We start from the raw sequence: 115,343 nt of genomic DNA on the forward strand, positions 1-115,343 counted from the left end.
AAGCCGGCGGGCGATTTCTCTTCGAGCATGGAAGTGCTGGAGACCGGTTATTTCGACAAATACGGCGTCACCGATATCGGCGTCGCAGGCCATCCGGAGGGAAGTCCGGATTTCTCGGAGGAAGTGGCGCTGGAAGCGCTGCGTTTGAAAAAATCCTTCGGCGAACGCACCGACGCCAAAATCCGCGTCGTCACGCAGTTCGGTTTCGACGGCGACAAATTTATCAGGTGGGCGGACAGCCTGAAGGATCACGGCGTCGATCTGCCGGTGCATCTCGGAGTCGCCGGACCCGCCAAGATCACCACCCTGATCAGATATGCGGCGATGTGCGGCGTTGGCAATTCGCTGGCCTTCTTCAAGCGAAATACGCGATCACTCACCATGCTCGCCACAAGCCACTCGCCGGAAGACGTGGTGGCGCCGATCGAAAACCACGTTTTGTCGCGTCCCGGAACGCCCATCCGGCAGATACACGTCTTTCCCTTCGGCGGCGTCAAGAAATCGTCGGAGTGGCTTGTGGATCGCGGAAGTTGGCGGCTGTCGCCGCACAAGGTCAGGAACGAAACCGCGGAAACCTGATTGTCTGGGACGAGGCCCGGACAATTGCCTGTCGCCCGCCATGGTGCGGCGTGACGGGCGACAGGACGGCGAGTTCGCAAAAACACAGATGATCAGTCGGAGATACCGACGGCCCGGTTGACATAGGCTGTGTCCTTCAACTGCCGTTTCAGGAACTCCGCAACGTCGCTGCGGGATATCGACAGGGCGAGGTTGCGTTCGCCGGCTCCAAATCCTTCCCTGTATCGCCCGGTGGCCGGATTGTCCGTAAAGGCGCTCGGGCGCACGATCGTCCAGTCAAGGCCGCTGGCCCGAACCAGTTGCTCCTGCAATTCATGATCCCGAAACACCGGGCGCAGGATCAAACCGAACATGATGCGTTTCCAGAAGAAGTTCAGATTGCCCCAGCTTTCGTGCGCGCCGAGCGTCGACTGGCAGATCAGCCGCCGCACCCCGCGCCGCTGCATCGCCTGGATGACGTTCAGCGTGCCTTGCGACCGGACAACCCCCTTGCGCGACATGCCCGACCCAAGGGTGACGACCACAGCTTCGTGACCGCTGACTGCGTTCGCCACGGCCTCCGGATCCATGACGTCTCCTGCAACACGCGTAAGGTTCGGGTTCGAATTCCTCAGCTTTTCGGGATGACGCGCAAAAGCAGTTACCTCGCACCCTCCGGCAAGCATTTTATCGACAGCAAGGCGGCCAACGGTTCCGGACGCACCGAAAATGACGACTTTCATAATAATCTCCTGACTTGACACGATGTAAAGTTGACATGTTGTCAATTAGTGATAACTTTACACCATGTCAAGCAATAAGCCCGATACTCGCACAAAAATTCTCGAATCCACCTGGAAACTGCTCGAAACCACGACCGGCGACGACGTGCGCATGTCCGACATTGCGAAAGAGGCCGGCGTCAGCCGGCAGGCGGTCTATCTGCATTTTCCGAACAGGGTCGATCTGCTGATCGCGACGACCCGCTACCTGGACGAGGTGAAGGACGTTGACGGACGCCTGGCCGCAAGCCGATCGGCGACGACAGGGCTGGCGCGGCTGGACGCCTTCATCGAGGCCTGGGGCAATTATATTCCCGAGATTTTCGGGGTCGCAGCGGCCTTGCTGGCGATGCAGGACAAGGATCCGGCGGCGAAAGAGGCCTGGAGCAACCGCATGCAGGCCGTGCGCGAGGGGTGCGAGGAAGCCGTAAAGGCGCTTGATCGAGACGGCCGACTTAGGCCCGAACTCGACGCTGACAAGGCGACTGACCTCTTATGGACCCTTCTGATGGTTCATAACTGGCGACAGCTCACCGTCGCCTGCGGCTGGACGCAGGAGGCCTATGTGGACGCCATGAAGGCGCTTGCACGCCGAATGCTGGTTTGTGAAACCTGACCTAACGCAGCTCTTCCAGATTTGAGAAAAGCTCGAGCGCTTCGGGATTTGCTAGGGCTTCCTTGTTAGGCCCGAACTCGACGCTGACAAGGCGACTGACCTCTTATGGACCCTTCTGATGGTTCATAACTGGCGACAGCTCACCGTCGCCTGCGGCTGGACGCAGGAGGCCTATGTGGACGCCATGAAGGCGCTTGCACGCCGAATGCTGGTTTGTGAAACCTGACCTAACGCAGCTCTTCCAGATTTGAGAAAAGCTCGAGCGCTTCGGGATTTGCTAGGGCTTCCTTGTTCTTGACCTCGCGTCCATGAACGACGTCGCGCACTGCAAGTTCGGTGATCTTGCCCGACTTGGTTCTCGGAATATCCTTCACCGCCAGAACGACGGCCGGGACATGCCGCGGGGACGCGCCGGTGCGAATGCGGCTCTTGATCCTCTTCACAAGATCCTCATCCAGTTCGACGCCGTCGGACAGGCGCACGAAGAGGATGACCCGCACATCGTCGTCCCAGTCCTGGCCGATGCATATGGCCTCGACGACCTCGTCCATCTGTTCGACTTGATTATAGATTTCGGCAGTGCCGATGCGCACGCCACCAGGATTGAGCGTGGCGTCCGAGCGCCCGTGTATGATCATTCCGCCATGCCCGGTCCACTCGGCGAAATCGCCGTGGCACCATATATTGTCGAAACGATCGAAATAGGCCGAGTGGTATTTGCTTCCGTCCTCGTCGTTCCAGAATCCGACCGGCATGCAGGGGAAAGGCCGCGTACACACGAGTTCGCCCTTCTCGAGACGCACCGGTTCGCCAGCCTCGTTCCATACATCGACCGCCATGCCGAGACCGGCGCCCTGGATTTCGCCTGACCAGACAGGCCTCACGGGAACGCCAAGCACGAAGCAGGAAACAATATCCGTGCCGCCCGAAATCGAGGCGAGATGGACGTCGTCCTTGATTCCTTCATAGACAAAGTTGAAGCCCTCCGGGGAAAGCGGCGACCCCGTGGACGTCATCATTCGCATGGTTGAAAGATCATGCGAGGTCTTGGGCGTGAGCCCGGCCTTGCGGACCGCATCGATGAACTTCGCCGAAGTGCCGAAAATCGCGAATTTCTCTTCCGCGGCGTAGTCGAACAGGATGTTTCCGTCCGGATAGAACGGCGAACCGTCATAGAGACACAGCACGGCCTTCGAGGCGAGGCCCGACACCAGCCAGTTCCACATCATCCAGCCACAGGTCGTGAAATAGAACAGCCGCTCGTCGGGCCGCAGGCTGCAATGCAACTGCTGCTCTTTCAGATGCTGCAGCAGCGTGCCGCCTGCCGAATGGACGATACATTTCGGGATTCCCGTGGTGCCAGAGGAAAACAGGATGTAGAGCGGATGATTGAACGGTAGCCGCGTGAAGGCGACGTCGCGGCTCTGGAACGGCCCGATAAAATCCGACAGCGTCGCTGCATTGTCGAGCGCGCCGGCGAGTTCGGCAGCGTCGCCGGCATAGGGAATGACGACGGTCTTCAAAGGCTTCAACGCCTTTTCGACCGTCTTCAGCTTTTCCGAAACATCCTGCTTCTTGCCATTGTACCAGTAGCCGTCACAGGAAATGAACAGTTTCGGTTCGATCTGGCCGAAACGGTCAAGCACGCCCTTGTCGCCGAAATCCGGAGAACACGATGACCAGATGGCGCCGATGGACGCCGTGGCGAGCATCGCCGCGATCGTTTCCGGCATGTTCGGCATCATGGCGGCGACGCGATCGCCCTGCCCAACGCCCAGATCCCGCATCGCCTGTTGCAGCCGCGAGACGAGACTGCGCAACTCGTCCCAACTCATTCGCGAGCGGACCTTTTCCTCTCCCCGAAAGATGATGGCGTCGCCGTCGCCGCTGCCCGACAGAAGGTTTTCGGCAAAGTTCAGCTGGGCGTCGGGAAAGAACGCCGCGCCCGGCATGGCGTCGCCGTCGACGAGAAACCGCTCGCCCTTCTCGCCCACCACGCCACAGAAATCCCAGACGCACGACCAGAAAGCTTCGCGATCATTCACGGACCAGTCGTACAGCGCGTCGTAATCGGAGAGTTCCTGACCGGTAGCCTTTGCACAATGACGCGCAAATGTGGTGACCGTTGCGTTTTCAATCGCTTTGCTTGACGGCGCCCACAATGGTTTTTGATCGGTCATCTACCCCTCCGATAGTGAAAACGGACTGTTACGAAAATGTTGCTTACTCCAGCGATGGGCTACAGATCAATTTGCTGCAGCCATAATTTCACGCAAAAGCCGGTCGGTCTGTCGAAATATCTCTGGTAACCGGTCTCGCGGATTCGGATCGCAAAACCGCCACATGAGTGATTATTCAGTGTTTGCAATTCCTTGCAGCAGGCTTTACCCCTGATTTCATTCATGAATGGAGGAGTTCGTCGAGTTGGAACAAACCGGTTCACGTCGTACTGGTTGGATTCGCTGGATCGTTGCGGCAATTATCATTGCGGTGATCGTGGCGGTCGTCAGCGGCATCGCGCTGCCGTACGCCATCTCGACGGATCTCGTAAAGGACAGGCTGGAAAGAGAGATTTCCGAATGGACCGGCCATCAGGTCGAACTCATCGACAGGCCGGAGATCGGTTTCTGGCCCGTTCCCCATATCGACCTGAACCGGGTCAGCATCACATCGCAACTGACGAATGACGCAGAGCCGATTCTCTACGCCGACGAGATAAAGGCGGATTTCAGCATCCTGTCGGCTCTGACCGGCGATCCGAGCTTTTCGAACTTTATTATGGTGCGGCCGATCATGCGGGTCGAGCGACTGCCCGACGGGCGAACGCCGTGGTACAGCAGCTCCGGGCGCATATCGGAAGCCGTCGCCGCAACGATCGCCAAAAGCGAGGCGGCGAACGGCGTAGATGCTGCAAAAGCCATGCCCGTTCCCGACTACCGGCTCGGCGACGTCACGATCCAGGACGGAACCCTGTCTTGGACAAACAGTCCGGCTGGCGTCGAGGAAAGGGTAACCGCGATCAACGGAACGATCAGCTGGCCTCGGCTCAACAGCCAGTTGCGCGGCAGCGTCAAAGGCATCATCCGCGGCGAGGCGATTGCTTTGACCGTCGTATCCGACAAGCCGCTGGCGCTGCTGTCGAGACAGACGGCGCCGATCGATCTGCAGATGGTTTCGACGCCTCTGACATTTTCATTCGACGGCTCGGCCAACCTTTCGGACAAGCCGTTTTTCGGCGGCAAGCTCAACATGCAGAGCACGTCCATGCGGCTGCTTCTGGAATGGGCCGGCACGAAGATCAAACCCGGAGAGGCGCTGGGCGCTGTTTCTTTGGACGCTGAAGTCCAGATACAGCGCGGCCGGTCCATCCTCGACAAGCTGATACTGGAACTGGAAGGCAATCGCGGCATCGGCGTGCTGGATATCGAATATTCCGACGAACAGAAACCAGGCGTATCAGGCACTCTGGCCTTCAGCACGCTCGACATCATGTCCTTCCTGCGCGCGTTCACGCCATTGCCTCAGTCCGGCGACGACATTTCAAGCACAATCGACACGTCGTTCCTTCATCAGCTTTCCCTCGATCTGCGCCTTTCAGCCCAATCCGCGACCCTTGGACCTCTCAATCTCACCAACGTCGCCGCCGCCGGACGCATCGCCGACGGCCGCGCCACATTCGACGTCGGCGATGCGACGGCCTATGGCGGCCGCCTGCTTGGCCGCATCATGCTCGCGGAAAAAGGCATCGAAGGCGGCGGCGGGATCAAGTTTTCAGGCCGCGACATCAATCTCGAACAGGCGCTCAACGCCTTGAACTATGGCGGCCCCATTTTGCAGGGGCAGGCTTCTTTCGACATCAACCTCGCCTCCCGCTATCCAGCCTGGGCGACGGCGGCCACAGATCTTGACGGCAAATTCAAGCTTTCGATCGTCAACGGCGCCATTCCCGCCTTCAATCTGGAAGAATTCAAGAAGCGCGCCACCAGCGAGCAGTTTTTCGACATCAGCACGGTGGCTGACGGATCGTTGGCCTTTCAAACGGCCGAGATCGATGTTGATCTTTCCAACGGGCAGGCTCTCGTAAAAACCGGCGAGATCGTCTCCGCCAACGCCACGCTCGAACTGACCGGCGTTATTCCCTATGCGCGCGGCGGCCTGGCGCTGGTCGGCACGTTGATCGAAGGCCCGCCTGCGTCAGAGAACACCGAAGCAGGCGATCCACCGGCCGAGACCCGTTTCTTCGTTGGCGGATCCTGGCCACGACCGGTGATATCTCCGATCTTTCTGCCTTAGCGCCGCAACACCCTACTGGTAGTCGAAGGCGCTGAGCCCTGTGACCATCTCGTCCAGCCCCGAAGGGCGCGTCAGCGGCGGTTCGGCGCGCGCAGGACAGGCCTGGCGTTCGCACAGCCTGCATGAAGGTCCGATCGGCATCGGAGGCAGACCGGGAGCGGACGCCGCAGCGCCGTAGACGACATCGTCCTTGAACCCGATATCGCAGCCGATCATCAATGCGGTTCGGCGCACACGTTCGTTGAATGCGCCCCGCGGACCTTCCAGCGTTCTCGAAACTGTGAGGAACTCCGCGCCGTCCGGCATCTCGACAGCCTCAACGAAAACCTGGCCGGGCTGGCTAAAGGCTGCGTGGATATTGAGCTTCGGACATGCGCCGCCGAATCGGGAATGTGGAAACCCCCGCGCGCCGGCGCGCCGGAACCGGTTTCCGGCATTGTCAATTTCCAGCATGAAAAACGGGATGGCTGCGGCGCCGGGGCGCTGCAGCATCGTCAGGCGGTTCGCCGCCTGCTCCCAGGAAACACGGAAGCGCGAACACAGCACATCGATGTCATAGCGCGCGCGAACGGCCGCTGACTGGAATGCGTTGTAAGGCATCAGTAAGGCATGCGCCGCATAACGCGCGATCTCGAAGCGCCCGAGGCGACGCGCCTCGTCCGTAGCGAAACCGAAATCATCGAGTTCCTTCTGTACGATTTCCCGCAACGCAAGCTGGCTTGCTTCGACCGCCATTTCGCGAAGCTGATCCGAGGGAGACAGCCGCTCGGACAGGAAAAGCCGCATGGAATGCCGGTCGAACCGCCTTCGCCAGTTGGGCATGGTATGAACAGGCAGAAGCCGGACGACAATGCCGTGTTCGCGCTTCAGCCACTCTTTCAGCGACGACCCAGGATCGTCGCCGGAAACATTGTCAGCCGCAAAGGACTCCGCCGCGACTTCGATCTTCTCGAAATAGTTGGGTCGACCCTCGAATGCTTCGCGCACCTCGTCCACAGGCAGCCTGGCGCTTGAAACGGATGTGGAGCGCCCCTCGCTCGCCAAAAGATCCGACAGATCCGAAAGTCGCGACTGCGATTCCTTGTAGGCGCGATAAAGCTTTATGAAACCCGACGCCGCGTTGGGCGCGGCGTCTGCGACTTCGATCAGTTCCTGGTCACCCGGCAGTTCATCGGCGAGCATGGGATCGGTAAAGACCTCCTTCAGCGCCGTGACGGTCACCGTCGCTTCTCCCTGCAGCTCTTCCAGATCGAGCTTGTAGACGGAAGACAATTTGATCAGCAGTTGAACGGTCAGCGGCCGCTGATTGCGCTCAATCAGGTTGAGGTAGGACGGGGAAATTCCGAGTTCCTCGGCCATGGCCGTCTGGGTAAGGCCGAGTTCGTTGCGCACGCGACGCAGCCGTGGCCCGGCGAATATCTTCTGTTCTGCCAATTTTACACCTTTTTACAAGATTTGACAGTTCTGACTCCCGGTATCGCTATTACAATTTTTACAAATTTACAATCGCACTTTGTCAAAATATCAACACTGTGACCCGATTTTCATCCACGTTTCCGGGTATTTTCTAGCTTTTTGTGCGTTGCGATGTAAATCCAGTCACATCGAAATTGATCATTGGTCACTCCCGACCTGATGATGCAAAGAAGCAGCGGAGCAAGCTATGACTGATTTTTACAACTTGGTTCCTTCAGCGCCTGAAGGCCGTTTCGACGGCATCGAACGTCCGTACTCCGTCGCCGATGTGCAGCGGCTGCGCGGTTCGGTCCAGATCAAGTATTCCCTGGCCGAGATGGGCGCAAACCGCCTTTGGCGGCTCATTCAAGACGAAGACTTCGTCAATGCGCTGGGCGCTCTCTCCGGCAACCAGGCCATGCAGATGGTCCGCGCCGGCCTGAAGGCCATCTATCTCTCCGGCTGGCAGGTCGCCGCCGACGCCAACACCGCGTCCGCCATGTACCCCGACCAGTCGCTCTACCCGGCCAACGCCGGTCCGGAACTGGCCAAGCGCATCAACCGCACCCTGCAGCGGGCCGACCAGATCGAAACGTCCGAAGGCAACGGCCTTTCGGTCGACACCTGGTTCGCACCGATCGTCGCTGACGCGGAAGCCGGCTTCGGCGGCCCCCTGAACAGCTTCGAACTGATGAAGGCTTACATTGAAGCAGGCGCCGCCGGCGTTCACTACGAAGACCAGCTCGCCTCGGAAAAGAAGTGCGGCCATCTCGGCGGCAAGGTTCTGATCCCGACCGCAGCCCACATTCGCAATCTCGACGCAGCCCGTCTGGCGGCCGACGTCATGGGAACGCCGACGCTGGTGATCGCCCGCACCGACGCAGAAGCCGCGAAGTTGCTGACATCGGACATCGACGAGCGCGACCAGCCATTCGTGGACTACGACGCCGGCCGCACCGCTGAAGGCTTCTACACGGTCAAAAACGGCCTCGATTCCTGCATCGCGCGCGCCATCGCCTATGCCGAGCACGCCGACCTGATCTGGTGCGAGACCTCCAAGCCGGACCTGGAGCAGGCAAAGCGCTTCGCCGAAGGCGTTCACAAAGTCCATCCGGGCAAGATGCTGGCCTATAACTGCTCGCCTTCGTTCAATTGGAAGAAAAATCTGGACGACGCGACGATCGCCAGGTTCCAGCGCGAACTCGGCGCCATGGGCTACAAGTTCCAGTTCATCACGCTCGCCGGTTTCCACCAGCTCAACTACGGCATGTTCGAACTGGCGCGCGGCTACAAGGATCGTCAGATGGCCGCTTACTCGGAGCTGCAGGAAGCGGAATTCGCCGGCGAAGCCAATGGCTACACGGCGACCAAGCACCAGCGCGAAGTCGGCACCGGCTACTTCGACGCCGTCTCGATGGCCATCACCGGCGGACAGTCCTCGACCACAGCCATGGGCGAATCGACTGAAACCGTACAGTTCCGGCCGGCCGCCGAATAAATCCCCGGAGGGCGCGACAGGCGCCCTTCTTCACCCCGACGGAACATCCGTCATCTGCATACGCCAGAAAAGGAGTACCGAAATGGCACCGCAGACACGCGTCAAGGAACGGGCAGAAGAACAGTCTTCCGCCATGAGCGCAGATCAGCAGACCCTGATCCGCATGGTCGCCAATGACCTGCACAGGCTCAACCAGTCCGTGATGAAAGCCGTGGATGCCGGCGTATCGGTCGAACTCGTCCGCTCCGCCCGACATCATGGCGGCGACGGCAACTGGGGCGACCTGCTTATTCCGGTGATCGTCACGCAGGGCAAATAATCTGGGAGGGCAGCTTCGCAATTCGCGAACTGCTGAAAAGGCCGCCGAATGAGGGAAGCTATTCGCACCCCCCTCTCCTCGGCGGCCTTTTCGTGTTATCAGATTCCTGAACCGTTTCGGCAGAGGAAAGCGATACCGTCGAGGACCCCATGCGGCATGAGGACAAGAAGAACATTTCCAACGAGCAGATTCTGCCCGACAATTCGGAGGACCCTCTCCACTCACGCTCACTGAGACCCAAAAAGAGCCGGAGCAAACCAGGCTATCTGGACAATGTGCGCGGCGTGAAGAGCTGGAAGCAGGTTCGGGAATGGCTCAATTGGCGCGGAATAGAAGATATCGAATGCATCACGCCCGATCTCGCCGGCATACCGCGCGGCAAGATGATGCCGTCCTCCAAATTCACCTCCAATACGTCGCTGTCGCTGCCATCCGCGCTCTACCGGCAGACGATTTCCGGCGAGTATCCTGAGGAAACCGGCAATTTCCGCTACGATCCGCGCGACGGCGACCTGAAGCTCGTCCCCGATCTCTCAACCCTGTCCGTCGTCCCCTGGGAAACGGACCCGACCGCGCAAGTGATCTGCGACATCGTCGACACCACCGGCAAGGCCGTGGAGTATACGCCGCGCAACGTGCTCAAGCGCGTGCTGCGCCTCTACAACGATCAGGGCTGGAAGCCTGTCGTCGCGCCCGAGATAGAATTCTATCTCATCGCGCTCGACAACGACCCGGACAATCCGCTTCAGCCGCCTGTCGGACGGTCCGGCCGAACAATTGCCGGCGGTCAGGCCTATTCCATCGCCGGCGTCAACGAGTTCGACGAACTCATCGACGACATCTATCATTTTTCGGAAGCCCAGGGCCTCGAAATCGATACGCTCATACACGAGGAAGGCCCGGCCCAGCTCGAGATCAACCTGCGCCATGGCGATCCGGTGGAGCTCGCCGACCAGGTGTTCATGTTCAAGCGGACGCTGCGCGAAGCGGCCCTCAAGCACGGCATATACGCAACCTTCATGGCCAAGCCGATGCAGGGCCAGGCCGGCTCTGCGATGCATATTCACCAATCGATCATCGACGCAAAGAGCGGCGCGAATATTTTCTGCAACCCGGACGGCTCCGCGTCACCGCACTTTTTCTCGTTCATCGGCGGCATGCAGTACTTCATCCCGAAGGCGCTGGTGATGATGGCGCCCTACGTCAATTCCTACCGCCGGCTCACTCCCGAGATGGCCTGCCCGGTCAACACCGCATGGGGATACGACAACCGCACCACCGCCTTCCGGATTCCGAACTCCGAACCGGCGGCGCGGCGCGTCGAAAACCGCCTGCCATCCTCGGACGCCAATCCGTATCTGGCGCTCGCCGCATCGCTTGCCTGCGGATATCTCGGTATGATGCAGGAACTGGAGCCCAGCAAGCCGACGTCGCACACCGCCAATGAGGGAACGACGGTCGATCTGCCGAGAGGACTTCTAGAGGCCGTCGCCTTGCTGGAAAGCGAACCCGCCTTCGCCGAGGTCCTGGGCGCGGAGTTCATCGGCAACTATGCCGGAGTCAAGCGCGGCGAATTCGAAACGTTCATGCAGGTCATCAGCCCGTGGGAGCGGCAATATTTGCTGCTCAACGCCTGATATGGCGACCCTGGAAGCGAGGCGCTGACACAGAGAGTTCACAAATTCGAACTGGTCTTTTTAAATCGATTAGAATAAAGCTCCGTAGATATCCCACGAACAGCCGGAATTCGTCATGAGCAGCCAGACTATCCCCGTTGATCCCTTTGACTACGTCGTGTTTGGCGGCACGGGCGACCTGGCCGAGAGAAAACTGTTGCCGGCGCTCTATCATCGCCAGATCGCCGGTCAGTTGACCGAGCCGACCCGGATCATCGGGGCGTCGCGATCGGAAATGGACACCGAGGCCTACCGCAACTTCGCCAGCGAAGCGCTGGCGAAACACCTCAAGCCCGGCGAGTTTGACGACAAGGCGGTCGGCGACTTCCTGAAACGGCTGCAATATGTTTCGGTCGACGCGAACACCGACCGGGGCTGGGACGAACTCGGCAAAGTGCTCGAAGGCGGTGAAAACTGCATTCGCGCCTTTTATCTCGCCGTCGCGCCGTCACTCTTTGGCGATATCTGCGAACAGATCGCAAAGCATGCGCTGGTCAATGCGCAGACCCGCGTGGTGGTGGAAAAACCGATCGGCCGCGACCTGGCGTCGGCGCATGACCTCAACGACACGATCGGCCGGGTTTTCAACGAAGAACAGATTTTCCGCATCGACCATTATCTGGGCAAGGAAACAGTTCAGAACCTCATGGCCTTGCGTTTCGCCAACGCGCTCTACGAACCTTTGTGGAACTCCGCGCATATCGACCATGTGCAGATCACCGTCGCCGAGGAAGTCGGCCTAGAAGGACGCGCGGGCTATTACGACAAGGCGGGCGCCTTGCGCGACATGGTGCAGAACCACATGATGCAACTGCTTTGCCTCGTCGCCATGGAAGCGCCGCCTTCGATGGACGCGGAGGCCGTGCGGGACGAGAAACTAAAGGTTCTGAGAGCGTTGAGCCCGATCGATCAGAACAACGCCGAGAAACTGACAGTGCGCGGCCAGTACCGGGCGGGCGCTTCGGCCGGCGGCGCCGTCAAGGGCTATCTGGACGAACTCGGGGACAAGACCTCGAACACGGAGACATTCGTCGCGATCAAGGCCGAGATCCTGAACTGGCGCTGGGCCGGCGTGCCTTTCTATCTCAGAACCGGCAAGCGCATGGGCCAGCGTGTTTCCGAAATCGTCATCGCTTTCAAACCGATACCGCATTCCATCTTCGACCAGAGCGCCGGCAGGGTGATCGCCAACCAGTTGGTCATCCGGCTGCAGCCGGACGAAGGCGTGCGGCAATGGATCATGATCAAGGATCCCGGACCCGGCGGCATGCGGTTGCGCCACGTGCCGCTGGATATGAGCTTCGCCGAGGCCTTCGGCGTCCGCAATCCGGACGCCTATGAGCGCCTGCTCATGGATGTCGTGCGCTGCAACCAGACCCTGTTCATGCGCCGTGACGAGGTCGAGGCAGCCTGGCGCTGGATCGGTCCGATATTGAAGGCCTGGGAGGAAACCGCCCAGTCGAGCCACAGCTATACGGCGGGCACCTCGGGCCCGACGCAATCCATCGCCCTGATAGAAAGAGACGGCCGCACCTGGCATGAGAGCAACTGACGTCTGAATGCAATGAACCAGCCAGAATCGCACGAATTCGCAGATCGGGAGGCCCTTGCGCAGGCGCTGTCCTACCGCATCGCGACGGCGCTGTCGGACGCCATTGAACTCAGAGGCCGGGCGTTGCTTGCGGTTTCCGGCGGCTCGACGCCGCGCGAGCTGTTCAAGGCGCTGAGTGTCAAGGAAATCGACTGGAGCAAGATCACCGTGACGCTTGTCGACGAACGCTTTGTTCCGCCCTCACACGAGCGGTCCAATCACCGGCTGGTAGCGGCTTGCCTGCTGCAGAACGCCGCAGCATCGGCGCGCTTCATTCCACTCTACAACAATGCGGAGACGCCAACAGAAGCCGCAAAGGAAGCAGCCAGGCAGTTGGAACAGGCGGGCGACGCCATCGATGTCGCGATACTCGGGATGGGCGCCGATGGACACACGGCGTCATGGTTTCCCGGCAATGAAGGTCTGCCCGAATTGACGTCGCCGACCCAGGAAAAACTGGTCATGGCGGCCGAGGGCACAGGCGTGCCCGAGCCGCGACTGACGATGACGCTGCCCCGGATCGCCGGAGCGCGTCTGCTGGTGCTGCATATCGAAGGCGCAGACAAAAAAGAGACGCTCGACCAGGCGCTTGCAGGCGAAGCGGTGGAAGAGATGCCGATCCGCGCCATATTCAAATCAGACGCGCCTTCAGTCCAGCTTTACTGGGCGCCATAGGCCGCGACCACAATTCTAACCGCCAACCTGGCAGGACAGAAATGGCTGCACGAAAAGACATAATCCGCATCACCGAACGAATCGTCGAACGCTCGCGCGCCAGTCGCGAAATCTATCTAGAACGCATTGAAAAAGCCGGCCGCGCAGGACCGCACCGCTCCGAGCTGTCCTGTGGCAACCTCGCCCATGGATTTGCTGCCTGCGGCGTGTCGGACAAGGACACCCTTTCTGGGGACGCCGTGCCGAATCTCGGTATCATCACCGCCTACAACGACATGCTGTCGGCCCATCAGCCCTTCGAAACCTTTCCGGAACTCATCAGGGCGGCGGCGCGGGAAACCGGCGGCGTCGCACAGGTCGCCGGCGGCGTGCCCGCCATGTGCGACGGGGTTACCCAAGGCCAGCCGGGTATGGATCTGTCGCTGTTTTCGCGCGACGTGATCGCCATGTCAGCGGCGGTTGGACTGTCGCATAACATGTTCGACGCGACCGCGTTTCTCGGCGTCTGCGACAAGATCGTTCCGGGTCTGGTCATCGCGGCCCTGACCTTCGGTCACCTTCCGGCCGTCTTCATTCCGGCGGGACCGATGACATCCGGCCTTCCCAACGAAGAGAAAGTTCGCATTCGCCAACTCTATGCCGAAGGCAAGGTGGGTCGCGCGGAACTGCTGGAATGCGAGTCGCAATCCTATCACGGCCCGGGAACCTGCACTTTCTACGGCACCGCCAATTCCAACCAGATGCTGATGGAGATCATGGGTTTTCACCTGCCCGGCGCCTCCTTCATCAATCCCGGCACGCCGCTGCGGGACGCCCTGACGAAAGAAGCCGCAAAAAGGGCGCTGGCGATCACTGCGCTCGGCAACGAATACACGCCGGCGGGCGTCATGTTCGACGAACGCAGCGTGGTCAACGGCCTCGTCGGCTTGCACGCGACTGGCGGATCCACCAATCACACGCTGCATCTGATCGCCATGGCGCGCGCGGCGGGCATTCACCTGAGCTGGGAAGACATTTCCGACCTGTCGGATATCGTTCCGCTGCTTGCGCGCGTCTATCCCAATGGTCCGGCCGATGTGAATCATTTCCACGCCGCTGGCGGTATGGGGTTCCTCATCGGACAGTTGCTGGAAGGCGGACTGCTGCACGACGACGTCAGAACCGTCTGGGGAGAGGGCATGGCGGCCTATGCGAGCGAACCAAGGCTTGCAGAAGACGGCGCTGTGCGGCGCGAACCGGCCGCCGCGAAAAGCGGCGACGACAAGGTGCTCTCGACAATCGACAAGCCGTTTCAGCCGAATGGGGGCCTGAAAATGCTCAGCGGCAATCTCGGCAAGTCCGTCATCAAGATTTCCGCCGTGAAGCCCGAACGCCGGGTGATCGAGGCGCCGGCGAAAATCTTCGACAGCCAGAAGGAACTGCAGGACGCCTTCAAGGCTGGGGAACTGGATTGCGATTTCATCGCCGTGGTGCGTTTCCAGGGCCCGAAGGCCATGGGCATGCCCGAACTGCACAAGCTGACGCCGCCGCTCGGCGTGCTGCAGGATCGCGGCCACAAGGTAGCGCTCGTCACCGACGGACGCATGTCCGGCGCCTCCGGCAAGGTTCCGGCGGCGATCCACCTGACGCCGGAAGCTGTCGACGGAGGCCCGATCGCCAGGATCCGCGAGGGCGACATCATCCGGCTCGACGCAACCGCGGGCACGCTCGAAGTGCTTGTCGATCATGCGGAGTTCGGCAAGCGCGCACCCGAGACCGCCGATCTGACGGAAAGCAGCTATGGCATGGGCCGGGAACTGTTCGCCAATCTCAGGGCCGTCGCAGGTCCGGCCGACCAGGGCGCCAGCGTTCTATACTGAGTATCAGAACTTCGGCGGCGTGCGTCCGGCCGCACGGTAGGCTGAAACGACGGTGTTTGCCATCAGCATGGCGATCGTCATCGGCCCGACCCCACCCGGCACTGGCGTAATCGCGCCGGCGACTTCCGAACATTCCCCATAGGCGACGTCGCCGACGAGGCGCGTCTTGCCTTCGCCGCGCTCGGGCGCCGGTATACGATTGATGCCGACGTCGATGATTGTTGCGCCAGGCTTGATCCAGTCCTTCTTCACCATTTCGGGCCGGCCAACGGCGGCGACCACAATATCGGCGTTGCGGCAGGCCGCCGGCAGATCCGGCGTACGGCTGTGACCGATGGTGACCGTCGCATTGGCGGCGAGGAGCAGGCTCGCCATGGGCTTGCCGACGATGTTGGACCGGCCGATGACGATGGCGTTGAGACCGGACAGATCCCCGCCCCGCACGCGCTCGATCAACAGCATGGAGCCGGCCGGCGTACAGGACACAAAAGCCTCATCAATATCTCCGACAGTCAATTTGCCCGTATTGATGACGTGAAAGCCGTCGACATCCTTGTCGGGACTGATTTTCTGAATCACCAGGCTTTCGTCGATATGCGACGGAAGAGGAAGCTGAACCAGAATGCCGTGGATCGACGGATCGTTGTTGAGATCCTCGACGAGCCTGAGCAGGTCAGCTTCGCTGGTCGATTCCGGCAGCGTGTGTTCCACCGAATGAAAGCCGCACTCGCGCGCCTTGCGCCCCTTGGAGGCGACATAGACCTGGCTCGCCGGATCCTCGCCGACAATCACCACCGCTATGCCCGGCGTCACGCCGGTCTCCGTCTGCAACGTCTGCGATGCGTTCTTGACCGTTTCGATCACTTCCGCCGCGACCGCCTTGCCCTCTATTACCGTGGCCATTCTGCTCTCCCCTTGCAACTTGCTGTGGCGCGCCTGTCGCTTACGTCGCTGACGCGGCAAGCGCAAGCCGTCACGCCGCTGCAGTGTGCAGATTTACTACCGGAAAAATGGTCGGGAAACGGCGTTTCATGCACGATTTCACACCTTCCCGACTTCTAAACAGTCGACCGCCGGCTATAGAGTGCTCCAATGCGGTCTTCCCCTTCCTGTCTCTTTGATCCCATCACACTGCCTTGCGGACGCGTTCTCAAGAACCGGTTGGCGAAATCCGCCATGTCCGATTCGCTCGGCGACGGGCGCGGCGACCCCACGCCTCAACAAATCCGACTCTACGAAAAATGGGCTGAAGGCGGACTTGGCCTTTCGATTGCCGGCGAGGTCCAGATCAATCCGTATTTTGCCGAGAAGCCGGGCAATCTTGTGCTCAACGCGGCATCAAACAGCCGGCTTTTTCGAAAACTGGCGCTAAGGGCGCAGCCGCGCGACGCGCAATTGTGGCTGCAGCTCGGTCATGCCGGCGCATTGGCCTTTCCCCCGACCAGCCGACCGGCTGGACCGAGCGCTCTCGACCTGCCCGGACTGGTCTGCGACGAGATGGCCGTTGCGGCGATCAGGCGACTTCCGGAAGAATTTGCGCAGGCTGCCGCGCTTGCGAAATCGTTCGGATTCGGCGGCGTGCAGATCCACGCCGCGCACGGGTTTCTGCTTAGCCAGTTCCTCTCACCTCTCTTCAACCGCCGCGGCGACGCATTCGGCGGATCGGTCAGCGCCAGAAGCCGCATCCTTGTCGATATCATTGAAAACACGCGAGATGCGGTCGGACCGGATTTTCCTTTGGCGGTCAAGCTCAACGCCACTGACGGGCTGGAAGGGGGCCTTACGGAAGCAGAGTCGCTGGATGTCTTAAAACGCCTCGGATCCACATCTCTGGATTTGATCGATATCAGCGGAGGCGCCTATTTTCCCGGCGCGAAAGCCAGCTCCGACAGCGCTGGATCCGGCCCCTATTTTGTCGATTTTGCAAGACAGGCGCGAAAATTGACGGACAAGCCGCGGATGGCGACCGGCGGGTTCAAGACAAGACAGCAGGCGATCGACGCCGTGGAATCCGGCGCGGTTGATCTTGTCGGGATGGCGCGCGGTTTCGCGCTGACGCCCGATCTTGCAGATCGCTGGAAGACACCGGAACCGGTCGACCCGCAATTTCCGAGATTCGGAAAGACAGGTCCCGGCGAAATCACGTCCTGGTATACGATGCGTCTCTCGGCATTGTCTGAAGACAAACAGGCCGCGCCGGACATCGACCCCGCCGAGGCGATGCGTCTCTATGAAGCCCGTGACAGAGCGCGCGTCGCGACCTGGCTACACGCTTTTCCGCTGCCCTGAAGATGACTGCTCGTCCCGCCGCGCGCGCGTTGCGTCGTCCACCAGTGCGCGGATCTGTTTCAGAAGCGGATGGCGATCGGTCGCAGACAGCCCGTAGGTCAGATTGAACTCATAGTCGAAATCAGGCGGATTTTTTCCGACCACATGCTGAAGCATGGTCTCCAGCTTGTCGAAGCCCTTGGCCATAATCGCCTCCGGCGTTGACGCGGCGTTGTATTCATCCCAGAGCGCGATGATTTCCGCTTTCAAATCTTCCGGCAATGGCGAACACAACACGACGAGGTCGCGCCGTTCGCGCGCCGCCCGATCGTCGTCTTCGCGCTGATGGATCGCCGGCACGTCGCCGGAAATCGCCTCGCCGAGATCGTGAACGATGCAGAGCTTGATCAACCGATGCAGATCGACGTCCTGCAGTTCGTTCTCGAACAGCAAGACGAGAAGGCACAGGCGCCAGCTGTGCTCGGCCGTGCTCTCGGCGCGTCCGCCGGATGTCACGCCGCTGCGCAGCGTGTCCTTCAGCCGTTCCGCCTGATGGAGGAAATCGATAATCCCCCTGATGCGCGCAGTATCCATTTCCGTCATGTCGCAGTCATATTAACGCCGGCGGCGCCCCAGCGCGACAGGCGGAATAAATTATGCGTCGAGAGTGCTCGGACCATCGCGCACCAGGCGCGCAAAACTGCCGTCGGACAGCGCAATGCGGGTCCAGCGAATTCTTCCCGCCCGGATGATCAGTTCCGGATGCTCGATCCGTTCGGTCGCGAATTCGACATCGTCGGCGATCAGTTCGTCCCACCCGTCTTCGCCCAGTCTTTGCTCCGCCGTGACAATGCCTTTCGACGCGTAGCGCCACAGCGACTTGCCGAGAAATCCGGCGACGCTGTCTCGCCAGTCCTCGGCGCGCGACGGAGACGCGGCAAGCAGACGATGACTTACATCGCAGACCAGATGCACTCGCTCGGCGCTGGTCGACACCAGTTCCAGAAGCGCGCTGTCCGCCGCCGACGCCGGGCGCGCTGTCAACAGATCGACAATGCGGCCGATATGGCGCTTCTCGGGAAGCAATGCGCCGCTCTCCCAACGGGAGATCGTTGTCTGTGAAACGCCGATATCGGCGGCCAGGGCCGATTGCTTGACCTTGTTGAGCACGCGCCAGCGGCGAAGTGATCCGCCGATCCGTCCGGCGCGAAGAGGTGGTATTGGTGACATGCGGCCGAGTATAGTGCAGGGCGCGCCAATGTCGAAGAAATTGGCGTCTTCGCGATTGACAATTTCTCATATAGGAGAAATATTCCCTTATATGAGTAAAAACATTGATGACACTTCCACCGACCTTCGGATCGCGCAACGGCTGAAAGGGCTAAGGACCGAGAAAGGCTGGTCGCTGGACGAACTCGCCTCGCGCAGCGGCGTCAGTCGCGCCACGCTTTCAAGACTTGAAAAGGCGGAGGTCAGTCCGACAACCAGTGCGCTTGGTCGCCTGTGTTCCGCCTTCGGCATCACCATGTCGCGCCTGATGCTTATGATTGAGGATGACTTTGCGGCCATCATTTCGCGATCGGACCAGCCAGTCTGGCGCGATCCGGAAATCGGATTTCGCAGACGATCCGTGTCGCCGCCGGCAGGCGCGCTGGCGGGCGAGGTGCTGGAATGCGAAATCAAAGCCGGCGCGCGCATCGAGTACGACGCGCCGCCCCGCCCTGGCCTCGAACACCACCTTGTGATGCTGGAAGGCAAACTGAAGGTCGCCGTCGCAGGAATCCGTCATCATCTGGTTTCCGGCGATTGCCTGCGATTCCAGCTTTCCGGGCCGAACGCCTTCGAGACGCCGGAGGATCAGGGCGCGAAGTATCTTCTTTTCATCGTGTGAGAGCCATGACCACGCAAACCGCTGCAATAATCAGAATGACCGTCGACGATTTCGAGAAGCATATCGACGATTTCGCAACCGTCCTGCACGCCTGCGTCCACGCCGGCGCCAACGTCAACTTCGTCCTGCCATTCAGCCGTGAAGACAGCGCGGCCTTCTGGATGGACAAGGTCGCCCCGGCGCTGGCAAACGGCAAACGCGTCCTTTGGGCGGCGATGGAAAACGAACGGGTCGCAGGAACGGTCCAGCTCGACTACGACACACCGCCGAACCAGCCGCATCGCGCCGAGGTGACCAAGCTTCTGGTCCATCCGGACTTCCGGCGGCGCGGCCTTGCGAAGGCGTTGATGGCCGAACTGGAAGCCGAAGCGCGGCGGCTCGACCGAAGTCTCATCACGCTCGACACCCGCACCGGCGACAAGGCGGAGCCGCTCTACGCCTCGATCGGATACCAGACAGTCGGAATTATTCCCGACTTCTGCCTTGACCCGATCGAAAACCGTCTGCATCCGACCACGATCATGTACAAGGCGCTATGAAATACCGGCCGCCGATCGAATTGAAAGACTATCGAGTTCACTGGTGCTGGACGAAATGCTCCAGCTTGCCCAGTGTCTGCAAGCCGAGTTCCACGGCGCCGAAGCCTTTGGCCTGCTGAAATTCGGCCACCGTGCCGAAAACCATTCCAAGCGTGACTTTCGTGTACCCGCCCTGATCCTCGAACGAAGCCCAGGCATCGGCGTGTTTCGGTCCGTTTTCGCCCCAATGAAGCGTGTAGCCGAGCCTCTCTTCGGGCCGAACCTCATTGTAAAGATGATGGTTCGGATAGACTGTGCCGTCGGGCCCGATCATGTCGAACACCCACTCTCCGCCCTTACGCAGATCGATCTTCGTGGTTCGACAGGAGAAACCGTCCGGACCCCACCATTGCGGCAGCGTTTCATTGTTCATCCAGGCGCCCCACACGATGGAACGCGGCGCCTTGATCACCCGCTGCAAAATCATGGTCCGTTCAGCCGCACCACAAAGGTTGTCCAGTCCGGCGCCGAAACCGTCCCGGTATCCGGCTTCCATGTCTCTCTCCATGGAGGATAACTGAATCGTTACGACCAGCCGGCTGCGATCGTTCGCGCCGAAGAAATCCGCCGTCACGAGGGCGACGGACAGCATCTCGCCTTCGGACGATATCACTTCATAATTGACGCTGCGCTGCGACGGCTGCAACGCAATCCAGCCGCACTCGCAGCGGATATCCGGCTGACCCTCTTCCCTGCAGAGCGTTATCTCGCGTCCGCCCGCTCTCAAATCTGCCTCCAGGAATTCCACGGTGACCGCGTCAGACGGCGCAGCCCAGACAGCCCTGGCGGCCGGCGCAGTCCAGACTTCCCACAATGTATCAACCGGCGCAGCCGCTTTCCGTTCAAATGTGAGAGTCGCAAAGCGACCATTCCCCTCATCGGACGCAGATTGGGTTACGCTGTCCGGCAGAATGTTGCGTGTCATTTTTCCTGTTCCTTCATTACGCGCATTACGAATGCATCGAAGCGATCCAACCGGGATTCCCATATTGCCCGCTGTTCCTCGAGCCATGATCTCGCGGGATCTAGGGCCTGGGGAACGATGGCGCATGTGCGTATCCGTCCGTCCTTGGAGGTAGAGATCAATCCCGCCTCCTCCATTACGGAGAGATGACGCATTACCGTGGGTAGCCGAAGCCCCGTGGGCTCCGCCAGATCGCTCACTGGGGCCGGCCCGGCGGCGAGTCGAGTGAGAAGCGATCGACGGGTCGGGTCCGCGAGGGCGTGGAAAAGGAGGGAGAGGTTTGGATCATGCTTAGCCATATGGCTAACTATCATCCTGCGTGAGTGAAATGCAAGAAAAACTTAGCCAATAGGCTAAGCATTTGAGAGAAGGGATGCTATCTCACGCGCTGTGAGACAGAATATTCAGGACCTTGCCGTGCGGATCCCGCACAAAAAAACGTCGAACGCCCCAGGGCTCGTCGACAGGCCCGTACAAAATGTCGAATCCTCCGGCGATCGCCCTGGCGAGAACCGCGTCGACGTCGTCCACCTCGATTGAAACATCGGGGAGATCGGTTCCCGACCCTCCTTCGCTGGCGACCGAAAGCTGCGGCGCTGAACGCTCCGGAGAATCCGAGACGAACGTCACGATCCAGCCCTTGTCCATCGCCATTGTGAGGCCAAGCACGTCCTCATAAAAGGCGCGCGCCCGGGCGGGTTCGGCAGAGTATATGTTCGTGACGATGCGTTTGACGGTCATGCTGGGCGCCGATCAGAAAAGCGCCACGCGGCGATTGCGGCGGGCTTCCTCGCGCGCCTTGCGGAACCGTTCAACCGTTTCCTTGAGGTCGCGTATGTCTTCCCTGATCTTCTCAGGATCGTCTGTGCCGTAATCCTCCTGCCCGATCGGCTGCGAAGTCTGCCGATCCTGGACGGGTTCGTCATAATAACGCTGCTCACGGTAGGTCGTCGCAGCAACTCTTTGCGGCTCCGGATCCGGCTCGGCGGCGGCGGCCGGCCTCCGATAGGTATCGACTACTTCTTCCCTCCCGGGACGTCTCGCAGGAGGGCTGACGGGAACAGGTTGATCTTCTTGCGGACGCGGCGGCTGTCTGGAAAACAAACCGGCGTTGGCGGCAACGAGGCCCCGATAGAGCCCGATCAGCACCGCAACGCCAAGCCCGAAGATCAAGCCCGCCATCGCCCCTCCGATCGCGATCAGCTTTCGCGATGGACCGACAGGATCGATCGGCGTCGTGGCTTCGGCGACGATGCGGATATTGCTCGTATTGAGGTTCTGCTGCTCGCGCGTCTCGCGCGTTCGCTTCAGAGACGATTCGTAGATTGCGGATGTGGCGTTTGCCTCGCGTTCGAGTTCCCGCAACCGCACCAGATCTTCAGAGGTATCCATCTGGCGGCTTTTCAGCACGGCGAGATCCGCCGCCAATTGCTGCTCGGACTGGACGATGCGCCGCAATTCGGTCTGGGTCGAGGAAACGATGCGTCGCAATTCGTTGCTGACTTCGGAGCGCGCCGTTTCCAGGGTCTGGGCGGCCGCGACGCGTCGCGGATGCCTTGGACCCAGGCTTGTTGTGAGAGCATCAAAACTGCGTTTGGAGGCGGCGTAGGCTGCGCGCAATTCCCCGATCGTCGATGATTCCAGAATTTCCGACGACGTGCCCGACAGGATTTCGTCGACATCGAGATTGCGCGCCGACTCCGCCTTCGACTGGATCTCGACCTTCTGTGCGCGGATATTCGCCAGTTGCTCGTTCAGCTTGACCAGTTGTTCATCGTTGATGAGGCTGCCTCCGGCGCCGACGATATCGTGTTCGGCCTTGTACTGCTCCACCCTCTGCTCTGCAATTTCAACGTCGCGGCGCAGATCGGCGAGTTGCTTTGTCATTGCTTCGGCGGTGCGCTCGAACAGAGCCGATTGCGCGCTCTGCTGCTTCTCGATGTAGACCTCGAGAATCGCGTTCGCGATGTTTGCGGACATCACCGGGTCCTCGGTGGTGACGGCGATGTGGATAATAAACGTGTTGGGCACGCGATACACGTTCACGGCTGACGCCAGGTTCTGAACAGCGATTACCATGCTTTCGGAGTCTTCGTCCTCGCCTCCGGACAGTAATTGGCTGAGCGCTCCGAGCACGCTTCCGAATCCGGGCGCCCCCTTGCCGTTGAATTCCGGATCGTTCGTCAGATCAAGGTCTGCGACAACAGTTTCCAGAACCGGGACGGAACTGACGATGCGCACCTGGCTGTCAACGAGGGCGAGCGTGGATTCCGAGGAATAGGAGGGCGGCAGGAAATCCGTCTCGGTCAGACGCAATTCGCGCGAATCGTATACGAACTGGGAAATCGCCAGATATTGATGCGGCGTCGACAAGGCGATCATCACGCCGAGAACGCCGCCGATAATGGTGGTCAGAACCACCAGCAGACGCCAGCGCCAGACCGTGCGAAACAGCACGACCGGATCCACGAGCGGTTTCTGGCTGGCCGCCATGTCTGCCTGTTCCGGCTCTGTCTCGGTTACGGGGCGCCTTTCCGCGAGAACTGTCCGGGCCGCTGCAGGACGTTCGCTTTCGATCGGCGGGCGATGCGCCGAGACGGTACGGGCATCGTCGTCATCGCGCAATGGGGCGTCCTGCTTTTCCGGCGCCGGAAGTCGGGACAATCCCCGGCGCATGCGCTGCAGGATCGTCTCCGACCGGTCAAAGCGCGGAGCGTTCTCTACGGGCGCAGCACTTGGATTGGCGACATTTTCAGCTGGTTCTTCGGGGCTGTGCGCGTCAGGATTGGCGTCGGGAACGCGTGATTGCGCCGGCGCCGCAGGACGGACATCGTCGTCCGACGCGTTCAGCAGCGAACGGGCATAATGTTTCCTCTTGCCTTCCTGGGGGTCGGTCATTGCTTGTTACCCGGGCGGATAAGCCCTTTTTGAACCATGGCTAACATACTCTAAAAAAACCTGGAAAAAAATTGGTTAACGGCCGCATTCATGCATCGACATATTTCATAATGACGTCGAACATCGGCTTGGGCTTGAGATTTTCATCGAAGGGCAAAGGGCGGTTCCTGGCGCCACGGCGATGCGGCATGGCGTCGGATATCCAGGAATAGCGGTCGCTCAGGCCCCAGGTGGCGACCGAAAGCGGAGGCGCGGCGGAAAACGCGGCGTCGAGGAAATCATTGACATGGCTGGCCGCGCGTTCGTCACGCAACTCGATATCGACCGGCAGCTTCCAGTCGATCACGTCGATTTCGGTGATGCAGTAATCGACGCCGAGCGCGGCGAGGTCAGTAATAAATCGCCCCAGCCCCTCAAAGTCGATCGGAACTTCCGGATAGAGGTGCCCCTGAATTCCAACGGCGTCGATCTTCAAATTCCGGTCCTGAAGTCGCCGCACCAGATCGAGAATCGCCTTCCGACGCGCATCATATCGGGCGCCTTTGAACTCGAGATCGTAGTCGTTGATGTTGAGTTTGGCGTCCGGCGCAGCCTTCGCGGCCTCGGCAAAGGCGATATCGACATGCTCGGCGCCGAGCAGTCGCATCCACACGGTGTCGCGCCACATGCCGCTTTCCAGCGGATCATGCGCGATCACTTCGTTCGCGACATCCCAGGCTGGCACACGGCCGGAATAATACGAACCGACGGTCTGAATGTGATCGATGAGCGCTGCTTCAGCCTCCTTGCGGGTCGACAGGCGTTCGACCCAGGGCGGCAATCCGTTCCACCAAACGAATGTGTGACCGTAAGACCCACGCTCGATCGATTCCGAGAAATTCAGTATTCCGTCAGCTTCAAGAAAGGTGAAATCACCCTTGTTCCACTGCAACGCGTCCCATTTCAGGGAATTCATCGGAACAATGATATCGCAATGCTGAACAAAGAGGGCCGTATAGTCGGAGTCTTCGACAAAAGGGAGATACTCAAGCGCCGCGCCAAACGGCACTTTGCGTTTCCTTCCGGCGCCGGCGCGCGCCGCGCCGGCCAACGGGGTCGAAGCAACCATCGCCGCTGCTCCGGCGCCGGCCGCCGCCTTCAGGACAGAACGACGTGTTAACAAATTATCTCTATTGTAGTTCATTGGCGCAGCACGGCTATTCAATACGACCGGTGACGACTTGACCAGCAACTGGCCCAGCAACTGGATCGACTTTCTAAAGCGACATATAGGTATTGTTCGCGGCTATTTCTGGGCGCTCGGCGGTTCAGCGGGCCGGCTTGTCATTTCGCTCGCCTATTTCGTCACCATCGCCAATACGCTGTCGATTGCGGAATTCGGACTTTTCGCCACCGCTTCGGCGACCGGCATCGTTCTGTCGCGGATCGCCGCTTTCGGCTTTACCTCGCCGCTCTACCGGGTCGCCACGGTGAAACCGCGCATGATCGGGACCTATACGGCCGGCATTCTCGCAGCGCTCGCCCTGTCGATCCCTGCGATCGTGCTGGCGGCCATCGTCATGTACGTGTTGATCTTTCGCGGCGACATGGCGCTGCTACCCTTCGCCCTCATCATTATCGCAGAAGTCTTTTTCTGGCGCACCGTCGAAATCGTCATGATCGTGTGCAACGGCATGAGACGTTTCGGCCACGCCGCCATTCTCGTCATCCTCGGCTCGGCGCTCAGGGCTTCGTCCGCGATCCTGTTTTCCTTTGGCGGCGTGACGACGCTGGCCGTATGGGCGTGGTACTATCTCGCCGCAAACGGTCTGGTCATGCTGATCGCAATCGTGTTTTTCTATCCGAAGCAGCGATTGCGATGGCAGCCCGCGCTCTATCTGCGCCGCTGGCGCGATTCGCTGGCGGTCGCCAGCGCGGAAATCCTTTTCTACCTTCAATCGGAGCTCGACAAGCTGCTCGTGCTGTCGCTGACCGACCCGACTATCGCCGGCCTCTACGCAATCATCATGCGCCTGGTCGATCTGACCGCCCTGCCGATACGGTCCTTCAACATGATGCTGGTGCAGGCGGTGATGCGATCGCGGGAAGCTCTTGGATCGCTACGCCTGCGCGCCGGTATAGAACTCGCCGTCGCTGCGATCTCGACGGCGGCGCTCATCTTCTTCGTCGTCTTTCTGCACTTCTTTCCGAACGCGCTCGGCAGCAACGTCGCGGTCGCGGCTCCGCTGCTCGTCCTGGTGATTGCGGTTCCGGCTCTACGCAACCTGATCGAATATCAATCCGAGCTCCTCTACGCGACGGGGCACACTTTCCTGCGCACATCCAACATGGCGGTTATCGGGATCGTGAAGGGCGGGTTGCTGGCGCTGATCCTGACGCTCTACAAGGATGTGGCGCATTGGGCGTCCTTGCTGAACGCGGTTTTCGCGGTCCTCTATGTCGTGTCCTTTGCGCTCACCTATCCGGCGTTGCGCAAGAACACCGCCCGCGCAATCTGACCAATCAGATCGCCAACGATTTTCGAATTTCCTCGATATCGTGCCCGATGAAAGACTGGATGCCGACGCCCACCTGACCGGGCTCGAGCGCGGCGGCGAAATTCGAAAGATCCATCGGCTTCTCGCCGTTTTCGCCGGCGTTCCACATCACGTGACACAGCGGTCTCGGATCGGGATTGTGGCCGGCGCCGGCAAGCACGTCATCCACGTAGCGGCCGTATATGGTGCACTCGGAAATCAGCCTCTTGCGCGCGATTGCGCGAGCCCAGTGCACGCCGTTGACCTTTTCGACATGATCGAGTAGGCCCAACAGGGTGTCGCGTCGCCAGCCAATCAGCGTATTGATGTAGTCGTGGAAGGGCGGGACCTCGCGAGCCTTGTCCAGATGCAAGACCCTGCCCGCCTGAAGCGACCAGTCGACATGCTCGTGCATACTCGCGTCGATCGCGTAGTCGCGCCGGTAGAAGCGCATACTGTCGCCCGCCCAAAGCAGGACCGGATCGAATTTGCGGACCAGCACCACATCGGAATCGGCGGAAAACAGGAGATCCTCGTCAATCATCCGCCCAATGCCGAACCGTCGCAATTGCTGTATGTGCCAGCCGCGAAGCGGCATCGTGAACGGGCTAAGCCAGACGCGCTTGTGGCGCCGTGAAACCGGATCGTTGAACGGCCTTATCCAGCGCGGCAGGATATCGCGCTCGTTTATGATCTCGCGGTGCGGCGATTCCAGCGACCGGAACATTTCGACATCCGCGCTCTCGACGAGAATGTAGTGACGCCACTTGCCCAGCAGATTGGCGTCGAGACTTTCGCAAAGCAGCCTGCACCGCTCCAGATCGTTCGAATAGGACGCCGTGATGACGGCTGTACGCTTTTCCGGATTCTTGGCGCTCATGGACCTTGGGAGGGTTGCACTTCAGGGCTGATCGGGCGCAGCCGGACCGGCGGGGTCTGGCCTGGTTGCAAACTTGTAACGCAAAACATGATAAATGAACAACGGATTGCCCAGCAGATAGCGACGCCACAGGCGTGAGGGTTCCTTCGCCAGCCGATAAATCCATTCGCAGCGCAGGCGGCGCATCCAGAACGGCGCGCGCGGCACCGCGTTCGCCATGAAATCGAACAATGCGCCCACGCCCATAACGAGCCGACCATGCTTCGGCTTGATATTGCGGTCGATCCACAATTCCTGCGCGGGACTGCCAAGCGCGACAAGCACGAAATCCGGGTCTGTCTTCTCCAGTTGCTCAAGGACGTCCGCCGATTGCGCCTTGTCGAAATAGCCATCCGAAACCGCGATGAATTCATGCCAGGGCGCATGCGCTGAAAAGGCCACGCAGGCTTCTTTCAACACTTCGGGCCGCGCGCCTATCAGCGCAACGCGCAGGGGTTTCTCGACATAGGTAAGAAACGCCGGAACAAGGTCTGTTCCGTTGAGATTGCCCGGGAAGGACCGGCGATGCAGGACGAAGGCCCCGATGTCGACGCCAATTCCGTCGGCGAGGACAACGGCTTTGCCCAGCGCGCTGCGATAGTCGACATTGGCGGTGGCGATATTGGAATTATTGGCGTTCAGAAACTCCACGATCGTCTGTCCGCCGCCACGGGCCGCGCCTTCGAGGAAACGCAAGGCTGCTTCCCAGTCGAGGGGGGAAACCCCGACGCCATTGATGTCGATCGTATCCGGCGCGACGTTCGCCATAGCGCCGATCTCCTGAACCACCTGTCGCCTCCAGTTCCAATCCGGAACATTGCCGCTCACAATATCGTCTGCAGCGCCGCCTGGCGAATGACAAACATGCAACATTTGTCATTTATGCAGTTTTACAGGATATTTGGTAGAAATAACAAAAAACTCAAAAAGAGGTAGGAAAAATTGCCTGACACTATGTAATTATTCACTCTTTACTGTCGAGCCGCTTCAGTCCAACCTCGATTGCTTCACCCAGACGCCGACGCTGTTCGGCGTGAAACTTCCGGCCGTCCAGGGTGGCGAACCCGCCCTTTCGGGCAACCTCCACCTGCTCGGCAAGCGCCTGCGCGAATTCATCGGCAGCATCAACCGCGACGACGTTGGGAGGCGTATCGGCTATCCCCCGCAAGGCGGACGATGTCGCGACGGCAGGCAGACCCATCTCGAAGGTTTCGATCGTCTTGAGCTGGACGCCGGTCCCCGCCCTGCTTGCCAGCGCGATAACCCCGCAGGAACGAACGAAATCGCGCGCGTCCGGAACCCGCCCCGGCAGTCGAAGTCCGGGATGCTTAGCGACCGGCGTCGGCTGCCCGATCTGGCCGGCTATCGCGATCGTCATTGTTTGGGGCAGTTTCGGCGTCACTTCATCGAGAAACCAGTCCAGGCCGATACGGTTCGATTGCCAGCTCCAGCTTCCGATCATGCCGACATCATATTCGACCGTGCGATCGACGTCGGGCGCTTCAGGCGGATCGAAACGGGTCACCAGCGGCAGGAATGCGGATCGACCGGCATCAGCAGCGAGCAGCGAATGCCGGTCTTCTTCCGACAACGTCCAAACGAACCGCGCCTGTCTGCATAGCCTGTCCTCAAGGCGCTTCAGGATCGACGACTCTCTTCTATAGAGCTGTCTTTCCATCCTGGTCGCCGCATGCGCGGAATTCTGGAAGGCGGAAAGCCACTCGACATTGTGGGCGATGAAGATCGATTTGTAGCGGCCGAATATGTCGGGATAGGCCGCCGGCAACTGGACGGAATTCAAAATGAGGCCATCGACGGGTCCTGCGGCCGCGAGGGCTTCCTCGATTTTTCTGGGTCCACACGCAAGCATCTTGGCCGACGAAACGGTCGTGTTGTTCGCCACCGCCTGAAGCAGCCAGCGCGCTTTCTGCGCAGCGCCCGCGCGCGCATTGGTGATGTCCTGCTCTCCGAGTATGATCGCATCGTCGCGATAGGCGATCTCGGTTCCCGGAGAACTGTAACCGATCAGCTTGAGATCGACGCTCTTTTCCCTTATCGCGTCGACGACCACCCGGTTCGCCAGGTCGAAGCCGGTGACGGGATCCTGAACGGGCAGGAGCGATGTTACGAAAGCCAGTTTCATCTTTCGTATACTTTATGGAAAAAGGGTTTAACACAACCTTGGATGAACGAAGTATAACACAGATGATGAACAAGAGCTTTATGGCGCGATTGCGGGGCGATGAGCGAAGATCCGACACATAAGGGCGCCGACCGTCCAAAGGTCTCCATCGGCTATGAGACGCCCGATCTGGCGCACGACCAGGTTCGTTTTGCGGTCACGCTGCCGACTTTCAGACGCCCCGAACATCTTCACAAGACGCTGGTCTCGCTACAATATCAGAAATTTCCACACGCATTCGCGATCGTCGTCATGGAGAATGACACCGATGGCATGCAGGGCGCCGACGTCGCGCAACGCTTCTTCGAAGAGCGCAAAATTCCAGGCCTCGTTGTTCTGGCCCATGAGCGCGGCAATTGCCACGCCTACAACGCCGGCTGGAGCACTGTCCTCGACGCCTTTTTCAGCCTTCAGGCGATCGCCGTGATCGACGATGACGAACTCGCAGGTCCTGACTGGCTCGCATCGATGGAAAGAACCATGAGTGAGACGGGCGCTGATATTGTCGGCGGGCCGCAACGGCCAGTGTTTTCCGACAGAAATCTCGACCGCTGGAAGGCTCATCCGGTTTTCAAACCCGCCTATGAAACAACCGGAGCGGTGCCGATCCTGTATTCGTCGGGCAATGTGATGATCGCGCGCAAGGTGCTCGACGCAATGCCGCGACCGTTTCTTGATCCACTTTTCAATTTCATCGGTGGAGGCGACGCTGATTTCTACAGCCGGTGCCGCGCGTCGGGATTTCGTTTTGCGTGGTGCGAAGACGCGCCAGTGTTCGAAACGGTTCCGGATAATCGCACCGAACCGGCCTGGCTTGGAAAGCGCAGCCGTCGCGAAGGCGCCATCTCGGCGATGCTTGAAACGCGCCGGAACCCCGGCGTCGCCGGGCGCGTAACAAGTTTTCTGAAATCTGTCGCCCTCCTCGGCGCCTCGCCCTTTCGAATGGCGCGCCTGTGGCGTAAAACCGGTTCGGCGACGATGGGAATGCACCATCTCAATGTCGCTTTTGGTCGTTTCATTGCGCTGTTCGGAAGTATTAACGAACAATACCGCACCCAGGACGGCGGTTGATACCTTTTCAATCCACTTTGACTGCTTGCAACAAGAACCGGTGACTTGTCAGATTACTTGAATGATGCAATGTCCGGATGATGTGGCTTGAGCGATACAAATATTACAGCGACATCGTAAAGCAGTCCTTTGGCGAGCCGACGCATTTCAAATGGAAGCTGAGATCGCTTGTCACCGGCCATTCCGCCACGCGCCTGTCCTTGCTTCCCGAGCCGTTGCTGAAATCAGGAAAATATGTGCGGGAGGCCCGCTACAAGCGTAAGCTGGTCCAGCGGAACAAACAGCTTCATCAAGCGCTGTTTCACAAACTTTCTCACAAACTCTGGCTCGACCGCGTCATGCCGGAGGTCTCGCCGCCGGTTTACTACTATGTGGCGGGCTCGATAATCGTTCCGCTTGAAAGCGGAACCGCGACGGCGTGTTCGCAGGATTATCTGGAACTGGTGAAGAAACACGGGACACTGTTCATCAAACCGGGAAACCTGATCAGCGGCGCCGGCGCCTTTCTGCTGGAATGGCGTGACGACACGCTGTTCATCGATGGAATAAAATCCAATAGCGAGGAATTGAAGAAACTGAGCGACGGCATCGGAACGGGCTACGTTATTTCAGAGAAAATTGCGCAGGGAGACTGGAGCGCGCAGTTTTTCTCCGAAACCCTCAACACGATCCGCATCACCACCGGCACTTCCGCTCACGGGCATGAAGTCTGTTTCATTGCCGCAACGTTCAAGATTGGCGCGTCAGAAACCATCCCGACCGACAATTTCAAAGGCGGCCGAGGCGGCTGGGCCTGCGGCGTTGATCTTGAAACCGGCGAGCTCGGCCGCCTCGTGCATTACGACGACGCTGTCGGCGCCCGGGTGGAATCGGATCAGCATCCGGAGTCCGGCGCGCGCGTCACTGGCAAGACCATCCCTGACTGGCCTTTGGTGAAGGAGGCCGTTTCCCGACTTGCCAGCCTTTTGCCCCATCCAGGGATTGTTGGATGGGACATAGCGCTCACCCGGAACGGACCGATGGTCGTCGAACTCAACACCTCCCCGCATATCGACATTCATCAGGCCACAACGCCCATCGCCGACACCGAAGAAAAACGCGCATTCCTGCGCGAATTCGGCGTCCCTCTCGATTAAGACCGATGCTCTTCGCCCAGAACAAAGCGAGGCGCCACGCCACCAGGAGACGTCGTCCATGTGCGGGATAGCGGGGATATGGAATTTTTCGGGACTATCCGACGACACGGACATGTCCGATGTCCGCAGAATGACAGCCGTAACCGCCCATCGCGGACCCGATGGCCAGGGCTATCGTGCGGTCGACAGTCTTGCGCTCGGTCATTGCCGACTTTCCATCATCGACCTGACGGATCGGGGCAGTCAGCCCATGCAGTCCAGCGACGGCCACGGGCTGCTCTCCTATAACGGCGAAGTCTATAATTTCCGCGAATTGCGAAAGGAACTCACAGAACAAGGCGCCGCCTTCTCCGGTGACAGCGACACGGAAGTCGTTCTCAACGCACTGCGAATCTGGGGCGTCGAGCGCGCCGTCTCCCGTTTCAACGGTATGTTCGCCTTCGCTTACTACGACATGCAGGAAAAGGTCCTGTGGTTGGCGCGGGACCGGATTGGCGTCAAATCTCTCTCCATCGCCGAATATGAGAATCGCCTGATTTTCTGTTCCGAGGACAAGGGCATTCTGGCGCTCGATTCCTTTCCGACCCAAATTTCCGCTCGAGAGATCACGTTGCGGCTGGCGGCTCAGGCGTCGGACAGTGGTTCAAGTCTGTTCCGGCGGATCAGACGCCTGCCGCCGGGCGGATGCTGGAAGATTTCAGCGAAGGGTGTTGAGGAAAGCCGGTTCTGGGACGCGCTGGAGTCGGTCGATCCCGATCGACTGGAAGCGGGAAGCCGGACAAAGGATGGTCTCGCCCAGCAACTGGAGTCTTTACTCAATAGCAGCGTCGCGATGCATTGCATTTCCGACGCTCCCTTGGCGACCGCCTGCAGCGGCGGCATTGATTCCGGTCTCATGACGGCGATGTCGAAATCGGCTCTGCAGGACTATCACGGCTATGTCATGAATCCGGACATCGGCGTCAACGAAGTCGAGGCAGCGCAACGCACGGGTCGCAAATGTGGCGTCGACATAAGGCGGGTCGCCGAGAATCGGGACAAATATCTGCGCAACCTGCCGAAATCGATCTATCACGTTGAGAACGACACGCATTTCGTGAGCACGCCTTCACTTCTCGCCATGACCGACCAGTGCCGCGCCGACGGAGTGAAGGTGCTGTTGACCGGGGAAGGAGCGGACGAACTTTTCGGAGGTTACAACTGGCACCACAACAGCGCTCGCCTCTGGCGGAAACTGGATCCGCCGCGATCACTGCTCCTGAGAAATTCGCAACGAAAAAAGCTGCTGTTGCAATTGCGTCAGTCGCCCTTCACCACGTCGCTCCGCATGGGAATTCAGGAATCCAGAAATTCGGTTATTTCGGCGCTTTCGCCACAGCGTTTCATATTGCAGGAGAAAATTCTGGAGCGGCTTGCTCCGGTCAGGAATCATCAGGCAAGGGTTTTTGCGGCAAGAGGTCTTTTCGATATCTACAGTCACCTCCAGAGCCTCCTGCACCGGCACGACCGGATAAGCATGGCGTCGTCTGTCGAACTGCGTGTGCCCTTCATCGAAAACGACATCATCGATTTCGCCCTGCACCTGCATCCGGATTTCAAATACAGAGAGCGGACGCCGAAATGGCTGCTGAGAACCGTCGCCCGCAATTACCTTCCGGAAGAAAACATCCGGGCGCCGAAAATCGGTTTTGCGATCACGACGAGCTATACGCGCGGATGCGAAGCGATACTTTCAAACGGTCTCCTGCGGGATGTCATGCGATGGTCGAGCACGGAAGCGGACCATGTGACGCACATGGCCAGCCAGGACGTGAATTCACATATCCGCCTGATCGGCATGGAAATTCTTGTTCGTCTCTACTGCGCGGGTGAAACCGCCGACGCCATTGGCGAAAAGCTGATCTGTATGCAGCGCGATTCCAGGCAATAGTCCGTTGCGTGTGCGTCGGGGTCCTACCGATAGGCCATCCCGGCAATCCGGTAGTCGCCAAGTACGATATCCTGGCCAGTGATGATTTTCGTGAACACGGACATATCCAGATTGCGGCCGGTTACGATGGTGGCGACAGGTCCTTTGGGCTTCGGCAAACGACCGGCCTGCATCGCCGCAATCCCGACAACGCAAGCGCCTTCCGCGACAATCCTGTCCTCGTAATAGAGCGTCTGCATGGCGTGATAGATCTCCTCCTCGGTGACCAGCACAACATCGTCGAGGTAATCCCGGCAAAGAGGAAAGGAAAGCCGGTTTTCGAGCCCGACGCCGCCGCCAAGAGAATCGGCGAGGCTGGGCTTTTCCTCTACTTCGACCGGATGTCCGGCTTGAATGGACTGGTACATCGCCGCGCCGCGATCCATCGACACCCCGATGACGACAACGCGCGGATTGATCGACTTGGCGGCAAGCGCAACGCCGCCCGCGAGGCCGCCGCCTGACAGTGGCGCGAGGATCATTTCCGTATCGGGGCGTTTCTCGAGAATTTCCAGACCGATCGTGCCCTGCCCGGCGATCACGAATGGATCGTCGAAGGGGGATACTTCGACAAGCCCCTCCTCCGCGACGAGCCGTTGGCTTTCCGCCAGCGCTTCGTCCTGGCTCTGCCCGACGATGCGCACCTCCGCTCCCAGCGCGCGGACGCCCTCGACCTTGGCCTGCGGCACGAGTTCGGACATGCAGATCACTGCGCGCAGGCCGCGCAAGCCGGCGGCGTAGGCGACGCCTCTTCCGTGATTTCCGGTCGAACAGCAGGTCACGCCTTTCACGCCTTCCGGCAGGTTCATCACCGCGTTAAGCGCGCCGCGCAACTTGAAGGCGCCGATCGGCTGCATATTCTCTAGTTTTAGAAGGAATTCCTGCCCGGCGACCGTTCGCATATGGGGCGAGGGAACCAGCGGCGTGGCGTCCGCCATACCTGCTATCGTCTTGCGGGCGGCCAATATGTCGGCGAGCGATAGATCCATGAAACACCGTTATTTTTGAAGTCAGGCTCAGGCCCAGTCGCGGCAAACATATTTGACTTCGGCGAATTCTTCCATGCCCAGGCGCGCGCCTTCTCTCCCGAGCCCCGACTGTTTGACGCCGCCAAACGGGATCGGCGCGCCCGTAACCTTGGTGCGGTTTACGGCCACCATGCCGAATTGCAGCGCACGGCTCACCCGGTAGATCCGGCGGGGATCGTTCGAATGCAGATAGGCGACGAGACCGTATTCCGTGTCGTTGGCGCGGCGGATTGCCTCCTCCTCCGTATCGAAGGCGCAGATCGCCGCGACTGGCCCGAAGGTTTCCTCTTTCATGATCAATGCGTCGGCCGATACGTCGGCGAGAACCGTCGGTTCGTAGAACAGGGGCCCGCAGTCGTGGCGGCGTCCGCCACATTTGAGCCTGGCGCCTTTCTCAAGCGCATTCGCCACATGCTCTTCCTGCTTGGCAACGGCCTTCTCGTTCATCAGCGGGCCAATATCGGGATCGTCGAAACCGCATCCGACGGTCAGTTGCTCCGTCGCTTGGGTAAAGAGCCTAACAAATTCCTCGTATACAGGGCGCTCGACCATAATTCTGTTGGCTCCCAGGCAATCCTGACCGGACGTCGCGAACTTGGCCTTGATCGTTTCGGCGACGGCGCTGTCCAGATCGGCGTCCGAAAACACGATGACCGGCGCGTGACCGCCGAGTTCCATCACAAGTTTCTTTATGGTGTCCGAAGACTGACGATAGAGAAGCCGACCAATCTCCGTGGAGCCGGTGAAAGACAGGACGCGCACACGGGGGTCGCGCGTCCACGGCTCCACAATGGCGGCGGCGTCGCCCGTCACGACGTTGAAAACGCCCGCAGGCATGCCCGCGCGAGCGCCGAGTTCGGCCAGCGCAAGGGCTGAAAGCGGCGTCTCCATTGAAGGATGGGCGATGACCGTGCAACCCACGGCGAGGGCGGCGGCTGCCTTGCGCGTCAACATGGCGCAGGGAAAATTCCAGGGCGTGATGAGGGCGGCGACGCCTGCCGGTTCAAGCCAGACCTCGACTTCCGCGTCGCGCAAATGAGATGTCACGCCTTCGATATTGGGTCTTTTGGATTCTTCTGCGTAGAACTCGACGAAAGAGGCTGCATAGTCGATCTCTCCACGAGCCTCGGAAATCGGCTTACCCTGCTCCATGACCATGATGCGGGCAAGATCTTCCCGGTTTTCGGTAATCAGATCGAACCAGTTGCGTAAGATCTGCGAGCGATCCTGCGGCAGCAGAGCCGACCAAGCGGGAAAGGCGCTCTCGGCGTGATCAACGGCCGTAGCAGCCTCTGCAGACGACAGACTCGCGACCGAGGCTATCACGGACCGATTGGCGGGGTTGAAGATCGATGCTGTTTCGCCGCGCGCCGATCCTGTCCAACGACCGCCAATATAGGAACAATCCCTGACCAGATTTCGATCGGACACCATGTCGAAGTTCAATTGCGTGGTTTTGCCCATCATGTCGTCTCCTTTCGAAAGCCGAAACGAGCATAGGGGCGGATTCCCAGAATTTGAGGCTTTTTTGCCGCTATGGGCCAGACGAAACGACTGGAGGTCGACCCCGGGCGAGAGGAATAATCCTGCCGAGACAGACATTGCGGCACTCATGGCATGACAAAGCCAGTACGGCTCTGCTACGATAGCCGGCAGATTAAAGGCGAATTTTCGAAATTTATCATGAACGATCGAGCGCAAGCTGAAAACCTGCTGCATCTCGTTGGCCTGTTGTCGGATCTCGACACCGGACAACTCAACGAGATCGGGCGGCAATGCGTCTGGCAGCGTTATCAAAAGGGCGTGGAGATCATCAGCGAAAGCGAGGGTTCTACCGACATCTTCTTCATCGTCGAGGGCAGCGTCGTCGCCAAGAGCTATTCCGAAGACGGCAAGGAAGTGACTTACACCGAGCTTTCGCGCGGCGATGTTTTCGGCGAATTTTCGGCGATCGACCAGAAACCGCGATCCGCTGCGATCGAGACCCTGGAGGAAAGCCTTGTCGGGCAGATGACATCGGAGAAGTTTCGTCAACTCGTCATGACGATGCCGGGCATCGGGCTCCGGCTTGCGGAGCTTCTGGTGCGCAAGAACCGCTTCCTGACCCACCGGATCTTCGAGTTCAGCACGCTCGCCGTGCGCCAAAGGGTCTGCGCGGAATTGCTGCGACGCGCGGTCGAGGCCGGAGAGGTGGAGCCACCGGTCGTCATTTCCCCTGCGCCGACGCATTATCAACTTGCGACGATGCTTGGCACCCATCGCGAAGCAGTCAGCCGCGAGCTTTCAGCGCTTTCAGCCCTCGGCATCGTCGAGGTCGGCCGCAGGAAAATCACCGTGATCGACATACCGAGACTAAGGCAGATCACCAAGGTGTCCGTCTAGCGCCAAGCGTCCGCCAAAGCGTGGATAAGGTTGCTGCTTTTTCACTGCATTTGTGTTATACTATTGCTATTCGGACTTGAAGGCCTGCGACCCCGATATTGCAGCGACGAAAAAGCCAGATTCCCGAAACGAAGCCAGATTCCCGAAACGAAGCCAGATTCCCGAAACGAAGCCAGATTCCCGAAACGAAGCCAGATTCCCGAAACGAAGCCAGATTCCCGAAACGAAATCTAAGCTATTGAAAAATATATATAATTTTAAAAATTATCAGAATACGATTACACCATCAAGGGAATTCGGTTAGGCGGCCGCCGATTTTCATCCGGATCTGGCTTCACGCCCAGATCTCTTTCATCCGCGGCGCAGAGACGCTGATAGTTCCAGCGCGGCTTGTCCCTGCAGAGATCCGGCGCAATGGCGCGGAACACCGGAACGCCGAATTCGGCGCGGGTAAAATCCATGAACAGGATCTCCAGACCGAGCGCTTCGAACCTGTCAAAACAGGCCTGCAACCGGTCGCCGGCATTGTCTTGTGGCAAAGACACCGCCGTTGCCGCGACTGGCGGCGGCGACAGCATCGCAAGATGCGTTGTCGCCTTTTCGAGCCATTCGGCAAGCAGCCGGTCGCCTGCATCAGCGCGCTGGGTGAGCGCGATTTCCCCCTGCAACATTTCGACAAGGGCGTGAACGGCTGCGGCGGCGTGGTCGAAACGGGCTGAAAATCCCATGGCGACATCGCCGCCATTCTCAGTCCAGGACACTGCGGCGACAACCGGGATGTCAAAATCCGTGGTAATATCGAAGAGCCGAGTACTCCTATCCCGACGCTCCAGGAAATCACACAGCCCCGGTTCGTGCGCGATGATGTCAAATCCGAATTGCGCGCGCTGGCGAGCCCCGTGCCACCACCGACCGATGGCGTCGCGTTCGACAAGCTCCAGAACAGCGCCCAGTCTGGCCGATTCCGCGTCAATGCCCGCGGCACAGCCGCAGGTGTCTGCGATCAGAATGGCTTGGCCGTCGACCTTTGCGCTTTTTCCAATCAGCGCCGCTTCGGCTGGTATTAGGCGCACGGCGCCTGAGGGGTCCTCCGCCTGCATCCAGTCGATGATTTCCGCGTCTGAAACGCTGCGCCCGCGCCAGTCCAGTCCGCCATAGGCGCTGTTCCAGTCATGTCTTTCAGCACGCTGCATGGAGGTCAGACCCGCCAATCGACTTGGTTCCACGGCAATATCGCGGACAGTCTCCAAAGGCGCCTGAAGCAGGGTTTCGTCGCCCCAAGCGCACAGGCTGGCGAGCTCGACGGCTTCACCGAGGCCGCTTTCTCGACAACTTGCCTTGGTAAGACCGCGGCCGCCGGCTGCGCGCCCCGACTCAACACGCGCAGCCATGGGAAAGCCCGGCCACCGCGCAAACGTTTCGCTTCCCGGCACGCAAAACTCGAAATACGCCGGCCAATCTTCAGGCGTCGCGTCAATGTGCAAGAAATACTGCTGCAAGTTGTCCAATGTACTATTCATGTAACATTGCAAAAACTGATAGAGTAACTATCAATTGCGCACATTGACGCGCAGGGGAACCGATGTCGAGCACCAATGCGGGGAATACCGGACAGACCGGGACACCCAAAACCTCATTGAAAGCCGTGCTGTTTCTGGACCTAGCCAGCTCCAGCCGCTTTATGAGTGAACGGGAAGACGAGACAATCGCCTTCCTGTCGCGTTGCTTTGACCACTTCACCAGAACATGCTCCGACTTTCGCGGACAACTCGTCAAGACAACCGGTGACGGCGCAATGCTTCTGTTCGAGAGCGCGACAGACGCAATCGAGTTCGCCATGGCGATGCATGAGGCGGTCGCAGACCTGCGCGAAGGCTTCCCGAGTACGGCCAGGTTCCGGGCGGGAATTCATATCGGGGAAGTGATGTTTCGTGGCGGCGACGCCTACGGCCACGCCGTCAACGTGGCGGCGCGGCTGGAAGGTCTTGCCGGGAGCGGCGGCACCTGCGTCTCGCAGGAAGTCTACATGCTGGTTCAGCGAACATCGCGATTCGGCTTCGAGGCGATCGGCGGTCGCCGCATGAAAAACATACCGGAGCACATGCGGGTCTATCAGGTCCTGAAGGAGATGGACGCCGCGGACAATCGCGAAATCGGCCAACTCTCAGTGCGCACGATCGGCGGACTGTCGGTGTCCCGCGACGAGCAATCGCTTCCGGTCGGCACACGGGGATCGACCAAAGGACTTCTCGCCTATCTTGTCGTGTCTCCGAATGGCGTGGAGACGGTTGGCCGGCTGAATGCGCTTTTGTGGCCGGATCGCCCCTTCGTCGAGGCGAAGAAATCGATGAACCGGCTGGTGTCGTCAATACGGAGACAGTCTGGACTGCCGGTCGAGTGGGCCGAGGGTTCGGTCGTGCTCAATCACAGCCGGCTCGAGATCGATCTGGAGAGAATGGAAAACGACTTGCGCCAGGGGTACGTCGATCCTGTGCTGAACCGCGACGGCGAATGGCCGGACCGTATTCTGGCCGGGCTGGAGGATGTCGGTCCGCTTTTCAACTCCTGGCTCGCGGTGGCCCGCAGCGAATGGCGCAACCGGATCGCCACCGCGCTCGAACTCTGTCTCGACATGTTCGAAATCGGCGATGACGGCGCCCGCGACGCGGCCATGGCGCTCGTGCGGATCGAGCCCGGCCATGAACGGGCCGCGCGCATGCTGATCCGGTATTATCACGCCGTCGACAATCCCGGCGCGGCGCGGCGCGTCTACACCCAGCTCGAAAACTATCTGACCCGATATTTCGGCATTTCGCCAAAACCGGAAACGGTCGCCGCTCTGCGTGGAGATAACACCGCGGCAGCGCCCGTGCGAACGCGCGCGTCGACCGCGCCATTGCGAATCCAGGTGACGGAATTCGAAGCGCTGACCGATGAAGACCGGGAGATTGCGAATGCTTTTCGCAAGGAGTTGCTCGCCAGCCTGTCCTGTTTTCGCGGCTGGTCCGCCGTCGAAGGAGAGCAGGCGCCGTCGCTCTCGGCAGGCGTTTCAGACTACAAGCTCAGCGCAACGCTAACGTCGGCTGTCGGCAGACCCGAAATTGTCCTGACGCTTGGAGAGGCGCACAGCGGCGGGCTTGTCTGGTCTGATCGTCTCGTGCTCGAGCCGGAAAACCTTCAGGCCGTCAAGCAGCGCGCGATCGGCCGCATCGCCGCCACCCTTGAGGTTTATATTTCGACGGACAGGCTCGCGCGCACAACGGAGCCGGAGATGGACGCATGCGTCGATCAATGGCTGCAGGGTGAAAAGATCCTGACGCGCTGGACGCCCCAGAGCCATGACGAGGCCGCCTCGATATTCACGCGTATTATCGACCACTCTCCCAGTTTCGCGCCCGCCTACGCCAGCCTTGCGAGCCTGAAGAACGTCAGACACATCGTGCGTCCCGGTCTCGCCCGCGATTCGGAAGATCTCCGGCAGGCTTACCGGCTCGCGCAAATGGCTGTGGAGCTCGATCCACTCGACGCGCGCAACCAGTTGGCTGTGGCGTGGTCGTCCTCGCTTGACGACAAGTTCGAAAACGCTTCGATCCATATGGAGCTTGCCGCCAAACTCAACCCGCACAGCCCACGCACGCTCATCTCATGCGCGATGGGCTTCGCCTTCTTCGGCGATCATGATCGCGCGATGGAATTGCTGGCGCACAGCATCGAATACGCGCCGATACTGCTCGACTACCAATGGAGTTATGCGGCAAGCGTCTATTTTCTGGCAGGTGAGCACGAAAAGGCGATCGAAGCCGCCATCCGCTCGAGCGATCGAATCATCGACAATCCGGGCTGGCACGCGGCCGCTCTCGCCGCCGTCGGCCGCAGAGAAGAAGCCGCGACCGAATTCAAGCGCCTGTGCAGCGATGTCAGCGCCATCTGGGCGGGCGCGACAGCGCCCACCCGGACCGAGATCGCCAGATGGTTTAGCGAAGCCTATCCGATCCGCGAAGAGAAGGATCGCGCGCGCCTGCTTTCACTGATGGAGCAAACCGCTCTGGAACAAGAGCCTTAAGCTCTTCACAGGCGCCCGGTTAGACTACAGGCATCTCTGAAAGGTCACTGTTCCCTTCAGATAATCCTCTTCACGACCGGGAACTTCCGCCACGTCTCCGACGATCGTCGCCAGATATCCGAAGGCGTCCGCCTGGTTGGAGCGCCGTGGCGCCAGAACCGTCATGAAATGGACGTCCGCCACCCTTTCGTCGCGCTTGATCTCCAGCACGAGATGACCGTCGGGCTGGCCCGTATCAACATGCGACAGGTCGAACACATTCCTTCTTTTGGCGGAATGACTGATGCGCCTCTGCTTCATCTTGCCTGTTTCGTTCTGGAACTCATACAGGGCTTCATAACCTGTGTTTGAATCGCTGATGATGGCATGCAGCGTTCCAAGAACCGCATCCCAGTAATTGTTGGTGCTTTGCATCCTGGTTTCGACCTGGGTTCCGGCAAAGATCATGCCTTCCCGCCTTTGCTGGTCGACCGACAGAGATGCGTCCTTTTTGTAGACAACAACTGATCCCATGATATTCCCCTTTGGTTGCTAGTTCAGGTTTTCAATATTGCGAAAGATATCGTACAGAGTAAAAGCATTTTCCCTTGCTGCGACGAGCTTCGGATGCGGTGAAAAGCGAACGCGCTGTGCATCGTCGATAATGCTGTCGGGTGACGCCTGAATGGCGGCGTGCACCGTTTCCATGACGATGCGGGACGCAAGCGGACCGAGCCGGGTCGCCCCGTCGCGGGCGTCGCGGCCGAGCCTCTGGGCCTCTGCAAGCGTATAGAACCAAAGCGGGGTGGCCTTCGCCAAGCGATGGTCGTCTCGCGAAAGGACGTCTCCCAAAGCAGCGCTAAATGCATTGTCCAACAGATCGGTAATACCCTTGACGCGCTTGCGCTGCGCTCCGCCGGACAACGGATGTCCCGCCAGTTCGGTATTGACGCATTCGACCAAATCCTGCGCCGGCGACAGGCCAACAGATCGCCCGCGTTTCAAGGTCAGTTCCGAGAGCGGCACGGTGTTCGATGTCTGGCCGCGCGGCATTTCGTATACCCAGCGGCTGTCGAGGTCCTGAAACAGAACCGGAAGCTTCGTGTCGATAGCCTCGGCGTATTCAGGTTCTCGCGATCCGTCGAGGTCAAGAAGATAGGACCAGTCGACGACCCAGCGGTCCTGCAGGAATGGTCTGTCGCGGTCGATGACTCTGCCGAGATGCGTATGAGCCAGGACCTGGCGAGTCGGTTCACGGGACAGGATTCCGTTCAGGAAGTAACGTTCCCTGACCATGCTGTGGCCGAAACGAAAGCATCCAATCGAGAATTCTACCGGTATTCTGAACGGAAACGGGGGCGCCTCGGCAAACAGGAATCCCCGTCCATGGGTCATGACTTCATCATAAACGTCGCGATCGATGATGCGCTCGAGATAATCGTGCAGGATGACCGACTGCATATGCCGGCGCGTCACCCTCTTTGCTGCGGCCTCGTCTTTTTCGATGCTACAAATTCGGTGATGGAACCTGATAATTGACGCGACGAGTTGGGAAACGATGACATTATTGTCGTTCCTCTCGTCCGGCAAAAGCGGAACACCCTCGGCGTCCCTGGGAATGTCGGCGAAGCGACCGGCGCTGGTGGCGCCAAGGCCGAGACCGCCGCGACACTGATACGCCTTGCCGTTCTCGGGATAGCCGCCTGGCCGCGTATCGAAAATGCTGTCCAGATCGAACGCATGCGTTCGGTAATTCACCGGATTGAGCGGGTCGCTGTCAAAACTCGTATAGGCCAGGTCATGCGCAAGGAACTGGCCCAGATAGGTATAGGCCGCAGGTATCGTCGAATGCTCGACCGAGCGTTTCTCCGAACGCATGGCGGCGGCAAGCGCAGACAGAGCGTCCTCATCCGGAAGCAGATGATCGTCGAGAGCCGGGAGCAGCCTGTGAAAGAAACCGCAGCCGGATAGTTTACTTTCATGATCCGCAAGGAACGTTCTGACATCCGTGCGAAAATCGGCGGACACGCCGTTTTCTGCGTCATGGCGAAGGGTGAGACTCACACGCCGGTCACCGTCGCCGGAGAAGGCGTCTGAAACAACCGGATCGTTGATCCCGGTCAGGTCGAACTCGAGCGTTTTAGGATCGGAGTTCGAAGCGCTTCTGACGCCGACCGATTGCCGGGCGACGAAACGCGCATCTGCTCCGTGACATGCCGCCTTCAAGTCGTCCCCCAGACTGGATGCTGTTGCCTTGTTCGTTTCCATGAATGGTAGAAGAAATGCATCGGCTTCCGCAATAGATGAAGTAGAGATGGGTTAATGTTCGTTCCAGCTTGCGATCAACATGCTATAGCGCTGCGCGCAAAGAGTATTGGAGCGACCGGGTCAGATCGTCGCCTCGCCATCGACCGGAATACATGTAATAAGATCGCCGAACCGACCGTCGAACACCGGCGCCTCGATGCAAGAGCAGCCAAACAACAGCTTCACCGATCCCGATGAGCGATACCGTCCCTGACGCGAACAAGCTGGCTGCGCGCCGGCTCGAACAAATGCTTCAACCCGAGCGAGGCCGCCTTCGCCTGGCTTCATGGCTGAGCGTTGCAGCTTCGCTGCTGTGGATTCCGCAAGCCGCCTGCGTGGCGCAACTGATAGCAGCGCTCGTCGATGGTTCGCCGGCCTTGCTCGGTCCATGGAGCGCCAGCCTGCTGTTCCTTGCGCTCGGGCTTGCCAAAGCCGGACTTGCGCATGTGTCAGGTGGACTAGCCTTCACCGCGTCGCAGGCGGCCATAAGCCGCGAGCGAGGAAAAATTCTCGCTGCGCAAAGCCGTCTGTCGCCGCTTGCCGACGGCCAGCGTTCCTCCGCCGAAATCGCAGCGCTTGCAGCGGACAAACTCGAGTTCGTCGCGCCTTACATCTTGCGCTACGCGCCGGCCATGGCCCGTACTAGAGTCGTCCCTCTCGTGATCCTCGCTATCGCAATGGTTTTCTCCTGGACCATGGCCTTCATTCTTCTGATCGCCGGACCGCTCATACCTATCTTCATGATTCTGGTCGGAATGGCCGCCCAATCGGCAAGCGAAAGACAAATGCAGGAAATCGGGGGCATGAACGCTCTCTTGGCTGAGCGGATACGAGCGCTCACGGATCTGCGGCTGCTCGACGCGGTGGATCGCACCATCGCCGATTTTTCAACGGCTGCGGACCGTCTGCGCCGGCAGACCATGGAGGTCCTGCGCATCGCCTTCCTGTCATCGACCGTTCTGGAGTTGTTTGCAGCGCTCGGCGTCGCGATGACGGCTGTCTATGTGGGCTTTGCGCTGCTCGGTGAGCTGCGTTTCGGCGCCTGGGCGACGCCCCTGACTGTCGCCGAAGGCGTCTTTCTGCTGTTGTTGGCGCCTGACTTCTTTCAGCCGATGCGTGAGCTCGCCGCCGCCTGGCACGACCGGGCTGCGGCCCAGGCTGTCGCCGGCGAATTGGCCGATCTCGAAGCGGCGCCCAAAATCGAAATTCCAGGAGGCGGCTTCGCCGGTCGCATGCTCACCGGCCCCGCAAGCGTGGAGACGCGCGCACTCTCCTGGACGACGCCTGCCGGCCGCCTGATACGATTTCCCGACCTTTCCATCGAGGCCGGCGAACGGATCGCCATCACCGGTCGCAGCGGAAGCGGAAAATCAACCTTGCTTGCATTGCTGGCGGGACTTGCCCCCTGCCCTGACGGCGACATTCGCCTCGCCGGGGAATTGCTGGACCACCGCACCGCCGACGCCTGGCGCACCAGGCTCGGCTGGATCGGGCAGGCCCCGCATTTTTTCAACGGCAGCCTGCGGGCCAACTTGATCATCTCCGGGAACACGCGCGACGACGACAGACTTGAGAACGCGCTTGCGCTCGCTTCCGCCGATCAGATCGTTCAGACATTGCCGGGTGGGCTCGACACCAGGCTCGGCGAAACGGGACACGGCGTCTCCGGGGGCGAGGCGCGGCGTCTGATGATCGCGCGCGCGCTATATTCCGACGCCGATATCTTTCTCGCAGATGAGCCGACTTCCGATCTCGATAACAAAACGGCGTCAGCCGTCATTGACGGACTGCTGGCGCTGTCGGCGCGCGGCGCCACGCTGATCGTCGCAACGCACGATCTGCAACTCGCGCGCCGCCTGGACCGGATCATCGATCTGGAGACCGCCGGATGAGATCGCTGCTGCCGATTATCCGCCGCATCTGGACGAACGACTGGTGGTCGTTTCTACGCGGCGCGGCGCTGTCTGTAACAGTGCTGGTCGCAGGCATCGCGCTGCTTGGGCTTTCAGGATGGTTCATCGCAGCCGCAGGCGTCGCTGGTCTTGCCGGCGCCGGCGTCGTTTTCGACGTGTTTCGACCGAGCGCAGGCGTACGCTTTCTGGCGCTGGGCCGAACTGCGGCGCGCTACGGCGAACGTATTCTGACCCATGACGCAACTTTGCGCAGCCTGGCGCGATTGCGCGTCGATCTGCTGAGCGCGCTGTCGACGGTCCCGTTTCCGCGTTTGCCGGCCCTGCGCGCATCGGAGCAACTCAGCCGTCTGACGCGCGATGTGGACGCATTGGACGGCGTTGCGCTGCGCCTGGTTATACCGCTTGTCGCTGCAGCCGCGACCCTGATGATTTCTGCCGTTGCATTGTGGATTCTGGTCGATTCGGCGCTTGTCGTCTGGCTGTTGGCGAGCACGATCGCCGGCATTCTGCCCGCGCTCGGCCTTGTAGCCGTGCGGTCCCGCAAACCGTCACGCTTGTCGCAACTGGCGCTGAACGCCTTTCGCATGCGGTTCATGGATTTGATCCAGGCCCGGGCGGAACTGACGATTTTCGGGAAGCTCGACCAGCGCGCGGAGCACGTCATGGACGCCGAGCAGCGGATGCGCAGGGAAGTGGCACATAACGATCGCATCGAACGCGCCGGCGGCTTTCTGATTTCATCGGCGGAAAGTCTCACGGCCGCCGGCGCCTTGCTGATAGGCGGCCTGCTCGCCCGGACAGGCGTCATCGATCCGGCGGTAGCCGCTCTCGGCTTCTTCGCAACGCTGGCCATTGCCGAAGCCTTGACGCCGCTCAGGCGCGGCCTCGCGGAAATAGGCCGAATGACGGACGCTGCAAGGCGGGTCAATCGCCTGCTCGAAGCAGGAAAGCCACAAACGGCGTCCGCTCGCACCCACACTCAGTTGAAGTCGAATGCGCCACTGCTGCAGTTCAAAGACGCCTGCTATTCCTACAGGGAGGAAGGTCCCTTACTGATCGCAGATTTCAATCTCCAAGTCGCAAGCGGCGAAACGGTTGCGCTGACAGGCGCCAGCGGCAGCGGTAAATCGACAATTTTGCAGCTTGCCGCCTCCATGAGGCAGCCCACCCAGGGGACAGTTGCAATACTGGGTAAGGATCTGCTCGATTGGGAGGCATCGCGGCTGCGTGAAACCGTTTCGCTGTTGCCTCAGAGAAGCGCGCTTTTGAGCGGCGCCATCAGAGACGGACTGGCGGTGGCAAGGCCCGGGCTGAATGATGAAGACGCCTGGGCTGTGCTCTCGGCGGTGGCGCTCGACGACGTAATCGAAGCGCGCGGGGGACTCGACAGCCGGCTTGGAGAATCAGGAACAGGGCTTTCCGGCGGTGAAAGCCGGCGTCTGGCGCTGGCCCGGGTCCTGCTCCGGCGGCCGGCGCTGCTGCTTCTGGACGAGCCAACGGAAGGCCTGGACCGCGACACTGCGACGCGGGCGCTCTCCGGGATCAGAAAATATCTCCCGGAATCAGGGATCCTGCTTGCTTCACACAGAGAGGCGGAACTGGTTTTCTCCAACCGGCAGCAAGATGTCGCACTCCCCTGCGAGAATTGATATGTATCAATACAAACAGGCACGGAAGTTGTAATACCCACGACGCCGGGACATGCGCATTGACGGCGTGTCCAAACCGAAAGGACTTGTGATGGAACTCGATGTCGTCGAGCTGTCTCGTTTGCAGTTTGCAATGACAGCAATGTACCATTTCCTTTTCGTTCCATTGACGCTCGGTCTGTCTATCATCATCGCCATCATGGAAACGGTCTATGTGATGACCGACCGACCCATCTGGCGGCAGATGACGAAATTCTGGGGTCTGCTTTTCGGGATCAATTTCGCGCTCGGCGTCGCGACCGGCATCACCATGGAATTTCAGTTCGGAATGAACTGGAGCTACTACAGCCATTATGTCGGCGACATCTTCGGCGCGCCGCTGGCCATAGAAGGCCTCATGGCATTCTTTCTTGAAGCGACATTCGTCGGGCTGTTCTTCTTCGGCTGGGACAAGCTGTCGAAGGTTGCGCATCTGGTCGTGGCGTGGCTCGTCGCCATAGGTTCTAACTTCTCCGCGCTGTGGATCCTGATCGCCAATGGCTGGATGCAGAATCCCGTCGGCGCCGAGTTCAACCCCATGTCCATGCGAATGGAGATGACGAGTTTCTTCGACGTGCTATTCAATGAGGTTGCACAGGCAAAGTTCGTGCACACGGTTTCGGCGGGATACGTTACGGCCTCCGTTTTCGTGCTCGGCGTCTCAGCCTGGTATCTGCTGAAAAACCGCCATATCGAACTTGCGCGGCGTTCAATCGCCGTTGCGGCGAGTTTCGGTCTTGCGTCGGCGCTTTCGGTCGTCGTCCTCGGAGACGAATCCGGCTATACCGCGACCCATTCGCAAAAGATGAAGCTCGCGGCCATTGAAGCGATGTGGGACACCGAGCCCGCTCCGGCTTCGTTTACGCTGTTCGGCATTCCCGACCAGGAGGATCACGAGACAAAATACGCGATCCACGTCCCCTACATGATGGGTTTGATCGGCACACGATCGCTCGACACTGTTATTCCCGGCATCAACGATCTCGTTGCGACGGCGGAGACGCGCATTCGCTCGGGCATCATCGCCTATGACGCGCTTCTGACCATACGCTCCGAGCGCGGCGCAGAGCCACAGGAAATACGCGATACATTCGAACAGCATAGCGCCGATCTCGGCTTCGCCTTCTTGTTGAGGCGATATGTCGACGATCCGCGCCAGGCGACAGACGAACAGATCGTCATGGCGGCAGGCGACACGGTGCCAAAAGTCTGGCCGCTGTTTTGGGCCTTCCGCGTCATGGTCGGTCTCGGCTTCGCATTCATCGCAGTCATGGCCTACTTTTTCTATCTGGCCAATTTCCGCGGGATGCAGTTTCCGCGGCCGGCGCTGTGGCTTGCCGTGATCATCATACCAACGCCATGGATCGCCGCAGAAATGGGCTGGTTCGTGGCGGAGTATGGACGACAGCCATGGACGGTTGACAGCGTCCTGCCGACCGCCCTGTCGGTTTCGCACCTAAGCGTCGGCGACCTTCTGATCACGCTTGCCGGTTTCGTTACCTTCTATTCGATCCTGTTCATCATCGAGATGGGACTGATGATCAAATACATCAGAAAGGGTCCCCATGTAGACGTCGAGGCGACCGACGAATGGATGGACAGGCACAGGAAGCGCTTGCGTAAATCTGACGACGCCGTCCCAGGCGCGGTTCCGGCGGAGTAACGACAATGATCCTGCACGAACTCATCAGTTTTGAACTGCTTCGCGTGATCTGGTGGCTGCTGCTCGGCATATTGCTGATCGGCTTTGCAATGACCGACGGTTTCGACATGGGCGTCGGCGCGTTGCTGCCTTTCGTCGCAAAAAGCGACGTCGAACGCCGGGTCGTCATCAATACCGTCGGTCCGGTCTGGGAAGGCAACCAGGTGTGGTTCATTCTCGGCGGGGGAGCGATCTTCGCGGCCTGGCCGCCGCTCTACGCGGTCTCCTTCTCCGGCTTCTATCTGGCCATGTTCGCCGTGCTCGCGGCTTTGATCCTCAGGCCGGTCGCCTTTAAATATCGCTCAAAACACGAGAGCCCCCGGTGGAGATCGAACTGGGACTGGGCGCTGTTCGTCGGTGGAGCCGTTCCGGCCTTGATCTTCGGCGTCGCCGTCGGAAACGTGCTTCAGGGCGTGCCATTCCGCTTTACCGAGGATCTGCACGCTATCTACGAGGGAACGTTCTACGGCAAATTTCTTGGCCTTCTCAATCCATTCGCGATACTCGCGGGACTGGTTTCCTTCGGCATGCTGCTGATGCATGGCGCCGCCTGGCTGGTCGTCAAGACGGAAGGGCCTGTGGCGGAACGAGCTCGCAGCATCGGCGTCTGGATGGGACTGATCGCTCTGGCCGGCTACGCCATTGCCGGGCTCTGGCTTGCCTTCGGCATTGACGGCTACGCCCTGGTTGGACAGGTCGTGGTCGACGGTCCGTCGAACCCGTTGCATTCAGACGTTGTGCGGGAGGGCAGTTGGCTGGCCGTCTATGGACAACGTCCGTGGATCGCGATTGCGCCGGCTTTGGGCTTCCTGGGCATGATCATGGCCATCCGGGGCCTCGGGAGTAGGGGCGAGGTTTCGACGCTTCTGTGGTCAAAACTCGGAATTCTCGGCGTCATCTCGTCGGTCGGACTGACGATGTTTCCCTTCATTCTTCCGTCGTCGATACACCCGACCTCATCCCTCACGGTGTGGGATGCTTCTTCATCGCAACTCACGCTGTTCGTGATGCTGGTGTCGACGATAATCTTTTTGCCGATCATTCTTGCCTACACCGCCTGGGTCTACCGCGTCCTGTGGGGCAAAGTCACCGAAGACGACGTCACCTCCAACAGTGAAAGCGTCTACTGAGGAAGGAACAACACGATGTGGTATTTCGCCTGGCTTCTTGGTCTGCCCCTCGCCGCACTCTTCGCGGTGGTCAACGCGATGTGGCTGGAAATGCAACAGGATCGTCAGATAATGGAGGAAAACGCGCCGTCTGACAGCCTTTGAACAGCGACGACGCCGCCAGACTGGAGCCGCGTCAGTTGATCATGACGCCGCGGACGCCCGGACCTCTTCCTCGATCAGTTTCCATATTCGGTCGACGAGCTGGACGAAATCTTGCGATCGCTTGATGTCGAGGTCGCGCGGTCGTGCGAGCGGAATGGGAATGCGCTCCCTGACAGCGCCAGGCCGGGCGCTGAATACGACGACCTCGTCAGACAGAAACCGTGCGTCAGGCCGTAGGCGATACGCGTTTATTGGCGGCAGTTGACGCTACTCCAGATAGACATTGAACTGGTCCAGCTGCTCCTGCGTTTCCTCCAGCCGCTGCATGGCTTCGCGTCCACCTTCGGTTAATAGCATCGTGGCGATGATCTGCGCCACGGCGAATGCCGGCAGAAGAGACGAGAACAGCGATATGGTGCCGTTTCGCACGATCAAATTAACTCCCGCGTCGGTGACGACGGGAGAAACCTCGCTATCGGTAATCGCGATCACCTGCCCCTTGCGTTCGCGAACGAAGTCGACTGCGGCGATAGCATCGCGCGCGTAGGGACGATAGCTGAAAACAAGCAAGACGTCCTTGCTGCCAACTGTTCGCAGATCGTCGGCCAGCGCTCCGCCGAGGCCGGTCAGCAAGACGGAGCGTGCGTCGAACATGCGGCATGTATAGTGAAAATAGTAGGCCAGAGGAAACATGCTGCGCAATCCGAGCACGTATATCTTGCGCGCGCCGCGCAACCGGCTGACCGCATCATTCAGCTTTTCGGCGATTCCCTCTCCGAACGTCTGTTGGAGGTTTTCGAGTTCCTGCAGCACATGCTCACCAAGGATCTGGGTGTTGGATCCGACGGGAAAACGCTCGCGGATCGACTGCGCGCGCGACAACCAGCGAGCGTCGCTGCCCCGGGTGACGTAATCGCGGAAGAGATCCCGGAACTGGTCGTAGCCATCGAAGCCCAGTTCACGCGCAAGCCGCACCATCGCGTTGTGCTGCACCCCGGCCTTCTTGGCGAGAGTCCGCATCGAATAGACCGCGACGTCGCTTGGATTGTCTATGGCGAAGCGTGCTGCTATTCTGAGTTGCGGACTGAAACCTGCATAGCGGGCTTTCAGTATGTCGACGATGCCGCCGGATGCTCCGGCTTTCGGATCACCCTGGCGAATTTCAGTCTGACTCATGAAATGCTTTTCTGAATTGGCTCTCGATCTCAAAACGCATAATCGGCAGCATACCTCATCCTGGCGAACTCAACGACCTGCGCGCCCACTATTTCCAATTGATTTTGCACGGACTCGTCCAGCGATCGCCCATCGGCGTCGAACAATGGCAGGGAGGTGTTGAGAACTGCGCCGAAAGGCGTCGGCCAACCGCGAAGGGCATGGGCTATATCGCGAAGAGCCGAAACCGTCTGACTGCCGCCCTGCCATCCGCCGGCGCAACAGATACATCCAATCGCACGGCCATCCCAGTAGACACGCCGATCTGTGCGAAGATCCTCCGTATAATCGATCGCATTCTTCAGCAAACCGGACAGGGATCCGTGATAGGACGGCGAGGCAAGGATGATGCCGTCTGCTTTGCGATAGAGTTCGACGAGCCTCGTCGCCGCCTCTGACCGGTCGTTGTCGCCCGGCTGATACACTGGCATCAGGAGATCGCGTCCGCAGAAGCTTTCCGTTCGGGCGCCGAGTTTTTCCGCATGCCGAAGCGCGATCTTCATCGCCTTTTCGCTCGAAGACCCGTTGCGCGCCGTCCCGCCCAAACCGAATATCAGGGGCTTTGTCATATTTCAGCCGTGGCTGGCCGCTGCCGCGACAGGCGGGGCTGCCGGCATCGCGTCCAGTTCTCCGAGCGGACCGAATCTTTTCTCGAGAAGCGGTATAACCTCCGATCCGAACCGTTCCATGGAACGGAGGATTTTCGATTGGTCGAGACCCGGTATCGCCATGAAACAGCTGATGTGCTTCGGTCCCAGCACCTCGATATCCCGCGACAGGCGCTCGGCCACAGTCTCGGGATCGCCAACGGGAAGGCGCGCCACGATTTCCTCGAGCGGGGGTTCTCCGTCCGCCGGAATTTCCTTCAGGAAAGCTCCATCCAGTTCGCCGTAGCCGCCACGCATGGACATGGCGATACGGCGGATGTACCGCGCGCCATCGGCGGCGAGCTTCGCATCTTCCGGGTCGTCCGTTACAAAGATGTAGCGCTGGATTGCAAAAGGTACGGCGGCGCTGTCGCCCCCGGCCTTTTCCCAGGTGTCGGCCAGCCCGTCGCGCACGCCGCGGATCGCCTCGACATCGTTCCACCCTGTTGTGAAAAATGGCGTATAGCCGCGTTCGACCGCCCGCTTCTGCGCCTCCACGTCAGTTCCCATTCCCGCGACATAGATGTCCGGACGGGTCTGCGCCGGCCGCACGGAGAACGCGGTTTTCGGAAAGCTGATCGTTTTGCCCGCATAGGCGAATTCGTCCTTCGTGAAATAGTTATTCACGAAGTCGAGAACGTCGAGGAGCGTGTCTCGCGCCTGTTTGAGGTCGCGGCCGAATTTGTGGAACTCGTAGGCCTGGTATCCGGTGCCGAAGCCGAGAACCAGCCGTCCGCCACTCATCTGATCCGCCATTCCGATATCCTCGGCGAGCCGGATCGGCTCATAAAGCGGCGCGACGATGACGGCCGGGCCAAGTTTGATCCGGCTCGTCTGCCCAGCCATGAAATTGACCATCGCCAGGGGGGACGGACACAGACAATAGTTGGAAAAATGATGTTCCGCGAACCAGGCGATCTCCATGCCGATCTCTTCGGCAAGTTTCACATGTTCCGCGGTTTCTCGGTAAATCTCTCCGGCAGCCTTGTCCTTGTTACGCTGCGTCATCAGGGAAAACAGGCCGAAATGCATCTGGATATCCTTTACTTTTCTATGTCTCAGAAGCCGACGATGGTTTCGCCGCCATTGGGGCTGATCGCCTGTCCGGTCACGAAATCGCCGGTGGGCGCTGCGAAATAGACGACCGCGTATGAAATCTCTTCCGGCGCGGCCCAGCGTCCGATCGGCACCTTCTTTTCCTTCTCGCGGATCTTCTCCATGCCCTGGACGCGAATTGGCATCTCGGTGAGGACCCCTCCCGGGCAAACCGCGTTGACGAGGATGTTCCACGGAGCCAATTCCTTGGCCCATGCCTTGGTCAGACCGAGAACGGCTGTCTTGGCGGCGCAATAATGTGACGCCGTATGGTGGCCGTTCATGCCCCAGATCGAGGAAATATTGACGATCCGGCCATATTTGCGCTCTTTCATGCCGGGAATGACCGCCTGACCGCAGAAGAAGCTGCCGCGAACATGGATGTCGAACATCCGCTGGTACTTTTCCGGCGTGATCTCCTCGATCTCGGCATGTTCGCCAATGCCGGCGTTGTTGACGAGGATGTCAATCGGACCCAGCTTGGCTTCCGCCTCCTTGACAAGGTCACGCATCGCCGCCGCGTCGCGAATGTCAGCGGTGGACAGAAGAACCTTGCGACCCATCGCCTGAATGGCCTCCGCGGTCTCTTTCGCTTCGTCTTCCAGGACATCGTGAACCACGATGTCGGCGCCGCGTTCAGCCATCAGTTTCGCGTGGGCGCTGCCCATGCCGCGGCCTGAGCCGGTGACCCAGGCGACTCTGCCTTCCAAACTGTTCGGATCTTTCGTCATGGAGTTCTCCCTAGTAGCCGACGATGGTTTCGCCGCCATTCGGACTGAGGACCTGACCGGTCACGAAGTCCGCTTCGGGCGATGCGAGAAAGGCGACTGCGTAGGACATCTCGATGGGCTCGCAGTAACGCTTGAGCGGCACCTTCTCTTCCTTGGCGCGCAGGATATCGAGATTGTCGAGCTTGACCGGTCCACCGGAGCGCACGCCGCCCGGCGCAACCGCATTGACGTGAATATTCCAGGGCGCAAATTCCTTGGCCCAGGCCTTTGCAAAACCAAGCAGCGCCGATTTCGCAGAGCAATAGTGGGAGGCGACCGGCGCCCCGGCCATGCCCCAGATAGAAGAAATGTTGATGATCTTGCCGTATCGGGCTTCCTTCATGGCCGGAACGACCGCCTGTGTGCAGAAGAAACTGCCGCGCACGTGAACGTTGAACATGCGGTCGAAATCGTCTTCGGAGATTTCGTCAACCGTGGCGCGCTGACCGAATCCGGCATTGTTGACCAGGATGTCGATGCGGCCAATTTCTTTTGAAGCGTCGGCGACCATCGCCATGACTGCGTCGGTGTCAGCCATATCGACGACATGGACGGAGGCGCGCCGCCCGCGTTCTCGCACGAGTTCCGCGGTTTCACGCGCCTTGTCGCCGTCGATATCGCAGACGGCGATGTCGGCGCCGCGCTCGGCCATCAGCAGAGCGTGGGACCGACCCATGCCATCCCCCGATCCGGTTATCAGCGCGACCTTATTGTCCAGTGTTCCCATGTTTACTCCTTGGGTATCATCAGCGTCGCGTCTGCCGCCCACTGCAGGGCCACGCGATCGCCGGGTTTGAGCATTTGCGACTGGCGGATGGAGGTCAGGCGAACGGCGACCGGGGAAGCTCCCTCGACGTCGACCACATATCTGAAGGATCCAGCGGTGAAGGTTGCGTCGGTGATACGGCCCGACAAGCGATTGGACTCTGTCGATGCCGCGCTGGTCTCCACGCCTTCACGTTCGATGCCGATCGATTCCGGACGCACGCAAAGAACCTGATCGCCGTTTCCTGTGTCCTTTCCTTCATGGATCGCACGCACCGGTCCTGCAGGCGTTTCAACATCGACGTAGTCGCCGCTGCGCCTGATCTCCCGCACCACCTCGAGCAAGTTGGCGTTTCCGAGAAAGCAGGCAGCAAATTCATTGCGAGGATGTTCGTAGAGTTCACGAGGCGTGCCCACCTGCACGATGCCGCCCTGGCGCATGATGGCGATCCTGTCGGACATGGCGGCCGCCTCGTCCTGGTCATGCGTCACGTACAGCACCGTGGCGCCGACTTTTGCGTGAAATTCCTTGATTTCGAACTGCATCTCTTCGCGGAGATTCTTGTCCAGAGCGCCGAGCGGTTCGTCCATCAGCAGAATTCGCGGTCCATAGACCGCCGCGCGCGCGAGTGCGATACGCTGCTGCTGGCCGCCTGAGAGTTGTGTCGGCATTCTCCCGCCAACATCTGGAAGCCGAACCGTTTCCAACATCTGTATCACCCGGCTACGTATTTCGGATTCCGGGAGTTTCCTCAGTCGCAGAGGAAACGCGATGTTCTCGAAAACCGTCAGATGCGGAAACAGCGCATAGTTCTGAAAGACCATGCCGATTTCACGCTTGTAGGGCGGCAACGCCGCCATATCGACGCCGTCGACCTCAATGCGCCCGCGCGTCGGCGGTGTAAATCCGGCGACGGCGCCGAGCAGTGTCGTCTTTCCGGAACCGCTCGGTCCTATCAGGGAAAAGAACTCTCCTCTCTCAAGCTCCAGATCAGTCGGTCGCAGCGCTTCGACCTTGCCATAGCGCTTCTCGACTCCGGAGAGTTTCAGTTTCGCGCCTTGCTCAGTCATGGTTCCACCCGTCCAAACGCGTCGAGCGAGACTGAATCAGCGCGACAATGACAAGCAGGACGAGCGTAAACAGGAATACGAGCGTCGCGACAGCGGCTATTGTAGGGGTCAGGTAATCGTTCATCTGTTCCCAGATCAGGCGTGGCAGGGTTCGGGTTCCGGCGCCGGTCAGGAAGAGCGCCAGCATGAGTTCGTCGATCGAGGTCGCAAAGGCGAGTATGCCCCCGATGATGATTCCGATGCGGATCGTCGGATAGGTGACGGATCTGAACGTGCGCCATGGTCGCGCACCGAGCGTCATTGCGGCAAGCTCAAGCGTGAAATCGTGACGGGCCAGCGCTGCGGTCACCGTGATGAAGACCAGCGGCACGCCGATGACCGTGTGGCCGATCGTGGCCGCGGCGTAGGATCCGAGCAGATTGAGTTGCAGCATCAGCGGATAGAGACCGATCGCAAGGATGACATGGGGCAACATCATGGGCGCCACGACGAGCGCCGAGATCACGCCAGCCTGTTTGAAACCGCCCCTTGAGACGGCCAGCGCAGCCATAGTGCCGAAGACCATCGACAGCACCGCCGTCGGGACGCCGATCGCAAGCGAATTGATCATCGCCTGGAACCAGGAGGGATTGGCGACGAGCTTCTCGTACCATTGGGTCGACCATCCGGACGGCGGAAAGGACAGGAAGCTGCGGTCTGAGAATGACAGCGGCAACACGATGAATTGCGGCAGGACGAGATAGACCAGGATCAGCGCCGTAAAGCAGCAGATGATCACCCATCCCGCTCGGAAACCAAGCGGCAGCTTCGCAGTGCTTTCAGCGGCCATGGGCGAAACCTCCCCCGGCGCTTTTCATGATCCGGAGATAGACAAGGTAGATCGAGGTTGTCAGCAGCAAGAGGACGGTGGAGAGGGCGGAAGCAAGTCCCCAGTCAAGAAGACGGTTGGCCTGCTGCTCGATCAGGACCGCAGCCATCATGTGGCGCGGGCCTCCAAGCAGAGCCGGCGTTATGAAGAAGCCCAGCGACATCATGAAGACCAGCGCAGATCCCGCGCCAAGCCCTGGCAGCGACAACGGAAAGAAGACCTTGCGGAAAGCCGCGAACGGATTGGCGCCCATGACTTCAGCCGCGGAAATAAGAGTGCGATCGATTGTCCGCATTGTCGCCAGCATCGGCAACAGCATGAATGGAAGCATGATATGCACCATGCCGACATTGACCGCCAGTGTTCCCGGAAGGAAGCTGATGGGACGCTCGACAATGTCCACCGCGACCAGAAACTGGTTGAGCACGCCCTTTCGCTGGAACACCACCATCCAGGCGTAGGAGCGGATCACGACGCTGGTCCACAGCGACACGACGACAAACGCCATCATGAGGCTCATCATCGATCCGCGGACCCGGGATATCACGTAGGCGACAGGATAAGCGATGAGCGCGCACAGGATGGTGACGATCCCGGCCGTCTCGACAGTGATCCACAGAACCTTGAGATACGGCCCGCCGCCGAAAACGCGTTCGTAGTTGGCGACGCCCAGCGACGGATCTGTGAAGCTGCGCAGAATGACGTTGAGGATTGGCCACAGGAAGAACAGGCCGACAAAAGCCAGCGGCGCAACAAGCAGCCAGCGATAGAACGCCGTCGCTGTCCAGCCCGTGCTTTTATCGGATGCCATTCCTGTCTCCCACCGCTTGTTTGACCATCAAAATTGGCACAGCTGTAGCGTCCGGGGCGCCGCCTTACGCGATCGCCCCGGCTTGCGTATACCGGTTATCAGCTCAGAATCCAGGTGTTGAAACGCTCGACCACCTCGGCGGAATTGTCCGCCCAGTAGCTGACGTCGAGAAGGACCGAATTGTCGTTGAGGGTAGGCAGATTGGCCTTCACCGCATCGTCAAGCAAAGCACCGGCGTTCTTGTTCACCGGTCCATACGGGATTGTCCTGGCGAAAGCGGCCTGGGCTTCCGGCGACAACGCATAAGCCATCATGTCGAAAGCTTCGGCCTTGTTCGGCGCACCCTTCGGCACACCCCAACCATCGGATACGAGAATTGCCTGGTTGAAGGTGTAGTCGACCGGAGCTCCATCGTTCTTTGGACCAAAGACGCGTCCGTTCCAGGTCGAGCTGGCGTCAACTTCGCCGTCGAGCAGAAGCTGCGCGCTCTGAGCGCCCTTTTCCCACCAGACCAGTTTGTCCTTGATCTTGTCCATGCTTGCGAACGCGCGATCAACGTCAAGCGGGTAGAGTTCGTTGATCGGAACGCCGTCGGCCAGCAACGCTGCTTCCATCGTCTGGAAGGGGCGCTTCCACAGACCGATGCGTCCATCGAGAGCAAACAGATCCGACCAACTCTGTGGCCCTTCGCCCGTCACATTGTCTGTGTTCCACGCGATGTTGTAGGCGGCGAGGTCGGTGACGACGAAATGATCATGCGCCGATCCCTTGACCATGGCGTCCTTGTCGACGACGCTATAGTCGATCGGTTCGAGCAGACCTTCTTTCGCATACACAGCGAGCGCTTCCGCCGGACCCTGGATCAGGTCCCATTCAACATTGCCCTGCTCCACCATCGCTTTCAGGCGGGCGCCTTCATTGCTGGTGTTGATGACGTTGACGCCGGTCTTGGCGGTCCATGGTCCATAAACGGTTTTGCGATAGGCTTCCTCCAGCTTGCCGCCGCCAGTCGCCATGACGATCTGATCCGTCTTCGCATTCGCGATGCGCGGCATGCCAAGGGCTGTGGCCGCAGCGCCAAGACCGATGAGAGCCGTGCGTCTGGAGATATTGCTGTTTATTCGGTACTTGTTCGTCATTCCCATAGTCCTCTCAGTTGTTTTGTTCCCGCCTTTGATTTCCGGACCGACTGGCGGATGTTTCAGACCGGTTTGAGATGTTGACCGCTGTCCGATCAGGTCATGTAGAGGCCGCCGTTCACCATCAATGTCTGTCCAACAACAAAACGGTTTCGATCCGAGCCGAGAAACAGGATTGCTTCCGCGATGTCCTCGGGCTCCGCCGCGCGTCCGACCGGAATGGTCTTGATTCTCTCGGCGAACCAGTCCTGCTTCTTTGCCGTTTCCGTGGCGATCGCGCCCGGACTCACGGCATTGACCAATATCTGATGGGGCGCGAGTTCCTCGGCCAGCGACCGGGTGAGGCTTACTAGCGCCGACTTGGCGGCCGCGTAGTGAGGCAGTGATGGTTTCGCCCTGTGCGCATCGGTGGACGCCACATTAACGATGCGGCCATAGCCCTGCCGGATCATGATATCCATAACGGCTCGGGTCGTCAGAAATGGAGCCGTGAGATTGGTTCGAAGCGTCCAGTCCCAGTCGGTCATGCTGATTTCACCGAAACGCGCGTGTCGCCAGCCGCCCACATTGTTCACGAGCAGATCGAGTCGCCCGTCGGAGAAATTTTCGACCGCTGTTGCGAGAGCCGAAACCTCTTCCTCGCGCGCGAGGTCGACGGCGACTGGGTATACGCGGTATCCTTCGGCTTCGAGAGACTTCGCCGAAGACATTACGGCGTCGGCATCAACATCCGCCATGATCACGGCGCCGCCGCGTTCGAGCAGCAATTTCGTGGTCGTAAAACCGAGACCCCTCGCGGCGCCCGTTACGAGCGCTGTCCTGCCTTTGAATTCCATTGTCATCCGGCGGGTCTCCAAACTGCACTTTGACGAGTGTGTACCATTTGGTATAGATTGTCAAATCTAAAGCATATGCTCTAATACAGGGCATTTGAAACAGGCTTAGCGGGAGTGAAACAATGAGTGCTGGATCAGTGATAAACACCCGACCTTCAGGGAGCTCGGATGTCTTCCACCGCTTTCCACGCAACGACATGGCGACGGCGGCCGGCGGCGAAGGACCGTACATCTTCGACAAGTCCGGAAAGCGATACATTGACGGCTCGTCCGGCGCGGCGGTGAGTTCACTCGGTCACGGCCATCCGCGCATAGCTGAAGCGATGAAACGGCAGATCGATCGCATCACTTTCGCCCATACGTCTTTCTTTACCAGCGAACCCGCGGAGGAGCTTGCCTCGCTGCTGGCGGACAAGGCGCCTGGCGATCTCTCGAAAGTCTATTTCACATCGGGTGGCTCTGAATCGGTCGAAGCCGCCCTGAAGCTCGCCCGGCAATATTTCGTCGAGAGGGGCGAAACATCCCGCCACCGCATCATTTCGAGAGCCCAGAGCTATCACGGCAATACGCTCGGAGCGCTTGCAGCCGGCGGCAATCTCTGGCGAAGGGAGGCTTATACGCCGCTACTGCTCGACACGATTCAGACGCCGGCGGCGTATCCCTATCGCGAGAAACAGGAACTGGAGACCGATGAGGCCTATGGCCTTCGCGTGGCAAACGGGCTTGAAGCGGCGATCCTTCGTGAAGGTCCGGAAAACGTGATGTGTTTCATTGTCGAGACGGTGGCGGGCGCCACCATCGGCACCGTGCCGCCTCCCCCGGCATACTTTGGTCGGATTCGCGAAATCTGCGACAAATACGGCGTCCTGCTGATCCTCGACGAGGTCATGTGCGGGATGGGAAGAACAGGAACTCTTTTCGCCTTCGAACAGGAAAATATTGCGCCCGACATCGTCACGCTCGCCAAAGGGCTCGGAGCCGGATACGCCTCCATCGGCGCGACCATGACAACGACGAAGATTTACGACACGATCGTCTCGGGTTCAGGTTTCTTCCAGCACGGGCATACTTACACGGGCCATCCCCTTGCATGCGCCACGGCGCTGGAAGTTCAGAAACTGATTGCGAAAGAAGACCTGCTGGCGAATGTGCGGAAGCAGGCGATCGTTCTGGAAGAAGCGCTGCGGAGCCGGTTTGGCCAGCATCCCAATGTTGGCGACATCCGCGGACGCGGCCTCTTCCAATCGCTGGAATTCGTCTCGGATCGCGAAACCAAGGCGCCGCTTGATCCGTCGATGAAATTTGCGTCGAAGCTGAAAGCTGTAGGCCTTACCGAAGGCCTGCTCTGCTATCCAATGGGCGGCGTTATCGACGGACGATCGGGAGACCATGTCATGCTCGCCCCGCCATTTATCGTCAACGAGCGGCACATCGAGGAAATTGTCAACAAACTCGACAAGGCGATCAGCGCGACGCTGGACGCAACCTGATCGAGTCATATTGCAGCGCACACCGACGAATCTACGAAATTCTTCGTGGCGTCGGCGTCAGATCTATGCCAAAAAGTCAACGCCGAAGCTTCAAAACAGCTCCTGATCTCCTGCATTCCTGTCCTGACGGTGTGTAATGTCTGATGGCGATGAACAAGCCGAAGAGGACGTCGATTCAGACATCCAGTCGACGTCCCGACAATATCTGAGCGTTCACTCCTCCTCTCTGCCCTATCTTCTCAAAGTCGGGGAACTCGGCTCGATTCGCCAGGCGGCAGAAGCTCTGAATATCGCGTCCTCGGCGATAAACCGGAAAATCCTCAAAATCGAACGCGAACTCGGAGTGAGCCTCTTTACGCGGACGGTCAAGGGGATGACGCCAACAACATCAGGGGCGCTGCTTCTGGAACACGCGCGCTCCACTCTGAGCGATTATCAAAGAACGGTCGATGAGATTATCAACCGAAAGGGAAATATCAGGGGACGCGTCAACATCACCGGCATCAGCTCGTTCATCGAGCATGTACTACCCAATAAAATCATACAGTTCTGCGAAACGTACCCGGAGATTTCGATGAAGATCGTGGATGAGAATCCCGGTCGCATCATCGATGAAACCATGGCCGGAAACTTCGATATCGCGATCACCTTCGTGGACGGACGTCACCATGGCCTTGAACTCTGCGCCAAGATCGACGCACCCCTTGGCGCAGTTATGCGCTCGGACCACCCGCTTGCCGGAAGAGAGTCCTTAACGCTCACTGATTGCGCCGGCTATTCCACATTCCTTTTTTCGGACCGACTGATCATTGAAGCCTTGGCCGAAAGCGAGTTTCGAAGAACCGGCGCCACCTTCAAACCGCGTATTCTTACAAACTCAATGGCTGTTATGAACTCCGGCGTTATCAGCGGTCTGGGAATCGGGTTCTTTACGCCAATCGGCTTTCTCGACGACATCCGCGACGGGCGAATCGTGCACGTGCCGCTTCTCGGAAATGAGCTGCTACCGAATGGCATCGGTCTTTATGCGGCCAAAGGAATTACGTCCTCCCAACCCGGCAGGGCGGTCGTGGACTTTCTGATGAAAGAGTTCGCTATTATCGAGAAAAAGCTCGGCGAACTGCGGCTGAAGTAAACGTCGCCACTGCGGATTAACCCTGGTGCGCTGCCTTTCGCTATATGCCAAAACGGCAACGGGCATAGCGAAAATAGATGCTTTTCAACGCCGCGGATCTTCCTAATCTGCGTTGTGCATCGCAACAAGCAGCGATGTTCCCGGCGCCTTACAAAAAAAACAGATCAAATTCTGAGGGGATATAATGAACAATTTCAAAACCAGTAGACGAACCCTGTTGAAGAGCGGCATTGCAGCGGCGGCGGCGATCTCGACGCCGTATACATTTTCAAGATCGGCGCTGGCCCAGACCGGCACCCAAAAACTCAACATGCAGACGAGCTGGTTGATCGGCGGAAATCAGTTGGGTGAAATCGCCGCAAAACAACTCGGTTACTTCGAGGAAGAGAAGATAGATCTTGAAATCACTCCCGGCGGACCAAGCATAGACGGCGTTGCGATGGTGGCGTCGGGACAAGCCCTTGTCGGGCAGACATCTTCGAGCCCGTCCATAATGCTGGCTCGCTCGCAGGACATTCCGATTACATGTTTTGGGGTTTGTGGCCAGAAGCATCCTTACAGCTATTTCTCCCTGCCGGACAATCCGGTTCGCACTCCTGCGGACATGGTTGGCAAACGCATTGGCATCCAGATCGCCGGTGGTAAAGTGCTGCTCAACAGTATTTTGCGAGCGAACGGAATTCCTGAAGACGATGTGGAAATTGTGCCCGTCGGTTTCGACTTCGTGCCGCTTCTGGCCGGTCAGGTCGATGCGATTTCCGGATGGCGCACGAGTGTCAAGAGCCTGAAGACCCTTGGTGACGATTTCATCACTTTGGGCTTGTGGGACAACGGAGTTCGGCTGTACGCGCTTCCATATTATGCGTCCCTGGATACGATCGGGTCTCGATCAGACACTCTGACATCCTTTCTTACCGCCTCTGCGCGGGGTTGGGGGTTCGCGTACGAAAACCCCGAGAAGGCAGTCGAAATAATGATCGAGCAGTATCCGGATCTGGGATTCGATTACGACGACCAGGTTGAAACTGCAAAAGTCTTGTTGGGCTACGTTTTCAACGAAACCACGAAAGAAGCCGGCTGGGGCACGATGGATCGAGCCGTATGGCAGGAACAGATTACTCAGCAGAACGATCTCGGTCAGTTCGCAAGCGCCGTGCCCACAGTCGAGATGATTACAACGCAGAAAATCCTCGAGGCTACATCCGCCGTCCGACCAAAACTCGGCTGAAGGCTGCGGCATGAGCATCGCATCAGCAGAGGCGGTGACGGCCTCCGATACCCCGATCGCCATAGAATTGAACAGCGTTGGCGTTCGCTTCGTTACGGACAGGGGAATCGTCACCGCGCTTCAGGACATCAATCTGCGTATCACGGAAGGATCATTCACAAGCCTGATCGGGCCGTCAGGTTGCGGCAAGTCCACACTGTTGCGCGTCGCCGCCGACATCATCAAACCTACGACAGGATCCGTAAAGATTCTCGGCAGATCCGCAGAGGAGGCGCGCAAGAATCGTGAAATCGGCTTTGTTTTCCAGGACCCATCCCTGCTTCCATGGCGAACAGTGCTCGAGAATGTACTTCTGCCAATGGAACTCGGTGGAGATATGACCCCAAGCAATGCGGGCGATCCTTATGTTCTTATCAAACTGGTGGGACTTGCAGGCTGGGAAAACGCAATGCCGCACGAATTGTCCGGCGGAATGCGCCAACGCGTTTCCATCGCCAGAGCGTTGATTTCAGCCCCGCGCATGCTCCTCATGGATGAGCCATTCGGCGCGCTTGACGAGATCACGCGCGACCGGCTGAACGAGGAATTGTTGCGGATTTGGGAGACCACCGGCACAACAGTCCTGTTCGTCACCCACTCGCTTTATGAGGCTGCATTCCTGGGGCAGCAGGTTCTGCTACTCGCTGCACATCCGGGCAGAATTCGTGACATGTCGCCTGTCAACCTCGCCTCGCCCCGAGACCTGTCTATGCGCGAACTGCCGGAATTCATGGAAACAATCACGAAGCTTCGCGGCATCTTGGAGACTTGCTAGCATGGTCGATGCCGACAGCGCCACGAAACCCTTCGAAAGAAGCACTGAAGCAGGCAAACTCTCCGACGACCAAGTCTGGCAAGAATTTCTGACCCGGCAAAGGCGTCTGCGCTGGCGCCGCCGGATACTGCCCGCCATCACGCTCGTCACGCTCCTTGTGTTGTGGGAAATCGCAGTTCCGGTCTTCGATATCAAGGCCTATGTCGCTCCGGCTCCCAGCGCCATCGCCAAGGTTCTGTATTCGAAATTCGGTCTGCTTATGAGCAATCTGCTACCCACCGCGATCGAGGCGATCGGAGGCTTCCTGCTGGGCACCGGCGCGGCAATCCTGATCGCCACGCTTTTCGTCTATCGTCTGACAGCCGAAGAAGCCCTGTTTCCGATCGTAGTCATGATCAACGCCGTGCCGATTGTCGCCAAGGCTCCCATATTGGTGCTGTTGCTGGGAAACGGAATGGCGCCGAAGATAATCATCGCTTCGCTGATCTGCTTCTTCCCGACGCTGGTGAACATGACCCGAGGCCTGAGATCGGTCAGCGCTCAACAAATGGAACTGATGCATGTGCTTTCGGCCACGCCTCGTGAGATCTACTTCAAGGTCAGGCTGAAGAACGCACTCCCGTTCCTCTTCACGGCCTTGAAGATCGCGGCGGCCGCCTCTGTGGTCGGCGCCATCGTTGGAGAATGGATCGGCGCAAGCAGAGGCATTGGCGCGCTCATCATTCAGGCGACATATGCCTTCGATTCACCACTGCTTTATGCCACCATTGCAGTCGGCTCAACATTCTCAGTTGCTTTTTTCAGTCTCATCGCCTGGGCGGAGCGACGGTTCCTGAAGTGGAATGTCGCCAATTCGCACTGACTAACGGACAATGTCGTAATTCAAGATAGGGAATCAATCCAAGATGGATGTCGTGAACTTCATTCGCACCATGCCGAAAGCGGAGCTGCATCTTCATATCTCGGGAACCATGTCGCCGCAGACGGTGATGCGGCTTGCAGAGCGCAACGGAATCGACATTCCATACAAGACGGAAGAGGACTTCGTCGAAGCTCAGCAATATAAATCGCCGGAGGATTTCTTCCGCTATCACATGACCTGCTTCGAGGTATTGCGAACACGGCAGGACATTTATGACTCGACCATGGACTTCCTTGAGCGTTGTCAGGAAGAGAACATCCGCCATGTCGAACTGACTTTCGCTCCTCAGCAATATTTCGACAATGGCATCAGCGTCGATGACCTGATGGAAGCGCTTGATGAAGCCAGCCGTGACGGCCTTGCGAAGTATGGCGTTTCCTCGGTTCTGTTGATGTGCATCAACCGGGAATTTTCTGAAGAAAGCGCTCTCGACATGCTGAGCGCAATGATCCCGCATCGCGACAGAATCGCCGGCATGGGCCTCTGCTCCAACGAAAAGGGCAACCCGCCCATAAAGTTTCGGAAAGCCTATGACGAGGCGCGAAGACAGGGTTATCGACTTACAGCCCACTGTGATTGCGACATGGAGAATTCGGCGCAGCACATTTATCAGTGCATCCACGTGCTGGGTGTGGAAAGAATCGACCACGGCGTCAATTCGATAGAGGACGACAGCATCGTCGACGCCCTGATTGATCGCAAGATTCCGCTCACGATCTGCCCGACATGGACGCCGCTCGATTCAAGACCCCGCCGTATCGGTCGGCTGCGGGCGCTGCACGAGCGCGGCGTCACGGTGACAGTCAATACCGATGATCCGGCGGAATTCGCGAGCGGCTATATGTGCAATATGATGGAGGCCCTGACGAAACATGGCTTCACGCCGGAAGAATTGCTGAATTTCATGCGCAATGCATTCTCGTCTTCCTGGATCGCAGAAGCCGAGAAGGACAAATTTCTCGATGAACTCGAAACTCACGCCAAGGCGCATGGACTTGCGTAACGCTATCCGGATTGCGGCTGCAGGAAGTCGTCTGCAATCCAGCGCCTTCATGGCGTCTTTGTATCCCGAGCCGTCGCGGCCATAATAACCGATCAGATCTTCAGATAGATCACGTGCAAAGACCGTGCATAGTGACAGGGCCCTAAAACGCTTCAGGCTGAATGCCCGGGATTGCCTTCCACGGTTGCTTCGGCGGAGGAACGCGAACGGCGCGATGACAGAACGCCGTAACCGACCGACAGCACTGTCAGCGCGGCAAAGAACCAGCAGATATAGGAATTGAAGAAGACGCTGTAATCGCCATGCGAAACAAGAATGGTGCGTCGCAAATTGTCCTCGAACGAGGGGCCCAGAACAAATGCGATCAGGAAGGGAGGAACCGGCAGGTCGATCTTCATCATGAAGAAGCCGAGAAAACCGGCGGCAAACATGACGAGGATGTCGAAATGACTGTTCTGGATCGCATAGGTTCCGAAAACACAGAAAATCAGCAGACCCGGCATGAGAATATGACGCGGTATGTCTGAAATGCGGGCGAAAAGCCGCATCGACAGCATTCCAAGGATAAGCATTGCGATGGAACTCAGCATGATGCCGAAGAAGATAGCGTAGACCAGGTCGCCCTGTGTCTGAAACAGGGACGGTCCGATCGACAGGCCGTGTATCAGGAAGGCGCCGATCATCACGGCGGTCACGACATCGCCCGGAATGCCGAGCGCCAGAAGCGGGATGAGCGTCGCGCCGGCCACCGCATTGTTGCCTGCCTCGGCTGCGGCCACACCGTCGACCTCCCCCTTGCCATAGGTCTCGGGATGTTTCGAACTGCGCTTTGCCATGGAATAGCTGAGAAAGGAGGCGGCGGTCGCGCCGACGCCAGGAATGGCGCCGATTGCGACGCCGATCGCACTACTGCGGAATATGGTCGGAAAACATTTGCGGAGTTCCGGCCAGGTCAGCGCCGGACCTGACCTGCTTCCATGAATGAGGCCCGCCTGTTTTCGAAGATAGAAATCGATCACCTCCGGTATGGCGAAAAGGCCGATAAGCAGCGGAACGAAGCTGACGCCGCCAGAAAACTCGAGCATGCCGAAAGTGAAGCGCGGATTGCCATAGATGAGATCGAGCCCGACGGTCGCCAGAAGAAGACCGAGCACGGCGGAAACCAGGCCTTTGAACAGGGAATCGCCGGCGACGGACGTCACGATGGTGAGTGAGAAGGTCATCAGCCAGAAATACTCGGCCGGTCCGAATTGCAGAGCGAAGCTGGCGATGGTGGCGGCAAAGAGTATTAGCGCGAGATTGGAAGCGAGATCCGCAACGACTGAACTGTAGAGCGCGATGTCCAGGGCCTTGCGGCTCTGTCCCTTCTGGGACAGCGGCCAGCCATCGAGCAAAGTGCATATATTTCCAGGGGTACCTGGCGTACGGATAAGGATTGCGGATATCGAACCGGCGAACATCCCCCCCTTGTAGATGCCGACGACAAGCAGGATCGCGCTGACCGGATTCATGCCATAGGTGAACGGCAGGGCGAGCGCGATGCCCATGCTGCTCGACAAACCGGGAATCGCGCCGATCACGATTCCGATGAACATGCCGGCGACAATCGCAAGCACGTTCTGAGTTGAAAGAAACAGATCAAGTCCGTTCAGTATTTCCTGCAACAGGGCTCTCCGTGATCGGGGATTGCAACGCGGTCAGAATGGCAAGTCGCCTCTTGGCAGAGGAACCGCCGCAAGTTTCGCGAACAAGATGTATGTGATGACGGGTACGCCGATAATCGTTGCGGCCAGCACCAACGGGCGGCGCTCGCCGCCGAAGATCACTAGGAAACCGAACACCAGTGCGGAACTCAGCAAGGCGCCGAGTGGAATGAGCAGCAGATAGAACGCTGCGAAGACGATCACGACCATCGAAAATCGTCCAAGGGTCGCGGGGATCGGGAGGCTCTCGGCGCTTCCGTCGCCTGAAGACGACGCCACCGACCCGGTTCTCGCTTCAATCACAGTCAGGACCGAGAAGACGAGACCGGCAACGGCGATGACATAAGGATAGAAGGCGGAGGAAGTGAGCGACAAGCCCTGCTTGGCGTAGGAGGGAATGCCATAGGGAATGCCGAAAACCAGCATCGCCAGGAAGAATACGGTGAAGCCCGCCGCGATGATGGTCTGTCGCCGTTTCTGGCTGGCTGCGTCCATGACCACCACTGAAAATCCTTTCGTCGTCCTTCCCGCTGTCTCTCCCTTGACTCCTCATAGCATCAGTGAGAGTTTGAGTCCATGATTTTAAAACAGCGTTCCGATAATCAAAACACTTCGGTCAAACGCAGCGACGCCTCGATGAGCAAGACGCTGGCGAGCGGGCTGGCCATTCTGGAGTTTCTGAGCCGAAAGTCGGAACCGATGGGCGTACGCGAACTGTCGCGCGAAATGAACATGAACCCCGCCCAGGTTCAGCGTCTTCTCAACACCCTGTCCGACTGTGGCTTTGTGGAAAAAGACATGGGACTTCGCCGTTACCGCGTCGGGTTGACCGCCTTTCAGGTCGGGCGCGCCTATCTCGCCGATACGGGACTGGTAGACGCCGCCGCTCCAATACTGCGGGACGTATCCGACCGCGTCTCCGTCAACACCTATCTCGCCGTTCGCCGGGGCGATGTCAGCATATATATCTTCGTTCACTTGAGCCAGGGCGCGCTGTCGGTCCATGCTGTTCCAGGCAATCAGATGCCGTTACATTCGACGGCCATGGGCAAAGCGCTTCTCTCAGCGTTGACCGACGATGAAATCCGACGACTGCTCGGCGCAAAGCCACTTCCGCGCATCACCGAAGCGACCGAGACGGATCTCGAGAAGCTTGTTGAAGAGGTGCGTCATATCCGTAACGGAGAGGTGGCGATCGCCAACGAAGAAAACATTCCGGGAATCTTTTCCGCCGGCGCGCCGGTGCGCGACACGGATGGCGAAATCATTGCCGCCGTGAGTTGCGCATGTGCGGTGCAAATGACGACCGGAGACGGGCGCACAAGGATTGAAGACGAGATCAGGCAGGCCGCGGAACGCATTTCCAGACGACTGGGTGCGCCGGCGGCCGTGAGTCATTTGAGGTAGGGTATGCAAGAACAAGAACCATTGTCCGACCTGCAGGCGGTCGACGCCATACTGTCGACGAACGGCTATGATGCGCTGGTGGCGACCGCACCGGAAAACGTCACGTATGTCAGCGGATTCTGGGCAATGACCCATTGGATCCGCCGCGGGCCTCAGGCCTATGTTTTGTGGCCAACCGCGCGCCGCAGCGAGGCGTCGATTATCACGACGACCAGTACGCTCGATCTGGTCGCCGACCAGAAACCCTGGGTCAGCAACGTACGCCGGTTCGGCTATTTCGTCTTTGAGGGAATGGATCGAACCGGTCTTGATCCGCTCGACCAGGCACAGGTCGATCTTCTCATGGGCGAGGAATTTCCTGGCGCCGTGGAGGCGCTGGTTGAAGCTATCCGCGAGGCAGGCCTTTCCAGCGGAAAGATCGCCGTCGACGAAATCGGCATGACGCCCCAAGCCATGGCCAGACTGCGCGAGGCCCTGCCCCACCTGACCATTGAACCGGCCTTCGAACTGATCCGGCAGATGCGCACTATCAAGACGCCGGAGGAGGTTCGACGCCTTCGTCGCGCCTGCAACATCGCAGAAGCCTCGATCAACGCCAGTCTCGAGGCAGCCCATGTCGGCATGACGGAAAGGGAGATGGCGCGCATATTTCACCGAACCACTGTGGAAAACGATGCGATGCCTGTTCTGGGCGTTATAGGTTTCGGCGTGCGGAGCACGCTCACCAACTCCCAACCTTCGGACGCCGCCTTGAAGGAAGGCGACATCATCCGTTTCGACGTGGGCGGCCGATACATGCACTATCGAGCCGACATATCGCGCATCGGCGTCATGGGCGAACCGACACGCGAAATCGTCGAAAAATACACTGCGCTGAAAAACGGGGTGGACCACGCCTACGACATCATCCGGCCGGGTCTGAAGGCGTCCGATCTCTTCGAGAAGGTGATGGACGCCGTCCGCAAGTCCGGCCTTCCCGAGTACAAGCGCAACCATGTTGGCCACGGCATCGGCATCGACGGTTACGATCTGCCGAATATCGCCCCATCGAGTTCCGATGTCCTGCAGGCCGGAATGGTGATTTGTGTGGAGACGCCCTACTACGAATTCGGCCTCGGCGGCCTCCAGGTCGAGGACATGATCCATGTGACGGATGACGGATGCGAGTCCCTCATGGAGTTCGATCGTGAACTGCGGATCGTGTCCGCATGACCACGCCTGAAGCCCTCCTCCACGTCTCATGCTGCGCAGGTCATTCGCACGATCCGACCGGTTCGTTCAGGGATTGTCTGTCCTTTGCGACGATGAGTTCGGACGGCGACAACTTGCTTTCCGGGTTATCCGGTTCCCCGGGAACGATCGCGATTTCGACCTGCGCATCGCATGGGGCAGCCCAATCCCCACGCGCTTTCGGCGCCCGCCAGGGTCGCGTTTTATTCGCATCTGAAGCGCCAATGCGCTGCCGGTACGAGACCATCGCCCGCAAAGAAGGTGTTTTAACAGAGGTTTCCTTCGCAAGCACGCTTGCGGTCGTCGAAACCCAGAAGAAGAACGGCGAAATCAAGATCGATGAGACCGTGGTCAGTATCCTGGCCGTGACCGGTCTCAGAGACGTGGCCACACGGCCGGCCCAGGACCCATCCCCTCTGGTTCCTGCAGACCTGGATCGCACACTCGAGGCGATCCAGGCTCACTACGGTCATGCCGACCCAACCTGAAGGAGACTCAACATGAACAGACTGAAAATGTCCTCGCTTTGCGCCGCCGCAATCGGCGCTGTGCTGGTCGCATCCGCGCCGGCGCTCGCGGAATTCCCGGAAAAGCCAATCACCCTGATCGTGCCGTGGTCGGCAGGCGGCAGCACAGACCAAACGGCCCGCGCACTTTCCGAAGCGGCGTCCAAGGAATTGGGCCAGCCCATCGTCGTGGTCAACAAACCCGGCGCATCGACGACACTCGGCATGGCGGAACTCGCCGCGGCAGAGCCGGACGGCTATACTCTGGGCACCCTGTCGACAACCACATACATGGCTGAGATCACGCGCGACGACGTGCCTTACAGCATGATGGAGGACTTCAGTTTCATCAGCTATTATGGGGACAACCTCATCGGTGTCGTGGCGCTGAGCGACAAGCCCTGGAATTCGCTGGAAGAGCTGATTGCGGCTTCGAAGGAAAAGGGTCTGAATTTCGGAACGGGCGGCGTCAACACCACGCAGCACCTGACGACGGAAGCCGTCAAGAAGGACTCCGGAGCCGGTCTGACCCACATTCCCTATCGTGGTTCGGCGGAATCGCTTCCCGCGCTGCTGGGCGGCCATGTCGATTTCATAACCGAAACCTCCGTTTGGGCGCCGTATGTGGAAAGCGGTGAAGTAAAAGTTCTCGCCGTAAATCTCCCTGAACGCGCCAAGGCCTTCCCGGACGTTCCCACACTCACCGAGCTTGGTTATCCCACGCTGCGGTCCGTCCAGGGCATTATCGGACCGGCGGGGATCCCGGAAGACGTCCGCATGAAGCTTGAGGCTGCCTTCCGCACTGCACTGTCCGATCCGACATTCATCGAAACCATGGGCAAGTTGCGAATGGAAATCGTCGAAATGAGCGGTCCTGAAATGCATGACGCCATCGAAGCCGAGGTCGACAAGGCATCCGATCTGGTCAATTCGCTTTCAAACTGACGTTTAACGCTCCTCGCCGGCGCCCTCACATGGGCGCCGGCGTAATGACCCAGACCGTGACACATGCGCCCCGATCTTCTCGAAAAGGTTTCCGGCAAGGCCGAATTCATCAGCGATGTCAGCATTGACGGCATGGCTTACGGAAAAGTCGTGCGCAGCACCGAGCCGCATGCGCGGATCATTGGCATGGATGTTTCCCGGGCCGAACAGGCAAACGGCGTCGTCTGTGTTCTAACAGGGGCGGACAGCGGTCTGTTGACGCAAACCGACTGGGGCCTGTTTTACGAAGACCGCCCGGTAATCGCCCGCGACCGAGTGCGTTATGTGGGTGAGCCGGTCGCCGTGGTCGTCGCGGACACACAAGCCCGCGCCGAAGCCGCATCACGCCTCGTCGTCGTCGAGTATGAACAACTGTCGATATGTGCGACACCGGAGCAGGCGCTGGCTGGGGATGCGCCTGTGCTGCATGAGGACTTCCGTCCAATATCGGATTTTTACTTCAAGGGAACAGCCCGCGGCCAAGCTGGGACGAATGTCTTTCAGGACTACCTGCTGGAGCGCGGCGACGTCGATAGCGCGGAGCGCTCAGCTCAACGGATATTCGAACACAGCTATTCCTTTCCGGGAATCGCGCATTTCGCAATGGAGCCGCATTGCGCGATCGCCCGTTTCGACCACGCCGGGCTGACGATCTGGTCAGGAGCGCAGTCTCCGACGGCCGTGCAGAAAGTTCTCGCCCGGGTCTTCGGTCTTCCGATCGCGCGAGTGCGCGTGATTGTTCCTTATGTCGGCGGAGGTTTCGGCGGCAAGGCGTCAGTCAAGATCGAACCGCTCGTCGCCGCCGCCGCACGCAAAGCCGGACGACCCGTCAAGGTGCTCCTGAGCGCCGAGGAATCCATGCTGACTTGCCGGCGGCTTGCCGCAATTATCACGATCCGTACCGCCATTGACGCGGAAGGCGCCATTCTCTCGCGCACTGGCGACATCGTCATGGATGGCGGTGCCTATGCCGATACCGGACCGGCCGTCGCGCTCAAATCCGCGCACCGGCTTGTCGGCCCCTATCGCCTGCCCAACCTGAGGATCAGGGCGCGGGCCGTCTACACGAATACGGTTCCCGGAGCAGCCTTCCGGTCTATTGGCGGGCCACAGGCGGTCTGGGCGACCGAGTCGCATATGGACGAGATTGCTGCGGAACTTGGAGAAGACCCGGTCGATTTCCGCTCCCGGCATCTGTTGCAACGAGGCGACGAGGTGATCGATAATCTGCGTCCTCTGGACGTTGATCCGACGGTCATGATGGATGCGGCGGTGGAGGCGACGACGAAAGGGCACAACCACGCCTCGCGCGGTCTGGCGCTTGCCGTCACCGATCCCGGAATTCTGCCGGTCGCTGGCGCGATCGTGCGCGTCCACGCCGACGGGTCGGTGGAAGTGCGCAGCATGAGCGTGGAAATCGGACAAGGCGTCAGAGGCGTACTTCAGCGGATCGTCGCTGAAACCCTGTCGCAGCCGCCCGAAGTCATACACATCCTCGATCCGGATACGGCTGGTGCGCCCTATGACTGGGGCACCGGCGCAAGCCGCTCCAGCATGATCATGGGACTGGCTGTCGAAAAAGCAGCCGGGGACGCGGTTTCAAAGCTGCTGGCTCTGGCGTCCGAGGCCTTTGAACTCGAGACGACGGCGATCAGTCTGGCGCCGGGTGGTCTCAAGCTTGGCGACAAGACCGTCAGCTTCGGCGACCTGTTCCACGCGGCACACGGCATTGATTCCGGTGATGTGACGGGTCAGGCGTCAATCACGCCGCGCTCGCTCGACGGCAAGCTGGCGCAGGCGCCTCTGTTCTGGGAAACGGCGGCTGCCGCCTGCACTGTCTCGGTCGATCCCGATACCGGGGTCGTCGCGCTCGACACCTATGCAGGTGTGGCCGATATCGGCCGCGCTTTGAACCGATCGGCCGCCGAAGGCCAGGAAGAAGGCGCGGCTGTCCAGGGCCTCGGCCATGCGCTGTTTGAGAACCTGGTCTTCGACGATGGGCAACCGATGACGGCGATGCCCCTCCTCTATCGTGTCCCGCGCCTTTCCGACGTTCCTGCCGACTGGACGACCGTGCTGATCGAGAATGGCGACGGCCTAGGACCCATGGGCGCCAAGGGCATGGGCGAAGGCGGCATCCTCGGCATGGCGCCGGCAATCGCCAACGCGCTGGCGCGCGATCATGGCGTCCGTCTTCGAGATCTTCCCATGACGCCCGAGCGGGTCTGGACCGCGCTGTCAGCAAGGAAGTGGCATGCGTCCTGATCCATTCACCTATCATCAGCCGAAAAGCCTGGCCGAAGCGTCCTCTCTCGTCGCCGAACTCGGCGACGGCGCGACGTTCTATGCCGGTGGAACGGAACTGCTCCTGCTCATGAAGATGCAACTGGCCGAGTACAGGCACCTGGTGAACCTGAAGAAAATCGACGGTCTGAAGACAATCGGCGTCGAACATGACAGGCTGGTGATCGGCGCGCTGGCGACCCACTGCGACATTGCCCTAAGCACGGCCGTCTCGAAGCACTGCCCATCGCTTTCACGCCTCTGTAGCGAAATCGCAAATATCCGCGTGCGCGTAGCCGGCACGATCGGCGGCAATCTGTGCTTCGCCGAACCGCGCGCCGATCCACCGGTTTTGCTGGTCGCGCTCGACGCGGGATTGCAACTTGTTTCCGCGCATGCGAGCCGGGTTATTCCGGCGTCTGAATTTTTCCTGGGACCCTTCGAAACCGCCCGGAAGCCAGACGAGATCCTGACGACGATCGAAATACCGCTGGGGACCGGAGCCGCAAGTTTCGAACGCATGAAGCAGGGCAATTACAGCCTTGCGACTGCGGCCATCTCCAGAAGCGATTGCCATCAGACCTGGATCGGCTATGGCGGCGGTCCGCCGAAGCGACTCAACGGCACAGGCGCACTGCTCGACAGGGACGACGGCCGCACAAGCGAGGAAGCCCTTTTTGCCGCCGTAGCAGAGGATATTTTCGATCTCGAGATCCCTTCGGACCTCGAAGCTGGTGAATCCTATCGCAGGCATCTGATCGCAGTGGCGGTCAAACGCGCGCTTGCTTCCCTTCATGAAACCGAACCGACGGGAGTCCACTGATGGACACGTCTGTCGGTATCAGCGTCGAGATAAACGGTGCTCTCGTTTCCCGGTCGGTACCGGCGGAAACACTGCTGATTGATTTCCTGCGCGACGACATGGGGCTGCGGAGCGTTAAGCTGTCCTGCGACATGGAGATCTGCGGCGCGTGTACTGTGCTTGTCGACGGACTGCCTATGAGCAGCTGCACGACGCTTGCCGCTGATGTCGACGGCTCAAAAGTGACGACCGTCGAAGGCCTGATCATCGACGGAGTGCTCGATCCGCTGCAGCAGGCATTCATCGATCATGGGGCGGTGCAGTGCGGTTTCTGTACGCCGGGTTTCATTCTTGCGGCTAAGGCATTGCTGCTTCGCAATCCGAACCCCACGCGCGCAGAAATCGTTTCTGCGCTCGATGGCAATATCTGCAGGTGCACAGGATACACAAAGATTGTGGAGGCCATCCGGCATGCTGCCTCGGCTTGAAATCTCCTTCGACGGCCGGGAACCGATCGCCGAAATCTTTGAGAAAACGAGGGCGGCGGCCGAAAATGGCGCCACCACCGTTTGGCTGGCCAGTCATCTGTTCGAACAGGATCCGGTGTCATGCGCCGCTGTCATGCTGGATCGTTTTCCGACACTCGACATCGTATTGATGGCAATCAGCCCGCTGGTGCTGCACCCTGTCCAGATCGCCATGTCAGCCGCATCGTTGGACGAGATGTTTCCGGGCCGGGTATCGGTGTGTCTAGGGGTCGGCTCTCCAGACGACCTCGGGAGCGCAGGCATCGACGCGGACAAACCGCTGCAGGCCATGAAGGAGGCGCTGGCGTTGTGTCGGGCCCTCCTGTCCGGCGACAAGATCACCCTTGAGGGCCAGCGATTTGGCGTCAAGGGGAGAGCGCTACGCTCGGGCAGCCATCCTGTTCCGCTGTTGATGGCGGCGTCCGGACCGAAGATGCTCGAACTGGCTCGGAGCGAGGCGGATGGCGTCTTGTTGTCGGCTGCCTCATCCCGCGAGTTCATCAAATCCACGATCACCCGTCTGCATGCGGGAAAGCCGGCTCGTCCCTGCTTCGACAATTGCGGACTGGTCTATGTGTCGCTCGACGACGACAGAGCGGTCGCTATGGAGCGGCTCCGCTCGAAACTGGCGGTGACGTTGCGTGGCGCGCATCATGCCGCCAATCTGGAAGCCGCCGGCAGCAAGCTGGACCAGACGGCGCTCCGTGACGCCTTTACCGCTGGCAGGAATTCGGATGCTGCCCAAATCGTCCCGGACCAGGTGGTCCTGAACCATTCCGCCGCCGGCACGCCGGCGGAACTGCCCGCAATGATCCAGACCTATCGGGACGCCGGCCTCGACCGCATGATCCTGTCCGCATTCGGATCGGTCGCGGAAATCGAAACCGCCATGAAAACCATGAAAACAACAGAAAGACTGTCAGATGAAGTTTAGCATTTCCCTCTGCACGGGTTTCGAAGGGGTCATGTATCCCGTCCCATTCATCAAACCGGAGCAGTTCGTCGAACAGGCGAAGCTCTGCGAGAGCATGGGTTACGATTCCATCTGGGGCAACGATCACATCACAACCCAGAACTACGTACGCGAAAAGTTCCCGGATTCGCCACCCAATTTCTACGAACCGCTGATTACGCTCGCCATGTGCGCCCAGGCGACAACAACGCTTCGCGTTGGCACGGCACTCCTGGTCATGCCGATGCGCGAGCCGGTCTACCTCGCCAAACAGGTCAGTACGCTGGATCAGCTGTCCGGTGGACGATTGGTATTGGCTGTCGGACTCGGCGCCTATCGGGAAGAATTCGAGGCCTGGGGTCCAGCCTACAAGAAAGCGCGGCGCGGCGACATGCTGGATGAAGGCATCGACGCGTTCCTGAAACTGATCAGCGAGCGCAGCGCCAGTCTCGATGGCGAATACTATCATTTCACAGATGTCGAGATGTATCCTAAACCGAAGCAGGATCCGTTTCCACTGTTCATCGGAGGCCACAACATCCCGGCCCTCAAGCGCGCCGCAACAGTCGGACAGGGTTGGCTTCCAGGCTGGCGACCCTTTGCCGAGATGAGGGAGCGCATCAGCCAATTGAAGGACCTCTCGGAGGAAGCGGGACGACCACGCGACGCCGTGGAAATCGCTCCGCAATTCTCCATGCTGCTGGCCAAGACCGATGAAGAGGCCGAAAAGAAATACATGGAAAGCGGGCTGGTGGCTCATCGCCAGTCTCTCGCCTATACCGGCCGCGATCTGAGCCATCAGGTCACCGCGAACCTGGTCGGCTCCCCCGACACGGTCCTGCAGAAGATCGATGAAATGCGCTCCATGGGCATCGATCACTGCAGTGCCCTCATGATTCCGGTCGACACCATATCCGAAATGAACGAGCAGATTGAATGGTTCGCCAAGGATGTGATGGCGCGATGCTAGAACCGCCGGTCAGGCCTTTGTCGGATGATGATCCAACCTATCAAGGCCTGATCCTCGACCGGTTCGATCCGCAATCACGTTACAAACTGCTGACGGGAACCGTGACGCCCAGGCCGATTGCGCTCGTTTCGACGGTCTCTTCAGAAGGGATCGTAAACGTCGCCCCCTTTAGTCAGTTCATGATCGTCGCGGCCAATCCGGGACTGTTGGGCTTCTCGACGTCGCCGCTTGCCGACGGACCGAAACATACGGTTCGCAACATCAAGGAAAGCGGAGAACTGGTTATCAACATACCGACCTTTTCAATGGCGGAGCAGGTCCAGGCCTGTGCAGAGGAACTGCCGGAGGGCGTAAGCGAAGCTCGTCATTCCGGCCTCGATCTCGTCGCCTCGGAAACGGTCGCGCCGCCACGGGTCGCCGACGCCCCGGTGCAGTTCGAGTGCGCACTGGAGAAATTCGTGGAGTTCGGCGACTTGCCAAATATTATCGTCGTTGCGCGGGTTCGGCTCATGCATCTGCGCGAAGACCTGCTTCTGCCCGGTAATCGCGTCGATACGGTCGCGCTCGATCCGCTCGCACGCATTGGCGGCCGCAATTATACGCAGCTTGGCCAATTGAAAGAGGTCTGATCCTCTTCCCGGATTCGGAAGAATTCTTCGCTCCCAAACGCAATTGCTGTCAGCAAAATGACAGGCAAACCTCCGATGCCGTCAGATTACGCGCTCATTGCCGCCATCGACCGGCAGTTGAGCACCCGTCGTTCGGCGAAGCGTGCCGTCAACGAAGGCGGCGGCGGCCCGCCCGACATCGGCGGAAGTGATTTCGGTCTTCATGAGATTACGCGTCTTGTATTGCTCGACGGTCAGCCCGTAGCGTTTTGCCGAGGTTTCCAGGGCTTCTCTCGTCCAGAGGTTCGTGTCGAACACCGCATCCGGATGGACCACGTTGACCGTGATGCCTTCTTCCGCGAGTTCAAGTGCAGCGACGCGGGCAAGCTGTGTAAGCCCGGCCTTGGAGACTGAATAGGCCGCTGCTCCTGCGCCGGGCGCAAGCACGTTGCGGGAGCCGACGAAGACGACGGCCGGTTCGACGCCGTGACGCAAGTATGGAATGCTGTGCTTCAACAGCTTGCGGTGGGACGTCATATTGACGGCCATGGCGGCGTCCCAGTCATCATCCGCCAGTGTTTCGATCCGCGCGCCCGTCCGAAAGATGCCGGCATTGGAAATCAGGATGTCGATTCCGCCATAGCGGTCGACGATTTCGGTGAGCGCTGCTTTCACACCGGCCTCCTCGACCAGATCGATCACAAAACTGTCGAAGCCCGGCCGATCCATACTTTGCAGAATGGCGGGATCGATATCGAGACCGACAACGACAGCACCTTTCGCGGCCAGCACCTCTGTGCAGGCTTTTCCGATGCCCGCGGCCGCGCCGCTGACAACGGCGACCTTGCCTGTCAGTTCCAGAGGCGGCTTCTGGGATTTGAGCTTGGCCTGTTCGAGTTCCCAATATTCCAGATCGCGCAGCTCTGTTTCGGACAGCCCCTGCCAATCACCGATCTTGCTCGCATATGAAAGCGCCCTGACCGTCGCGAAGCTGACATCGGACGAAATCATTGCGCGCTTCAGGTTCGGTCCGAAACAGCGGCTCGAGCCATCGGCGAACAGAACCCAGTGCGGGTATGCCGGCAACATCGTCAGCGTCCTGTCGGCCGCCCGATCAAAATAGTCCCGATAATCAGCTTCGAAGTTTTGCATCGCCAACTGCGGGTCATCGGCGACAACCGCCGGAAACGGCTTGTTGTGTATAACATGCTCCGGCGTCAACGTGCCCTTGCGCAGCATGGCGGCAAATTTTTCCACCTGGCCGTCGGGCAACGTCGCCCCCTTTCGCGAAACCAGCGGTTGGCCGGCAATGTCACTGGCGATGCGCCGTGTCCGCGCGACCAGGACTGGGTCCGTGGCGGTTTCGCCGGTGATCTCAACCGGACCGTATCGTTGCTCCAGCCAGTTTCCGGCCCGCGTTGCGATATCCACCATGCGTTCGTAGCTGTCCCTCGCATTGTCGGCATAGGTGAAGACGCCGTGATGTTCGAGGATAACCGCATCGGCCGCCTGCAACCGGCCGGACGCGATGTATGGCTTTAATTGCACAGCCAGATCGAAACCCGGTTTGACGTAAGGCAGGATTAGGACGTTTTCACCATAAATCTCCGAGAGCAGCCTGGCCCCCTCAGGCGTGTTGGAGATTGTCAGAACCGCGTCAGCATGACTGTGATCGACATATTTGAAGGGAATGATCGCGTGCACGATCGCTTCAATCGAAGCGGTCGCCGCACTGCTGTCTAGCCGCGCGCGACGAACCTCGTTGAGCATGTCGGAATCGCTCAGGCTCTCGAGCTTCGCGAGCCGCAGGAGATGCGGCAGGCTAAGCGCCGTAAAACCCTCTTCGCCCATCGCGCCGAGATCGAATCCGCTCGCCTTGACCCAGATGATCTCCAGCTCGTCGCCGAAGCGGTCCACCGTGGTCGATTTGACCGAGGTGTTGCCGCCGCCATGCAGCACGAGCGCGGTGTCCTCGCCGATCAACCGCGACGAGTAGGCGCGCATCGCCAGATCTGTTTCGAGGCTGGATGCCGTTTTCGCATCCCATCTGTTCCTCATCAGTGCATACCTCACGGCGACCGGAAAATCCCGGTCAGGCCGCAGCCTTCTGCTGCAGATCCTGGAACAGTTCGTAGGCCTGCGCCCCGGTCTTTCCATGATGAACGACGGCGGCAAGCGCCTTGAGCATCGCCACCGGATCGGAAGACTGGAAGACGTTGCGCCCCATGTCGACGCCGGCTGCGCCCTGGTCGACCGCGCGGTAGGCCATCTCCAGCGCCTCGTTTTCCGGCAGCTTCTTGCCCCCGGCGATAACGATCGGAACGGGGCAGCCGAGCACAATCTTTTCGAAGCCCTCATCGACATAGTAGGACTTGACGAACTGGGAGCCGATCTCGGCCGCGATGCGGGTCGCCAGGCCGAAGTATCGTGCGTCGCGAACCATGTCCTTGCCGACGCCGGTCACCGCCATTGTCGGAACACCGTAGCGCGCGCCGGTGTCGACCAGCTTCACCACGTTACCTATGGACTTGTGTTCGTATTCGGCCCCGACGTAAATCTGCGCCGCCATTGCGCAGGCGCCGAGACGCACTGCGTCGTCGATATCTACGCCGACCAACTCGTTCGAAAGCTCCGTTAGGATGCTGTTTCCCGCACTGCAACGCAACACCACCGGCTTGTTGGATTCCGGCGGGATCGTCGTGCGGAGCGCGCCTCGCGTGCACATTAATACATCGGCGTGCTCGGCGAGCGGCGTGATCGACAGATCCATGCGCTCGAGACCGGTCGTTGGCCCCTGGAAGTAGCCGTGATCGAATGCGAGCATCACCGTGCGGCCGGACTGCGGATTGAAAATCCGCGACAGTCGCGCCTTCATGCCCCAGTCATAATGCGCGGCCCCCTTGAGATAGAACCGACTTGTATCGGCGGGCTGATCCTCACCCCAGTCCTTGCCGTCCTTGATGTCGTCGAGATCCGCCATGGTGTATTCCTTCCTGTTTGGAATTCTTTGCTTCAGGACGCCTTTGCCGCGTTTTTCATCGCGTTGAGGATGATGGATATGGAAATCGCGCCGGGGTCGGGATGACCAATGCTGCGTTCGCCAAGCGACCGCGCCTTGCCAGTGGTCGCCAGCATGTCCTTCGTGGCGTCTACACCCTTGTCGGCGGCTTCCGATGCCGCGGCGATGACTGCGGACACATCGTCTCCGCCGCATGCCTTTGCCGCCCGCGCGGCCGGCGCGACCGCATCAAGCATGGTCTTCTGACCTTCCTCGACACCCCCCCGCTTTGCGACGGCTGCCTTTGCTTCCTCAAGGAAAGTCGCAAAGCTCTCGGCGGTGATGGTGTCTTCGCCGACGAACGCTTTCGCGCCGGACCGGAAGACCGTGCCAAAAACTGCCCCAGCCGCGCCGCCTGTTTTCGACATGATCGCCATGCCGACCTGCTTGAAAGCGTCTTCGATGGTTTCCGGTGGTTTGGAATCCAGACTTTCGAGGGCCGCTTCAAAACCACGGCGCATGCCGATGCCGTGATCGCCATCACCTGTCGCGAGGTCGGCGTCCGTCAGCCGGTCGACATTCGCTATAACGTCGTCCGCGACCGATCTCAGCATAGCAACGGTGGCGTCCCTGTCGATTTTCTTGACCATGATCAACGCCTTACATGTTCGACAAGCCGACCGAGCTCGCCGGCATGTCGAGATAGTGCTTCAGTTCGTCGTCCAGTTTCATCAGGGTGACCGAGAAGCCGGCCATTTCCTGAACCGTGAGCCAGGTCCCCACGAGGGTACGATGCACGGTAATGCCCTGCTCATCGAAGACCTGCCTCAGGCGGCGATTGACGACAAGCATCTCCATCATGGTGGTTGCGCCGAGGTTGTTGATCAGCAGAGCCACTTCATCACCCTTTCCGAAAGGAAGATCGGAGAGGATCTTTTCGATGAGCTGGTCTGAGATCTCGTCGGCAGGCTGCAGTTTCTGGCGCGCTATACCAGCCTCGCCATGCGCGCCCATGCCGATCTCGATTTCGTCATCGGCGAGCTCGAAAGTCAGCTTTCCGGTCTCGGGTATCGAGCCGGCGGAGACCGCGACGCCCATGGTGCGAACATTGTCGACGGCTTTTCTCGTCACGCGCTCGACCTCCTCGAGACTGTCGAGTTCGGCGGCCGCGCCGCCGGCGATCTTGATCATCAGCACGTCGCCGGCAATGCCGCGTCGATCATCCATTCGGTCGGGCGGAGCGGCTGCGACGTCATCGCGTACGCGCACGGTGCGCACATTGATGCCGTCGTCCTCGAGCATTTCAGCGGCGATGTCGAAATTCATGTTGTCGCCGGCATAATTTCCATAGAGAAAAAGAATGCCGTTGCCCCGGTCCACAGCCTTGGCGGCTTCGTAGATCGTGTCCGGAGAAGGGGCGGCGAAGATCTGGCCGCAAGCGGCCCCGTCCCCGAGATTTTTCCCAACGAAGCCATGAAACATCGGCTCATGGCCGCTTCCGCCGCCGATCAGCAGCGCAACCTTGCCGTCCGGGATTTCCTTTTTGACGATGGCGTCGTGATCCGGCAATTTTACGACGGCGCCATCATTGGCGAGCACCAGCCCGTCGATCATTTCCGAGACGGCCTTGCGGGGATCATTGAGAATCTTCTTCGTTGGCTTAGACACCGGTTTCCTCCTCCTTCACGGTTTCGCCTGGCAGATGGTCAAGTATCAGGAACAGGACCACGCCTGAAAGCAGCACCGGGAACCCATAGACAAAGATTTCGTGCGAGAATGGCTGGCACAGCATCGCAAATCCCGCAATGATCAGCGTGCTGGCATAGCGATAGAACCAGTTTCGGGTGAGATAACGTCCCATCACTCCTCTCCTCCGTGCCCACGCGAGATCAGATCGCCACTCTCCGGATCAAAAAGGAAGGCCGCGCCTTCGGCGATGCTGAAAGCACAAGTTTCGCCCTGCCTGTAGTGCGACTTGTCCTCCAGGACCTTGCGGAAAGATCCGGCGTCCGTCTCGACCTGGACAGCGCTTTCGTAGCCTCGATTGTCGACGGCGTAGATGCGGCCAGGATTTGATTGTGTGGAGCCTGCGTCGACCATCGCGATGTCCTCCGGCCAGACGCCGAGCAGCAACTTGCCGTCCTTGTTGCCGGAGAACGCGAAATCCGAAAGCGGAAAGCGCTGCATGAAGCCGCGGACGACCACCTGTCCTTCCTCGATCGAAGCGTCGAAGAACGCCATGGACGGGCTGCCGATGAGCCGTCCGACGAAAGCGTTCGCCGGACGCGCATAGATCTCCTCGATCGTACCGGCCTGCAGTATGCGACCGTCATTGATGATGCCGATGCGGTCAGCGATTGCGATCGCGCCGTGATAGTCGTGCGTGGCGTAGAGCATCGTGGAGCGATGTTCGCGGTGGATCTGGCGCAGTTCGGCGCGCAGGCCTTCACGCAGCTTCAAATCCAGCGCCGAAAGCGGCTCGTCGAGCAGAAACATGCGCGGACGTCGCACGAGCGTGCGGGCGATTGCCACACGCTGCTTTTCACCGCCGGAAAGCGTATCAACATCACGGTCGAGCAGATGATCGATCCGCAACAGTTCGGCGGTGCGCTTCACACGTTTCGATATCTCGTCTTCCGACTCGCGATAGGCGGGAGACCGGAGCGCGAAGGCGATATTGTCGTAGACATCGAGCACTGGCAGCAAGTTGAACCCTTCGAAGACGATCGAGACGTCGCGGCCGGAAGGCTCGATATCGGTGACGTCGTCGCCGCCGAGATGCACCTTGCCTTCGTCGAGGTCGATCAGACCGGCGGATGCAAGCAGCGTCGAGCTCTTGCCAGCTCCGGTGGGGCCGAGCAGAGCAAAGATCTCGTTGTCGCGAACCTCCAGATCGACGCCACGCAGCGCCCGCTTGCCTGCGTAGGATTTTTTCAGACCCGCCAACTGCAACATCGGGGTGGTCATGCCGCCTTCTCCATTGCGCTTACACGCTCCCCAGTCTCGGCATTGAAGAAGATCAGCCCGTCCTTCTCGAAAGCGATGCGCGATTCGCCGGCTCCCTGGTCGACCCGGTGATCGACGCCCTGATATTCATTCTCGCCGATCCGGAACAGGAAGTAGCGTTCTCGTCCGACTGAATAGACATCCTCGACCTCGACCGGGAAACTGCCGGCAGCCTCTTCGTTGACCAGCCGGATGTCGCGCGGGCGCACGCCCAGACGCAGTTTCTTATGGCTGCTCGCCACGTCAGCCGGAATGGCGGCCTCCGGCAGGACGATGGCGCTGTCGCCAAGCCGCAGGCCGCCAGGCGCCGGCACGAGATCGATCAGGTTCATACTCGGCGAACCTATGAACTGGCCGGCGAAGATACTATCTGGCTTATGGAAGATGCGGTCCGGCTCGGCGACCTGAACGATCTTCGAGTTGTTCATGAGCACGATGCGATCGGCGAGCGACATCGCCTCTCGCTGGTCGTGTGTCACATAGATGGTTGTCACGCCGAGTTCGCGCTGGAGGTGGCCGAGCTCCCAGCGCATTTCCTCGCGGAACTGTTCGTCGATCGCCGAGAGCGGCTCGTCGAGAAGGAGCACGGCCGGATCACGGATGACGGCTCGGGCGAGCGACACTTTCTGCTTGGCGCCGGGCGGCAGTGCGGCCGGATAGCGCTTCAGTTCGTCGCCCAGCCCGAACACCTCGGTTACCCAATCGAGCTTGCGTTTTATTTCCGACGAAGGAACGCCGCGCGCCTTCAAGGGAAAGACAATGTTCTCGCGAACCTTGAGATGCGGATAGAGAGAAACGAACTGGAACACCATCGCGATGTTGCGTTCGCTTGCCTTCAGATCGTTGACGCGCTCCCCGTCGAACAGGATGTCGCCATTCGTGGCGTCGACAAGCCCGGCGATCGAGCGCAGCGTCGTTGTCTTGCCACAGCCGGACGGACCGAGATAGACGACGAACTCACCATCATTGACTGTGAGATTCACTTTGTCGACGGCGGTAAACGCGCCGAAGGAAATCGACAGGTCCCTCAGTTCAATCTTCGCCATCAGTAGCGCTCCCCGAGTTTCATCAGATGCCGGACGAGAATCAGCGACAGTCCGATAATGATGCAGAGCAGTATCACGGCAAGCGCAGACGCTTCTCCGGTGTAAAAATAGTTGAATGCGGTTTTGGCGACGGCGAAGGAGACGGTTTCTGTGCTCGACCCCGGCCCGCCGCCGGTCAGCGCAAAGAACAGGTCGTACTGCTTGAAGCTGTCGATCAGCCTGAGGATCAGCGCGATGAAGAGCACCGGAGCCGACATCGGCAGGGTGATGCGGAAGAACACATAAGCCTGGCTGGCGCCATCGACTTCCGCTGCCTCGTAGATCGTTTCGGGAATGCCCCGGAACGCCGCGGTTGCAAGCAGGATGATGAACGGCGTCCACATCCAGGTGTCGGCGGCGGCGGCCGCCCACAGGGCCGCATCGGTCTGACCCAGCCAGTCGACCTTGCCGATGCCAACGAGGGTAAGCATGTAGTTGACGATGCCCCACTCGGAATTCAGCATGTAGCGCCACAGAAAACCAACGACCACCGGAGACAGCATCATCGGCATCATCAGCAATGTGAAGATGACGTCGCGGCCACGGAAACTCTTCTGAAGCTGGTAGCCGACGAATATGCCGATGATCATCTGCAGGGTCACGCACAGAAACACGAACTTTCCGGTGAATACGAAACGTTGCCACAGGTCCGGATCGCTCAGCAGATAGCTGTAGTTGTCGAAGCCGGCCGGCGTCATGCCCGCATTCGGGCGTAGCGCGGAGAAGTTGTGGAAGCTGTAAAAGACCAGCGAGAAGATCGGATAAGCCACCATGAAGATCAGGATCAGCAGGGTGGGCGAAAGAAACCCTAAGATCATCAAGCGACCGGAAGACTTTTTTTTCGCAGGCTTGCCGGTGGCGCGCATCGTGGCGGTGGCGCCTGTCGTTTGCATTGACATGGTCTAACGCCTCCCCAGCACGCCAAAAGTCATGCCCATCAGCAGGTGCTTGCGGATGAGATAGAAGAAGACGAGGACAGGAATGATGAGCACAACGCCGGCGGCGCAAATCTGTGTCCATTCTATGCCTGTCGCGCCGGACGCCGCCGAAATCTTCACTGGCAATGTCTTGGCTTTCGTGGTGGTGAGGATCGACGCGAAAGCGAACTCATTCCATGCAAAGATGAAGCAGAAACCGGCGGTGGCCGCGATACCGCCCTTGACCATCGGCAGGACCAGACGAAAGAAGGCGTAGAGCCGCGTATAGCCGCTGACGAGCGCAATCTGCTCTATCTCCTTGGGCACTCCGTCGAAAAAGCCTTTCATGATCCAGGTCGCAAGACCAACATTGGCGAAGACAGCGACCAGCACGAGACCGGTGCGGGTGTCGGCAAGACCGAGACGTGCGAACATCAGGTGATAGAAGACGAGCACGGCCACCGGTGGCAGCATGCGCGTCGAAAGAACGAAAAACAGAAAGTCGTTCTTTCCGGTGAAATTGAAGCGAGAGCACACGTAGCCGCCCATTGTGCCGAGAATGACGGCAAGCGCCGTGCCGACCGTCGAAACGACGATGCTGCTGATCAGCGAATCAAGAACCCCGTAGGCCGAGGCGCTCTCGGCCGCGGCGCCGACTCCGAAGACCTGCTGGTAGCCGGACAGATCCGGCTCGAAGAACCACACAGGCGGCATGGCGAACAGATCGGCCCTGCTTTTCAGCGAGGAAATGATCAGCCAGAAGATCGGGCCCAGATTATAGAATGTGTAGGCGGCCAGAAGGACGATCAGGATCCACTGGGTCAGTTTCTGGACGGAATCGGTCTGCGCTTTCGTCATCTGGATACACTCTCCTCCCTCGGCCACTGTCATGACAGCGCGCCGTGATCAGTCTTTGTTTTGGAGTGTATGGCGCGTCGAAACTGTGTTCAACGCGCCATACCGGGAGGATGCTAGTTGTTGACCGGAACCACGTCGTCCATGCCGACGGGCGCGATTTCCTGATCCGGCACTTCCGGCGTCGAGTCTGAACGCTTGATCTCGTGACCGGCGCGCTGCAGGGTCCGCTCGTGCTTTTTGGCCGCATCCGTCAGTGCCTGTTCCACCGTCTTCGAACCGGAGACAGCGTTGGAAACTTCCTCCTGAAGCTGGTCGAGCAGCACCGGATATTCCGGCAGGTGCCAGTAATCGTTGAGATACTGCAGGGCCTTCGAGAACTGAGCGTTATAGCTGTTCAGTCCCTGCCAGTCGGGGCTGTCGAGCACCGCCTTCAGACCGGTCTGGCAGACAGCTGCATATCGCTCCTGCTGCTCGGGCTGAAAGTACCACTCCATGAACTTGACGAGTTCAGGGAGCTTCTCGGAGTATTTGTTGATGCCCATGCCCTGGCCACCAACGGAGAACTGCCGGCGGAACTTGCCGTCGCGGCCGACAGCGCCCGGCAAGATGCCGAAGCCGGTATCTTTTGCGAACTTGTTGACTTCCGGATCGGCGTTGGAGCCGTTGAAGTAGAACCACTGCATGGCCATCGCGAGCTGGCCCTGCTGGAAGGCGGCGTTGACTTCGTCGAAGCCCCAGTTGCCGCTTCCGGGCGGACCATACTGGAACATGTCCACATAGGCCTGCACGCCATCAATGGAGGCCGGCGAATTGAGGTAACCCTCAACCTCGAAGGTCTCCGGATTGTAAAGCTCTCCGCCGAATGACCAGAGAAACGAATTGGACGCCGTGGTGGCGAAGTCGTATTCGCGACCGCCCATCTGGCCCCAGCCGTAGAGGCCTTCGTCCGGACGGGTGAAGAACTCGGCGACTTCCCTGGCTTCCTGATAGGTTTCGGGGACCCTGAGGTCACGACCGTATTTTTCCTTGAACGCCGCCTGTTCATCCGGATTCTCGAACAGGTCCTTGCGGTACATCAGGCCGTAGGCGTCCTGGTTGGCGGGCAGGCCGTAGAACTCGCCCGAACCGTCAGGATACTCGCCGTACTGGGACAGGGAAGAGGCGGGAAAGATTTCGGCGCTGAGATAATCCGAATCGGAGAAGATATCGTTGATCTTGACAGCGTGGCCGCCTCCGGCGAACTCAGCCGTCGACTGGCTGTCCCACATGGCGAAGTCGAAAGCGTCGCCCTGGATGGCGAATTCCGAAGCGATCTTGTTGTGCCATTCCGGGCCATATGGAACGAGTGCGGGGACGATCGTGACCGATTTGTCGGGATAGTCCTTGGCGATCTCAACCAGTGCGTCAGCGCAGGTGCCCGCATGCCAGACGAATGTCAACTCGGTGTCGGCGTTCGCGCTTGTTGAAGCCGCGGATGCGGCTATCACAGCAGCCGACGCCATGAGAGTGTGGCGCAATTTCATTTCTTATACTCCTCCTGATTTGGATTAGAGCGTGACCTGTTCCTACTCCCGCCAGCTCTAAAATAACGACGGCAACCTAACATCATTTCGTGATATTGATCAATTATTTTGTTAGTAAAAACAGAAAAATGTTAACCGAACCTCGAACTCAAATAGTAGGCAAATAATCTTTATCACGTTGTTTTAATTCATTAAATTGCATTTTCTATGTCAAAAACTCCTACCAATATGCAACAAACTTGATTATCCACAAACCCACTTTATGCTGGACATTTAACAAAATGTGCGAGATGAACATTGCAAAATGTTAAAATGAGAGACAGACTGCGAGGAGACCCTTGAGCCTTATCGAAACAGTTGAATCCATGTCGAAATCAGAACGGCGTCGGATGAAGATCCTGCAGTTGCTGATGGAAGGCAGTTCGGTTCAGATCAAGGATCTGGCCGACATGCTGGATGTGAGTCTGATGACGATTCATCGCGACCTCAACCACCTCGATCGGGAGGGGCTGGTGCGGCGCGTGCGCGGATCGGTTTCAGCGGAAAAGTCTCTCCTGTTTGAGAGCAGTTACAACTACCGCGGAAAGAAGCAGCTCGAGGAAAAGAAGGCGCTGGCCAAGGCGGCCGTTGGAAGGATCGAACCCGGCAACGCCGTCGTGTGCGACGACAGCACCACCACCTACCACATCTGCGACTATATCGATGCGGTGACGCCGCTGACCGTGCTTACCAACGCTGTGCCGGTGCTGGAGACGCTGCGAACCAAGCCGGATGTCGACCTCATTGCGCTCGGCGGGCGCTACCATCGGGGCTACAACGCCTATTTCGGTACAAGTTGCGAACAGGCGATCAAATCCTACCACGTCGATCTGGCCATCATGTCGACGACGACGATCCAGGGATTGTCGCTCTACACCCAGGATGAACAGGTGTTGCGGGCGAAGAAGGCGATGATGAGCATTGCACGCAAGAAAATCCTGCTCGCCGACGCCACGAAGTTCCACTTCAGCGCGCTCAACTATGTAGCGGACGTCACCGAATTCGACCTCGTTCTTCTGACCGGGACCATTCCGCAGGAGAACATCGATCTGCTGACTGAAGCAAAGGTCAAATTCGAAATCGTCTGAAAATAAATTACCCAACAAGTCGGGAGGAGACCCACCATGTCGGAAATCGGAAAAGCACGACGGCTCGCGCGCCTGTTCAACGAGAAGTCTGGACGGATGCTGTGCGTGCCCATGGACCACGGAATGCAGGTCGGACCGATTACCGGCCTCCAGAACCCGGAACCTCTGATCGACGCGGTTGTGGAGGCGGGAGTCGATGCGGTGATCATCAATCCTGGCCTCTACATCCGCTACCACGAGCGTTTCGCCAACGGCCCTGCGATCATCCTGCGTCTTGACCAGACCACCATGTGGCGAACCGGAACCAAAACCGGCTACGCCGACACCCATACGCGGCAGGTGGCGACGGTCCGCGAAGCCGTGCAAATGGGCGCCGAGGCGGTAATCAGCTATCTCTTTACCTGCAACAACGACCCGGCGGAGGAAACGCGCTGCTTCGAGATTTGCGGGGCGATCGCCAGCGAGTGCCGGGAATGGGGCATGGTCCATGTCATAGAGGCGATGGCGGCCAAGGGTGGGTTCGCGACCACAGAGGATCCCGAAATCGTCGGCCTCAATTGCCGGATCGCCGGCGAAATGGGCGCCGATATCATCAAGACCGACTGGTGTGGCGCGAAAGATTTCAAGGCCGTCGCCAAGCAATCCCTCGCGCCAGTGGCTGTCGCGGGAGGCTCAGCTGAAGGCGACGACGCTGCGCTGTTCGATTTCGCCTCATCGGCGGTAAAGAACGGCGCGAAGGGCATCATCTTCGGCCGCAACGTATTCCAGCGCCAAAACGTCAAGGAAATCCTGTTTGGCCTACGGGATATCGTTCATGGTTAGGACGCCCAAAAGAGTCGAAGCCCCTATGCGCACTTGACGGATTGAATTGGCATTTTCGCCGTTGGACCGGTATCGCAGTCTGCATGGTGTTGATTTTCAACGAGAACTGTCTCTGACTCACATTTGCTGCTGTTGGAAGTCAGGCTTTCGCTGATTCACTGGAGGATCAGGATATGCGACATCGATTTCCGCGCACGAGCCTCGTGCTTGACGGCTTTTGAGTAGGTGTGCGTGTCGGTTGACTACCGCCTTTGCCATCACTTACTGCTTGGTGCAACTTTACCCGAAATGGATCCGAGGTGTTGAGGTGCAAAGCATGAGTAAAAAACAGCTTGTCTTCATCGGTGGACTCAATCGCGAAGCTCCATATTTCCAGGGCGCGCGCGGTGTGGGACTCTCTGTGTTTAGTTTCGACGATCAGTCTCTGGAAACGACCTTGCTCGCCGAATATGGCGGCATAGACAATCCCAGCTATCTCTCCGTGAATGACGACGGCACCCGAATCTATGCCAATTCCGAAATCTTCGGCTGGCCTGAGGGCCTGGTGACAGCGCTTGCATTCGATCGCGCAACGAACACGCTCTCCCATATCAACATGCATGCGACGCTCGGCAGCATCACCGCGCACAACATGATAACGCGCGATGGCTCGAAGCTGCTCGTTTCGAACTACGCGATGGGCGACGGCGGCCCTGATAGGTCACTTGTTATTTTTGGATTGGGCGACGACGGAAGCCTGACAAACGTCCTTTCAGCCGTCGCACATGTCGGAACAGGACCGGATCCGGAGCGTCAGGAACGTAGCCACGCCCACAGCCTCACTGAATTGAATACGGGCGGCGTCGCCGTTGCTTGCGATCTAGGTCTGGACATGCTGATCGCCTACCGGCTTCATCCGGATGGATCGCTGTCCCGGCTTGACGAGTTGAAAATGGCGCCTGGCTCCGGTCCACGGCATCTGGCGTTGCATCCAGAAGGCAAGTTAATCTTCGTTATCAACGAACTGAACTCGACAATCTGCTCGCTGCGTATCGATTGTGAAACAGGCGCAATGAGCCTGCTCGACACTCAGTCAGCCGCCGATGCGAGCCAGCCGGGCGTCGAGAACCATTGCGCCGATCTGCAGATATCGCCGGATGGCCGGTTCCTTTACGGGTCGAACCGCGGACATGACACGGTGGGGATATTTTCCGTCGATGCGGAAGACGGCAAACTGGCCTTGGTCGGTCACGCGCCATGCGGCGGGGCGACGCCACGCAATCTCGGCATGTCCCCGGACGGCGCTTTCCTGTTTTCCGCAAACCAGAACGCCGATCGGGTTACTATCTTCCGTCGCAATGAAGAGACCGGCGAATTGACCGATACTGGTGAGGCGATTGAAACCGGCACGCCTATGTGCGTCAAATTTGCCCGGACGCCGCTTTCCTGATGGTCAGTCGGTCGACAATGGAAATTCGGGACGGCGCAATCTGCCGCCAAGTTCGCACGACAGCGTGTCAGCGCATTCGAACAGACGCTGCTCCGCCTCGGCGAGTTGGACTTCGTTTTCCACCCAGACAAGGTAGGGCATGGTCAGCGCCGCCTGCGCGTTGCCGCTGGAATCAACAATCGGAAAACTTACGTCCGTAATTCCACGCAGTGTCTCGTCGCTGACGCATTCGTAGCCGCGCCGGTTGACGTCCGCAATTCTGTCAATCAGCGGCTTCGGATCCTCTCCCCGCTCGCGCAATGCTCCGCCCAGGGCCTGTTCCAGGGAACAGCGCACCGATGATGGCTGGAATGCGATCAGTGTGCGTCCCGAGGCGGTTTTGAGCAGAGGACGCTGGGTTCCGAGTCTGACGCGGAAGCCGATAGGCGCAGGATTGTCAGAGACCACGACGACGCGCGTCGTCCAGCCGTCGAGGACCGAAATGATGACGACCTGTTCCACCTGCATCGCAAGGCGATCGAGCACGGGATGAGCCGCCTGGATAAGGCGGCGGATCGGAAGGTGATTGCTTGCGAGATCGAACAGCTTCAGCGACAGTCGAAAGGCGTCGTCTCCGGGGCCGCGCACAACATAACCGCGCCTCTCCAGCGACATCACGACGCGATACACTTCCTGGACCGATCGGTTGAGTTTCTGGGCGATCTGGCTGAGTATCAGGCCTTCAGACTGGAGCGCCAGAAGTTCCAGGATGTCGAGCCCCTTCTCGAGCGCCGGCGCCCGATAGGATGACGGTATGGAGGGTGTGGACTGGGCCTTTCGGGCGGAAGTTTCATTGACGCTGCTCATCCATCCTTCCCTAATAAGTCGAGGCGCTGGATACCAGTAAAAATTCACTGTTGCTAGTATCATAAATAAACGATAGTTTTCATATAGAAAAAAGAGGCCGCTGTTGCAAGGCGGGATCGTTTGAAGGCGTAACCGATTTCGCATGGTTCGGAGACGCTGGGAGGGGAGTTTCCGTGGGCAGAAAAGTCGGCGACACCGATATCGACTTTAACATTGACGGCAAGCAGACGGGTTTCCTGCGTCTACCGTATTCCGAACATGACGACGCCTGGGGCGTCATTCCTGTCCCACTCGCCGTGATCCGCAACGGTGACGGCCCGACAGTGATCCTCCAGGGCGGCAATCATGGCGACGAATATGAAGGTCCGATCGTGCTTGGAGAGATCATCCGCGATCTGGATCCCGCGAGCGTCAACGGCCGCCTGATCATCGTCCCGGCGCTCAATCTTCCGGCGGTCCAGGCCGGCTCCCGCGTTTCGCCGATAGACGGTCTCAACCTGAACCGCACCTTTCCCGGAGACCCCTCGGGATCGCCGACGCAGCAACTTTCCTCCTGGGTCAATGACAAGCTCTTTCCGATGGCCGACGCGTTCGTCGATCTGCATTCCGGCGGGTCTTCCCTGTCGATTGTCCCGAGCGCCATCATCGAGCCTTCGAACGACCCTGCCTTGACCGCGCGCAACCAAGACGCCGTCGCTGCTTTCGATGCGCCGATGAGCGTTGTCATTTCGAACCGCGGAGACACCCGCACGTCAACGGCTTCGGCGGTGCGCGCAGGATTGGTCACGGTCGGCACGGAAATGGCCGGCGCCGGCACGGTTTCGCCGGAGGCAGTCAAACTCTGTCGTCGCGGGGTGAATAATCTGTTGCATCATTTTGGCGTGCTCAAATCACCGGATGCGCCGCCGCCGGTCGCCGGAACGGAACAGGTTTTCCACGAACTCGGACCGAACGCGCATGTGCTGACGGAGGACGCCGGCGTGTTTGAATCCTATCGTGCGCTGGGATCCCATGTCCGGGCGGGAGAGACGGCCGGACGGGTCCATTCGCTCAGCGATCCGCGCAAGCCGCCTGTAGAACTGACCTTCGGGGCCGACGGGGTGGTCTACGGTCTTCGTCATCCGGGCCGCGTCCGACCAGGCAATTGTTGCGCCGTTGTCGCCTCGCCATGTGAATGACATGAAAGTATCGCTCGACGACATCCGACAGGCGCAAATACGCATTGCGCCGCATATCAGGAAAACGCCGCTTATGGAGGCGACAATTGTCGCCGAACCGCCAACCCCGGCTCGTCTCTGGCTGAAACTGGAGAACCTGCAGGTCACCGGCTCCTTCAAGGCGCGGGGCGCGACCAGCAAGCTTCTCACGTTGCCGCCGGATGAGCTTGCAGCCGGCGTGGTCACGGCCTCCGGTGGAAATCACGGCCTTGCAACAGCCCGCGCAGCGACCATGGCGAAAGTGCTCGGGACCATATACGTGCCGGAGAATGTCGCCCCATACAAAGTGGACAAGCTGCGGGCAATGGGCGCGGAAGTGATTGTCACCGGCTCGGTCTGGAACGAGACCAACCGGTTTGCGACCGCATTCGCGGAAGAAACCGGCGCCGCGTATTTCCACCCCTTCGCCGATCCTGCCGTGGTGGCCGGGCAGGGCTCTCTTGCGTTGGAAATCCTGGAAGAGCGCCCGGGTATCACTGCAGTCCTCATCGCCATCGGCGGCGGCGGTCTCATTACAGGAATGGCGATAGCCTTGAAGGCGCTCAAGCCTTCAATCCGCATTGTCGGGGTTGAACCGTCTGGATGCCCGACCTTTCATGCTTCGATCCAAGCCGGACATGTGACGCCGGTCGAAAAGGTAACCACGCGAGTCGCCACCATGGCTTGCGCCGAGACCGATCCGGAGCTTTTCGAACTCTCCCGCAGTCTGATCGACGAAGTCGTGCTCATCGAGGATGATGATATGGTTTCCGCCGCCCGCTATCTGTGGTCGGAATTCGGTCTCGCCGCAGATCTGAGCGGCGCCGCCGCGATCGCCGCATTGCGCACTGGGCGCGTCGCGTTCTCCGAAGGCGATGAGGTTTGTGCGCTAGTCTGCGGCGCAGGCACGGAAGGCATTCCCGGTGGGCAGTAGGACCTATCGCGGACCGATCATAGACGCCCATCACCATCTGTGGGATCTGCGCCTCGAACGTCACGCCTGGCTCGACTGGCCGAAACGCGGCGATGAACTCGCGCCGCTGCGGCGCAATTATCTCGTCGACGACTACCTCGAGGCCTCATCCGGATCGGGTATCGTCGCAAGTGTCCATGTGGAGGCGAACTGGGATCCTAAAGATCCGCTCGGCGAAACCAAATGGCTTGACGACCTGGAACGCCCGGTGGGCATCGCGGCCCGATATGTCGCTTGCGCCGCGCTGGCCAACGACAATGCGCAGGAAATCATCGAACAACAGTCCGCGCATGAGCGCGTCGCCGGCATCCGCGAAATCATCTCCTGGCATCCTGACCCCGCCAAGGCCCGAGTGGAACGAGGCGACCTGATGGAGGATGCCCGATGGCGCGCCGGGCTGACGCATCTGCAGAGCCACGGTCTCAGTTTCGATCTGCTGATATCGAACCACCAGCTCGATACGGCCTTGCGGTTGGCGCGGGATTTTCCGGATATGCAATTCGTCCTCAATCATTGCGGCAGTCCGATGGACCGTGACGTCGAGGGAATGGACCACTGGCGCGCATCACTTCGTCGTCTTGCCATGGCGGAAAATGTCGGCCTGAAGATTTCCGATCCCGTCGCCTATGACCCGGCATGGACGCGCGAAAGTCTGGCGGGCGTGATCCTTCATTGCATCGACTGCTTCGGCGTAGGGCGCTGCATGTTCGCCAGCGATTATCCGGTCGCCGGTCTGCATATCACATTTGACCATTGGCTCTCGCTCTTCAGCGACATCGTCGCCGATCTGTCTGAAGACGAAAAGCGTTCGTTGTTTTTTGACAACGCCCGGAAGATCTATCGCATTCCCGTCTGATGACGACAGTCAGATCCGCGTGCTGACATGCGGGTCACGACCGTAGAGCGAAACCAGCAGGATGATGACAAGACCAAGGGCCGCCTGCACCACCGAGGGCTGGAGCCCGAGGCCGATAAGCAGCGTGTTGAGTTCGGTCAGGACAAGCGCGCCCGCGACCGTGCCCAGATAGGAGCCGCGTCCGCCGACCAGCGCGGTTCCGCCGATAACGACGGCGGCGATCGTCTGGAACAGGTAGGGTTGCCCTACTTCGCCATAGGCCGAGCCCGTAAAACCCAGGAGCAGGATGCCGGTCACGGCGGCGAAGAAGGCGCTAATCGCGAAGGTCAGCGTCCACATCCCGAGAGGACTGATCAGGGCGAGCATGGCTGCGCGTGGATTGTTGCCCACCGCATAGACGCGCCGCCCGTAGGGCGTGCGCACCAGAAGAACCGTGATCACGGCGATCACAACAATGAAGCAGGGAACGAGCCAGGGCACCGGCAGTCCCATGGCCGATCCGCCAATGGACACGAAGTCGGAGAGCAGGGCGGGAGCTGAACCGGACGGGAACCCCGCAGTCCATAACAGGACGGAACCCTGGATTATGGTGCCGACTCCAAGTGTGACGATCAGCGGGTGGATATTCAGCCCGCCGGAGACCAGACCGTTAAACGCGCCGATCACGAGCGCCAGCGCCAGTACGATGACGCAAACGATCCAGAAACTCATGCCGTCGCCATACAATTGCGCCGAGACCACATTGGCGAAGCCGATGACAAACGGGATCGAAAGATCGATGCCGCCCAGAATGATCACCAGCGTCTGGCCAATCGAGGCGATCGCAAGCAGCGATGCGAGCACCAGCATGGCCCTCATCGAAAAGGCCGAACTGTAGCCCTGGATGAGCAATGTTCCGAGCATATGCAGGGCTATGGCGATGAGAAATGCGCCAAGCGCTCTTCGCTGGTCTGTCGACAGGTTCTTCATGATCCCGCCCTCTGAGCTCTTTGTTCCATATATCGATCCTGAAGCGCAGTCAGGACGATGGCCAGCACGAGAATCGCGCCGTAGCTGATTTGCAAGATGAATGTAGAGACGTTGAGATAGGTCAGCGCGCTCTGCAGCAGGAAAATGTCGATGGCGCCAATAGCCGCGCCAATGACGCTGCCGCGTCCGCCGGCCAGACTGACGCCGCCGAGCGCCACCGCCGAAATCGCGATCAGCGTATATGTCGGCCCGACAGCCGGGTCGGCAGACCCGATCAGCGCCGTTAGCATCAGTCCTGCCGCCCCGGAAAACAGTCCGGTGATGATGAACGACAGAAAACGGACCTTCGTGACCGGCACGCCGGCTGTGTAGGCGGCGCGATCGTCGCTGCCGACCGCCATCAGCTGGTCGTAATAGGGCGTCCGGCAGATCGCCCACCAGACCAGGAGTACGCATCCGAGCGGCAGGATCGACCATGTTCCGGCAAGCTGCGAGAGCCATGGCGGCACTGTCCCGGTGGGCGCTGGCAGGATCGTCAGCGTTGCCCCCACGAGCACGAGATAGGTGCCCAGCGTGGCGACGATCGGCTGGATACGCAGGATCGTCGCCAGAAAGGCGTTGACCACACCGCCGGCCACGCCGACCAGCAAGGCCGCCGGAACAATCACGAAAGGCGATGATGCGCCCAGCATCTGGATGAAAACGAGCACGACGACCGCATTGACGAAACCCATCAGCGGTCCGACGGAAATGTCGATACCGCCGCGCCCGCCCAGAAAGGCCGGGGTCGAGGCGACGGCTGCGCCTATCAGCGGCGCGGCCAACCCGAGCAATGTGCCCCAGGCGGTCGGCGCGAACCGCGCCGGATTGAGCCAGATATTGATGGCCAGAAGAATGACGAAGAGCAGCGGCGCGAAGCCCGCACTGGAAAACACAATGCGCTGGATAGCTCTGGCCAGACGATATCCCGAGTCTGTATTAGCGCCCTGCTCACTCATGAATCTCTTCCGAACATGGTTGCGATGATGCCGTCGGCGCTCATTTCTTCACCGGAGAGACGGCTTGCGAGTTCGAAATCGCGAAAGACCAGAACGCGATCGCACAGATGCAATGATTCCTCGATTTCCGTTGAAAGAATTACCAGCGCCATGCCTTCGTTCGACAGTTCACGGAAGACTTCATAGAGTATCTTGCGCGTCGCGATATCCACGCCTCTCGTCGGATCGTTGAGCAGCAATACGCCCGGTTGCAAGGCAAGCGCCCGCGCCAGCAGGACCTTTTGCTGGTTGCCGCCGGAAAGCGTGGTGATCGGTTCCCGCGGATGGGGCGCCACGATGGAAAGCCGCTCGCGGTAATGGTCGTAGCGTTCGCGGCGGCGGCGATAGCTGATGAGGCCCGCGACGCAATCTCGGGTCACCGTCGCCATGGCGAAATTGTCGAGAATCGAAAGAGCCGGAAAAATCCCGCTGGCGCGGCGATCACGCGGAAGATATGCGACGCCTTGCGATACGGCGCGGCGAAAGCTGTTAATCGCGTGCGTGCGCCCGGCGTCGTCGCGGTATCCGACGCTGCCGCCCACAGGGGTGACGAGGCCGGCTAGTATTTCCAGAAAGCGTTCCTGGCCATTCCCGTCCAGACCGGCTAGGCCGACGATCTCGCCGGCGCCGATACTCTCGTCGATCGCCTGTCGGTCGGTCCGCAGTTGCAGGCCTTCCACGATCAGCTTGTTCGTTGTAGCATTCACTCTTCAACCCCCGCCATTTCCGGGGCCATCAGGGCGAGCAGCGTTTCCGGCTCCAACTCCTCGCGCTCGAGAGTGGTGACCACGCGGCCGCTTCTCAATACAGTGACCTTGTTCGAGAGGCTCATCACCTCGTCCATGCGATGGGTGATGAAGATTATCAGGCAACCACCGGCGGCCAACCGGCGCATCAGATCGAACACTGCTTCGCGATCTGCAAAATCAAGCGCTGCGGTCGCTTCGTCCAGAATCAGAATTTTTGGTTTGCGCACCAGCGCGCGCGCAATAACCACGAGTTGCTGTGCGGCCAGCGGCAGCCGGCCAGCCGGCTCTTCGAGGGGCGCCTCTGTAATCGCGAACTCCTTGAGTGTCCGCGCCGCCAGCGATGCGCGTTCGCGGCGCGCAATTTTGCGCCGCCAGAGGCCGTCGTAGCCGAGCAGGATATTGTCGATGACATTGCGGTCCGGCGCGACCAAAACTTCCTGGAATACCGTGGCGAAGCCCTTCTCCTGGAAAGCCGCCGGGTTCTTCCCCGTGATGTCTTCGCCTGAAAGGAGGATTTCGCCGGCGTCGGGTGAGACAATGCCGGACAGCAGCTTGACGAGCGTGCTCTTGCCCGAACCATTCTCGCCTAGGATTGTGTGTATCTCGCCGAAATCGAGTGATATGTCGGCTCGGTCGAGCGCCACCGTTTCACCGTATCGCTTCGATAAGCCCTTTATTTCGAGCATTGTGTCCCGTCGTCAGCTCTTGCAGTTCCGGCGAATAGTGTCAGAAAAACCGCCCCGGCGCACCCGCAAGGGGCGCCGGGGCGACTCGTCCCGGGAGGGGCTTCTACTGACCCGCACAGGGGTCGGGCGTCGCCGAATAATCGAATTCGGCAATTGCTTCGGGTTTCTTGAAGTAATCGTTCATGAGTTGCGGCGGCAGCGGATCCTCTGGAGCGACCGGGAAGATCGACGACGAAGCCGGCGTCATGCAGTTCTGATACCAGGAACTGAGTTCATCCTGCTTCACTTCCGGCACCGGAACCATGATGATGTTGAGCTTGGGTTCCTGGCCTTCCAGCGTTCTTACTCCAACGCGGAACAGGGTCTGCGAAGTCCAGGTCGGCATCAACGCGCCGCCGGCGAAGCGGAACTCGTCCTGGTTTTCATTCCAGTAGCCAAGGGCGTCACCGGAGATGCTGCCGGTGATCAGTGGCACCGGACGGCCAGCCTGCTTGAAGGCTTCCGCGACGATGCGCGCCTCGCTGCCGGAGGTCCAGACAGCGTCGATCGGCTGCGGGCTTGTGGCGAGCGTCTGAAGAACGACGGTCTTGGTCACGTTGGCCGACCAGTTGCCGTTGACATCGCGGACAACCTTGACGTTGTCGGCGGCGTCAAACGCCTTGTCGGCGCCGGCCTTCTGTTGCGCGACAAGCGGGCTTCCGGCGATGCCTTCGATACGCAGAACGTTTCCACCCTTGTCGCCGAGGTCGTCGACGATTGCCTGGGCGAGGTCCTGTCCGAACTTGACGTAGTTCGAATCGACATTGATCGCATAGGGGCTGGTTACGGCGCCGGCGCCCGTCACAAAGGGAATTCCCGCGTCATAAGCGGCCTTGATCGCCTCGTTAAGCGCCGTCGAAGAGCCGGCAAAAGACGTGATGATGCTGCAGCCCTTGTCGATAAAACTGCGGATCTGCGAGATCTGACGGCTGACATCGCCGTTGGAGTCGGACATCTCGAAGCTTTCGACCCAGCCCTTGTCCTTGTAGACGTCTGCCAGCCGCTTCAGTTCGTTGGTGGTCGAAACGCGCCAGGGATTTCCCTGATAGGATTCCGAATGGCACCATTTCCATGGCTTTTCCGGCATTTTGAAGCCGTCATAGGCGCCGGGCTGAAGCGTGTCCTCGACGCCGTCGTACAGAGCCTTCAGTTCAGGCGGAAGCGTGTTGAACGCTTCCGGCGTTTCCGCCGATGCGGCGCCGATCTGGAAACACAGTGCTGTCGCCAGCAATCCTGTTCCAGCGACCATAGTCGGATTGAATTTCTTCCAGGCCATTCTTGCTCCTCCTCTTGTGGGAAACTTCCTGGTGAAGTTTTCCATGTGATAAATAATGTTTATATACGATACATGATGGGAGTCAATTTCGCTGATAGGGGAATACTGGGACAGGAATGCCAGGAATGAAGAAAACACACGGCCAATTCGACTCTTTCGCCGATGACCCATATGCGCAGACCGCGAAAAACTGCAAGCCGGGAGATATTTCGGACCGGGTGGAACGCAACGCCGAACAGAAAGCACAATGACACACAGCTCCGATTTGCCGCTCGCCGGCCTCCTCGTTCTCGACATGAGCCAGTTCCTTTCGGGTCCCTATGCGTCATTGCGATTGCAGGACCTTGGCGCCCGCGTCATCAAGATCGAGCGCCCGGGCGCAGGAGATCTTTCCCGCACGCTCTATCTCAGCGACACCGAAATCGGCGGGGATTCGACCATCTTCCACGCCATCAATCGCGGCAAGGAAAGCCTCGCCGTCGATCTGAAGAATTCCGACGATCTCACCCGCCTCAAGAAACTGATCGCCAGGGCCGACGTGCTGGTCCAAAATTTCAGGCCAGGCGTCATCGAGCGCATCGGGCTCGATTACGAAACCGTCCGCGCGATCAATCCGCGCCTCGTCTATGGTTCGATCAGCGGCTATGGAGAGGAAGGTCCGTGGGTGAAGCGGCCCGGCCAGGATCTGCTCGCACAGGCGCGATCCGGGGTAATGTGGCTTAGTGGCGACGATGGCGACGGCCCCGTGCCCATGGGACTTGCGGTTGGCGACATGTTCGCCGGTGCGGCGCTGGCGCAGGGTCTTCTTGCCGGCCTCGTCAAGCGCAGCATGAGGGGCGAAGGCAGCCATGTCCAGACAAGCCTGCTGGAGGCTCTCGTCGACTTTCAGTTCGAGGTGCTGACCACCTATCTCAATGACGGCAGGCGGATGCCGAAACGCTCCGGCTTCCGCAGCGCTCACGCCTATCTGTCGGCGCCTTACGGCGTTTACGAAGCGAAGGACGGCTTCATAGCCATCGCGATGACTCCGATCTCTCGGCTGCGCGATTTGATGGGGCTGGAAACGCTCGATCCGTATTGCGGCGATCCGGCAAGCTGGTTCACCGCGCGAGATGACATCAAGAAACTCCTGGCCGGCGCAATCGCCGGGAAGACGGTGGACGACTGGATGCAAATCTTCGAACCCGCCGATATCTGGTGCGCGTCGGTGCTCGACTGGGACGATCTGACGGGAAGTGAGGGCTTTAAAGTTCTCGACCTTTTGCAGACAGTCGAACGCGAGGACAATGTCTCGATCATGACGACCCGCTCGCCGATCCGGGTTAATGGCGAGCGGCCGGAATTCTCCCGCGCGGCGCCACGCGTCGGCGAGCACACGGCGGCGATCATCGAGGAGTTCGGATTATGAGGATACCCGGCCGAAAGGCATGATATGGAGCTAACCGCACGGCTGCAATCCTGCGATTGCCTTCTCGCGCCTGCGGAATTGGAAGGCGGAGAAATCACTTTCACCGGAACTCTGCCCAGCTATTCAACGGGCAGCGAGGTCATCCAACCTGGAATCGAAGGCTTCGGTGCTCAGCGGCAAAGTGTTGGGAAGGGTTATTTTGCTCCTTTCCGAGTGTCAAATCGTGCTCTGATTACGACAGGAGGCAGGTATCGAGATACTGTGCAGAAACCCTTCAACGGCAGGATTTAGGGCGCAAAGCGGACATGACAAAGAAAAGTAAAGCGGCTCCTGGACCCAAATCAAACCTCCTTGCTCCACAAATAATGAACTGTGCGCTTATAAGGCTTTAAACCGAGACCTCTACCTATGGACGAAGCAGCAAGTGAGAACAAAACAAGACTCAATTTTCCGAACCTGTGTCACATTGTGCCGTAAGTTGGCGTTTGATCATGTTTCGATCTGCAACTTGCTGCATATTTCTACAAGTTGCCGGAGAGGTTTGAACTCTCGACCTCTGCCTTACCAAGGGAGTGCAGAATCCGCAGACGAATAAAAATCAACCAGTTAGCAAACGAATTATAGCAGATACTTCACGAAATGTTCCGTTGTTTCTGTCAGGATTCTGTCATGATAGCATTGTGACATGTGACAGAATTCCTCACTCTTGCACAGGCGAGCGGCTAAGACCGAAGGAAAGAGATTTCTCAGAATGAATTTTAGTGAACCGCCGCATAGATGATCTTTTCCTCTGTCGCCTCATCGGTGTCCAATTCCTCCACGATGCGTCCCTGGCGCGCCACGAGAATGCGATCGGAGAGGTTGAGCACCTCCGGCAAATAAGATGAAATCACTACGACAGCTGCGCCGGCATCGGCCAAATCCTCGATGATCTTGTGGATTTCGGCGATCGCCCCCACATCCACACCACGTGTCGGCTCATCGAAAATGACGATAGAGGGCGCCTGGATCAGGGACTTGGCGATCACCACCTTCTGCTGATTCCCACCCGACAGTTCAACCACTTTGGAATTTTCATTGATAGCCCGAATGTTTAAAGCCTTCGTCCATTCAGCAGCCTGATTTTTGGCCTCGGACATGGAGGTGACGAAAACGGGATTCTCGCCCTGTATGAGCTTGCCAAGATAGATGTTCTGCGCAATGCCCATCGTGTCGAAGAGTCCGTCATATTTGCGGTCCTCGGTTATATAGGCGATGCCCTTGTTTACAGCCTGCCGCGGTACTCGGAACCGTACCGCTTTGCCGCGCACCCGCACGCGCCCACCGTGGAAGAAGTCCCGTTTCAGGACGCCTGCCGCGATCTTCATCATCTCGGTCCGCCCTGCTCCGACAAGCCCAAACAGGCCTGTCACCTGCCCCGAAAATACCGACAATGTAGCGCTGCGTACGGCCTTTCCCATTGAAACGTTTTCGAGGCTCAGAACCTTCTCACCGGGCGGGCGGCTCTTGCGCAGCGACTTGCCCACACCGTAAAGTTCACGTGTCAGTTGACGGCCGACCATGGCCTGGACGATCGTTTCGCGACTGAAATTCTTCGTGCGGTCTGTAACGATCAGTTCCCCGTCGCGCAACACGCTGATCCGGTCGGCATGGCCGAGTGCTTCTTCCAGCGCATGTGAAATGAAGAAAACGGACGCTCCATCGGTCTTCAGCCGGTCCAACAGGACGAAGAAATGTTCCTTTTCTTCCGGCGTGAGCGTTGCGGTCGGCTCGTCGAAAATGAAGATCCGGGCATTGTGGTGAACGGCGCGGGCAATTTCCACCATCTGTTTCTTCGCCGCACCCAAAGTCGAGACCAGGGCGGTCGGCTCGACATGGAAATTAAGACGCTGCAGATGCTGCTGTGCTCGAATATTGATCCCGCGAAGCCGGTTGAAAAAACCCTCATCTCCGAGGAAGATGTTCTGGGCAACGTTCATCGAGGGAACCAGATTGGTTTCCTGAAAGACCATTGCCACCCCTTCGGCCATGGCTTGCGCAGGACCCTCGAAGCGTATTGGCCGGCCATCCAGCAGCAATTCCCCGGAAGTGAGCGAATAGAGGCCGGCAATTACCTTCGTCAGAGTCGATTTGCCGGCGCCGTTTTCGCCAAGCAGCGCATGTACCTCGCCTTTCTGCAGCGTGATATTCACATCGCGAACGGCCGGGTTGCCGCGAAACTCCTTGGTGGCATTGCGAAACTCTACAACCGGCGTCATGACTGAACCTCACTTGCAGCGCTGCCTGCAGAATCGCCGGTAAACCGGACCAGCTTCCCAGCGCCGCGCGAGACCGCAAACACGCCGTCGTCCGTTTCACAAATACCGGTAATCCCGTGCAAGGCGCCATCCGCGCGGCTGTGAAGGCTTTCGACGGGACGCATGTTTTCATCGCAACGGACAACCAGGCCATAGGAGGACGATGGCGCCCAGGGTTTCAGGATACCCATTTGGCGGACCGCGCCCTGCTGCAGCGGATGGTCGTATCTCGTCGACGCACTCAGGGACGGGCCTACCCATTCTTCCGAATCGACAGTTTCCAGCATCTCTTTCCTGAATCCGTCTTCGCGCAGGACGAACTCGAACAGTTGCCGCCGCGGTGCAAGAAACGTCAGCCAGTATCCGCCATTCAGCGCCGGAGAAATCCGTGACAAATAGGCCGGCAGATCCTCAAGCAGCACAGTTCTTTTTTTACTTGCGGGATTGATGGCGACGATCCGGTGACGCCAGCTTTCCGCCACGGCAACACTGCCTTCAGCCCGGGCCGCGACGCCATATGGAAAGGCCAGATCCTCTGCAACGATATCGGAGGATCCGGTATCGAGGTCGAGCAGGCAGAGGCAACCGGACCGACCCTTTTCCATCAGATCGCGTTTCCATTCGTTTGCGGGATTGCGGAGCGATCCTATGCAGATCGCCAGCCGGCCGTCGGCCACCTGCGTTGCGTCCATCATACAAGCGCTCAATTCGGGAGCGAGTTCAATAAGAGTGAAACTGCCCGGCACACCGAGGTAAACACCCTTCCCTGTGACGCCTACCGCATATCGTCCGTCATCAAGCACCGCCAGAAAGCTGATCGCGCCTTCGAACGTGCTGATCGTCTCGGGGTCGCCCCCACCAAAAGGCAAGGGAAATGCCAAAAGACTGCTGCCTGCACTAACGACCAGTTTCGATCCCGCCGCCACCACATCGTCAATACCGGGCATGTTCAAAATACACGTGGCATCCTCAAGGCGGCTATTCGGTTTGAGTACGCCGTCCATCGCCGGGACGCTGATTCCGGCGTCGCGGCGATGGAGCATGTTTACAATCCAGGACGAAAGATCCGACATCACCGCTCCCCCCAATAGTCCTGGTGGATCGTCCAGTCCGGAACAGAGTTCTCGATGCGGACGCGTCCGATGCGGTTGTTCGAAACTCCACCGAGATAGAGCCAGCCCCTGTGCTCGCATGTCGATGTGATCGAGGGGTGGTTTTCGCCTGCCTTGTCCCAGTAGCTGTCCATCAATTCACCCGCTTCGGAAACCTGCAGAACGCAACCGCGGTTGATATTGGGGAACATCCATTCATCTGATGCGATGCGTTTCGCCATGCGGCGCCGGAACGCTGGTTTGCGCATCGCAAGATCGAAAGTCTTCGTCCGCATGCCCAAAAGCGCAACCCAGTAGGCGCCGTTGGACCCCCGGTTGATGTTGTCCGGATAGCCTGGCAGGTTATCCATAAAGATTTCCACCCGGCCCTTGCTCGGACCGTCGAACCAGTAACGGCTGATCCTGCAGGCCCAGGTTTCCGCAAACAGCAGCGATTGTCCGTCCCGGCACATGGTGATGCCATTCGGAAAGATCAGGTTGCGCAACACGGTACGGGTCGTACCAGTATGCGGATTGTAACATATCAGCCTGCCGTTGCCGCGCCCCTCAAGAGCGTCGACGGCCCACTCGGACATGTCGTAGCGGATCGTCGCTTCACTGAAGAAGACCCGTCCGTCCGGTGCGATATCGAGGTCGTCCGGCAGGCGCAGTCTAGAATCGTCGATAATCGACAACAGGCTTCTGTTGGTTTCGTCGGTGACCTTCTCGACCACGCCCTGCGGCGTCACCCGGTAGACGCCCATTCCACCGACACAGGTCAACAGGTCGCCGTCTGGCGAGAAGGCTAACCCCAGCGGATGCCCCCCGATCCGGGCGAAAACTTCGTGACGCTTGAAGTCCGGTCCGAAGAAACGCACGATATTGCCATGCCGGGTTCCGGTGTAGAGATTGCCGTCACGATCCAGAATGACGTCCTCCGGTCCCTCGACCGCCCCGAGACCGATGAGTTCTACACCGCCCAACTTGTCGTTGACCGCAAGGTAATCATCATCGCCCGGATCAGGCCGATCTCGCAATGGCAGGTAGGTCGGCGAGACGTATACCTTGCTCAGGATCTTGCTGCGGTTCTTGATCCATTTCCGATCGAACAAGACTGCAGCCACCAGAACCAGACCCAGGATCAGCTGATTGACCGAGCCCGGCATCGATAGCCGAATCAGGCTGTTCGACAGAATGAGGACCAGCACCGTACCGATGATGGCGTTTCCGACCGAGCCGCGACCGCCACCGAGCGATACACCCCCCAGGACAACGGCCGTCAATACGGTGATTTCGAGCCCGACCCCGGTATCCGCGCCCGTGCTGCCAAGGCGAGCCGAAAACAGGAAGGCGGCCGTCGCCGTCAGAAGACCGGAGACGACATAGGCCATGCAGACCGTGAACTTGACGTTGATTCCGGCGTTGTAGGCGGATCGCCGGGCGCCGCCCACGGCCCGCAGCCGCCAGCCCGGGCGAAGGCGCGAAAGCCCGATATGCAGGACAATCGCGATCACCGCGAAAATCAGGAAAGAAACCGGCACGCCGAAGAAGTCGCCGAAACCGATCAGGTCCCACAGCGCCGACGTCGGAAAGCTGCCGACGATGGCGCTGGCGAGCCGCGGAAAGATGATATCGTATAGCGCCCTGAAAATGACGAGGGTTACGAGCGTCGTAATGAACGCCCGGAGGCGAAGATACCCGATGAGCACTCCATTGAGCAGCCCGCACAAAAGTCCGGCGGCAAGCGTTGCCGCGAGTGAAACCCCGATCGGCAAGCCGGCCACATTCATGCAGGTAAGCGCTGTCAGCACGCACAGTGCGAACATGGAACCCACTGACAGGTCTATGCCGCCAGACAGGATTACTACAGTCATCGCAAGCGCGATCAGTCCCATTTCCGAGACCTGGCGGCCGAGGTCGGCCATATTCCCGGCCGAAAGATAGCCAGGAATAAGGATTGTCATGATGATCACGGTAACCGCCAGAGCCAGGGCGGGAATGACGTTGTCGATCCAGCTCTTGGTCAGCAACTCTCCCAGCAGCCGGTCGGGTATGAGCCGGTAGCGAAGGGCAAGCAGTTCGTCTTTGGCGGCCATCGGTGACGAATGCCTAACGGATCTCGTCGAGCGTCCAGCAATTGCGCTGGTTCACATTGTCTTTGGTGATCTGCGTCAGCGGATTGAAATACAGCGCCTTGTTTTCGCCGGCCTTCGTCTCCGAGAGCAGGAGGCGTGCTATTTCAGCGTTCAGTATGTCGCCCTGCAGCGGTACGTTGTAACTGATGTAGAGATCGAACATGCCGTTCTCGACATTCTCGCAGCCGACGCGATTGCCGCCGCCGCTGGTGACGAGGAAAACCTGATCCCCCTTGCCGGCCTGCTCGATTGCCGAAGCCGTACCGGTGTCCTGGTTGTCCCAGATGCCGATAGCGCCGCAGAGATCAGGATGCTGCTGAAGGACGGTTTCCATGATAGAGCGGGCCTTTTCCGGATTGTATTCCGTCGCCTGCTGGGAAACGACCTCGATTTCCGGATGCTGGTCCAGCACCTTGTAGATGCCGTCGAGCTGGAACACGTCCGATGCGGCGGTCGGCACGCCGGTATCGATGGCGACCTTGTTGGAAGATCCCTTGCCTTCGCCGCAGCGCTCGACCACGGCTTCAGCCGCTTGCTTGCCGATCTCCGTCCAGTCGGCTCCGACATATGAATCGGTCTGCGTGTTGGATTCCAGATTGATCTGCACGACCTTGATGCCCTTGGCCTGCGCCTGGGCCAGCAGCCGGGCGTAGGACTGGATATCCGGATTGTGGGCGACGATGAGATCAGGCGCCTCGCCGATGAGCGACTGCAGCGCACGCGTTCCCGCATCGGTGCTCCAGGCAGGATCCCGGATCTGGAAATCGTAGTTGAGCCGGTCGGCCTGCGCGCGCATGCGGGCGGCCCAACCCTCGGTCAGATCGAAACCCATCGAAAGAGGCAGGAATACCACCTTCTTGCCTTCGAGCGTTTCGTGAAACGACGTGCTGCGCGGATTCTCCAGACCCTTGTTCTGCGCGAGAGTGGCCGTCGCGGTTACCGTAGCGACCAGTGCCGCCATGGCTGATATTCCCAAATGTCCCAATTTCATTCCAGATCCTCCCTTCGTTGTGACTGGATTAGTTTCTCAGAGGTCACCCTGCTGAGATGTCTGCTCGTCCCGCGGGTTGATGAGCGAGTCGATAACGATTGCCAGCAGCAGAACCACACCTTTGACGAGGTTCTGGACGGTGTAGTCAATGTTCAGGATCGTCATGCCGTTCAGCAGGATGCCGACGAAGATCGTTCCGAGAATCACGTTTCTGACTTTGCCGTGGCCGCCGCTAAGTCCGATTCCGCCAAGCACGACCACCAGCAGAATGTCGTAGATCATCGTCGAATTAAAAAGCCGTGCATTGATGGCCGAGGTCGACGAGGCGAGGATAAGCCCGGCTCCATAGGCGACGATGGCGCTGACCGCATAATGGGCGACGATCATGGGCCTTACCGGTACGCCGGTTATCCGCGATGCCTCCGGATTATTACCCATTGCGTAGGTTAACCAGCCAAAGCGGGTGCGACTGAGTATAAGATGCACGACAACACAAAGTACGCCGAAGGTGACGACTGTAACCGGAATGCCGAAGATCTGTGCCCGGCCGAAAAAAGAGAACCATTCGTATCCCGGCGGAATATTCTGCATTTCGAGCTTGAAGAAAAATGTACGGCCCAGACCGTAGATGATCGAACCGGCCGCCAGTGTGGCAAAAATCGGCGGCACCTCGCCAAAGGCAATCAGAATCCCGATCGCCATTCCGGTCGCCAGAGCAAACAGGCCGCCGACAACCAGGGCCAGTTCCAGGTCCAAGCCGCCGCGGGTCAGCACGAAGGCCCATGCTACCGACACCACCATCGTCGCGATCATCGAGACGTCTATTCCGCGCCCGATGACGACGATCGCCATGCCCAGCGCCAGAATGCCCAGGATCGACACGCTACGCACCAGAGCGAGGAGATTCCCGGGACTGAGGAAAGACGGCAGGAAGAGCGAAAAGCCGAAAAACGCAAGTACGGCAAGCATCAGCACGACGCCTTCCTGGCTCTTCGCCAGATTGGCGAAGAGCCAGGCGCCGTCGCGATTGGCTTTGGCCGTGCTCACCTCAATCGTCTCCCCGGCCGGAAAGTTCTGCGAGGATTTCTCGGGCACGATCGACCCTGACATCGTGCTCGGCCGCAAGGCGAGCCGCCACCTCGTCGATCTGGATCCCCGAGGCGCCGGCGACGATAGCAATGTTGCGGGCATGCAGCGCCATATGGCCTCGCTGTATCCCTTCGGTCGCCAACGCCCGCAATGCCGCCATGTTCTGTGCAAGACCGAGCGCGACCGCAATCTCGGCCAGTTCCCGCGCGCTCGACACGCCAAGTAGTTCCAGCGCAGCCTGAGCAGCCGGATGGGTTTTCGTGGCGCCCCCGACAAGGCCTACCGCCATGGGCAGCTCCAGCGTACCCACAAGATTGCCGCCGCTGTCGCGTTCCCAGTTGCTGAGCGACGTGTAGCGACCATTTCTCGACGCCCAGGCATGGGCGCCTGCCTCAATCGCCCGCCAATCGTTGCCCGTAGCCACGATAAGCGGGTCGATACCGTTCATGATTCCCTTGTTGTGGGTTGCCGCCCGATACGGGTCGACGATGGCAAGCGCACAGGCTTCCACGATGCCGGTAGCGATGCGCTCCCCTGAATACTCCTTCGTCGCAAGTGTATCGACAGGCAGTTCCACCCGCGCCCGCGCAAGTCTCAGATCGGCGAGATTGGAAAGAATGCGCAGACGCACCTCGCCACGCGAGATCTCCTCGACCAACGGCGCCACCGTCTCGGCCATAGTATTAACCGCATTGGCTCCCATGGCGTCGCGGACATCGACCAGCAGGTGCAGGACGATCATCGGACCGATAGGCGAATGGTCGAAAACATGAACCTCGATATCGCGGCAACCGCCACCGAGTTCAACGAGGACTCTGTCCCTGGTATTTGCGACCTCGATCAGCCGGTCGCGCGCTTCGATCAGCCGCTGGCGGGCACCGTACGGATCTTTCAGGTACAGCACCTGGATCTGCGCCCGCATCACCGGAGAGGTGCTAGATGTGTGGAAGCCTCCGCAGCCTCTTGCGAGGCGCGCCATATAGGAGGCGGCAGCGACAACGGAAGGTTCTTCTACAGCCATCGGCACCAGATAGTCGTGGCCATTTATCGTAAAGTTCGTTGCCACGCCGAGAGGCAATTCGAACGTGCCGACGACGTTTTCGATCATCCCATTCGCGAGTTCGACCGGCAGGGCGCCGCCGCTCAGCATCTTTTGGTTGGCTTGGTTCAACCCGGAAATTCCACCGAGCTTGCGGATGCGTTCAGCGGGAGACAGATTGCGGAAATTCTCGATCCGCGAAACCGGACGCTCCGAATGTGCGCCCTCGGAAACTCTCTCCACCAACTCACCCCTCCCGAAAGTTGCTTTTTGATTTAGGTTAAGTAATAGGTAGCCAACCCATAAAGAAAAGGTACAGTCAAAAGAAACACTTTTAAACTGTACCACTATAGGGAAGAGGCGGCATGACGCTTACGGACACCATCGTCCAGTCGTTCAGGGAGCGAATCCGAAACAGCGAACTGAAGCAGGGGGACAAGCTGCCGTCCATCCGCAAATCCGCACATGAATTCGGCGTATCCAAGAACACCGTCGTCGAGGCGTATGACCGACTGCTAGCCGCCGGAATGATCACATCCAGGCAGGGTTACGGCTTTACGGTCGTCGACACTTCCCGTCAGTCGCCGAATGCACGCCCCAAGCACGTCACCGAAGCTGTGGACGTGGTATCCCTGCTGAGCGCCCAGTTGGAACAGAGCTTCACGATCCGCGTCGGAGACGGACGTCCGCCACCGTCATGGACGGAGCAGTCCGAAGTGCGCCGATATCTCAACCGGGCGCAAAAGTTCGGCAATGTCGACCGCGACGGATACGGTAGCGCGATGGGACTGCCAGAACTGAGGGAGCGCCTTGCCTTGGACATCACCCGACGTGAAGTCGCTGTGGATCCGGATCAGATTCTGCTCACCTTCGGCGCCAATCATGCCCTTGACCTGATCATCCGCCATTATCTTGCTCCAGGGGACACAGCCTTCGTCGACGAGCCCGGCTACTATCCGCTGTTTGCCAAGCTGAAGCTCGCACAGGTCAACATAGTCGGCATAAAACGGCTGCCGTCAGGTCCTGATATCGAGGATCTGGAAGCCAAGACCAGGCGCTACAAGCCGAGGCTGTTCTTTACCCAGTCGACAGGACACAATCCAACCGGAGGATTCACGAACCTGCCTACCGCTCACGCTCTGCTGAACATCGCGGCGAAAAACAAGTTCCTCGTAGTGGAGGACGAACCTTTCAGCGACCTGCCTGGCATTCAGGGAACCGGGCTGATGCCGCTCGACCAGCTTGAAAACGTCATCTATGTAAGCACGTTCTCCAAGACGCTTTCAGCCAGCTTGCGTTGCGGATTCATTGCCGCGAGATCCGATATCGTCAGCGATCTGGCGGAGCTGAAAATGCTGACTACAGTCAACAGTTCCGGCCATATCGAGCATCTGGTTCACGGGCTGATCGCGGAAGGTCATTATTCGCGCCATCTCAAGCGGCTGAGCCAGCGCATCGCGCGGACAACAGAGAAAGTGATGGCAAATCTCGACCTGTTCGGTCTGACGACGTTCAGCCCGCCGGGCGGCGGCTATTATCTCTATCTCAACCTCCCCGACCATGCGCTCGACATCGATCTGGCGAAGGCTGGCGCCCGGGAAGATATCCTCATCGCACCAGGCAGCGTTTTCTGTGCCGACACAAACCACGGCTCGAGCGGTATCCGGATCAACATCGCCCGCGCGGATTCAGCGAGATTCTATGATTTCCTCAAGCGGCATCTGCTGAGCTAGCAGACCGGCGCATCTCCGTTTCTTTCAGCAGGAGTGAATTCTTTGGCAGAGCACGTCACAATCTTCGAGGTCGGGCCGCGCGACGGCCTGCAGAATGAAAAATGGCCTGTCAGGACCGGAGACAAGATACAGCTCGTGGACCTCCTTTCCGCATCTGGCCTGTCGAAGATCGAGGCAACGAGTTTCGTCAGCCCAAAATGGGTTCCGCAACTTGCCGACGCCGCAAACGTGATGGCAGGCATTCAAAGACGCGACGGTGTCCGCTACGCCGTGCTCACTCCCAACATGAAAGGCTTCGAGGCGGCGGTGGACGCCAGGTCGGACGAGATCGCGATTTTCGCCTCCGCATCCGAGGGCTTCAGCAGGAAGAACATCAACTGCACGATCCAAGAGAGCCTGGAGCGTTTCAGGCCGGTGCTGGCTGCCGCGAAATTGCGGGCCATTCCGGTGCGCGGATACATCTCCTGCGTCACGGACTGCCCGTATGACGGTCCGACACCTGCCGAAAACGTCGCCGCGTTGGCCGGGCGGCTTCTCGACATGGGCTGCTACGAGATCAGTCTCGGGGACACGATTGGCGCGGGAACGCCTGAGTCCGTCGCACGGATGCTCGACGCGGTCCTGTCAGTGGCGCCGCCCGAACGGCTGGCCGGCCACTTCCACGACACATGCAACCGCGCGCTGGACAACATCGAAACTTCTCTGGAACGGGGCTTGCGGGTTTTCGACGCCGCAATTGGCGGCCTCGGCGGATGCCCCTACGCTCCAGGAGCTACGGGAAATGTCTCAACGGAAAGCGTCAACGACCTGCTCAATCAAAAGGGCTATAATACAGGTGTCAACAAAGTGAAGCTTGAAGAGGCCAAACGATTTGCACATCGTGTAACTCGCTCCAAGAGGTCGCACATTGGCCAAACGACTGTTTAAATGTATCTATGCCATCCTTGATTTGGCCAAGTTCCGTTTTTGTTTGTGCGACAGAGACATCATTGCGGAATGTGTGTATGTCGCATCACGCTGGCGTAGGTGCATTGTCCCGTATCAAACCCTCGTTCTTTAGATCGCGTGAACCAACTGATTGTCAGACGAAAGCATGGAAAAGAAAAAAAGCAGCGAAGTCCCTGTTTCCGAATTGCAATTCCGCCTCCCGGTCTTCCCTCTACGGGAACAATTTTCAATCGGCCCAGTTTTCAGTCCTGCCTGCCTTCTCCGGCTGGTCGGGTATCCCGCGTCTGCATTGACCGCGTCGCAAGAATTCTTTGATCTCGCCAATTCTGAGCCAAAGGTATCGTGTTCAGCGGTTGGATGGATGTTAGCCAGCTTGTGATCTCTTCGGTCAGTTCCGGACCCCAGTCATAGTCAGTTCTTGCGTTCTTCCCCATCCGTTTCATCATGGCGCCGAGTTGCTCGACGAATCCGCCGTATCCACCGCTCGCATTTAAATGGGCGGTCATGAAAGGCCCGATCGAGGCCCAGCGCAGCGCCAGACCGTTGGTGACGACGCGATCAATATCCTCGGCCGAACAATACCCCTCGCCGACGAGGTGCAGGGCTTCCGCCACCAGGGTATACTGGAGTCGGTTGAGGATAAAACCGTCGATCTCCCTTCTGACTGTAATCGGTTCCATTCCTGCCGCTAGAAAGAATGCGCGCGCCGTTTCCAGCTGTTCGTCACCGGTCGATCCGGTTCCACACAATTCAACAAGCGGAATCAGGGATGGCGGATTGACCGGATGCGCGACCAGCGCCCGCACCGGGTTGACAATGTCAGACATGAATGTCGAGCCAGGCAGGGCTGATGTGGAGGACATCAGCAGACTTTCAGGCGGCGCGAGTCTGCTCATATCACTGAACAGCAAGCGCTTGAGATCAGCATCCTCGCGGACGCTTTCTTGAACGTAGTCTGCCTTGCAAACAGCCTCTTCCAGGCTGACGGAAATGCGGATCCTGGCTTCAATGTCTGCGATCGATTCCGCATCCGCGCCTGCATCATGTATTTGCTCCAGCATTTGGCGAATGCGCGGGAGAGCAAAGCCATGAACTGCTGCAGGGTCCAGATCGTATAGCGAGACCTGATGGCCTGCCCTTGCGAACACGACCGCCCATGCGCTGCCGACTGTTCCCGTTCCGATGCAGGTTACATTGGCCATGTTATTTGTTCCCGTCTTGGGGTTCAGACCATTTTTCCTCAAACTCCCAAACCGCGGGGAATCCGATCAACTGGTTGAATTCCGAGAAATCGAACAGGTCGACATCCCTCGAGACCGAGGTGCCCTCATGTTTGAGCACGCCCAGAGCCTTTTCCACTGCCGCGGCGGCCGCAAGTCCGGTCATCGCCGGGAAAATTGCCATTCGATAGCCGATATCGACAAGTTCGTCCGCCGAACGGATCGGCGTCTTGCCGCCGTCGGACATGTTGGCCATCATCGGCGCGTCAATCCGTTCGCAGGCGAGACGCATTTCCTCTTCGCTTTCGAGCGCTTCAATGAAAACCACGTCTGCGCCCGCATCTCGATAGGCGAGTCCGCGGTCGATCGCGGCGTCAAAGCCTTCGACGGCAAGCGCGTCCGTCCGGGCGATGATCAGCGTTTCTGTCGAGTTCTCTCGGGCTGCGCATGCAACCTTGATCTTGGTAACCATCTCATCACGCGCTATCACCCGCTTGTAAGGCGTGTGGCCGCATTTTTTCGGAAACTCCTGGTCCTCCATCTGAATAGCGATAACGCCCGCCTTCTCGTAACCGCGCACGGTGTGATCGACATTCAGTAGCCCTCCGTAGCCGGTGTCGGCGTCTGCGATGACGCTTGCATGGGCTGTCCGGCACAGCGTTTCCACCCGCTCGAGCATTTCAGTGTATGTGGTGATCCCTGCATCTGGAATTCCTTGCGTAGATGCGGTGCCCCAATAGCCCGACGAGTAGATGAAATCGAATCCGACCTTGTTGCACACGACAGCGGTAATCATGTCGTGGATACCAGGCGCAACAACGAACTGCCCGCTGTCGAGGGTTGTACGCAGACTTGGCTTTTTCATCCGAATTTCCTCATCCTCTCGAAATAATCGAGGATCTCGTCCTCGCCGACAACGTCTCCGTACTTGGCGTCCATGTCGAACAGGTTGGCCTCGTGGGGAGAGGCATGCCGGTCACCGACCGCTTCGCGCGCGATGATGGGAATGAAACCGTGTGAGCAGCAGTCGACACAAGTCGCCCGGACGCAGCCGCTCGTGGTGACGCCCGTATGAACGAGCGTGTCGACGCCAAGTGTCGCCAGCGTCGAGGCCAGCGACGTGCCGAAGAAGGCGCTGGGATACTGTTTTGAGATCACGATCTCGTTGT

General features: G+C 59.2%; 104 protein-coding genes (2 of these 104 running past the window's edge). 48 read left to right on the forward strand and 56 right to left on the reverse strand.

What is annotated here, in order from left to right; genetic code table 11:
* A protein-coding gene (locus tag AAFN47_RS16970; protein ID WP_499810434.1) for a methylenetetrahydrofolate reductase crosses the window boundary here: on the forward strand, window positions 1–579 show its 3' portion. It extends 309 nt beyond the left edge of the window; only the last 579 of its 888 coding nucleotides appear in the window; the start codon falls outside the window, past its left edge; it ends in the stop codon at window positions 577–579.
* A 92-nt stretch (window positions 580–671) separates the two neighbouring features.
* On the opposite strand, the gene AAFN47_RS16975 is transcribed toward AAFN47_RS16970, so the two are convergent.
* Window positions 672–1,301, reverse strand: coding sequence for an NAD(P)-dependent oxidoreductase (locus AAFN47_RS16975; RefSeq protein ID WP_499810435.1), 630 nt, complete (start codon window positions 1,299–1,301; stop codon window positions 672–674).
* A gap of 64 nt (window positions 1,302–1,365) precedes the next feature.
* Here AAFN47_RS16975 and AAFN47_RS16980 point away from each other — a divergent pair, with 64 nt between their 5' ends.
* Window positions 1,366–1,956, forward strand: a complete 591-nt coding sequence (locus AAFN47_RS16980) for a TetR/AcrR family transcriptional regulator (RefSeq protein ID WP_499810436.1) — start codon at window positions 1,366–1,368, stop codon at window positions 1,954–1,956.
* Window positions 1,957–2,183: 227 nt separating this feature from the next.
* Here the strand turns inward: AAFN47_RS16980 and AAFN47_RS16985 are convergent, their stop codons facing one another.
* The gene (locus tag AAFN47_RS16985) at window positions 2,184–4,136 is read right to left on the reverse strand and encodes an acetoacetate--CoA ligase (protein ID WP_499810437.1); all 1,953 of its coding nucleotides are present in this window, start codon (window positions 4,134–4,136) and stop codon (window positions 2,184–2,186) included.
* A 244-nt stretch (window positions 4,137–4,380) separates the two neighbouring features.
* On the opposite strand from AAFN47_RS16985, the gene AAFN47_RS16990 reads away from it, so the two are divergent.
* A complete protein-coding gene (locus AAFN47_RS16990; RefSeq protein ID WP_499810438.1) occupies window positions 4,381–6,249 on the forward strand; it encodes an AsmA family protein in 1,869 nt (622 codons plus the stop codon).
* 12 nt (window positions 6,250–6,261) lie between these two features.
* Here AAFN47_RS16990 and AAFN47_RS16995 read toward each other — a convergent pair whose 3' ends face one another.
* Entirely contained in the window at window positions 6,262–7,683 is a 1,422-nt protein-coding gene (locus AAFN47_RS16995; RefSeq protein WP_499810439.1) for a helix-turn-helix domain-containing protein, read from the reverse strand.
* 229 nt (window positions 7,684–7,912) lie between these two features.
* Between AAFN47_RS16995 and aceA the strand changes: the two genes are divergently transcribed.
* From aceA to edd, 6 genes are all read left to right on the forward strand, one after another.
* Window positions 7,913–9,202, forward strand: coding sequence for an isocitrate lyase (aceA, locus tag AAFN47_RS17000; RefSeq protein ID WP_499810440.1), 1,290 nt, complete (start codon window positions 7,913–7,915; stop codon window positions 9,200–9,202).
* 82 nt (window positions 9,203–9,284) lie between these two features.
* The gene (locus AAFN47_RS17005; protein WP_220228174.1) at window positions 9,285–9,521 is read left to right on the forward strand and encodes an SMc00767 family acetate metabolism repressor; all 237 of its coding nucleotides are present in this window, start codon (window positions 9,285–9,287) and stop codon (window positions 9,519–9,521) included.
* A 149-nt stretch (window positions 9,522–9,670) separates the two neighbouring features.
* Window positions 9,671–11,158: a glutamine synthetase family protein gene (locus AAFN47_RS17010; RefSeq protein ID WP_499810441.1), complete on the forward strand. Its 1,488-nt coding sequence runs from the start codon at window positions 9,671–9,673 to the stop codon at window positions 11,156–11,158.
* Between the two features lie 115 nt (window positions 11,159–11,273).
* Window positions 11,274–12,749, forward strand: a complete 1,476-nt coding sequence (gene zwf, locus AAFN47_RS17015; protein WP_499810442.1) for a glucose-6-phosphate dehydrogenase — start codon at window positions 11,274–11,276, stop codon at window positions 12,747–12,749.
* A gap of 12 nt (window positions 12,750–12,761) precedes the next feature.
* Window positions 12,762–13,463, forward strand: a complete 702-nt coding sequence (pgl, locus tag AAFN47_RS17020; RefSeq protein ID WP_499810443.1) for a 6-phosphogluconolactonase — start codon at window positions 12,762–12,764, stop codon at window positions 13,461–13,463.
* 41 nt (window positions 13,464–13,504) lie between these two features.
* The gene (gene edd / locus AAFN47_RS17025) at window positions 13,505–15,322 is read left to right on the forward strand and encodes a phosphogluconate dehydratase (protein ID WP_499810444.1); all 1,818 of its coding nucleotides are present in this window, start codon (window positions 13,505–13,507) and stop codon (window positions 15,320–15,322) included.
* Window positions 15,323–15,325: 3 nt separating this feature from the next.
* On the opposite strand, the gene folD is transcribed toward edd, so the two are convergent.
* A complete protein-coding gene (gene folD / locus AAFN47_RS17030; RefSeq protein ID WP_499810445.1) occupies window positions 15,326–16,225 on the reverse strand; it encodes a bifunctional methylenetetrahydrofolate dehydrogenase/methenyltetrahydrofolate cyclohydrolase FolD in 900 nt (299 codons plus the stop codon).
* Between the two features lie 189 nt (window positions 16,226–16,414).
* Between folD and AAFN47_RS17035 the strand changes: the two genes are divergently transcribed.
* Complete coding sequence (locus AAFN47_RS17035; RefSeq protein ID WP_499810446.1) at window positions 16,415–17,611, forward strand: oxidoreductase; 1,197 nt, start codon at window positions 16,415–16,417, stop codon at window positions 17,609–17,611.
* Here AAFN47_RS17035 and AAFN47_RS17040 read toward each other — a convergent pair.
* Window positions 17,588–18,193 (reverse strand): HD domain-containing protein, encoded by a 606-nt coding sequence (locus AAFN47_RS17040; protein ID WP_499810447.1) that lies wholly within the window; start codon window positions 18,191–18,193, stop codon window positions 17,588–17,590. The two genes, AAFN47_RS17035 and AAFN47_RS17040, sit on opposite strands and share 24 nt — an antisense overlap.
* 51 nt (window positions 18,194–18,244) lie before the next feature.
* Window positions 18,245–18,820 (reverse strand): helix-turn-helix transcriptional regulator, encoded by a 576-nt coding sequence (locus tag AAFN47_RS17045; protein ID WP_499810448.1) that lies wholly within the window; start codon window positions 18,818–18,820, stop codon window positions 18,245–18,247.
* A gap of 91 nt (window positions 18,821–18,911) precedes the next feature.
* Here AAFN47_RS17045 and AAFN47_RS17050 point away from each other — a divergent pair, with 91 nt between their 5' ends.
* Together AAFN47_RS17050 and AAFN47_RS17055 are read left to right on the forward strand one after the other, a co-directional pair.
* A complete protein-coding gene (locus AAFN47_RS17050; RefSeq protein WP_499810449.1) occupies window positions 18,912–19,481 on the forward strand; it encodes a helix-turn-helix domain-containing protein in 570 nt (189 codons plus the stop codon).
* A 5-nt stretch (window positions 19,482–19,486) separates the two neighbouring features.
* On the forward strand, window positions 19,487–20,020 hold the full coding sequence (locus AAFN47_RS17055) for a GNAT family N-acetyltransferase (protein ID WP_499810450.1): 534 nt from the start codon (window positions 19,487–19,489) through the stop codon (window positions 20,018–20,020).
* 37 nt (window positions 20,021–20,057) lie between these two features.
* Here AAFN47_RS17055 and AAFN47_RS17060 read toward each other — a convergent pair whose 3' ends face one another.
* The 5 genes from AAFN47_RS17060 to AAFN47_RS17080 form a co-directional block, all read right to left on the reverse strand.
* Window positions 20,058–20,984, reverse strand: a complete 927-nt coding sequence (locus AAFN47_RS17060; RefSeq protein ID WP_499810451.1) for an SRPBCC family protein — start codon at window positions 20,982–20,984, stop codon at window positions 20,058–20,060.
* Window positions 20,981–21,322, reverse strand: a complete 342-nt coding sequence (locus AAFN47_RS17065; RefSeq protein WP_499810452.1) for an ArsR/SmtB family transcription factor — start codon at window positions 21,320–21,322, stop codon at window positions 20,981–20,983. The genes AAFN47_RS17060 and AAFN47_RS17065 overlap by 4 nt, the downstream gene beginning before the upstream one ends.
* An 82-nt stretch (window positions 21,323–21,404) precedes the next feature.
* On the reverse strand, window positions 21,405–21,764 hold the full coding sequence (locus AAFN47_RS17070; RefSeq protein ID WP_499810453.1) for a VOC family protein: 360 nt from the start codon (window positions 21,762–21,764) through the stop codon (window positions 21,405–21,407).
* 12 nt (window positions 21,765–21,776) lie between these two features.
* Complete coding sequence (locus AAFN47_RS17075; RefSeq protein WP_499810454.1) at window positions 21,777–23,921, reverse strand: GumC family protein; 2,145 nt, start codon at window positions 23,919–23,921, stop codon at window positions 21,777–21,779.
* An 88-nt stretch (window positions 23,922–24,009) separates the two neighbouring features.
* Window positions 24,010–25,029 (reverse strand): endo-1,4-beta-xylanase, encoded by a 1,020-nt coding sequence (locus AAFN47_RS17080; protein ID WP_499810455.1) that lies wholly within the window; start codon window positions 25,027–25,029, stop codon window positions 24,010–24,012.
* A 112-nt stretch (window positions 25,030–25,141) separates the two neighbouring features.
* Here AAFN47_RS17080 and AAFN47_RS17085 point away from each other — a divergent pair, with 112 nt between their 5' ends.
* The gene (locus tag AAFN47_RS17085; protein ID WP_499810456.1) at window positions 25,142–26,419 is read left to right on the forward strand and encodes a lipopolysaccharide biosynthesis protein; all 1,278 of its coding nucleotides are present in this window, start codon (window positions 25,142–25,144) and stop codon (window positions 26,417–26,419) included.
* 4 nt (window positions 26,420–26,423) lie between these two features.
* On the opposite strand, the gene AAFN47_RS17090 is transcribed toward AAFN47_RS17085, so the two are convergent.
* From AAFN47_RS17090 to AAFN47_RS17100, 3 genes are all read right to left on the reverse strand, one after another.
* Entirely contained in the window at window positions 26,424–27,317 is an 894-nt protein-coding gene (locus AAFN47_RS17090) for a DUF6492 family protein (protein WP_499810457.1), read from the reverse strand.
* Window positions 27,318–27,338: 21 nt separating this feature from the next.
* The gene (locus AAFN47_RS17095; protein ID WP_499810458.1) at window positions 27,339–28,145 is read right to left on the reverse strand and encodes a WecB/TagA/CpsF family glycosyltransferase; all 807 of its coding nucleotides are present in this window, start codon (window positions 28,143–28,145) and stop codon (window positions 27,339–27,341) included.
* Between the two features lie 175 nt (window positions 28,146–28,320).
* Window positions 28,321–29,499 carry a glycosyltransferase family 4 protein gene (locus tag AAFN47_RS17100; RefSeq protein ID WP_499810459.1) on the reverse strand — a complete coding sequence of 393 codons (1,179 nt, stop codon included), beginning with the start codon at window positions 29,497–29,499 and terminating at the stop codon, window positions 28,321–28,323.
* Between the two features lie 99 nt (window positions 29,500–29,598).
* On the opposite strand from AAFN47_RS17100, the gene AAFN47_RS17105 reads away from it, so the two are divergent.
* The 3 genes from AAFN47_RS17105 (at window position 29,599) to asnB (ending at window position 33,675) form a co-directional block, all read left to right on the forward strand.
* Entirely contained in the window at window positions 29,599–30,609 is a 1,011-nt protein-coding gene (locus tag AAFN47_RS17105) for a glycosyltransferase family 2 protein (protein ID WP_499810460.1), read from the forward strand.
* Window positions 30,610–30,686: 77 nt separating this feature from the next.
* Complete coding sequence (locus tag AAFN47_RS17110) at window positions 30,687–31,745, forward strand: sugar-transfer associated ATP-grasp domain-containing protein (RefSeq protein WP_499810461.1); 1,059 nt, start codon at window positions 30,687–30,689, stop codon at window positions 31,743–31,745.
* A gap of 58 nt (window positions 31,746–31,803) precedes the next feature.
* Complete coding sequence (asnB, locus tag AAFN47_RS17115) at window positions 31,804–33,675, forward strand: asparagine synthase (glutamine-hydrolyzing) (protein WP_499810462.1); 1,872 nt, start codon at window positions 31,804–31,806, stop codon at window positions 33,673–33,675.
* Between the two features lie 23 nt (window positions 33,676–33,698).
* Here asnB and eutB read toward each other — a convergent pair whose 3' ends face one another.
* Together eutB and AAFN47_RS17125 are read right to left on the reverse strand one after the other, a co-directional pair.
* The gene (eutB, locus tag AAFN47_RS17120) at window positions 33,699–34,703 is read right to left on the reverse strand and encodes a hydroxyectoine utilization dehydratase EutB (RefSeq protein WP_499810463.1); all 1,005 of its coding nucleotides are present in this window, start codon (window positions 34,701–34,703) and stop codon (window positions 33,699–33,701) included.
* Between the two features lie 27 nt (window positions 34,704–34,730).
* Complete coding sequence (locus AAFN47_RS17125) at window positions 34,731–36,209, reverse strand: NAD-dependent succinate-semialdehyde dehydrogenase (RefSeq protein WP_499810464.1); 1,479 nt, start codon at window positions 36,207–36,209, stop codon at window positions 34,731–34,733.
* Between the two features lie 216 nt (window positions 36,210–36,425).
* Here AAFN47_RS17125 and AAFN47_RS17130 point away from each other — a divergent pair, with 216 nt between their 5' ends.
* Window positions 36,426–37,124, forward strand: a complete 699-nt coding sequence (locus tag AAFN47_RS17130) for a Crp/Fnr family transcriptional regulator (protein WP_499810465.1) — start codon at window positions 36,426–36,428, stop codon at window positions 37,122–37,124.
* A gap of 278 nt (window positions 37,125–37,402) precedes the next feature.
* Here AAFN47_RS17130 and AAFN47_RS17135 read toward each other — a convergent pair whose 3' ends face one another.
* Complete coding sequence (locus AAFN47_RS17135) at window positions 37,403–38,515, reverse strand: YcaO-like family protein (protein WP_499810466.1); 1,113 nt, start codon at window positions 38,513–38,515, stop codon at window positions 37,403–37,405.
* A gap of 191 nt (window positions 38,516–38,706) precedes the next feature.
* Here AAFN47_RS17135 and AAFN47_RS17140 point away from each other — a divergent pair, with 191 nt between their 5' ends.
* A complete protein-coding gene (locus AAFN47_RS17140; RefSeq protein WP_499810467.1) occupies window positions 38,707–41,187 on the forward strand; it encodes an adenylate/guanylate cyclase domain-containing protein in 2,481 nt (826 codons plus the stop codon).
* Window positions 41,188–41,211: 24 nt separating this feature from the next.
* Here AAFN47_RS17140 and AAFN47_RS17145 read toward each other — a convergent pair whose 3' ends face one another.
* On the reverse strand, window positions 41,212–41,700 hold the full coding sequence (locus AAFN47_RS17145) for a hypothetical protein (protein ID WP_499810468.1): 489 nt from the start codon (window positions 41,698–41,700) through the stop codon (window positions 41,212–41,214).
* Window positions 41,701–41,718: 18 nt separating this feature from the next.
* Window positions 41,719–43,392: a peroxidase family protein gene (locus AAFN47_RS17150; protein WP_499810469.1), complete on the reverse strand. Its 1,674-nt coding sequence runs from the start codon at window positions 43,390–43,392 to the stop codon at window positions 41,719–41,721.
* Between the two features lie 275 nt (window positions 43,393–43,667).
* On the opposite strand from AAFN47_RS17150, the gene cydD reads away from it, so the two are divergent.
* The 5 genes from cydD (at window position 43,668) to cydX (ending at window position 50,050) form a co-directional block, all read left to right on the forward strand.
* Window positions 43,668–45,365, forward strand: coding sequence for a thiol reductant ABC exporter subunit CydD (cydD, locus tag AAFN47_RS17155; protein WP_499810470.1), 1,698 nt, complete (start codon window positions 43,668–43,670; stop codon window positions 45,363–45,365).
* Complete coding sequence (gene cydC, locus AAFN47_RS17160; RefSeq protein WP_499810471.1) at window positions 45,362–47,035, forward strand: thiol reductant ABC exporter subunit CydC; 1,674 nt, start codon at window positions 45,362–45,364, stop codon at window positions 47,033–47,035. Before cydD ends, cydC begins: the two co-directional genes overlap by 4 nt.
* A gap of 91 nt (window positions 47,036–47,126) precedes the next feature.
* Window positions 47,127–48,737, forward strand: coding sequence for a cytochrome ubiquinol oxidase subunit I (locus AAFN47_RS17165; protein WP_499810557.1), 1,611 nt, complete (start codon window positions 47,127–47,129; stop codon window positions 48,735–48,737).
* 5 nt (window positions 48,738–48,742) lie between these two features.
* A complete protein-coding gene (gene cydB, locus AAFN47_RS17170; protein WP_499810472.1) occupies window positions 48,743–49,906 on the forward strand; it encodes a cytochrome d ubiquinol oxidase subunit II in 1,164 nt (387 codons plus the stop codon).
* Between the two features lie 15 nt (window positions 49,907–49,921).
* Window positions 49,922–50,050, forward strand: a complete 129-nt coding sequence (gene cydX, locus AAFN47_RS17175) for a cytochrome bd-I oxidase subunit CydX (RefSeq protein WP_499810473.1) — start codon at window positions 49,922–49,924, stop codon at window positions 50,048–50,050.
* Window positions 50,051–50,317: 267 nt separating this feature from the next.
* Here cydX and AAFN47_RS17180 read toward each other — a convergent pair whose 3' ends face one another.
* The 10 genes from AAFN47_RS17180 to AAFN47_RS17225 all read right to left on the reverse strand — a co-directional run bounded on the left by AAFN47_RS17180 (window position 50,318) and on the right by AAFN47_RS17225 (window position 59,273).
* Window positions 50,318–51,226, reverse strand: a complete 909-nt coding sequence (locus AAFN47_RS17180) for a MurR/RpiR family transcriptional regulator (protein ID WP_499810474.1) — start codon at window positions 51,224–51,226, stop codon at window positions 50,318–50,320.
* A 29-nt stretch (window positions 51,227–51,255) separates the two neighbouring features.
* Window positions 51,256–51,834 carry an NADPH-dependent FMN reductase gene (locus AAFN47_RS17185; protein ID WP_499810475.1) on the reverse strand — a complete coding sequence of 193 codons (579 nt, stop codon included), beginning with the start codon at window positions 51,832–51,834 and terminating at the stop codon, window positions 51,256–51,258.
* Window positions 51,835–51,837: 3 nt separating this feature from the next.
* On the reverse strand, window positions 51,838–52,944 hold the full coding sequence (locus AAFN47_RS17190; protein ID WP_499810476.1) for an LLM class flavin-dependent oxidoreductase: 1,107 nt from the start codon (window positions 52,942–52,944) through the stop codon (window positions 51,838–51,840).
* Window positions 52,945–52,970: 26 nt separating this feature from the next.
* Complete coding sequence (locus AAFN47_RS17195; RefSeq protein WP_499810477.1) at window positions 52,971–53,738, reverse strand: SDR family NAD(P)-dependent oxidoreductase; 768 nt, start codon at window positions 53,736–53,738, stop codon at window positions 52,971–52,973.
* Window positions 53,739–53,748: 10 nt separating this feature from the next.
* Window positions 53,749–54,504, reverse strand: a complete 756-nt coding sequence (locus AAFN47_RS17200) for an SDR family NAD(P)-dependent oxidoreductase (protein WP_499810478.1) — start codon at window positions 54,502–54,504, stop codon at window positions 53,749–53,751.
* A 2-nt stretch (window positions 54,505–54,506) separates the two neighbouring features.
* A complete protein-coding gene (locus tag AAFN47_RS17205; protein ID WP_499810479.1) occupies window positions 54,507–55,613 on the reverse strand; it encodes an ABC transporter ATP-binding protein in 1,107 nt (368 codons plus the stop codon).
* Complete coding sequence (locus AAFN47_RS17210) at window positions 55,606–56,442, reverse strand: ABC transporter permease (protein ID WP_499810480.1); 837 nt, start codon at window positions 56,440–56,442, stop codon at window positions 55,606–55,608. The genes AAFN47_RS17205 and AAFN47_RS17210 overlap by 8 nt, the downstream gene beginning before the upstream one ends.
* Window positions 56,432–57,292 carry an ABC transporter permease gene (locus AAFN47_RS17215; protein ID WP_499810481.1) on the reverse strand — a complete coding sequence of 287 codons (861 nt, stop codon included), beginning with the start codon at window positions 57,290–57,292 and terminating at the stop codon, window positions 56,432–56,434. The genes AAFN47_RS17210 and AAFN47_RS17215 overlap by 11 nt, the downstream gene beginning before the upstream one ends.
* 98 nt (window positions 57,293–57,390) lie before the next feature.
* A complete protein-coding gene (locus AAFN47_RS17220) occupies window positions 57,391–58,431 on the reverse strand; it encodes an ABC transporter substrate-binding protein (RefSeq protein WP_499810482.1) in 1,041 nt (346 codons plus the stop codon).
* Between the two features lie 95 nt (window positions 58,432–58,526).
* Window positions 58,527–59,273 (reverse strand): SDR family NAD(P)-dependent oxidoreductase, encoded by a 747-nt coding sequence (locus AAFN47_RS17225; RefSeq protein WP_499810483.1) that lies wholly within the window; start codon window positions 59,271–59,273, stop codon window positions 58,527–58,529.
* 116 nt (window positions 59,274–59,389) lie between these two features.
* Between AAFN47_RS17225 and AAFN47_RS17230 the strand changes: the two genes are divergently transcribed.
* The 6 genes from AAFN47_RS17230 (at window position 59,390) to add (ending at window position 65,859) form a co-directional block, all read left to right on the forward strand.
* Entirely contained in the window at window positions 59,390–60,757 is a 1,368-nt protein-coding gene (locus AAFN47_RS17230) for an aspartate aminotransferase family protein (RefSeq protein ID WP_499810484.1), read from the forward strand.
* A 136-nt stretch (window positions 60,758–60,893) separates the two neighbouring features.
* Window positions 60,894–61,892: a LysR family transcriptional regulator gene (locus tag AAFN47_RS17235; protein WP_499810485.1), complete on the forward strand. Its 999-nt coding sequence runs from the start codon at window positions 60,894–60,896 to the stop codon at window positions 61,890–61,892.
* 184 nt (window positions 61,893–62,076) lie between these two features.
* Complete coding sequence (locus AAFN47_RS17240) at window positions 62,077–63,120, forward strand: ABC transporter substrate-binding protein (RefSeq protein ID WP_499810486.1); 1,044 nt, start codon at window positions 62,077–62,079, stop codon at window positions 63,118–63,120.
* Window positions 63,121–63,130: 10 nt separating this feature from the next.
* Window positions 63,131–63,934, forward strand: coding sequence for an ABC transporter ATP-binding protein (locus AAFN47_RS17245; protein WP_499810487.1), 804 nt, complete (start codon window positions 63,131–63,133; stop codon window positions 63,932–63,934).
* A 1-nt stretch (window position 63,935) separates the two neighbouring features.
* Entirely contained in the window at window positions 63,936–64,796 is an 861-nt protein-coding gene (locus AAFN47_RS17250; protein WP_499810488.1) for an ABC transporter permease, read from the forward strand.
* Between the two features lie 43 nt (window positions 64,797–64,839).
* A complete protein-coding gene (gene add, locus AAFN47_RS17255; RefSeq protein WP_499810489.1) occupies window positions 64,840–65,859 on the forward strand; it encodes an adenosine deaminase in 1,020 nt (339 codons plus the stop codon).
* 152 nt (window positions 65,860–66,011) lie between these two features.
* On the opposite strand, the gene AAFN47_RS17260 is transcribed toward add, so the two are convergent.
* On the reverse strand, window positions 66,012–67,523 hold the full coding sequence (locus tag AAFN47_RS17260; RefSeq protein WP_499810490.1) for a tripartite tricarboxylate transporter permease: 1,512 nt from the start codon (window positions 67,521–67,523) through the stop codon (window positions 66,012–66,014).
* Between the two features lie 33 nt (window positions 67,524–67,556).
* A complete protein-coding gene (locus tag AAFN47_RS17265) occupies window positions 67,557–68,057 on the reverse strand; it encodes a tripartite tricarboxylate transporter TctB family protein (RefSeq protein ID WP_499810558.1) in 501 nt (166 codons plus the stop codon).
* Window positions 68,058–68,198: 141 nt separating this feature from the next.
* On the opposite strand from AAFN47_RS17265, the gene AAFN47_RS17270 reads away from it, so the two are divergent.
* From AAFN47_RS17270 to AAFN47_RS17315, 10 genes are all read left to right on the forward strand, one after another.
* Window positions 68,199–68,969, forward strand: a complete 771-nt coding sequence (locus tag AAFN47_RS17270; RefSeq protein ID WP_499810491.1) for an IclR family transcriptional regulator — start codon at window positions 68,199–68,201, stop codon at window positions 68,967–68,969.
* A 3-nt stretch (window positions 68,970–68,972) separates the two neighbouring features.
* A complete protein-coding gene (locus AAFN47_RS17275) occupies window positions 68,973–70,181 on the forward strand; it encodes a M24 family metallopeptidase (protein ID WP_499810492.1) in 1,209 nt (402 codons plus the stop codon).
* Window positions 70,178–70,687 carry a hypothetical protein gene (locus AAFN47_RS17280; protein WP_499810493.1) on the forward strand — a complete coding sequence of 170 codons (510 nt, stop codon included), beginning with the start codon at window positions 70,178–70,180 and terminating at the stop codon, window positions 70,685–70,687. The genes AAFN47_RS17275 and AAFN47_RS17280 overlap by 4 nt, the downstream gene beginning before the upstream one ends.
* Before the next feature lie 12 nt (window positions 70,688–70,699).
* A complete protein-coding gene (locus AAFN47_RS17285) occupies window positions 70,700–71,650 on the forward strand; it encodes a Bug family tripartite tricarboxylate transporter substrate binding protein (RefSeq protein WP_499810494.1) in 951 nt (316 codons plus the stop codon).
* A 63-nt stretch (window positions 71,651–71,713) separates the two neighbouring features.
* The gene (locus AAFN47_RS17290; protein ID WP_499810495.1) at window positions 71,714–73,954 is read left to right on the forward strand and encodes a xanthine dehydrogenase family protein molybdopterin-binding subunit; all 2,241 of its coding nucleotides are present in this window, start codon (window positions 71,714–71,716) and stop codon (window positions 73,952–73,954) included.
* Window positions 73,944–74,795, forward strand: coding sequence for an FAD binding domain-containing protein (locus tag AAFN47_RS17295; RefSeq protein WP_499810496.1), 852 nt, complete (start codon window positions 73,944–73,946; stop codon window positions 74,793–74,795). Before AAFN47_RS17290 ends, AAFN47_RS17295 begins: the two co-directional genes overlap by 11 nt.
* Window positions 74,795–75,262 (forward strand): (2Fe-2S)-binding protein, encoded by a 468-nt coding sequence (locus AAFN47_RS17300; protein WP_499810497.1) that lies wholly within the window; start codon window positions 74,795–74,797, stop codon window positions 75,260–75,262. The genes AAFN47_RS17295 and AAFN47_RS17300 overlap by 1 nt, the downstream gene beginning before the upstream one ends.
* On the forward strand, window positions 75,246–76,235 hold the full coding sequence (locus AAFN47_RS17305) for an LLM class flavin-dependent oxidoreductase (protein ID WP_499810498.1): 990 nt from the start codon (window positions 75,246–75,248) through the stop codon (window positions 76,233–76,235). Before AAFN47_RS17300 ends, AAFN47_RS17305 begins: the two co-directional genes overlap by 17 nt.
* Entirely contained in the window at window positions 76,225–77,223 is a 999-nt protein-coding gene (locus tag AAFN47_RS17310; protein ID WP_499810499.1) for a TIGR03619 family F420-dependent LLM class oxidoreductase, read from the forward strand. The genes AAFN47_RS17305 and AAFN47_RS17310 overlap by 11 nt, the downstream gene beginning before the upstream one ends.
* A complete protein-coding gene (locus AAFN47_RS17315) occupies window positions 77,217–77,852 on the forward strand; it encodes a flavin reductase family protein (RefSeq protein ID WP_499810500.1) in 636 nt (211 codons plus the stop codon). Before AAFN47_RS17310 ends, AAFN47_RS17315 begins: the two co-directional genes overlap by 7 nt.
* 81 nt (window positions 77,853–77,933) lie before the next feature.
* Here AAFN47_RS17315 and AAFN47_RS17320 read toward each other — a convergent pair whose 3' ends face one another.
* The 10 genes from AAFN47_RS17320 to AAFN47_RS17365 form a co-directional block, all read right to left on the reverse strand.
* Window positions 77,934–79,889 (reverse strand): SDR family oxidoreductase, encoded by a 1,956-nt coding sequence (locus AAFN47_RS17320; RefSeq protein WP_499810501.1) that lies wholly within the window; start codon window positions 79,887–79,889, stop codon window positions 77,934–77,936.
* Between the two features lie 34 nt (window positions 79,890–79,923).
* Entirely contained in the window at window positions 79,924–80,811 is an 888-nt protein-coding gene (gene lsrF, locus AAFN47_RS17325) for a 3-hydroxy-5-phosphonooxypentane-2,4-dione thiolase (protein ID WP_499810502.1), read from the reverse strand.
* Between the two features lie 32 nt (window positions 80,812–80,843).
* On the reverse strand, window positions 80,844–81,479 hold the full coding sequence (gene dhaL, locus AAFN47_RS17330; protein WP_499810503.1) for a dihydroxyacetone kinase subunit DhaL: 636 nt from the start codon (window positions 81,477–81,479) through the stop codon (window positions 80,844–80,846).
* A 10-nt stretch (window positions 81,480–81,489) separates the two neighbouring features.
* Window positions 81,490–82,497: a dihydroxyacetone kinase subunit DhaK gene (locus AAFN47_RS17335; RefSeq protein ID WP_499810504.1), complete on the reverse strand. Its 1,008-nt coding sequence runs from the start codon at window positions 82,495–82,497 to the stop codon at window positions 81,490–81,492.
* Window positions 82,490–82,690, reverse strand: a complete 201-nt coding sequence (locus tag AAFN47_RS17340; protein WP_499810505.1) for a hypothetical protein — start codon at window positions 82,688–82,690, stop codon at window positions 82,490–82,492. Before AAFN47_RS17340 ends, AAFN47_RS17335 begins: the two co-directional genes overlap by 8 nt.
* Complete coding sequence (locus tag AAFN47_RS17345; protein WP_499810506.1) at window positions 82,690–83,796, reverse strand: ABC transporter ATP-binding protein; 1,107 nt, start codon at window positions 83,794–83,796, stop codon at window positions 82,690–82,692. The genes AAFN47_RS17340 and AAFN47_RS17345 overlap by 1 nt, the downstream gene beginning before the upstream one ends.
* Window positions 83,793–84,881 (reverse strand): ABC transporter ATP-binding protein, encoded by a 1,089-nt coding sequence (locus AAFN47_RS17350; RefSeq protein WP_499810507.1) that lies wholly within the window; start codon window positions 84,879–84,881, stop codon window positions 83,793–83,795. The genes AAFN47_RS17345 and AAFN47_RS17350 overlap by 4 nt, the downstream gene beginning before the upstream one ends.
* Window positions 84,881–85,819 (reverse strand): carbohydrate ABC transporter permease, encoded by a 939-nt coding sequence (locus AAFN47_RS17355; protein ID WP_499810508.1) that lies wholly within the window; start codon window positions 85,817–85,819, stop codon window positions 84,881–84,883. The genes AAFN47_RS17350 and AAFN47_RS17355 overlap by 1 nt, the downstream gene beginning before the upstream one ends.
* A 3-nt stretch (window positions 85,820–85,822) precedes the next feature.
* The gene (locus AAFN47_RS17360; protein WP_499810509.1) at window positions 85,823–86,695 is read right to left on the reverse strand and encodes a carbohydrate ABC transporter permease; all 873 of its coding nucleotides are present in this window, start codon (window positions 86,693–86,695) and stop codon (window positions 85,823–85,825) included.
* A 113-nt stretch (window positions 86,696–86,808) separates the two neighbouring features.
* Window positions 86,809–88,218: an ABC transporter substrate-binding protein gene (locus AAFN47_RS17365; protein WP_499810510.1), complete on the reverse strand. Its 1,410-nt coding sequence runs from the start codon at window positions 88,216–88,218 to the stop codon at window positions 86,809–86,811.
* 338 nt (window positions 88,219–88,556) lie between these two features.
* Between AAFN47_RS17365 and AAFN47_RS17370 the strand changes: the two genes are divergently transcribed.
* The 3 genes from AAFN47_RS17370 to AAFN47_RS17380 all read left to right on the forward strand — a co-directional run bounded on the left by AAFN47_RS17370 (window position 88,557) and on the right by AAFN47_RS17380 (window position 91,596).
* A complete protein-coding gene (locus AAFN47_RS17370; RefSeq protein WP_499810511.1) occupies window positions 88,557–89,345 on the forward strand; it encodes a DeoR/GlpR family DNA-binding transcription regulator in 789 nt (262 codons plus the stop codon).
* A 36-nt stretch (window positions 89,346–89,381) separates the two neighbouring features.
* Window positions 89,382–90,167 carry a class I fructose-bisphosphate aldolase gene (locus AAFN47_RS17375; protein WP_499810512.1) on the forward strand — a complete coding sequence of 262 codons (786 nt, stop codon included), beginning with the start codon at window positions 89,382–89,384 and terminating at the stop codon, window positions 90,165–90,167.
* A 316-nt stretch (window positions 90,168–90,483) separates the two neighbouring features.
* Entirely contained in the window at window positions 90,484–91,596 is a 1,113-nt protein-coding gene (locus AAFN47_RS17380) for a lactonase family protein (RefSeq protein WP_499810513.1), read from the forward strand.
* 3 nt (window positions 91,597–91,599) lie between these two features.
* Here AAFN47_RS17380 and AAFN47_RS17385 read toward each other — a convergent pair whose 3' ends face one another.
* Window positions 91,600–92,442: an IclR family transcriptional regulator gene (locus AAFN47_RS17385; protein ID WP_499810514.1), complete on the reverse strand. Its 843-nt coding sequence runs from the start codon at window positions 92,440–92,442 to the stop codon at window positions 91,600–91,602.
* A gap of 173 nt (window positions 92,443–92,615) precedes the next feature.
* Between AAFN47_RS17385 and AAFN47_RS17390 the strand changes: the two genes are divergently transcribed.
* Genes AAFN47_RS17390 through AAFN47_RS17400 form a run of 3 tightly spaced genes read left to right on the forward strand, consistent with a single transcriptional unit; the run spans window position 92,616 to window position 95,467 of the window.
* The gene (locus AAFN47_RS17390) at window positions 92,616–93,620 is read left to right on the forward strand and encodes a succinylglutamate desuccinylase/aspartoacylase family protein (RefSeq protein WP_499810515.1); all 1,005 of its coding nucleotides are present in this window, start codon (window positions 92,616–92,618) and stop codon (window positions 93,618–93,620) included.
* Window position 93,621: 1 nt separating this feature from the next.
* Window positions 93,622–94,572 carry a threonine ammonia-lyase gene (locus AAFN47_RS17395; RefSeq protein ID WP_499810516.1) on the forward strand — a complete coding sequence of 317 codons (951 nt, stop codon included), beginning with the start codon at window positions 93,622–93,624 and terminating at the stop codon, window positions 94,570–94,572.
* Window positions 94,562–95,467: an amidohydrolase family protein gene (locus AAFN47_RS17400; protein ID WP_499810517.1), complete on the forward strand. Its 906-nt coding sequence runs from the start codon at window positions 94,562–94,564 to the stop codon at window positions 95,465–95,467. Before AAFN47_RS17395 ends, AAFN47_RS17400 begins: the two co-directional genes overlap by 11 nt.
* Window positions 95,468–95,476: 9 nt before the next feature.
* Here AAFN47_RS17400 and AAFN47_RS17405 read toward each other — a convergent pair whose 3' ends face one another.
* The 5 genes from AAFN47_RS17405 to AAFN47_RS17425 all read right to left on the reverse strand — a co-directional run bounded on the left by AAFN47_RS17405 (window position 95,477) and on the right by AAFN47_RS17425 (window position 100,223).
* Window positions 95,477–96,436 (reverse strand): ABC transporter permease, encoded by a 960-nt coding sequence (locus AAFN47_RS17405; RefSeq protein WP_499810518.1) that lies wholly within the window; start codon window positions 96,434–96,436, stop codon window positions 95,477–95,479.
* Entirely contained in the window at window positions 96,433–97,434 is a 1,002-nt protein-coding gene (locus AAFN47_RS17410) for an ABC transporter permease (protein ID WP_499810519.1), read from the reverse strand. The genes AAFN47_RS17405 and AAFN47_RS17410 overlap by 4 nt, the downstream gene beginning before the upstream one ends.
* A complete protein-coding gene (locus tag AAFN47_RS17415) occupies window positions 97,431–98,180 on the reverse strand; it encodes an ATP-binding cassette domain-containing protein (RefSeq protein WP_499810520.1) in 750 nt (249 codons plus the stop codon). Before AAFN47_RS17415 ends, AAFN47_RS17410 begins: the two co-directional genes overlap by 4 nt.
* Entirely contained in the window at window positions 98,177–98,908 is a 732-nt protein-coding gene (locus AAFN47_RS17420; protein WP_499810521.1) for an ATP-binding cassette domain-containing protein, read from the reverse strand. Before AAFN47_RS17420 ends, AAFN47_RS17415 begins: the two co-directional genes overlap by 4 nt.
* A 103-nt stretch (window positions 98,909–99,011) precedes the next feature.
* Window positions 99,012–100,223: a substrate-binding domain-containing protein gene (locus AAFN47_RS17425; RefSeq protein ID WP_499810522.1), complete on the reverse strand. Its 1,212-nt coding sequence runs from the start codon at window positions 100,221–100,223 to the stop codon at window positions 99,012–99,014.
* A gap of 247 nt (window positions 100,224–100,470) precedes the next feature.
* Here AAFN47_RS17425 and AAFN47_RS17430 point away from each other — a divergent pair, with 247 nt between their 5' ends.
* Entirely contained in the window at window positions 100,471–101,631 is a 1,161-nt protein-coding gene (locus AAFN47_RS17430) for a CaiB/BaiF CoA transferase family protein (RefSeq protein WP_499810523.1), read from the forward strand.
* 758 nt (window positions 101,632–102,389) lie between these two features.
* Here AAFN47_RS17430 and AAFN47_RS17435 read toward each other — a convergent pair.
* The 6 genes from AAFN47_RS17435 to AAFN47_RS17460 all read right to left on the reverse strand — a co-directional run bounded on the left by AAFN47_RS17435 (window position 102,390) and on the right by AAFN47_RS17460 (window position 110,516).
* Window positions 102,390–103,889: a sugar ABC transporter ATP-binding protein gene (locus AAFN47_RS17435; RefSeq protein WP_499810524.1), complete on the reverse strand. Its 1,500-nt coding sequence runs from the start codon at window positions 103,887–103,889 to the stop codon at window positions 102,390–102,392.
* Complete coding sequence (locus AAFN47_RS17440; protein WP_499810525.1) at window positions 103,886–105,001, reverse strand: SMP-30/gluconolactonase/LRE family protein; 1,116 nt, start codon at window positions 104,999–105,001, stop codon at window positions 103,886–103,888. The genes AAFN47_RS17435 and AAFN47_RS17440 overlap by 4 nt, the downstream gene beginning before the upstream one ends.
* Window positions 105,001–107,115 carry an ABC transporter permease gene (locus AAFN47_RS17445; RefSeq protein WP_499810526.1) on the reverse strand — a complete coding sequence of 705 codons (2,115 nt, stop codon included), beginning with the start codon at window positions 107,113–107,115 and terminating at the stop codon, window positions 105,001–105,003. The genes AAFN47_RS17440 and AAFN47_RS17445 overlap by 1 nt, the downstream gene beginning before the upstream one ends.
* A 13-nt stretch (window positions 107,116–107,128) precedes the next feature.
* Window positions 107,129–108,115, reverse strand: a complete 987-nt coding sequence (locus AAFN47_RS17450; RefSeq protein WP_499810527.1) for a sugar ABC transporter substrate-binding protein — start codon at window positions 108,113–108,115, stop codon at window positions 107,129–107,131.
* Between the two features lie 66 nt (window positions 108,116–108,181).
* Window positions 108,182–109,192 carry an ABC transporter permease gene (locus tag AAFN47_RS17455; RefSeq protein ID WP_499810528.1) on the reverse strand — a complete coding sequence of 337 codons (1,011 nt, stop codon included), beginning with the start codon at window positions 109,190–109,192 and terminating at the stop codon, window positions 108,182–108,184.
* Between the two features lies 1 nt (window position 109,193).
* A complete protein-coding gene (locus tag AAFN47_RS17460) occupies window positions 109,194–110,516 on the reverse strand; it encodes a hydroxymethylglutaryl-CoA reductase, degradative (RefSeq protein WP_499810529.1) in 1,323 nt (440 codons plus the stop codon).
* A gap of 122 nt (window positions 110,517–110,638) precedes the next feature.
* Between AAFN47_RS17460 and AAFN47_RS17465 the strand changes: the two genes are divergently transcribed.
* Window positions 110,639–112,006: an aminotransferase-like domain-containing protein gene (locus AAFN47_RS17465; protein ID WP_499810530.1), complete on the forward strand. Its 1,368-nt coding sequence runs from the start codon at window positions 110,639–110,641 to the stop codon at window positions 112,004–112,006.
* 42 nt (window positions 112,007–112,048) lie between these two features.
* Window positions 112,049–112,933 carry a hydroxymethylglutaryl-CoA lyase gene (locus AAFN47_RS17470; protein WP_499810531.1) on the forward strand — a complete coding sequence of 295 codons (885 nt, stop codon included), beginning with the start codon at window positions 112,049–112,051 and terminating at the stop codon, window positions 112,931–112,933.
* 263 nt (window positions 112,934–113,196) lie between these two features.
* On the opposite strand, the gene AAFN47_RS17475 is transcribed toward AAFN47_RS17470, so the two are convergent.
* The 3 genes in view from AAFN47_RS17475 to AAFN47_RS17485 are tightly spaced (at most 1 nt apart) and all read right to left on the reverse strand, a layout consistent with a single transcriptional unit that may run on beyond the window.
* Window positions 113,197–114,156, reverse strand: a complete 960-nt coding sequence (locus AAFN47_RS17475; protein WP_499810532.1) for a 3-hydroxyacyl-CoA dehydrogenase NAD-binding domain-containing protein — start codon at window positions 114,154–114,156, stop codon at window positions 113,197–113,199.
* Window position 114,157: 1 nt separating this feature from the next.
* Entirely contained in the window at window positions 114,158–115,039 is an 882-nt protein-coding gene (locus AAFN47_RS17480; protein WP_499810533.1) for an isocitrate lyase/PEP mutase family protein, read from the reverse strand.
* Window positions 115,036–115,343, reverse strand: the 3' end of a protein-coding gene (locus AAFN47_RS17485) for an isochorismatase family protein (RefSeq protein WP_499810534.1). 334 nt of this gene lie beyond the right edge of the window; 308 of the gene's 642 nt are visible here — the last part of the coding sequence; its start codon lies off the right edge, out of view; it ends in the stop codon at window positions 115,036–115,038. The genes AAFN47_RS17480 and AAFN47_RS17485 overlap by 4 nt, the downstream gene beginning before the upstream one ends.

Source organism: Hoeflea sp. CAU 1731 (assembly GCF_039888615.1).
Classification (GTDB): Bacteria; Pseudomonadota; Alphaproteobacteria; order Rhizobiales; family Rhizobiaceae; genus Flavimaribacter.

Bases quoted from the DNA above. Each gene is read 5' to 3' on its own strand.
- AAFN47_RS16975 (WP_499810435.1), bottom strand. From the start codon at position 1,301: ATGAAAGTCGTCATTTTCGGTGCGTCCGGAACCGTTGGCCGCCTTGCT.
- AAFN47_RS16980 (WP_499810436.1), top strand. From the start codon at position 1,366: ATGTCAAGCAATAAGCCCGATACTCGCACAAAAATTCTCGAATCCACC.
- AAFN47_RS16985 (WP_499810437.1), bottom strand. From the start codon at position 4,136: ATGACCGATCAAAAACCATTGTGGGCGCCGTCAAGCAAAGCGATTGAA.
- aceA (WP_499810440.1), top strand. From the start codon at position 7,913: ATGACTGATTTTTACAACTTGGTTCCTTCAGCGCCTGAAGGCCGTTTC.
- AAFN47_RS17005 (WP_220228174.1), top strand. From the start codon at position 9,285: ATGGCACCGCAGACACGCGTCAAGGAACGGGCAGAAGAACAGTCTTCC.
- AAFN47_RS17010 (WP_499810441.1), top strand. From the start codon at position 9,671: ATGCGGCATGAGGACAAGAAGAACATTTCCAACGAGCAGATTCTGCCC.
- zwf (WP_499810442.1), top strand. From the start codon at position 11,274: ATGAGCAGCCAGACTATCCCCGTTGATCCCTTTGACTACGTCGTGTTT.
- pgl (WP_499810443.1), top strand. From the start codon at position 12,762: ATGAACCAGCCAGAATCGCACGAATTCGCAGATCGGGAGGCCCTTGCG.
- edd (WP_499810444.1), top strand. From the start codon at position 13,505: ATGGCTGCACGAAAAGACATAATCCGCATCACCGAACGAATCGTCGAA.
- folD (WP_499810445.1), bottom strand. From the start codon at position 16,225: ATGGCCACGGTAATAGAGGGCAAGGCGGTCGCGGCGGAAGTGATCGAA.
- AAFN47_RS17035 (WP_499810446.1), top strand. From the start codon at position 16,415: ATGCGGTCTTCCCCTTCCTGTCTCTTTGATCCCATCACACTGCCTTGC.
- AAFN47_RS17040 (WP_499810447.1), bottom strand. From the start codon at position 18,193: ATGACGGAAATGGATACTGCGCGCATCAGGGGGATTATCGATTTCCTC.
- AAFN47_RS17045 (WP_499810448.1), bottom strand. From the start codon at position 18,820: ATGTCACCAATACCACCTCTTCGCGCCGGACGGATCGGCGGATCACTT.
- AAFN47_RS17050 (WP_499810449.1), top strand. From the start codon at position 18,912: ATGAGTAAAAACATTGATGACACTTCCACCGACCTTCGGATCGCGCAA.
- AAFN47_RS17055 (WP_499810450.1), top strand. From the start codon at position 19,487: ATGACCACGCAAACCGCTGCAATAATCAGAATGACCGTCGACGATTTC.
- AAFN47_RS17060 (WP_499810451.1), bottom strand. From the start codon at position 20,984: ATGACACGCAACATTCTGCCGGACAGCGTAACCCAATCTGCGTCCGAT.
- AAFN47_RS17065 (WP_499810452.1), bottom strand. From the start codon at position 21,322: ATGGCTAAGCATGATCCAAACCTCTCCCTCCTTTTCCACGCCCTCGCG.
- AAFN47_RS17070 (WP_499810453.1), bottom strand. From the start codon at position 21,764: ATGACCGTCAAACGCATCGTCACGAACATATACTCTGCCGAACCCGCC.
- AAFN47_RS17075 (WP_499810454.1), bottom strand. From the start codon at position 23,921: ATGACCGACCCCCAGGAAGGCAAGAGGAAACATTATGCCCGTTCGCTG.
- AAFN47_RS17080 (WP_499810455.1), bottom strand. From the start codon at position 25,029: ATGGTTGCTTCGACCCCGTTGGCCGGCGCGGCGCGCGCCGGCGCCGGA.
- AAFN47_RS17090 (WP_499810457.1), bottom strand. From the start codon at position 27,317: ATGAGCGCCAAGAATCCGGAAAAGCGTACAGCCGTCATCACGGCGTCC.
- AAFN47_RS17100 (WP_499810459.1), bottom strand. From the start codon at position 29,499: ATGAAACTGGCTTTCGTAACATCGCTCCTGCCCGTTCAGGATCCCGTC.
- AAFN47_RS17105 (WP_499810460.1), top strand. From the start codon at position 29,599: ATGAGCGAAGATCCGACACATAAGGGCGCCGACCGTCCAAAGGTCTCC.
- AAFN47_RS17110 (WP_499810461.1), top strand. From the start codon at position 30,687: ATGATGTGGCTTGAGCGATACAAATATTACAGCGACATCGTAAAGCAG.
- asnB (WP_499810462.1), top strand. From the start codon at position 31,804: ATGTGCGGGATAGCGGGGATATGGAATTTTTCGGGACTATCCGACGAC.
- eutB (WP_499810463.1), bottom strand. From the start codon at position 34,703: ATGGATCTATCGCTCGCCGACATATTGGCCGCCCGCAAGACGATAGCA.
- AAFN47_RS17125 (WP_499810464.1), bottom strand. From the start codon at position 36,209: ATGATGGGCAAAACCACGCAATTGAACTTCGACATGGTGTCCGATCGA.
- AAFN47_RS17130 (WP_499810465.1), top strand. From the start codon at position 36,426: ATGAACGATCGAGCGCAAGCTGAAAACCTGCTGCATCTCGTTGGCCTG.
- AAFN47_RS17135 (WP_499810466.1), bottom strand. From the start codon at position 38,515: ATGGCTGCGCGTGTTGAGTCGGGGCGCGCAGCCGGCGGCCGCGGTCTT.
- AAFN47_RS17140 (WP_499810467.1), top strand. From the start codon at position 38,707: ATGTCGAGCACCAATGCGGGGAATACCGGACAGACCGGGACACCCAAA.
- AAFN47_RS17145 (WP_499810468.1), bottom strand. From the start codon at position 41,700: ATGGGATCAGTTGTTGTCTACAAAAAGGACGCATCTCTGTCGGTCGAC.
- cydD (WP_499810470.1), top strand. From the start codon at position 43,668: ATGAGCGATACCGTCCCTGACGCGAACAAGCTGGCTGCGCGCCGGCTC.
- cydC (WP_499810471.1), top strand. From the start codon at position 45,362: ATGAGATCGCTGCTGCCGATTATCCGCCGCATCTGGACGAACGACTGG.
- AAFN47_RS17165 (WP_499810557.1), top strand. From the start codon at position 47,127: ATGGAACTCGATGTCGTCGAGCTGTCTCGTTTGCAGTTTGCAATGACA.
- cydB (WP_499810472.1), top strand. From the start codon at position 48,743: ATGATCCTGCACGAACTCATCAGTTTTGAACTGCTTCGCGTGATCTGG.
- cydX (WP_499810473.1), top strand. From the start codon at position 49,922: ATGTGGTATTTCGCCTGGCTTCTTGGTCTGCCCCTCGCCGCACTCTTC.
- AAFN47_RS17180 (WP_499810474.1), bottom strand. From the start codon at position 51,226: ATGAGTCAGACTGAAATTCGCCAGGGTGATCCGAAAGCCGGAGCATCC.
- AAFN47_RS17185 (WP_499810475.1), bottom strand. From the start codon at position 51,834: ATGACAAAGCCCCTGATATTCGGTTTGGGCGGGACGGCGCGCAACGGG.
- AAFN47_RS17190 (WP_499810476.1), bottom strand. From the start codon at position 52,944: ATGCATTTCGGCCTGTTTTCCCTGATGACGCAGCGTAACAAGGACAAG.
- AAFN47_RS17195 (WP_499810477.1), bottom strand. From the start codon at position 53,738: ATGACGAAAGATCCGAACAGTTTGGAAGGCAGAGTCGCCTGGGTCACC.
- AAFN47_RS17200 (WP_499810478.1), bottom strand. From the start codon at position 54,504: ATGGGAACACTGGACAATAAGGTCGCGCTGATAACCGGATCGGGGGAT.
- AAFN47_RS17205 (WP_499810479.1), bottom strand. From the start codon at position 55,613: ATGACTGAGCAAGGCGCGAAACTGAAACTCTCCGGAGTCGAGAAGCGC.
- AAFN47_RS17210 (WP_499810480.1), bottom strand. From the start codon at position 56,442: ATGGCCGCTGAAAGCACTGCGAAGCTGCCGCTTGGTTTCCGAGCGGGA.
- AAFN47_RS17215 (WP_499810481.1), bottom strand. From the start codon at position 57,292: ATGGCATCCGATAAAAGCACGGGCTGGACAGCGACGGCGTTCTATCGC.
- AAFN47_RS17220 (WP_499810482.1), bottom strand. From the start codon at position 58,431: ATGACGAACAAGTACCGAATAAACAGCAATATCTCCAGACGCACGGCT.
- AAFN47_RS17225 (WP_499810483.1), bottom strand. From the start codon at position 59,273: ATGACAATGGAATTCAAAGGCAGGACAGCGCTCGTAACGGGCGCCGCG.
- AAFN47_RS17230 (WP_499810484.1), top strand. From the start codon at position 59,390: ATGAGTGCTGGATCAGTGATAAACACCCGACCTTCAGGGAGCTCGGAT.
- AAFN47_RS17235 (WP_499810485.1), top strand. From the start codon at position 60,894: ATGTCTGATGGCGATGAACAAGCCGAAGAGGACGTCGATTCAGACATC.
- AAFN47_RS17240 (WP_499810486.1), top strand. From the start codon at position 62,077: ATGAACAATTTCAAAACCAGTAGACGAACCCTGTTGAAGAGCGGCATT.
- AAFN47_RS17245 (WP_499810487.1), top strand. From the start codon at position 63,131: ATGAGCATCGCATCAGCAGAGGCGGTGACGGCCTCCGATACCCCGATC.
- AAFN47_RS17250 (WP_499810488.1), top strand. From the start codon at position 63,936: ATGGTCGATGCCGACAGCGCCACGAAACCCTTCGAAAGAAGCACTGAA.
- add (WP_499810489.1), top strand. From the start codon at position 64,840: ATGGATGTCGTGAACTTCATTCGCACCATGCCGAAAGCGGAGCTGCAT.
- AAFN47_RS17265 (WP_499810558.1), bottom strand. From the start codon at position 68,057: ATGGACGCAGCCAGCCAGAAACGGCGACAGACCATCATCGCGGCGGGC.
- AAFN47_RS17270 (WP_499810491.1), top strand. From the start codon at position 68,199: ATGAGCAAGACGCTGGCGAGCGGGCTGGCCATTCTGGAGTTTCTGAGC.
- AAFN47_RS17275 (WP_499810492.1), top strand. From the start codon at position 68,973: ATGCAAGAACAAGAACCATTGTCCGACCTGCAGGCGGTCGACGCCATA.
- AAFN47_RS17280 (WP_499810493.1), top strand. From the start codon at position 70,178: ATGACCACGCCTGAAGCCCTCCTCCACGTCTCATGCTGCGCAGGTCAT.
- AAFN47_RS17285 (WP_499810494.1), top strand. From the start codon at position 70,700: ATGAACAGACTGAAAATGTCCTCGCTTTGCGCCGCCGCAATCGGCGCT.
- AAFN47_RS17290 (WP_499810495.1), top strand. From the start codon at position 71,714: ATGCGCCCCGATCTTCTCGAAAAGGTTTCCGGCAAGGCCGAATTCATC.
- AAFN47_RS17295 (WP_499810496.1), top strand. From the start codon at position 73,944: ATGCGTCCTGATCCATTCACCTATCATCAGCCGAAAAGCCTGGCCGAA.
- AAFN47_RS17300 (WP_499810497.1), top strand. From the start codon at position 74,795: ATGGACACGTCTGTCGGTATCAGCGTCGAGATAAACGGTGCTCTCGTT.
- AAFN47_RS17305 (WP_499810498.1), top strand. From the start codon at position 75,246: ATGCTGCCTCGGCTTGAAATCTCCTTCGACGGCCGGGAACCGATCGCC.
- AAFN47_RS17310 (WP_499810499.1), top strand. From the start codon at position 76,225: ATGAAGTTTAGCATTTCCCTCTGCACGGGTTTCGAAGGGGTCATGTAT.
- AAFN47_RS17315 (WP_499810500.1), top strand. From the start codon at position 77,217: ATGCTAGAACCGCCGGTCAGGCCTTTGTCGGATGATGATCCAACCTAT.
- AAFN47_RS17320 (WP_499810501.1), bottom strand. From the start codon at position 79,889: ATGAGGAACAGATGGGATGCGAAAACGGCATCCAGCCTCGAAACAGAT.
- lsrF (WP_499810502.1), bottom strand. From the start codon at position 80,811: ATGGCGGATCTCGACGACATCAAGGACGGCAAGGACTGGGGTGAGGAT.
- dhaL (WP_499810503.1), bottom strand. From the start codon at position 81,479: ATGGTCAAGAAAATCGACAGGGACGCCACCGTTGCTATGCTGAGATCG.
- AAFN47_RS17340 (WP_499810505.1), bottom strand. From the start codon at position 82,690: ATGGGACGTTATCTCACCCGAAACTGGTTCTATCGCTATGCCAGCACG.
- AAFN47_RS17345 (WP_499810506.1), bottom strand. From the start codon at position 83,796: ATGACCACCCCGATGTTGCAGTTGGCGGGTCTGAAAAAATCCTACGCA.
- AAFN47_RS17350 (WP_499810507.1), bottom strand. From the start codon at position 84,881: ATGGCGAAGATTGAACTGAGGGACCTGTCGATTTCCTTCGGCGCGTTT.
- AAFN47_RS17355 (WP_499810508.1), bottom strand. From the start codon at position 85,819: ATGTCAATGCAAACGACAGGCGCCACCGCCACGATGCGCGCCACCGGC.
- AAFN47_RS17360 (WP_499810509.1), bottom strand. From the start codon at position 86,695: ATGACGAAAGCGCAGACCGATTCCGTCCAGAAACTGACCCAGTGGATC.
- AAFN47_RS17365 (WP_499810510.1), bottom strand. From the start codon at position 88,218: ATGAAATTGCGCCACACTCTCATGGCGTCGGCTGCTGTGATAGCCGCA.
- AAFN47_RS17375 (WP_499810512.1), top strand. From the start codon at position 89,382: ATGTCGGAAATCGGAAAAGCACGACGGCTCGCGCGCCTGTTCAACGAG.
- AAFN47_RS17380 (WP_499810513.1), top strand. From the start codon at position 90,484: ATGAGTAAAAAACAGCTTGTCTTCATCGGTGGACTCAATCGCGAAGCT.
- AAFN47_RS17385 (WP_499810514.1), bottom strand. From the start codon at position 92,442: ATGAGCAGCGTCAATGAAACTTCCGCCCGAAAGGCCCAGTCCACACCC.
- AAFN47_RS17395 (WP_499810516.1), top strand. From the start codon at position 93,622: ATGAAAGTATCGCTCGACGACATCCGACAGGCGCAAATACGCATTGCG.
- AAFN47_RS17405 (WP_499810518.1), bottom strand. From the start codon at position 96,436: ATGAAGAACCTGTCGACAGACCAGCGAAGAGCGCTTGGCGCATTTCTC.
- AAFN47_RS17410 (WP_499810519.1), bottom strand. From the start codon at position 97,434: ATGAGTGAGCAGGGCGCTAATACAGACTCGGGATATCGTCTGGCCAGA.
- AAFN47_RS17420 (WP_499810521.1), bottom strand. From the start codon at position 98,908: ATGCTCGAAATAAAGGGCTTATCGAAGCGATACGGTGAAACGGTGGCG.
- AAFN47_RS17425 (WP_499810522.1), bottom strand. From the start codon at position 100,223: ATGGCCTGGAAGAAATTCAATCCGACTATGGTCGCTGGAACAGGATTG.
- AAFN47_RS17430 (WP_499810523.1), top strand. From the start codon at position 100,471: ATGACACACAGCTCCGATTTGCCGCTCGCCGGCCTCCTCGTTCTCGAC.
- AAFN47_RS17435 (WP_499810524.1), bottom strand. From the start codon at position 103,889: ATGACGCCGGTTGTAGAGTTTCGCAATGCCACCAAGGAGTTTCGCGGC.
- AAFN47_RS17440 (WP_499810525.1), bottom strand. From the start codon at position 105,001: ATGTCGGATCTTTCGTCCTGGATTGTAAACATGCTCCATCGCCGCGAC.
- AAFN47_RS17445 (WP_499810526.1), bottom strand. From the start codon at position 107,115: ATGGCCGCCAAAGACGAACTGCTTGCCCTTCGCTACCGGCTCATACCC.
- AAFN47_RS17450 (WP_499810527.1), bottom strand. From the start codon at position 108,115: ATGGCGGCACTGGTCGCTACGGTAACCGCGACGGCCACTCTCGCGCAG.
- AAFN47_RS17465 (WP_499810530.1), top strand. From the start codon at position 110,639: ATGACGCTTACGGACACCATCGTCCAGTCGTTCAGGGAGCGAATCCGA.
- AAFN47_RS17475 (WP_499810532.1), bottom strand. From the start codon at position 114,156: ATGGCCAATGTAACCTGCATCGGAACGGGAACAGTCGGCAGCGCATGG.
- AAFN47_RS17480 (WP_499810533.1), bottom strand. From the start codon at position 115,039: ATGAAAAAGCCAAGTCTGCGTACAACCCTCGACAGCGGGCAGTTCGTT.